This window comes from Leptolyngbya sp. FACHB-671, assembly GCF_014695745.1.
Classification (GTDB): Bacteria; Cyanobacteriota; Cyanobacteriia; order Elainellales; family Elainellaceae; genus JAAUTN01.
Genome location: NZ_JACJOV010000134.1, coordinates 57010 through 140088 on the forward strand (window position 1 = coordinate 57010; position 83079 = coordinate 140088).

Annotated in this window: 74 protein-coding genes and 1 other RNA gene (1 of these 75 only partly in view); 41 read left to right on the forward strand and 34 right to left on the reverse strand. The window is 49.7% G+C overall.

The annotated features are described in order from the left end of the window. Both H6F93_RS20735 and H6F93_RS20740 read left to right on the forward strand, forming a co-directional pair. Positions 1 to 293, forward strand: partial view of an MFS transporter gene (locus H6F93_RS20735; RefSeq protein WP_190684739.1) — the end only. The gene continues 1321 nt to the left of window position 1, outside the view; only the last 293 of its 1614 coding nucleotides appear in the window; its start codon lies beyond the left edge, outside the window; it ends in the stop codon at positions 291 to 293. Between the two features lie 61 nt (positions 294 to 354). After that, positions 355 to 1500, forward strand: coding sequence for a glycosyltransferase family 4 protein (locus tag H6F93_RS20740; RefSeq protein ID WP_190684742.1), 1146 nt, complete (start codon positions 355 to 357; stop codon positions 1498 to 1500). A 296-nt stretch (positions 1501 to 1796) separates the two neighbouring features. Here H6F93_RS20740 and H6F93_RS20745 read toward each other — a convergent pair whose 3' ends face one another. Continuing rightward, positions 1797 to 1994 (reverse strand): hypothetical protein, encoded by a 198-nt coding sequence (locus H6F93_RS20745; RefSeq protein ID WP_190684745.1) that lies wholly within the window; start codon positions 1992 to 1994, stop codon positions 1797 to 1799. Here H6F93_RS20745 and H6F93_RS20750 point away from each other — a divergent pair. Next, positions 1993 to 3915 carry a WD40 repeat domain-containing serine/threonine-protein kinase gene (locus H6F93_RS20750; protein WP_190684748.1) on the forward strand — a complete coding sequence of 641 codons (1923 nt, stop codon included), beginning with the start codon at positions 1993 to 1995 and terminating at the stop codon, positions 3913 to 3915. The two genes, H6F93_RS20745 and H6F93_RS20750, sit on opposite strands and share 2 nt — an antisense overlap. On the opposite strand, the gene H6F93_RS20755 is transcribed toward H6F93_RS20750, so the two are convergent. After that, positions 3912 to 6410: a putative PEP-binding protein gene (locus H6F93_RS20755; protein ID WP_199313860.1), complete on the reverse strand. Its 2499-nt coding sequence runs from the start codon at positions 6408 to 6410 to the stop codon at positions 3912 to 3914. The two genes, H6F93_RS20750 and H6F93_RS20755, sit on opposite strands and share 4 nt — an antisense overlap. Before the next feature lie 181 nt (positions 6411 to 6591). Between H6F93_RS20755 and ilvN the strand changes: the two genes are divergently transcribed. From ilvN to H6F93_RS20775, 4 genes are all read left to right on the forward strand, one after another. Next, positions 6592 to 7110: an acetolactate synthase small subunit gene (ilvN, locus tag H6F93_RS20760; protein ID WP_190684751.1), complete on the forward strand. Its 519-nt coding sequence runs from the start codon at positions 6592 to 6594 to the stop codon at positions 7108 to 7110. 256 nt (positions 7111 to 7366) lie between these two features. Beyond that, positions 7367 to 8407 carry a S1C family serine protease gene (locus H6F93_RS20765; RefSeq protein WP_190684755.1) on the forward strand — a complete coding sequence of 347 codons (1041 nt, stop codon included), beginning with the start codon at positions 7367 to 7369 and terminating at the stop codon, positions 8405 to 8407. 268 nt (positions 8408 to 8675) lie between these two features. Then, on the forward strand, positions 8676 to 9677 hold the full coding sequence (locus H6F93_RS20770) for a zinc-dependent alcohol dehydrogenase family protein (protein ID WP_190684757.1): 1002 nt from the start codon (positions 8676 to 8678) through the stop codon (positions 9675 to 9677). Positions 9678 to 9813: 136 nt separating this feature from the next. After that, positions 9814 to 11994 carry a pentapeptide repeat-containing protein gene (locus H6F93_RS20775; RefSeq protein WP_190684760.1) on the forward strand — a complete coding sequence of 727 codons (2181 nt, stop codon included), beginning with the start codon at positions 9814 to 9816 and terminating at the stop codon, positions 11992 to 11994. 40 nt (positions 11995 to 12034) lie between these two features. On the opposite strand, the gene H6F93_RS20780 is transcribed toward H6F93_RS20775, so the two are convergent. Beyond that, positions 12035 to 12640: a hypothetical protein gene (locus tag H6F93_RS20780; protein WP_190684763.1), complete on the reverse strand. Its 606-nt coding sequence runs from the start codon at positions 12638 to 12640 to the stop codon at positions 12035 to 12037. A 299-nt stretch (positions 12641 to 12939) separates the two neighbouring features. Between H6F93_RS20780 and H6F93_RS20785 the strand changes: the two genes are divergently transcribed. From H6F93_RS20785 to H6F93_RS20795, 3 genes are all read left to right on the forward strand, one after another. Beyond that, positions 12940 to 13125: a TLTLP motif-containing protein gene (locus H6F93_RS20785; protein WP_190641804.1), complete on the forward strand. Its 186-nt coding sequence runs from the start codon at positions 12940 to 12942 to the stop codon at positions 13123 to 13125. Positions 13126 to 13371: 246 nt separating this feature from the next. After that, positions 13372 to 13884 carry an inorganic diphosphatase gene (locus H6F93_RS20790; protein ID WP_190684766.1) on the forward strand — a complete coding sequence of 171 codons (513 nt, stop codon included), beginning with the start codon at positions 13372 to 13374 and terminating at the stop codon, positions 13882 to 13884. A 470-nt stretch (positions 13885 to 14354) separates the two neighbouring features. Next, a complete protein-coding gene (locus H6F93_RS20795) occupies positions 14355 to 15236 on the forward strand; it encodes an MBL fold metallo-hydrolase (protein ID WP_524537984.1) in 882 nt (293 codons plus the stop codon). Between the two features lie 13 nt (positions 15237 to 15249). Here H6F93_RS20795 and H6F93_RS20800 read toward each other — a convergent pair whose 3' ends face one another. Continuing rightward, on the reverse strand, positions 15250 to 15615 hold the full coding sequence (locus H6F93_RS20800; RefSeq protein ID WP_190641807.1) for a hypothetical protein: 366 nt from the start codon (positions 15613 to 15615) through the stop codon (positions 15250 to 15252). Between the two features lie 173 nt (positions 15616 to 15788). After that, positions 15789 to 17114, reverse strand: a complete 1326-nt coding sequence (glnT, locus tag H6F93_RS20805; RefSeq protein ID WP_190641808.1) for a type III glutamate--ammonia ligase — start codon at positions 17112 to 17114, stop codon at positions 15789 to 15791. 56 nt (positions 17115 to 17170) lie between these two features. Between glnT and H6F93_RS20810 the strand changes: the two genes are divergently transcribed. Further along, positions 17171 to 18469 (forward strand): NAD(P)/FAD-dependent oxidoreductase, encoded by a 1299-nt coding sequence (locus H6F93_RS20810; RefSeq protein WP_190684770.1) that lies wholly within the window; start codon positions 17171 to 17173, stop codon positions 18467 to 18469. Positions 18470 to 18862: 393 nt separating this feature from the next. On the opposite strand, the gene H6F93_RS20815 is transcribed toward H6F93_RS20810, so the two are convergent. The 3 genes from H6F93_RS20815 to cysH form a co-directional block, all read right to left on the reverse strand. Continuing rightward, complete coding sequence (locus H6F93_RS20815; RefSeq protein ID WP_190684774.1) at positions 18863 to 20314, reverse strand: 1-acyl-sn-glycerol-3-phosphate acyltransferase; 1452 nt, start codon at positions 20312 to 20314, stop codon at positions 18863 to 18865. Between the two features lie 48 nt (positions 20315 to 20362). Continuing rightward, on the reverse strand, positions 20363 to 21679 hold the full coding sequence (gene sbcD / locus H6F93_RS20820; protein WP_190684777.1) for an exonuclease subunit SbcD: 1317 nt from the start codon (positions 21677 to 21679) through the stop codon (positions 20363 to 20365). A 92-nt stretch (positions 21680 to 21771) separates the two neighbouring features. Then, complete coding sequence (cysH, locus tag H6F93_RS20825; protein ID WP_190684780.1) at positions 21772 to 22506, reverse strand: phosphoadenosine phosphosulfate reductase; 735 nt, start codon at positions 22504 to 22506, stop codon at positions 21772 to 21774. Positions 22507 to 22609: 103 nt separating this feature from the next. On the opposite strand from cysH, the gene H6F93_RS20830 reads away from it, so the two are divergent. The 3 genes from H6F93_RS20830 to H6F93_RS20840 all read left to right on the forward strand — a co-directional run bounded on the left by H6F93_RS20830 (position 22610) and on the right by H6F93_RS20840 (position 26460). Next, entirely contained in the window at positions 22610 to 22891 is a 282-nt protein-coding gene (locus H6F93_RS20830) for a glutaredoxin family protein (protein ID WP_190684783.1), read from the forward strand. A gap of 27 nt (positions 22892 to 22918) precedes the next feature. Then, positions 22919 to 24421 (forward strand): UDP-N-acetylmuramoyl-L-alanyl-D-glutamate--2,6-diaminopimelate ligase, encoded by a 1503-nt coding sequence (locus tag H6F93_RS20835; protein WP_190684786.1) that lies wholly within the window; start codon positions 22919 to 22921, stop codon positions 24419 to 24421. Between the two features lie 380 nt (positions 24422 to 24801). Continuing rightward, entirely contained in the window at positions 24802 to 26460 is a 1659-nt protein-coding gene (locus H6F93_RS20840) for an ATP-binding protein (RefSeq protein ID WP_190684788.1), read from the forward strand. A 71-nt stretch (positions 26461 to 26531) separates the two neighbouring features. Here the strand turns inward: H6F93_RS20840 and H6F93_RS20845 are convergent, their stop codons facing one another. From H6F93_RS20845 to H6F93_RS20870, 6 genes are all read right to left on the reverse strand, one after another. Next, a complete protein-coding gene (locus H6F93_RS20845) occupies positions 26532 to 27647 on the reverse strand; it encodes a hypothetical protein (protein ID WP_190684791.1) in 1116 nt (371 codons plus the stop codon). A gap of 165 nt (positions 27648 to 27812) precedes the next feature. Next, positions 27813 to 28997, reverse strand: a complete 1185-nt coding sequence (locus H6F93_RS20850) for an LptF/LptG family permease (protein ID WP_524537985.1) — start codon at positions 28995 to 28997, stop codon at positions 27813 to 27815. A gap of 56 nt (positions 28998 to 29053) precedes the next feature. Continuing rightward, the gene (gene lptB, locus H6F93_RS20855) at positions 29054 to 29782 is read right to left on the reverse strand and encodes an LPS export ABC transporter ATP-binding protein (RefSeq protein WP_190641817.1); all 729 of its coding nucleotides are present in this window, start codon (positions 29780 to 29782) and stop codon (positions 29054 to 29056) included. Between the two features lie 104 nt (positions 29783 to 29886). After that, positions 29887 to 30426 (reverse strand): LptA/OstA family protein, encoded by a 540-nt coding sequence (locus H6F93_RS20860; RefSeq protein ID WP_190641818.1) that lies wholly within the window; start codon positions 30424 to 30426, stop codon positions 29887 to 29889. 249 nt (positions 30427 to 30675) lie between these two features. Continuing rightward, a complete protein-coding gene (locus tag H6F93_RS20865) occupies positions 30676 to 31116 on the reverse strand; it encodes a DUF309 domain-containing protein (protein ID WP_242043541.1) in 441 nt (146 codons plus the stop codon). 4 nt (positions 31117 to 31120) lie between these two features. Beyond that, on the reverse strand, positions 31121 to 32299 hold the full coding sequence (locus H6F93_RS20870) for a DUF58 domain-containing protein (protein ID WP_190684796.1): 1179 nt from the start codon (positions 32297 to 32299) through the stop codon (positions 31121 to 31123). Positions 32300 to 32428: 129 nt separating this feature from the next. Between H6F93_RS20870 and H6F93_RS20875 the strand changes: the two genes are divergently transcribed. The 5 genes from H6F93_RS20875 to H6F93_RS20895 all read left to right on the forward strand — a co-directional run bounded on the left by H6F93_RS20875 (position 32429) and on the right by H6F93_RS20895 (position 37369). Further along, on the forward strand, positions 32429 to 32755 hold the full coding sequence (locus tag H6F93_RS20875; RefSeq protein ID WP_190684799.1) for a DUF6825 family protein: 327 nt from the start codon (positions 32429 to 32431) through the stop codon (positions 32753 to 32755). A 108-nt stretch (positions 32756 to 32863) separates the two neighbouring features. Next, positions 32864 to 34684, forward strand: a complete 1821-nt coding sequence (locus H6F93_RS20880) for an ABC1 kinase family protein (RefSeq protein ID WP_524537986.1) — start codon at positions 32864 to 32866, stop codon at positions 34682 to 34684. Between the two features lie 36 nt (positions 34685 to 34720). Beyond that, positions 34721 to 35464 (forward strand): PP2C family protein-serine/threonine phosphatase, encoded by a 744-nt coding sequence (locus tag H6F93_RS20885; RefSeq protein WP_190641821.1) that lies wholly within the window; start codon positions 34721 to 34723, stop codon positions 35462 to 35464. A gap of 345 nt (positions 35465 to 35809) precedes the next feature. Next, positions 35810 to 36004 (forward strand): NblA/ycf18 family protein, encoded by a 195-nt coding sequence (locus H6F93_RS20890; protein ID WP_190641822.1) that lies wholly within the window; start codon positions 35810 to 35812, stop codon positions 36002 to 36004. 483 nt (positions 36005 to 36487) lie between these two features. Continuing rightward, positions 36488 to 37369, forward strand: coding sequence for a universal stress protein (locus tag H6F93_RS20895; protein WP_190684801.1), 882 nt, complete (start codon positions 36488 to 36490; stop codon positions 37367 to 37369). Between the two features lie 20 nt (positions 37370 to 37389). Here the strand turns inward: H6F93_RS20895 and H6F93_RS20900 are convergent, their stop codons facing one another. The 3 genes from H6F93_RS20900 to H6F93_RS20910 all read right to left on the reverse strand — a co-directional run bounded on the left by H6F93_RS20900 (position 37390) and on the right by H6F93_RS20910 (position 41873). Then, positions 37390 to 38931, reverse strand: a complete 1542-nt coding sequence (locus tag H6F93_RS20900) for a serine/threonine-protein kinase (protein ID WP_524537987.1) — start codon at positions 38929 to 38931, stop codon at positions 37390 to 37392. 751 nt (positions 38932 to 39682) lie between these two features. Continuing rightward, on the reverse strand, positions 39683 to 40453 hold the full coding sequence (locus H6F93_RS20905; RefSeq protein ID WP_190641824.1) for an ABC transporter ATP-binding protein: 771 nt from the start codon (positions 40451 to 40453) through the stop codon (positions 39683 to 39685). Beyond that, positions 40443 to 41873 carry a branched-chain amino acid ABC transporter permease gene (locus H6F93_RS20910; RefSeq protein WP_242043542.1) on the reverse strand — a complete coding sequence of 477 codons (1431 nt, stop codon included), beginning with the start codon at positions 41871 to 41873 and terminating at the stop codon, positions 40443 to 40445. Before H6F93_RS20910 ends, H6F93_RS20905 begins: the two co-directional genes overlap by 11 nt. Before the next feature lie 175 nt (positions 41874 to 42048). On the opposite strand from H6F93_RS20910, the gene H6F93_RS20915 reads away from it, so the two are divergent. Together H6F93_RS20915 and H6F93_RS20920 are read left to right on the forward strand one after the other, a co-directional pair. After that, positions 42049 to 43644 (forward strand): glucose-6-phosphate isomerase, encoded by a 1596-nt coding sequence (locus H6F93_RS20915; protein WP_190684804.1) that lies wholly within the window; start codon positions 42049 to 42051, stop codon positions 43642 to 43644. Between the two features lie 153 nt (positions 43645 to 43797). Continuing rightward, entirely contained in the window at positions 43798 to 44988 is a 1191-nt protein-coding gene (locus H6F93_RS20920; protein WP_190684807.1) for a GNAT family N-acetyltransferase, read from the forward strand. Positions 44989 to 45142: 154 nt separating this feature from the next. Here the strand turns inward: H6F93_RS20920 and H6F93_RS20925 are convergent, their stop codons facing one another. Both H6F93_RS20925 and H6F93_RS20930 read right to left on the reverse strand, forming a co-directional pair. Further along, positions 45143 to 45610, reverse strand: a complete 468-nt coding sequence (locus H6F93_RS20925; RefSeq protein ID WP_190641827.1) for an RNA recognition motif domain-containing protein — start codon at positions 45608 to 45610, stop codon at positions 45143 to 45145. Between the two features lie 946 nt (positions 45611 to 46556). Beyond that, the gene (locus tag H6F93_RS20930) at positions 46557 to 46934 is read right to left on the reverse strand and encodes a hypothetical protein (RefSeq protein ID WP_190641828.1); all 378 of its coding nucleotides are present in this window, start codon (positions 46932 to 46934) and stop codon (positions 46557 to 46559) included. Positions 46935 to 47042: 108 nt separating this feature from the next. Between H6F93_RS20930 and ligA the strand changes: the two genes are divergently transcribed. From ligA to H6F93_RS20945, 3 genes are all read left to right on the forward strand, one after another. Next, complete coding sequence (gene ligA / locus H6F93_RS20935; protein WP_524537988.1) at positions 47043 to 49190, forward strand: NAD-dependent DNA ligase LigA; 2148 nt, start codon at positions 47043 to 47045, stop codon at positions 49188 to 49190. An 88-nt stretch (positions 49191 to 49278) separates the two neighbouring features. Beyond that, positions 49279 to 51066 carry an alpha/beta hydrolase gene (locus tag H6F93_RS20940; RefSeq protein ID WP_190684814.1) on the forward strand — a complete coding sequence of 596 codons (1788 nt, stop codon included), beginning with the start codon at positions 49279 to 49281 and terminating at the stop codon, positions 51064 to 51066. Between the two features lie 710 nt (positions 51067 to 51776). Continuing rightward, on the forward strand, positions 51777 to 53828 hold the full coding sequence (locus H6F93_RS20945; RefSeq protein ID WP_190684817.1) for a sensor histidine kinase: 2052 nt from the start codon (positions 51777 to 51779) through the stop codon (positions 53826 to 53828). A gap of 22 nt (positions 53829 to 53850) precedes the next feature. On the opposite strand, the gene H6F93_RS20950 is transcribed toward H6F93_RS20945, so the two are convergent. The 8 genes from H6F93_RS20950 to H6F93_RS20985 all read right to left on the reverse strand — a co-directional run bounded on the left by H6F93_RS20950 (position 53851) and on the right by H6F93_RS20985 (position 60629). Further along, positions 53851 to 54888: a Gfo/Idh/MocA family protein gene (locus tag H6F93_RS20950; protein WP_190684820.1), complete on the reverse strand. Its 1038-nt coding sequence runs from the start codon at positions 54886 to 54888 to the stop codon at positions 53851 to 53853. An 87-nt stretch (positions 54889 to 54975) separates the two neighbouring features. Beyond that, a complete protein-coding gene (gene rnc, locus H6F93_RS20955) occupies positions 54976 to 55701 on the reverse strand; it encodes a ribonuclease III (RefSeq protein ID WP_190684822.1) in 726 nt (241 codons plus the stop codon). A 72-nt stretch (positions 55702 to 55773) separates the two neighbouring features. Then, positions 55774 to 56163, reverse strand: an RNA gene (rnpB, locus tag H6F93_RS20960) — RNase P RNA component class A. 146 nt (positions 56164 to 56309) lie between these two features. Continuing rightward, positions 56310 to 56519, reverse strand: coding sequence for a hypothetical protein (locus H6F93_RS20965; protein ID WP_190641833.1), 210 nt, complete (start codon positions 56517 to 56519; stop codon positions 56310 to 56312). A 101-nt stretch (positions 56520 to 56620) separates the two neighbouring features. Next, positions 56621 to 57925: a glycosyltransferase gene (locus H6F93_RS20970; protein ID WP_190684827.1), complete on the reverse strand. Its 1305-nt coding sequence runs from the start codon at positions 57923 to 57925 to the stop codon at positions 56621 to 56623. Positions 57926 to 58397: 472 nt separating this feature from the next. Further along, positions 58398 to 59288: a hypothetical protein gene (locus H6F93_RS20975; RefSeq protein ID WP_347277337.1), complete on the reverse strand. Its 891-nt coding sequence runs from the start codon at positions 59286 to 59288 to the stop codon at positions 58398 to 58400. A gap of 87 nt (positions 59289 to 59375) precedes the next feature. Continuing rightward, positions 59376 to 60356: a potassium-transporting ATPase subunit KdpA gene (kdpA, locus tag H6F93_RS20980; protein ID WP_199313863.1), complete on the reverse strand. Its 981-nt coding sequence runs from the start codon at positions 60354 to 60356 to the stop codon at positions 59376 to 59378. 21 nt (positions 60357 to 60377) lie between these two features. Beyond that, positions 60378 to 60629 (reverse strand): TrkA C-terminal domain-containing protein, encoded by a 252-nt coding sequence (locus tag H6F93_RS20985; RefSeq protein ID WP_190684836.1) that lies wholly within the window; start codon positions 60627 to 60629, stop codon positions 60378 to 60380. 495 nt (positions 60630 to 61124) lie between these two features. Here H6F93_RS20985 and H6F93_RS20990 point away from each other — a divergent pair, with 495 nt between their 5' ends. Further along, a complete protein-coding gene (locus H6F93_RS20990; protein ID WP_524537989.1) occupies positions 61125 to 62156 on the forward strand; it encodes a sensor histidine kinase in 1032 nt (343 codons plus the stop codon). Further along, complete coding sequence (locus H6F93_RS20995) at positions 62153 to 62827, forward strand: response regulator (RefSeq protein WP_190684843.1); 675 nt, start codon at positions 62153 to 62155, stop codon at positions 62825 to 62827. Before H6F93_RS20990 ends, H6F93_RS20995 begins: the two co-directional genes overlap by 4 nt. A 133-nt stretch (positions 62828 to 62960) precedes the next feature. On the opposite strand, the gene H6F93_RS21000 is transcribed toward H6F93_RS20995, so the two are convergent. Then, on the reverse strand, positions 62961 to 63623 hold the full coding sequence (locus H6F93_RS21000; protein WP_190684846.1) for a TraB/TrbI/VirB10 family type IV secretion system protein: 663 nt from the start codon (positions 63621 to 63623) through the stop codon (positions 62961 to 62963). Between the two features lie 100 nt (positions 63624 to 63723). On the opposite strand from H6F93_RS21000, the gene H6F93_RS21005 reads away from it, so the two are divergent. Beyond that, entirely contained in the window at positions 63724 to 63885 is a 162-nt protein-coding gene (locus H6F93_RS21005) for a hypothetical protein (RefSeq protein WP_190641839.1), read from the forward strand. A gap of 26 nt (positions 63886 to 63911) precedes the next feature. Here H6F93_RS21005 and H6F93_RS21010 read toward each other — a convergent pair whose 3' ends face one another. Next, positions 63912 to 64508, reverse strand: coding sequence for a pseudouridine synthase (locus tag H6F93_RS21010; RefSeq protein WP_190684850.1), 597 nt, complete (start codon positions 64506 to 64508; stop codon positions 63912 to 63914). 96 nt (positions 64509 to 64604) lie between these two features. Between H6F93_RS21010 and H6F93_RS21015 the strand changes: the two genes are divergently transcribed. The 3 genes from H6F93_RS21015 (at position 64605) to H6F93_RS21025 (ending at position 67257) form a co-directional block, all read left to right on the forward strand. After that, complete coding sequence (locus H6F93_RS21015) at positions 64605 to 64913, forward strand: hypothetical protein (protein ID WP_190641841.1); 309 nt, start codon at positions 64605 to 64607, stop codon at positions 64911 to 64913. 126 nt (positions 64914 to 65039) lie between these two features. Next, positions 65040 to 66767 (forward strand): succinate dehydrogenase/fumarate reductase flavoprotein subunit, encoded by a 1728-nt coding sequence (locus H6F93_RS21020; RefSeq protein WP_190684853.1) that lies wholly within the window; start codon positions 65040 to 65042, stop codon positions 66765 to 66767. Positions 66768 to 66903: 136 nt separating this feature from the next. Beyond that, positions 66904 to 67257, forward strand: a complete 354-nt coding sequence (locus H6F93_RS21025; RefSeq protein ID WP_190684855.1) for a hypothetical protein — start codon at positions 66904 to 66906, stop codon at positions 67255 to 67257. Between the two features lie 121 nt (positions 67258 to 67378). Here the strand turns inward: H6F93_RS21025 and H6F93_RS21030 are convergent, their stop codons facing one another. Continuing rightward, on the reverse strand, positions 67379 to 67936 hold the full coding sequence (locus tag H6F93_RS21030; RefSeq protein ID WP_190684858.1) for a cysteine hydrolase family protein: 558 nt from the start codon (positions 67934 to 67936) through the stop codon (positions 67379 to 67381). Positions 67937 to 68114: 178 nt separating this feature from the next. On the opposite strand from H6F93_RS21030, the gene H6F93_RS21035 reads away from it, so the two are divergent. Further along, entirely contained in the window at positions 68115 to 68507 is a 393-nt protein-coding gene (locus tag H6F93_RS21035) for a winged helix-turn-helix transcriptional regulator (RefSeq protein ID WP_190684860.1), read from the forward strand. Positions 68508 to 68534: 27 nt separating this feature from the next. On the opposite strand, the gene H6F93_RS21040 is transcribed toward H6F93_RS21035, so the two are convergent. Together H6F93_RS21040 and H6F93_RS21045 are read right to left on the reverse strand one after the other, a co-directional pair. Further along, the gene (locus tag H6F93_RS21040; protein WP_190684863.1) at positions 68535 to 69875 is read right to left on the reverse strand and encodes an SCP2 sterol-binding domain-containing protein; all 1341 of its coding nucleotides are present in this window, start codon (positions 69873 to 69875) and stop codon (positions 68535 to 68537) included. Between the two features lie 141 nt (positions 69876 to 70016). Then, positions 70017 to 70478 (reverse strand): MarR family winged helix-turn-helix transcriptional regulator, encoded by a 462-nt coding sequence (locus tag H6F93_RS21045; protein WP_190684866.1) that lies wholly within the window; start codon positions 70476 to 70478, stop codon positions 70017 to 70019. Positions 70479 to 70636: 158 nt separating this feature from the next. Here H6F93_RS21045 and H6F93_RS21050 point away from each other — a divergent pair, with 158 nt between their 5' ends. The 5 genes from H6F93_RS21050 (at position 70637) to H6F93_RS21070 (ending at position 76627) form a co-directional block, all read left to right on the forward strand. Beyond that, entirely contained in the window at positions 70637 to 71614 is a 978-nt protein-coding gene (locus H6F93_RS21050; protein ID WP_190684870.1) for a cupin-like domain-containing protein, read from the forward strand. A 91-nt stretch (positions 71615 to 71705) separates the two neighbouring features. Further along, the gene (locus H6F93_RS21055; protein ID WP_242043543.1) at positions 71706 to 72968 is read left to right on the forward strand and encodes a TAXI family TRAP transporter solute-binding subunit; all 1263 of its coding nucleotides are present in this window, start codon (positions 71706 to 71708) and stop codon (positions 72966 to 72968) included. Then, the gene (locus H6F93_RS21060) at positions 72968 to 73618 is read left to right on the forward strand and encodes a glutathione S-transferase family protein (protein WP_190684877.1); all 651 of its coding nucleotides are present in this window, start codon (positions 72968 to 72970) and stop codon (positions 73616 to 73618) included. The genes H6F93_RS21055 and H6F93_RS21060 overlap by 1 nt, the downstream gene beginning before the upstream one ends. A gap of 40 nt (positions 73619 to 73658) precedes the next feature. Next, positions 73659 to 74354 carry a two-component system response regulator RppA gene (rppA, locus tag H6F93_RS21065; RefSeq protein ID WP_190684880.1) on the forward strand — a complete coding sequence of 232 codons (696 nt, stop codon included), beginning with the start codon at positions 73659 to 73661 and terminating at the stop codon, positions 74352 to 74354. Between the two features lie 692 nt (positions 74355 to 75046). Next, a complete protein-coding gene (locus H6F93_RS21070; RefSeq protein WP_190684883.1) occupies positions 75047 to 76627 on the forward strand; it encodes a sensor histidine kinase in 1581 nt (526 codons plus the stop codon). 96 nt (positions 76628 to 76723) lie between these two features. Here H6F93_RS21070 and H6F93_RS21075 read toward each other — a convergent pair whose 3' ends face one another. Next, positions 76724 to 77251: a helix-turn-helix transcriptional regulator gene (locus tag H6F93_RS21075; RefSeq protein WP_190641851.1), complete on the reverse strand. Its 528-nt coding sequence runs from the start codon at positions 77249 to 77251 to the stop codon at positions 76724 to 76726. A gap of 774 nt (positions 77252 to 78025) precedes the next feature. Here H6F93_RS21075 and H6F93_RS21080 point away from each other — a divergent pair. The 5 genes from H6F93_RS21080 to H6F93_RS21100 all read left to right on the forward strand — a co-directional run bounded on the left by H6F93_RS21080 (position 78026) and on the right by H6F93_RS21100 (position 82709). Next, positions 78026 to 78334 (forward strand): hypothetical protein, encoded by a 309-nt coding sequence (locus H6F93_RS21080; RefSeq protein ID WP_190641852.1) that lies wholly within the window; start codon positions 78026 to 78028, stop codon positions 78332 to 78334. Positions 78335 to 78454: 120 nt separating this feature from the next. Then, complete coding sequence (locus tag H6F93_RS21085) at positions 78455 to 78832, forward strand: cupin domain-containing protein (protein WP_190684886.1); 378 nt, start codon at positions 78455 to 78457, stop codon at positions 78830 to 78832. A 462-nt stretch (positions 78833 to 79294) separates the two neighbouring features. After that, a complete protein-coding gene (locus tag H6F93_RS21090) occupies positions 79295 to 80830 on the forward strand; it encodes an ammonium transporter (protein WP_242043544.1) in 1536 nt (511 codons plus the stop codon). Positions 80831 to 81014: 184 nt separating this feature from the next. Beyond that, positions 81015 to 81935 carry an SGNH/GDSL hydrolase family protein gene (locus H6F93_RS21095; protein WP_190684895.1) on the forward strand — a complete coding sequence of 307 codons (921 nt, stop codon included), beginning with the start codon at positions 81015 to 81017 and terminating at the stop codon, positions 81933 to 81935. Between the two features lie 318 nt (positions 81936 to 82253). Beyond that, positions 82254 to 82709 (forward strand): CAAD domain-containing protein, encoded by a 456-nt coding sequence (locus tag H6F93_RS21100; RefSeq protein WP_190641856.1) that lies wholly within the window; start codon positions 82254 to 82256, stop codon positions 82707 to 82709. Here H6F93_RS21100 and H6F93_RS21105 read toward each other — a convergent pair. Then, positions 82706 to 82885, reverse strand: coding sequence for a hypothetical protein (locus H6F93_RS21105; protein ID WP_190684898.1), 180 nt, complete (start codon positions 82883 to 82885; stop codon positions 82706 to 82708). The two genes, H6F93_RS21100 and H6F93_RS21105, sit on opposite strands and share 4 nt — an antisense overlap. Between the last annotated feature and the right edge of the window lie 194 nt (positions 82886 to 83079).

Below are 83079 nucleotides of genomic sequence, written 5' to 3' on the forward strand. Positions count from 1 at the left end.
TCGTACCAACCTTGCTGATGCTAGTAGCGCTGGGAGGCTTTGCGGCAATTGTGGGCATTCCGATGCAGACCGCAATTCAGGAGGAAACTCCCGAAGAGATGCGAGGCAAGGTGTTTGGCTTACAAAATAACGCTGTGAATATTGCCCTGAGTCTGCCGCTGGCCCTGGCCGGAGTCGCTGAAACGCTGTTTGGGCTTCAGGTTGTGTTTATCGGGCTGGCAGTAGTGGCGATCGCCGGTGGCAGTCTGACCTGGTACATTTCCCGTGAAGGATCACCCAAAGCACCCCAATAAGTGATTAAATCCTGATATTAGAGAAAATTTTCTTGATTAAAAATTAAAGCAATTCACTTGAATGCATATTGCATGGCTTGGGAAAAAATCACCGTTCTGTGGCAACGTCACCTACGGTCGAGAGGTCACAAACGCGCTGTTGGATCGAGGACATCAGGTTAGTTTCTTGCACTTTGCCCAAGAAGAAATTAACGATAGTCAGTCTGAACGGCAGGAAGTTTCTATCCCATTTCTTTACAAGTCGCAGATCTACACTATTCCATCCTTCAAATCGAGCAAGGTGCTGATCCAGTCACTGCGTCGGCTCAAGCCTGATCTGGTTCACGCCTCGCTAACCCTATCGCCGCTAGATTTCGTCTTACCCGAAATCTGTGAAGAGCTAAACCTGCCGCTAGTCGCGACCTTTCACCCACCCTTTGACCGCAAGCGGCGCAATCTGACATCAGGCACTCAGCACTTGATGTATCAGCTCTATGCGCCCTTCCTGGCAAACTATCATCGCGTCATTGTTTTTTCTCATATCCAGCGTGACCTGTTGGTGCGGCTAGGTGTGCCTGAAGCTCAAGTTGCTGTCATCCCGAACGGAGTCGATGCGGGGAAATATTCTCCTGGCTTGTCTCGCGTCAAAACAGAACTGGACGCTCAACGGCTATTTGTCTATCAGGGTAGAATTGCCGCTGAGAAAAACGTTGAATCTCTGCTCCGTGCCTGGAAGCATTCTGAGATGGGAGCAAACAGCAAACTGGCGATCGTCGGCAACGGTCCGCTTGCCCCCTCACTGCAAGCCTTTTATGGACAGGAGCATGGAGTGATCTGGCTAGGTTTTGTCGCCGACGAACAGCGGCGGATCGAAATCTTACGTGGGTCAGATATGTTTATCCTGCCCTCATTGGTGGAGGGACTTTCCCTGTCGTTACTAGAAGCAATGGCTTGTGGGGTAGCCTGCATGGCAACCGATGCTGGGGCTGATGGAGAAGTGCTAGAAGACGGTGCAGGCATCATCCTCAATACGCATCGCGTCTCGGCACAACTGCAAACTCTGTTTCCCATTTTTCGTGACCACGTTGAGCTAACGACACTATTGGGACGTAAAGCTCGTCAGCGGGTGTTAGACCGTTATACACTTAGCCAAAACATTACTTTGCTCGAAGAACTCTACAGCCAGGTCTTCCAGCAACAGCGAATTTATATGAATCGCTCAGTTTAAGTTATCAAACCATAAAAATTTATACGTCTTGAGCAACGGTAATTCTCTCGCGGAGATCTATCTTGGAGAATATCCCTTGCTTTTTGATCTCTTGTTTTGGTTAAGAAAGGTTCCGGGAGTTCTACAGGCTGCCAAAGGGGTTTGAAAAGTACAGTTTGTCGTCCATCAGAGATAGGAGCATAGGATTCGGGCAAGAACTCTTGTGCTATTTCGAGTTTTTTTGCTAAATGCTACGCCCTTATAGGGCATTTACTACTTTTCAAACATCTTTTAGGCTTAGAGGTTTCACAATTAGATCATTCCTTTTGATCTAAATAGGGTGCATCGTCCAGAGATCTGTAAAGCAATTTAGGGAAAACATACCTCTCATGAAGAGAGGAACGTTTTTTCGCTTCAATTTCCTCTGAATTGCTCAGTTCGTTCCAGGAAGCAAAACTTGCTTCTTGGGAAAAGTCAAAGTCATTTGTCAACTGCCCAAGTGCCCCATCTACCATGATTTGTTGTCTCAATCCCCGTTGTCGAAAGCCCCAGAATTCTGATGAGGCAGAGGTATGCCAGAACTGTGGCACACCCCTACAAGCCCTGCTGAGAGGTCGTTATCGGGCAGTGCAGCTCATTGGCCAGGGTGGATTTGGCAGAACTTATCTAGCTGTAGATGAAGACAGGTTGAACACCCGCTGTGTGATTAAACAGTTTTCACCTCAGGTGCAGGGAACCAAATCTCTAGATAAAGCAATTCGGCTATTTAACCAGGAAGCGGTGCGGCTACACGAACTGGGAGAGCATCCTCAAATCCCTACGTTGCTGGCTTATTTTGAGCAGAACAAATATCTTTATCTGGTGCAGCAGTTTATTGAGGGGCAAAATTTATCGCAGCAGCTTCGTAGGCAAGGGGCTTTTACAGAAGCACAGATTCGAGATGTATTAAATGATTTGCTGCCCGTACTGAAGTTTGTGCATGAGCATCAGGTAATTCATCGCGACATCACGCCAGTTAATATTTTGCGTCGTCAGGTGGATAGTCGCCTGGTACTGATTGATTTTGGCGTTGCCAAACAATTGACCGCAGCGGTAGCGGTGGAGCCAGGAACTCGGATTGGTACAGAAGGCTATTCTCCGCTGGAGCAATTTCGAGGGGGTCGAGCTTATCCTGCAAGCGATCTCTACAGTTTGGGGGCGACGTGCGTTAATTTGCTGACTCAAACCAAGCCCGACAGTTTGTATGATCCGCTGAATGGACGCTGGATTTGGCGGGACTACTTGCTGAAGAAGGGAGTGACCGTCAGCAATAATCTGTCGCGAATTTTGGACAAGATGCTGAAAGATCTGGTGAACGAGCGCTACCAATCTGCTGAAGAGATACTGAGAGACCTGAATAGTGTCCCGTTCACCTCCATTCCACCTCTCAGTAACCCTGCAGCATTGCCTACAAATGAGGCAAGCATTAACCCAGTTTCACACCCTCCTTCTAGTTCGCCGTTGACCTCTAGTCCTTTGCCTTCAAGACCCCGCTCAGGGGGACAACCGGGAGGAAGCTGTTTGCGAGTGTTGACGGGGCATTCCTCGTGGGTAACGAGTGTGGCGTTAGGTCCAATGGCTCAAACAGTGGCAAGCGGCAGTTTGGACGATACGGTGAAGGTGTGGAATCTGCACACCGGCGAATTGCTGTTTACCCTGACAGGACATACTAAGGAAGTGAATGCGATCGCCATTAGTCCGCATGGCAAAACGCTAGTCAGCGGCAGTGATGACTACAGCATCAAGATGTGGAATTTGCAAACCGGGGCCTTGATGCGGACGCTAACGGGGCATTCTAGGGATGTAAACGCGGTGGCGGTCACACCTGATGGTCAGCTTTTAGTCAGTGGGGGCGAAGATCGGACGATTAAGCTCTGGCAAATGGGCACCGGGACACTGCTGCGAACGCTGTTTGGGGTGGCGGGAATGATCAAGGCGATCGCCGTTAGCTCAGATGGTCATTTGCTGGTAAGTGGTGGACTTGACCACAAAATCAAACTCTGGAGTCTGCACACGGGCGAGCAAATGGCCGCGTGGACAGGGCACGTCAACTCAATTAGTGCGATCGCCATCAGCAAGGATGGGCATCTCCTGGCCAGCGGCGGCAAAGATAAGCTGATCAAACTCTGGAATCTGCCCAGCGGGGAACTGATTCGCACGTTTGCTGACCATTCGAGAGATGTGAATGCTGTTGCCTTCAGTCCTAACGGAAAGCTGATGGTCAGCGGCAGCAGCGACACCACGATTAAGCTTTGGGATCTGGACAAGGGTAAGGTGATCGAGACCTGGACTGACCATTCTGATACCGTGAATGCGATCGCCATCAGTAAGGATGGCAAAACCCTGGTCAGCGGTGGTTCTGACAATACGGTTAGAATTTGGAAACTGCCGGTTTAGGCAAGGCGATGACGGGCAGCTTCTAGTAACAAGCTTCTTTCGGCACGGGCGATCGCCTCATGAGTCTTCTCTACTGCATCGGGGCTAACAGAAATCGAGCTAATCCCCCAGCGCACCAGCACCTCAACCAATTCTGGATATTGAGACGGAGCCTGACCGCAAATTGAGCAAGGGATGCCCACCTGTCGGGCCGTCTGAATGAGTTGTTGCATAGCCCGCAGCACTGCTGGATGGCGCTGGTCAAAAGCTGGGGACATCTGAGGGTGGTCTCGGTCTACTCCTAATAGCAGTTGAGTCAAATCATTGCTGCCTATGGAAATGCCCTGTACACCAGCCTGCACATAATCTGGCAGCAGGAATAAAACCGAGGGCACTTCAGCCATAATCCACACCTGAAAGTTTGGATTTTGTTTTAACTCCGCGTCGAGGATGCGCTTATAGCAAAAGCGAAATTCTTCTACTGTGCGGACAAAGGGCAAAATCAAATGCACATTAGCAAATCGAGATTGCTGCACCTGTCTTAATGCGGCCAACTCTAAGTCAAATAGCGTCGGATCGACTTCATAACTGAAAGTACCGTGTAGCCCCAAGGTAGGGTTTGGCTCAGGGGTCGTTGGATGACCCATTAACGACTGAAACTCGTGCGATCGCAAATCCAGGGAACGGTAAAACACGGGTCGCGGCAAAAATGCTTGGGCAAATTGGAGGATTTGCTCTGCCAGACGATTTACCAATTCTCGTGGCCGTTCTTGCGCCCACACAATCGGGTGTTGCTGATCTAACACATCTAAAATTAACTGCTCTGACCGCAGTAGCCCAACCCCATCCACTGGCAAATCGTGAGTCTGTGACAGCAGCGCCACCCGGCTGAGGTTGACCATAAGTTGAGTGCCATTGGGTGGGTCGGACGACTTGGAGGCAGTGTAAAAATCAGGTTTTGAGGAAGTATGGGCTAAGGGTTGGGGGCTAACTGGCGGTTGAGAGGAAGGTTGAAGGATGGTTTGAGCCAGCAGGTGAGACGGGGGAAGCGGGGCTGCATGGGGTGGAATGGCTTCCTTTTCAACTCGGTAAATTTCACCGCGATCGCCATCCAAAAAGACCATCTCCCCGGTTTGAATCAGCTTTGTCACATCCGCTGCACCAACCACCGCAGGAATGCCTAATTCACGTGCCACGATTGCGCCATGACTGGTCATGCCGCCCTGTTCAGTCACGATTCCGGCTGCTTGCTGTAGCTCAAAGATCCAGTCTGGGGTAATTTGAGACGCAATCCAGACCGCGCCAGTAGGCGCTCTAACAGCAGCCTGAATTGAGTCAGGCACAATCCAAGCTTCGCCAAAAATTTGCCCTGAGGCGGCACCTACTCCCCTCACAACTAAAGGAGATAAACCTGAAATTTGCCAGGTCGTAGGGACAGATGGCGATAGCACAAGGGGTGAAGAAGCTGTAGACGGTCGAAAACGAATACCTGGGATGGGTAAGGGTTGCGGGCTGGCTTGAGTCAGGTAAAGGGTCGGCGATGTGTCAGGTTGCGGGGCGACCCCTTGCGGGTATCTCTTCGAGATTGCCCATTCTAGCCGCAGCGATGGACCCAGATCAGCAGAGAGCCTTCGGGTTAAATGGGCCAGTTGTTCAAGCTCTAATTCGGTCAGGATAGCCCGCGATGGCTCGACTGAATCCGCTCGAAGGCAGTCCTGAGAAGGTGGTAGTTCTGCTTGTGATGAGGCGAAGGGCACTGCAATGTGATAGGCAAAGGTTCTACTCCCCGTTTGCTGCGTTTGGATTGCGCCCGTTTGCCGATGGATCTGGTAACGGTCTGGAGTGACTTCCCCACGAGTTAAGGCAGCGCCTAAGCCCCAGGTTGCCCGAATTTCAAGATGACCATCGTGAGTGTGCAAATCTCCGGCAGCGATCGCTGACTCCATTGGCTGCACCAAAACAGCCAGGTTGATTTGCTGAAGCTGAATTCCTAAACGCTGCCAGTACAGTAAGCTTTTTGCCCGAAATAGCTCTGCCCAAACGCGCTTGAGGTTTTGGGCGATCGCCTCCGGTTGATTCCAGCAAACGTGACTGGCAAATAGCCCAGTGGTGCGATAGGTAATGCTGGAGTCTAACCTCGACTCCAGGGCAAAAGACGGACGCAGAATTACTGCTGAAGACTGCCAACTGCTCGTGGCTACAAACAACTGCGCTAACCAATCTGCTGCTAAAGGGGTTGACTGAATAGCCTGACGAATTTGTTGGGCGATCGCCTGCAGCTGACGGGGGTTGTCTACATCCAGATGCAGTGCCGAGTTGGGCAAATCGGCAAACAACGGTTCCAGCCAATTGATTGTTCCTAAAAATTCTCGAAATACGGAGTCTGCAACGACGACTCCAGGCATGACAGAATAGCCTTTCTGCCCCAATAGCCCCAGATAGAACGCTTTGTCCCCTACTTGATTGCGATTTGCAGGTTGAATCTGGTCAAGCCAGTAAAGATTAGCCACAGTCATTTAGGCGACAAGTATCACTTTGATCTTACTGGTCTACGCACTGCCTCGGGACAACAGCGCTATTCCAACTTCATCTCAACTTATAGCGTTATTTCAACTTCACCGGTGACAGTTTGCGATCGCCCCAAACCAAGTTAAAATCAAGAGCTATTGCCTAAATTGCCTAAGACATTTACCCACCATGAAACACACCCTCTCAGTCCTGGTCGAGGATGAAGCAGGCGTTTTAACCCGGATTGCAGGTTTGTTTGCTCGTCGCGGATTCAATATCGAAAGCTTGGCGGTGGGGCCAGCTGAGCAAGATGGCATTTCTCGGATCACGATGGTGGTGCCAGGGGATGACCACATTATTGAGCAGTTGACGAAGCAGCTTTACAAGCTAATTAATGTGCTGAAGGTGCAGGACATCTCAGAAGTGCCCTGCGTCGAGCGAGAGCTGATGTTGATTAAAGTGAACGCGACTAGCTCTACCCGGTCTGAAATCGTAGAACTGGCGCAAATTTTTCGGGCGCGAGTGGTGGATGTGGCGGAGGATTCTTTGACGATTGAAGTGGTGGGCGATCCAGGGAAGATGGTGGCAATCGTTCAGGTACTCAATCGATTTGGGATTCGGGAGATGGCGCGAACAGGAAAAATTGCACTCACGCGGGAGTCAGGGGTGAATACAGAATACTTGAAGTCTTTGGAAGCAAAGGTTTAGAGAGTCTTCTGGCTCAAGCAAAGACTTTTTGGAGGTGCCCCCAAACCCCCTCCGCAAGGGTCTAGGGTGGGTAGTAAAGCGCGCTTCACATCGGTGGGTTACACGGGAATGGGAGCGCTGTGGTGCCTGGTCTCACGTTTTTGGTAGGGTTTTCCCTCCCTGCTAGGGCAACACGGGTAGGAGAGCGATTGCTAAATTTGGAGACACAATTTTATTGAGTGTCATCCCGCTTTAGATCGGGACAGGAGTTTGCGGTATGACAGCTTTACGACTTGTTTCGGATGGTACGTCACGTCAGGGTAGCCAGGAGCTTCAGCCTGTTTCCACTGTTTTGAATGACGATCGCCTGCTGGATGCTTACTCTGAGACAGTAACTCAGGTGGTTGAAAAGGTAAGTCCAGCAGTAGTCAACATTGATGTGCGGCAGCGGCGAAGCGATCGCCCCTATCGCAGTCGAGAAATGCAGGGAAACGGCTCTGGCTTTGTGTTTACCCCAGACGGCTACATCCTGACCAATAGCCATGTGGTTCACAACGCCAGCCATATTGAGGTCACGCTCTCAGATGGTCGTCGCTACAGTGCAGAAATGGTGGGCGAAGATCCGGACACTGACCTAGCTGTAATTCGAATTCAGGCACCGAATTTGGTAGCAGCAAAGCTGGGCGATTCTGAATTTTTGCGGGCAGGGCAAGTCGCGATCGCCATTGGTAACCCCTATGGCTTTCAGTGCACCGTCACCGCAGGCGTAGTCAGTGCCGTTGGGCGATCGTTCCGCTCCAACTCCGGCAGACTAATCGACAGCGTCATCCAGACTGATGCCGCTCTCAACCCCGGCAACTCCGGCGGTCCACTGGTTTCTTCACGAGGTGAAGTGATTGGCGTAAACACCGCCGTGATCATGTCAGCCCAAGGCATCTGCTTCGCCATCCCCATTAATACCGCAAAATTCGTCGTCGGACCACTCATCCGAGATGGCAGAGTGCGACGCAGCTACATCGGCGTTGGCGGTCAAACCATACCCCTTCCCCGTCGCCTGCAAAACTTCTACAACCTCACCGTCAAAAGCGGCATCCTAGTCATCTCCATCGAAGCAGACAGCCCCGCCCATCGTGCCGGATTACTAGAGCGAGACGTAATCGTAGGCTTTGGCGAACAGGCGATCGCCAGCATCGACGACCTACACAAATTCCTCACCGAAGAACAAGTCAGCGTGCGATCGCCCCTCACCATCATTCGCAGCTCCGAAAAGCGAACGCTTTGGATTGAGCCAGAGGAATCGAGAGGAGCTAGGAGCTAGGGCTACCTTGAGAGCTGATTTTTTGTGTGCAATGCACACAAAAAATCAGCTCTTAACTAGATTTTGCCTCCCACAGGTGCAAAGCCTGACCTAGCGTGTTAGCCAACCCTTTTGGAGGGGGTCTGGGGGACGCAACCGTCCCTCAGTGGGGGACGTGGGAGGCAAGTCCCCCACACAGGGTTTCTGCCAGAGTCCATGAACTTTCGCACACTCCACAAGCGATCTATTCTAAAAATCGCACCAACGCTGACCTCTTGAGGAGCCCCCCATGAAAGCCATCATCATGAACGCCCCCGGCGATCCAGACGTTCTACAGCTAAAAGAAATCCCCGACCCCCAAATTCAGCACAACACCGAAATCCTAGTTCGCCTCAAAGCAGCAGGAATCAACCCGATTGACACCAAGCTCCGCAAACGTGGCACCTTCTTCCCCGACCAAATGCCTACCGTCTTGGGTTGCGATGGGGCTGGAATCGTAGAAGCGATCGCCCCCGGTGCCCAATCCTTCCAGGTAGGCGACGAAGTTTACTTCTGCAACGCAGGCTTAGGCAGTCACCCCGGCAACTACGCCGAACTCGCCGTTGTCGATCAGCGCTTCGTTGCCCACAAACCCAAATCCCTCAGCTTTACCGAAGCCGCCGCCGCACCCCTCGTCCTGATCACTGCCTGGGAAGCACTCTACGATCGTGGTCGCCTAGAAGCAGGACGCAAAGTCCTCATTCATGCTGGGGCAGGCGGCGTAGGGCACGTTGCCATTCAACTGGCAAAACTAACCGGAGTAGAAGTTGCCACCACCATCAGTTCCCAAGAAAAAGCTGACTTTGTTCGTCAAATGGGGGCAGACTTTCCCATCTTCTACAATCAGCGTGACTTTGTGCAGGCAGCTCTCGACTGGACAAACGGAGAAGGCGTTGACCTCAGCTTTGATACCGTTGGTGGAGCTGTATTCTCCCAATCCTTTGCAGCCACACGCATCTATGGTGACGTAGTGACGATTTTAGGAGCGGACCCAGAGACAGATTGGAAAACAGCGCGCGATCGCAACCTTCGTGTCAGCTTCGAGCTAATGCTCACCCCCATGCTCAAAGGCTTGGTCAAAGCCCAGCAAGATCAAGCGAAAATTTTGCAGCAGTGCGCCCGACTATTTGACCAGCAGCAATTGCAAATTCACCTGAACCGCACCTTTCCTCTAGCAGAAGCTGCCGCCGCTCATCGACTCTTAGAAACTGGATCGAGCATCGGCAAAATTGCGCTAGTGATTGATGATTGAAATTGGAAAAGGTCAGGCGATCGCCACAGTTGCAGTAACGAGTAATAAGCTAGACAGTGAACTGAAATAGCGCAGATCCAGACTCATCATGAATTCCCTGGCTAGCTATAGATTTTGATCCCTTCTACAAGCGCCAATGTATCCGTTTCGGACTAGCCTAGGCATCTTATTTCTGATTCTTTTAATCCTCGTTTTACAGCCCCAAGCTGCCTGGGGAGCGATCGCCCAGCCAGAGCAAGTTCCTCTAACGGTGGAGCTATTGCAAGAAAGATTGCGATCGCCCCTCCAAAGCGAAGGCGTACGAACCTTGGACCTGCGCCGAGTCGTAATTGATTTGCGTCCTGAAAATGCGGACTTTCGCGATCAGTTCTACCGATTGATTCAGGCACAACTCCAGCGCTCCCGCAATGTCACAACCGGGGAAATGATTGCTCCACTAGGCTTAGACCTGAGCTATTCCACCATCAAAGGCGAGTTGAATATTAGTGAACTGGGACTGCGATCGTCGCTCTATGGTCAGGAGCTATCGCCGCTTTTAAGCGGGACAGAGCAAGCGCAGTTGAGGCGCGATCGCCGTCGGCTGTCGCAATTGAGCCAACTATCGCGATCGCTGCTGATTCAAGGACAGCCCACCTCCCTACAAATCACTGTGTTTCGGGGGGCGCTCAAACTCGTTCAGACCCGCTTTGAAGACTTCGTTAACTTCACCAACGCCTTCTTCCTCGGTCGCGTCGAAGCTCCAGGAGCAGAGTTTGTTCAGGACACAGACTGGTCAGAGACGCGGTTTAGCCAGCCAGCCAACTTCACCGGAGCTATCTTTCGGCGTGAAGCTCGATTTCGTAACACCATTTTCTTTGAACGGGTCGGATTCAACCTGGGGCGATTTCAGGCAGTTAATTTTCAGGGTAGTGAATTCCGCTCAACCGCTAACTTCAGTCAGTCAGCCTTTCAACAAACCGCAAATTTCAGCCGTACTCAGTGGCAGGGCAACGCCGACTTTGCTCAAACCAATTGGCAAAACTCCGTCTTCTTCAACAGAAGCAAATTCTCCCGTTCTCTCTTCTTGAGTGAAGCTACCTTTGAAAAACTAATTAGCTTTCGAGAAGCTCAGTTTAGCCAGCCCGTCAATTTGCGTGGGGCAAACATTTTAGATCAGGCAGATTTTGGCGATGCTAGCTTTGCCAAAGCCGCTTACCTGAACGTTACAGGGCTTCAGTTCAACTCCGAAGAAGCGAGAATTTTGGGCGATCCGGGGCAGGTGGGGCGAGTGCTTTCTGTACCAACGCTGCAAGGCAACGAAACGCTGCTTCGCAATCTAGTGCGAAACTTTCGCTTGCTAGAGCAAATTCCCGATGCAAATCAGGTGGAATATACGCGAGAAAAGCTGCGGCTGCGGCAGTTGCGGCAGCAGTTGTGGGGCACCAACCTGAACACAGCAACGTTAGAACGGCTTCAGCAAGTGGGTTTCTCACTCACTCAGGCAGAGGCGATCGCCCAATTTCGCACCGAGCAAGCCTTTCGCAACCTTCCCGACCTGCTGAGGGTGAATGAAGTTGATCTGGCGACTTACGTTAAAGTGCGCGATCGCGTCGTCGTCAGCGAACCTCGTTCGGCTGTTGGCTGGACGTTAGATGCACTGCACTGGCTAGGGCTTAGCCTGCTGCTGCTATTAAGTGGCTATGGCACCAATTTTTGGCTCAGTTTTGGAGTCGGCATGATTGCACTAGCCTACTTTGGTGGATTGTTTTGGCTGATCGATCGCCTGCGTCGGTTTCACCCCAAGCCAATCGTTCCAACGCTATCAGAAAGTACCTGGGTTGTTAGCAGTTTTAGCTTATTGTCGCTACTCGGACTCTCAGCCATTTTTCGCACCTCCGAGCAGCCCTGGCTTACACTCACCTGTCTGGCGATTGTGATTATTCCAGTACCAGCAATACTGCTGTTTTTGATCTATCAGCGAGGTCGCTATCACGACCTGATGGACGTTAGCTACTTTGTCGAAGATGGCAGCCTGCGGCAGTTTCGCCTGCTGATTGGCAGATTGCCGAATATGCCTCGGTTTGTCTTTTTTCGCGATCGCTACATGCCCATCCTTTGGGATCGCCGCTGGAACTGGCTCAACTACTTCGACTTCAGCCTGAATAATTTGCTCAAATTTGGCTTCAATGACATTCGCCTGCGCGACGAACATCTACCCGGACTGATCACCACCCTCTCCTGGTATCAGTGGCTTCTGGGCATTCTCTACATCGCACTGCTGCTCTGGACGCTCTCGCGCACCATTCCAGGGCTCAATCTGCTGATTTACTTTAAGTAAAGCAAACAAGTAAGGGGTAATCAGGTTTAGTGAGTTAGCTCTAGGCAGAAGCAGGCTGCTTCATCGCTTCCAACAGCGTAGCCAGGGCCTTATCTTCAGATGGGTTCACCTGACGGTCGAGCAGAGCAATGCTGACGGCCTTCGGGAGAGCGATCGCCGCCACATCCGAATCTAGCCCTTCCATAAGCTGATCGAGCGACTGCGGCACCTTCAGCGCCGATCGAATGCCCAGCAGCGTCGACTCTTCAAACCCCAAGGTCTGAAGTTGAGGATAGAGCTTATCCCAGTTAGGCTTCTCCGAACTGCCCACCTGAATTACATAGGCTAGTAGCCGCTGCAATTTGCTTTGCTGTTGCGGAGTTATTTGCACCTGCGGCGAAGGCACGACCTCTTCTTCAGTCTTACTCTGGTTCAAGTTTTGCAAAATCTGCTGCCAATCGTGAGTATCGCAAGCTTCCGGCTTGCCCACCGTCAGCGAAACAGAAATTTGATTGGAAACCGCATCGATTTGGGTGACTTGTGCCCGCACTCCCAAAAAGCCAAGCCACTGAGCAATCGTATTGACCAGTGTTGAACGAGTCGCCTGACTGTTTGCTAGCAGCCGGATTTGAGTACGAACCATCGGACGAACAATTTGTGAAAGCATAGCAGCAGTGTTAAAAACTATGCGAAATGAATACTACACACCCTAGAATAGCCAACTTGACAAAGTTGCTAATTCTACTACCGGGTGATTCCAGAATTACACGGGAACTAGTCAGTCTGAGTTAACTCATTCTTAACTCAACCTTTAGATATAGGGATTTGCAATCTAGATCACAGCAAATTCGGTTCCTTTGTGAAATTGTTAAGATCACCCGTAGAACTATCCCGATTCTCATTAAAGTTGGGATAACTTTACAGACTAAAGCAATACTCAATTCAAGCTGGTTTTTCAAATCCTATATGGAATCTGGTAGTCGAACCGACAACCCTCCTGGGCGAACTTCTCACAGGTTAGCCAACATCATCGGTACGTTTATAGCTCTCATGACTTTGACCATTCCTGTCTTTGCGATCGCCTACTTCTCTTCAGACAGCGTTGAAATTTGGCAGCCGTCAACCTACCCGCTTCTGCGATCCCAAGATTGATGTAATCAGTACGCAATCGATCAGCGTCATATTCCTCCAAACTCCCTCAAATCAGGGATTTTTAGGAGGAACAGGTTGCCATGAGTTAACCGTCATCCCCTAGAATGCTATTCGAGGGGCAGTTCACACCGTTTCTACATAGAAGCTGAACATTTGACGTGCCCTGCGCGCGTGGGACACGTCAAATGTTCAGTTTTGAAGAGAAGAGACTGGCTGCCCAAAATGCTATTCGATTGGAGAACTGTTGTGGATTTATCGCGCATTCCCCCCCAGCCCAAACCCGGAATTATCAACGTCCTGATCGAAATTCCGGCAGGCAGCAAGAACAAGTACGAATTTGACAAGGACCTCCAGGCTTTTGCACTCGATCGGGTGCTTTATGCCTCAGTGCAATATCCCTATGACTATGGATTTGTGCCCAACACCCTGGCAGACGATGGCGACCCCCTGGACGGTATGGTGATTATGGATCAGCCCACCTTCCCAGGATGCGTCATTGCTGCACGACCCATCGGGATGTTGGAAATGGTGGATGGAGGCGATCGCGACGAAAAAATTCTCTGCGTGCCCGACAAAGACCCCCGCTATGCCCAGGTCAAGTCTTTGAGTGACATCGCTCCTCACCGTCTGGACGAAATTGCTGAATTCTTTAGAACCTATAAAAATCTGGAGAAGAAAGTAACTGAAATCTTAGGCTGGAAAGACGTTGATCATGTTGCTCCGCTGGTTGAAGCCTGCATCAAAGCAGGACAAAAATAAAACTTAAAGAAGTAGTGCCCTCTGCAAATGTCTTACAGGTTTAGCCTGTTTCGCTCAGGGCACTGCTGTATTAAGATGCAGGTTCAGTTGCATCACCCTGGTCACTGCCCAACAAAGTTCTGTAGATTGAATAGAATGCTCTTTATTCAGTGTTCAAACTTCCGTTGGGACTGTTGAAAGTTTGCATTTCCGATTTATTTTCCTGATGCGAGTATTTTGTAGGGGTATATACGAGGAAAAAAGTAGAACGGTCGAAATATAGTGTAGAGAGAGCCTGGTAGTCAATCCTCGCTCTAGCTATTTGGTTCCTGGTGTCACCTCAATTTCTCAGCTATCGGTCAATTTATCGGGCAGTTAAAATTCTGGCTCACAAGTAGAATCTGCAGATAAGACTCTACAAACTACAATGATCCGCTAAGCAAGGGTTAATGCAATTGAAGATGTCAGGTTTTGACTCCCCAATAAAGAGTGTGCAACCCACCAGCAGCAATGCACCCCAAACCAGCGTTTCCCAGGCTTTTACGGTGCAGTTCTGGGGAGTTCGGGGCAGCATTCCTACACCTGGCATCGAAAATGTCCGCTACGGGGGAAACACGGTTTGCGTCGAGATGCAGGTCGGAGGCAAACGGCTAATTTTTGACGGCGGCACCGGACTGCGCGTTCTAGGTAGAACGATGGTAAAGCAGATGCCCGTCTCCGCTCACTTATTCTTTACGCACACCCACTGGGATCGGATTCAAGGCTTTCCGTTTTTTATTCCTGCCTTTATTGCGGGCAACTCTTTTGACATCTATGGCTCCATTGGCCCTAATGGAGCTTCGATTAAGCAGCGCCTTAGCGATCAAATGCTGCGTCCTAATTTTCCGGTGCCACTTCAGGTCATGCGATCTGAGATGCGGTTTCACGACATCTCTCCCGGCTCCATGCTCTCGCTAGACGACGTTATCGTCGAAACGATCGCCCTCAACCGCCCGAACAGCGCCTTGGGTTATCGCATTAGCTGGAATGGTCATTCTGTCGTCTACGCAACGGACACCGAGCATTCGTCAGAAAAGCTAGACCAGAGTTTGCTCTATTTGGCGCATCAGGCAGATTTGCTGATCTATGATGCTGCCTACGCAGATCACACTTATTACACGCCCAGCACAGACGCAGCCGAGCACAAGCCCGCAACCTGGCAAGCTGGTATTGAGGTGGCAGTTGCCGCCAACGTTAAGCAGATGGTCATGTTTCATCACGACCCTGCCCATGACGACAACTTTTTGGACCAAGTTGAGGCAGAAGTTCAGTCTAGTTTCCCTAATGTGCAGTTAGCTCGGGAAGGCGTGGTGCTACAAATTTGCCAGGAATAAGCCCGAGACGACTCTAAGTCTTGATCGGGGTACTTAGCATAATCGTGAAGAACTCAATAATTACCATCAGCAACGGGAAAGCAATGCCTGCTAGCCCTAAGCCGCCAATCAATTGACCCAGCCAAATGCGAAGAGTCTTTTCATTTCCGGGATCTCGTTCGTTAGCAATAGCCATATAGCGAGAGCTAGCTCCCACCATAAAAGCTCCTATGATTCCCAACGGTAAACTCATCAGGAACCAGGACTGCAAGCGATCGCCCGGTTGAATCAGCCTGAACGTAGGAAAAATAACGAAACTAACGACTTCCAGGGCAAGCCAAACGCCAATGCAAACAAAGAAGTCTTTCTTGGCGAGATCATCGAGTGAAAAATTGTTCATGATTTAACGGAGGTAGACACCTTGAAACCTTGGAACTACTAATCCGGTAGTAACATCACTTTGCCCTAGAATACAGCGGTTAAACAGGGTTTATGGTGCTGGTCAGTCAAGCTAGGGCGAATAGGTGAGGGGCAAAGCCCCTCACCTATTCGCCTAATAGTAGCAGCACATCATTAGCAATTCACGTATTGCTCCATTTCCCAGGGAGTGACTGCCATGCTGTAGGCGTTCCATTCCTGATATTTGAAGTCAAGAAAAGTTTTAGCCGCCTGCTCCCCTAAAGTAGCCATGATCAGCGGGTCTTGCTCTAGACAGTGCAGTGCTTCTATCAGGCTGGTGGGTAGGGTTTGTAGGTCAGAAAACTCTGAACCCCGGACAAACATATTTTCGTCAAGCCGTTCCTTGGGTTGTAGGTGATTCGCAATGCCGTCTAACCCGGCCGCCAACAAGCCTGCCTGCGCTAGATACAAATTGGCAGCACCATCAACCAGACGACACTCAAACCGTCCGCCTTCGGGAATGCGAATCATGTGGGTGCGGTTGTTGCCACCGTAGGAAATGTAGCGAGGTGCCCAACAGCTTCCCGAAACGCTGGTACTGGCGGCTAACCGCTTGTAAGAGGTAACCGTAGGGGTACACAGAGCAGAAACGCCCCGCGCGTGAGCCAGGATGCCTGCGAGAAATTCGTAGCCGATCGCCGCCAAACCTAGCTCATCCTTAGCATCGGCAAAGGCATTCTCCCCGTCATTCCATAGGCTCATGTGCAGATGTGCGCCGTTTCCGGTGAGGTGGCTAAACGGTTTGGGCATGAAAGTGGCAGTCAATCCTCGTTGCTCTGCCAGAGTTTTCACCATGTATTTGAAGAAAACGTGACGATCGGCAGTCGTTAGCGCATCGCTGTATGTCCAGTTCAGTTCAAATTGTCCATTTGCGTCTTCGTGGTCACACTGGTAAGGCTCCCAGCCCAAACTTTCCATATAGCCAACCAGCGTCGAAATCAGGTCAAACTGACGCATCAGGTTGAGTTGGTCGTAGCAGGGGCGTACAGCCGTATCCATTGAATCGGCAATTTGATAACCCTGTTCGCCTTTCTTTAGCAAGAAAAATTCTGCCTCAACGCCCGTTTTGTAGCTGTAGCCGAGGCTTTCACAGCGCTGAAGGACTTGCTTAAAAATATTTCTAGGAGCCGCTGCAAACGGTTCGCCATCCATGTAAATGTCGCTAGCTAACCAGCCAACGTTGGTTTGCCAGGGCAACACAATTAGAGAATTGGGGTCAGGAATGGCGGCGATGTCATGGGCATCTGGACCTAGCCCCAGGTTGGAGGCAAACGGCGCAAAGAAGGCACCATCTGACTCAACCGCAGCAATTTTGGCAGCTGGAACCAGCTTAGAGCGAGTTCCACCCAGCAAGTCAGTGTAAGAAACCAGGAAAAAATCCAGGTTTAGCTCATCTGCTAACTTAACCAGGCTGCGATCGCGAGACAACATGCTGACCATAGCAGACTCTCCAAAACACCTTCAGACGCTTTGCCCTCAAGTAAATCAATCTTGTTATGACAAGTTTGTATAGGGCGATACGCCTGGTTGGGATGGAGTTTGTTAAGTTCGCGTTACGGGTTAGGCGCTGGGTGATGGAGTGTCAGGGTATGAGTGAGACGGTGGATATTGTGGTGGTAGGGGGTGGGTGCATTGGAGCAGCGATCGCCCTTCATCTAGCAGAACAGCAAGCAGGAAAAGTACTGCTGCTAGAGCAAAAGCAGTTGGCGAATGGCGCTTCGGGTAAAGGCATCGGAATTATTCGCACCCACTACACCCATCCCGTCTTAGCAAAACTGGCCTACGCCTCACTTCAGCTTTTTCACAACTTTGAAGAGCGGTTTGGTGGCTATGACAGCGGCTTCAATCCCTGTGGCTACTTCATCCTGGTTGGCGATTCCGATGTTGACACCCTTAAGGATGTCGTTTCAATGCACCAGCCATTAGGCATTGACGTGCAGATGGTTTCCCCCGCTGAAGCGCAGGCGCAGATGCCATTTCTGCGAATTGATGATGTAGCTGCGGCAGCTTATGAGCCCAATTCTGGCTATGGCAGTCCTCCCAAAACAACAATCGCCCTGGCAAACCGTGCTGCCGAGTTGGGCGTTGAGGTTCGCACAGAAACCCCTGTCACGGGCATCAAGCTAGACCTGGAAGGGCGAATTGAGGCAGTTAGTACCCCAACTGGGGACATTGCTACCCGCACCGTTGTAGATTGTGTCGGTCCCTGGGCTAGAAAATTCACCGAAGCATTGGGGTTGCCCTTTCCGGTTAGCCCTGTTGTCGAGCATGTGGTGGTGATGGAGCGTCCTACTGAATATGCCGCACCGCACCCCGTTGTATCTGATTTAGTGAATCTGTGTTACGTGCGATCGGATGCCGACCAGCCCTACACCCGCATTGGTAACTCAGACCCAAAATATCACCCGCAGTTTTTGCTGCCTGATGCTGACCAGTTTCACGGACAGCAGTTTCCTGACATTTGCGAAACGCTTCAGCAAAAGTTAATTCACCGCTGCCCTATTTTAGAAACAGCCCCGGTTGTTGAAACGTACTCCGGTATTTGGGGAATTACGCCTGACTACCAGCCGATTATCGATCGCCTCGACCACATTCCCGGACTCTACTGCGCCGTTGGCTTTAGCGGACACGGATATAAACTTAGCCCGATCATTGGCGACCTAATGAGCCGCTTTATCCTGGGCAAGATTGATGATCAGGTCAAGCTACTCGACCTCTTCCGCTTCAGCCGCTTCCAAGAAAACAGTTTGATTCAACCACCCATTCGCTACGCCAGAGCAGGTGGATTAAGGTGATGAATTCATTTGGACATGCCTGATCAAAAAGCCTCTGGGCTGAGAGGGAGCAAGGTTTCAGGTCTCAAGTGCGTAATTTTGAAAACTTGAAAATTGCTTCACGCTTCGATGGTGATATCTGACACTTCAATCGCGACGTCTACAGTGTCCAGCGGCGATACTTCATGCTTCGACAGTGATGCTCAGTGTTCCGGCAGTCATGCTTGGAGGTTCAACCGCGATGGCTGATGCTTTGGCAGTGATACTCAGAGGTTTAACCGCGATGCTGGGAGGTTCAACCGGGATGTCTCATGCTTCAGCGGTGATGTTCGGAGATCCAACCGGAATGCTCGGAGGTTCAACTAGGATGCTCAGAGGTTCAATTAGGATGCTCAGAGATTCAACCGGAATGTCTCATGCTTTGGCAGCCTCTTCCATCACGGTCTGCAACTCTTTAGTCAGGGTAGCAACGGCTTGACGACGGCTTGACTGATAAGCTTCCCAATAATCAGAGACAGAAATGGGTGCACCGACCGTCATCTTGACCTGCTGCTGCCCCAGTTTCGGACGGGGAAAGGGAGATTTGCCTTTGATGCGCGTTACCATGTCCCACAGCAGCAGCGTTGTCTCGGCAAACCGTTCAACGGTGAGCTTTTCAGCGACGTAGTGCCCCGTGACGCTGACAAAGGTTTCTACCAGGCGCATGTGCCACAGCCGCAGGTCGGCTTCCTCGGCGACGCGGTCAGCCAATCCTCGCTCGACGGGAGAAAGGGCTTCGATTTGCTTCAGGTCTTCTCGATAAATTCGATCCCAGCCAGCCTGCTCCAGACGACGACAGCGATCGCTCAAATTTCCTTTGGGCGGCAGGTCAAAGAACTGCTCTGCCACGCTCAGAGCCGCACTTAGCAAAGCCTGGAGACGATGAGCAAGCTGTTCGTTGGAGCTGAGAAGAGAAGGGTCTGGGGAACCTTCAGCAGATGATGTCGAAGCTGCTGCTGGAACAGCCGGGAATGATTGACCGTAAAACTTCTTGTAAAACTGCTCCATCAGCGTCAGCAAATGTTCGCCCAATCGGTAAAGCCTGCGGTAGAGAAGAGTTTGGCGATGCGAAGCAGTTCCCCCTTTGGGGTAATCGCCCTCACTCCCACCCACTGCCGCCGCTTCTGGAACCAACCCGCTCTCCAACTCCAGTCGGCTCAACAACTGTTCTACCAAGTCCCAGGGTGGTTCTACATAGCGATACTGGATGCCAATGGGCACGATTAAGACCTGCTCCGTCCGTCCTGCCTTGTGCAAATCCTCCACACACCAAAAGCCAAACTGAGCAATCCCCGGTTCGATTGGGCTGACAATTTCGTTGTGTCCATTGGTTGCCCCTTCAGGAGCCGCCGCCATAGGAAATTGTCCATTGGCAAACAGTTCTCGGATCGAGCGCAGCCCCATCAGATCGACCTTACCCCGCCGAATTGGAGTTCCCCCTAAGCGCGAGTAGAGCCAGCCAACGAACTTACCTGCCCACAGCGGAATTCCCCGGTCATAAATAAAGTGGGCATGGATCGGAGCTTTGACCGGAATGCCCTGCTGCCGCATCGTCTGAGACACCTGCCGCCACAGCATATCTGCCATGCTGTAAGGGTCGTTGGTACTAGGATGGCGAAAGGCAATCAGCAAGCGGATCTTGCCGTCCTGAAACTGTTTGTATAGTTGTGCCAGGGTTTCAAGATTGCTGACCTCAATGTCTGTAATCCCAACTCGCCAACGTCGCCAGGTGGGCAGCAGCGATCGCACCGCTCCAAACACCAGTGGATCAAACTGAGAGGGAATAAACTCTAGCGGCGGTTGAGCGTGGATGTTGGGATTGGGCATTGGTCACAGCAGGGCGATGGGAATCAGGCGATTTAGAGCCATTTACCATTAAAGCAATCTTAGTTGGGCTTCCACTGCTTCGATGGCGGGGCGATTGCCAAAATCATCCTCCTCCAGCAAATCCACCTCGGCTGAACCTAGCCAAACAGCCTGTTCCTTTGCCATTAAGCTTTGAGCCACCTCCAGCATTTCACCTGCGATGTCCTTCAGGTTGGGCTGATTGTCCAGATACGCTTGCAGTGCCTCAATCGGATCAATGCCACTGCCTGCACCCAGTTCAGGTAATCGAGGACGAGCAAGCTGGCTCACCAACTCAGCGTGAATCGTGTATGTATGAGCAGCACTGAGCGCATCATGCAACGCAGCACTGTCAATTTGGCTAAGCTGATCCGAGCGAAGCTGATAGACCAGACGGACCACCGCCTCTTCAATTGTTTCTAGCTGAATCGCCTGGAGTAACGCCGCTTGCGGATCTTCTACCTTAGATAAATCGACTCGCAGCGTGCGAAACGCGCGGACGGGTAAGGGGCAAAACTCTAGCTGAGTGCGATCGCCTCCTAACTCAACCAGTACATAGCCCTTTTCCTCTTGCTCCTCGCTAAAGTCAACCCGCTCAATACTGCCCGGATACACGACTGGCGGCTGCTCCGCCAAAATCTGATGTCGATGCACGTGCCCTAACGCCACATAGTCAAAACAGGGACGGTTGAGCAACGCCATCGGCACCGTAAATCCCTTACCAACTGCCAAAAACCGCTCTGCCCCAAATCTTGCCGTATCAGTCATCAAATGAGCCAGCAGCACCGTTGGAATATCTGGATCAAGCCGCCGAATTTCCCCTTCTAAGGCAACCCGTAGGCGATCGATCAGCAGATCATTCACCTCTACCAGAGATAAACCTTCCGTTTCAGGACGGGTGAGCAGGGTAGAACGGGTGAGCCAGGGCAGCGTAATGATTTGTATGGCTCCGCTGCGGGTTTGAATCGTGTGAGTTTCCAGGCGATCGCCCACCACAAATCCCGGAATTCCCAACGTGCGATAAATGCACAGACTCGCACCCCCCTGACCCTGAGCGTGCTGGTCATGATTTCCCACCAGCAGCACCGTCGGAATCTGAGCATCCACCAAACGGCGAAACTGCGCCGCAAACGCCTGTTGCACAATCGGCGGTGGCGTCGCATCGGGGAACGCATCCCCACCAAATAGGACTAAATCAACCGGTTCAGAAACTGCCCGGTCAATACACAGCCCCAGCGTCTTTACAAAATCTTCGAGCCGCGTATTCAACCCCGTCTCTGGGTTAATTCGCCCATGCGAAAACCCGCTACCCAAATGAATATCCGAAAGATGAAGAATCTTAACCATCGAGCCATGCGTTGACAGCATTACGCTCAACGGTAGCACGATGGCTAAGGACTGGGAGCTAGCCCCCAGTCCCTAGCCCCTAACCCCTTCTCTCAAATATGAATTCCACACTCCGTTTTACCTGTCCCGCGCCAGCGTCCGGCCCGCTCGTCTTCGCCTTCGGCAATGGGAGTCGTGATCGGTTCATCGCCAATACTGGGATAGCCCTGGTCATGTAGCGGATTGTAAATCACACCATGCTTCGCGACGTATTCCCAGCTTTGCTTGCGAGTCCAGTTAGCTAGCGGATTGACCTTGAGGCGTTGGTTTGCGTCTAGCTCCAGAACGGGCATATCAGCACGAGTGGTTGCCTGATCGCGGCGACGTCCCGTAATCCAGGCTTTGCTGTCCAGTTCTTTTAAGCTGCGCTGCAAAGGCTCAATTTTGGTCAAGTGATGAAACTTCTGGATGTCAGTATCCCAAAGCGCTTCACCGTACCGTGCAGCAAAGGCTTCGCGAGTTTCCACGTCGGGAATCTTGTAAGTCTTCAAGTCCAAGCTATAGATTTCTTCAGCTTTGGCAACCAGTTCCAGGGTTTGCGGGAAGTGATGCAGCGTATCCAGGAAAATCACAGGAACGGGTTGAGCAGGGATGATTTGACGATAGAGAATGTCCGTGATGATCAGATCATCGACATTAAAAGCACTCGTCTGCACCAGCCCAGTTGGGAAGTTAGCCACACACCAAAAAAGGACTTCCGACGGGTGAGCAGTCTCAAATCTTTGGTTTAGCTCATTCAGATCGAAACTCTGATTCTGGCTTTTGCGCTCTACGGAATAACTAGTCATTTCTTCAGTAAGCTTATTTGTGTTTCTACAGACAATTTTAGCTTGAGAAAAGGCTCGTATTCCGATCGGAAAACAGGTCTTACTAGTTCATGAGAGATTTTCTATGCGGTTAATTCTATACAGCAAGCCCGGATGTCATCTGTGTGAAGGACTTGAGGAAAAACTAGGGCAAATTCAAACGCTACAGTTTGAGCTAGAGGTGAGAGACATTACCACTCGCAAAGATTGGTTTGAAGCCTTTCAATATGAAATTCCAGTCCTCTTCCTGGAAGCAACCTCCAACCCCCAATCCCCAATTCCCCTCCCTCGCCTCTCCCCTCGTGCCACGATCGCCCAAGTGGAGCAGATGCTACAGAAATATGGGGTAGGAAATAGTTCAGAATAGGCGCAGCAGATGTGAGGAGTTGTTGACATGAAATTACGAGAACTCTTGATGACTTTGCCCGAATCCGTTCAAATACCGGAGCATCCGGCTCTAGAGGCTGAGGTAAAAGGGTTGGCGACCAATTCTCATGCCTGTCAGCCAGGAGATTTATTTGTTGGGATGCCAGGAACACGGGTAGATGGGGGTGAGTTTTGGCCAAGTGCGATCGCCACAGGGGCGATCGCTGCCCTAGTTTCTACCTCAGCCGCTCAAAAACAGCCTTTAACGGATTCAACGGCTTGCGTCATTCCCGTAGCCGACATGGTGCAGGCTTGCGCTCAGGTAGCGACGGCATTCTATGGCTATCCGGCACAGCAGCTTCAACTGGTCGGAGTGACCGGTACTAACGGTAAGACAACCACGACTCACCTAATCGAGTTTCTGCTGAACCAGACACAGCAGCCGACCGCCCTGATGGGAACGCTCTACACTCGCTGGGCGGGTCATCAGCAAACGGCAGTTCATACCACGCCCTTCGCGGTGGAGTTGCAGCAGCAGTTGGCTGAAGCGGTGGCAGCAGGCTGCAAGCTAGGTGTGATGGAAGTCAGTTCTCATGCGCTGGCGCAGGGGCGAGTGATGGGTTGCCCCTTTGAGGTAGCGGTGTTTACCAACTTGACTCAGGATCATCTGGACTATCACCGCGACATGGAAGACTATTTTTCTGCCAAGGCGCTGCTGTTTTCAACGGACTACCTCAAAGGTCGAGCAATTGTGAATCTAGATGATGCTTATGGACAGCGGCTAGTTCAACAATTGCAGCCTGAGCAAGTCTGGACATACAGCGTTACGGGTCAGACGGCAGATTTGTGGACAAGCGATTTGGTATATGAGCCAGATGGGGTAAAGGGCATTTTGCACACACCCAAGGGAGAAGCGGCGTTTCAATCTCCGCTAGTCGGGCAGTTTAACTTGTCAAATCTGTTAGCGGCGGTAGGGGCAGTGCTGCACTTAGGTGTGGAATTGGAGGCGATCGCTCACTCCTTGCCTCTCTTCACGGGCGTTCCTGGACGAATGGAGCAGGTGCAGATTACTCCGACGCAAGATATCAACGTCGTTGTGGACTATGCTCACACGCCCGACAGTTTAGAAAATTTGCTAAAAGCAGCACGTCCTTTCATTCCGGCTCGGATGATCTGTGTATTTGGCTGCGGGGGCGATCGCGATCGCACCAAGCGTCCCCTGATGGGCAAAATTGCCGCAGAACTGGCGGATTGGGCGATTGTCACTTCAGACAATCCCCGAACTGAAGATCCAGAGCGAATTTTGCAGGACATTCTCACGGGCATTCCCGACACGGTAGAGCCGCTAGTCATTGGCGATCGTGCCGAGGCAATTCGCACCGCTATTTTGCAAGCTAAGGCTGGAGATGGCGTACTAATTGCTGGAAAAGGGCATGAAGACTATCAAATTTTAGGTACAGAAAAAGTTCACTTTGATGACCGAGAACAGGCACGGGCAGCCTTGACTGAGCGGCTTGATCAGGCAGATTAATTCGACAGAATGAGGCAGATTTCTGATCGAAATGTGTATCTATTTAGCTGATGCAAATTTAGGAATGGTGGATAAATTTCTAAACCAGGTTTAACCTAATAAGCAGTGAACTTACGGTTGAAATCTGTCTTGAATAACAGCTCAAACGTGAAGCGTATGAGCCTTTAAAGTGACTCGTTTTGAAGCTAAAGCTTTTTCTCAAAGATTTTTAGTTGCCAAAACGAGTTAGCCTTATGTCTTTATGGTTTGTGTTAAACCCTGGTCTAGAAAATCATTCAGATTTTTTGGCGAAATGCTCGACGCGCTAGTACATAGCAGCAGTGGCGATCGCCTTGTTATTGCTGCTATAGCCTCATTCCTCTGTTCATCACCTCACCCTCATGAACTCATCCAGCCTCCAGGACGTTTCCCTTTATGAGCTAGCCCACAGCTCAGAGACCGCTCCTCGTCCTTTGCAGGTTAGCCCGACTATCTTTAAGTCCATGGTCAGTACCTTGATGGACTTGCTGCTTGACCAAAGAATTCCTGCAACTCTATGGCTAAAACTACCCCGTGGCGAAGCTTGGCAATCTGAGATTGAGCGTTTTCAAAAGTCAGTCAGTGTTCCCTCTTCGCTCTACATTCTCAGTTCTCATCGGGAGGAGGCTAAAAAGCAGACGGCGATCGCAGACTTTGATCAATTCGACCCGTTAGCGCCATCAGACCCACTAGCTGAACTCGAACCCGAAGCAACAGACGAGTCACAGGAGTCCTCATTCGCAGCACCGACCGATGAACTAGAAGATGAATGGTTGGACGTTCGCGATCCCGTGCCCCCTTTGACTGGACACGCGGGTAGCCTAACCTTACCTCTGGCGGCTGAGAGCAACTTGAGGCGAGAATACTTTTTGCTGGTGTTATCAGCTGATTTTTGTGGGTTGGTGCTGGCTCATCGACCTCGTTCCATGCGAGCGCCCCGAGATAGTGACAATCAAGACACCCTATTCAGCAGCCCTAAATCCATCCCAACAGGCGACGAAGAGGTCGATCGCAAGCATCCCTTATTGGGACTTTTCACCCTGAATGGTGAGACGATCCAGCAAGTTTTAGAAGGAATCCATCGCGCCGTTTGTTTTGGGCAATCGCAGGCTGAACCAACTGCTGAAATTGAAGAACTGCTAGTTAATTGGGATGGGTTTGTCGAGCAAGTGACAGATTGCCCACTCAACCCAAGCCTGTTGAGCCATTTATTTACTAAACAAGTTCAGCGACAAGAAGAAATCTGGTACAGCACGGCACTCTGGCGCAGACAGGCGGATGCGGCGGCAGCGCTTCAGCTTGAAAATGAGGAACTGCTCCATTCCATTCGGCTCAAGGACGAATTTCTGAAGCATGTTGGGCAAGAGTTGCGGACACCGTTGACCACCATGAAAACGGCTCTTACCCTACTCGCTTCTCCCAGTCTTAAGACGCCTCAACGCCAGCGCTACATGGAGATGTTGACCCACGAGTGCGATCGCCAGAGTTCTCTCATCACCAGTGTGCTCGACCTAGTGCAGATTGAAGATGCAGTTGACACCCCGATGCAGCCGCTACGCCTGATCGAAGCAGTCCCCGGAATTGTCAGCACCTATCAGCCGCTAGCTCAGGAAAAGGGCATCATGCTAGCCTACACTGTGCCTGAAGACCTGCCACCCGTCTCCTGCCTGCCCAACTGGCTGAGGCAGATCGTCATTAACCTTTTGCACAACAGCATTAAATTCACCCCTGAAGGCGGACAGGTGTGGGTCAAGGCAAGACAACAGGGCGACTATATTCAAGTAGAAGTGCGAGACACCGGAATTGGCATTCCACCCGCCGAAATCCCCCGAATCTTCGAGCGCTTCTATCGAGTACGTCAGGGTGGTGCAGACGACCAAAACGGCGCGGGTTTAGGGCTGTCCATTGTCCATCAGCTTTTGCTGCGCTGTGGTGGCTCTATCTCAGTGAGAAGTAAACCCGGCGAGGGGTCGGCTTTTATCGTACTGCTACCGCTCTATAGCTCTAGTCATAAAGGTTAAGACAAAGAAGGGAGGCAGGGCTAAATCCCTACCTCCCTTCTTTTTAAGAAGTAAGCACTACAAGTTGGCGTTTAAGGATTTGAGAAAGTCTCAATCTCTCGTCCCCCAATCGAGTACCCTGCACTCGTACGAGGTACTGAGAAAGGTTGAGGCGGGGGTTGAACCACCTGGGGCTGTTGCACGTTGGGAACTGGAGAAGTACCGCCTGCTGTTCCACCGCCGTAGGGAGTCTGGACGGGTTGCCCAATTCCAGGTTGAGCAGGAATGGTTTGCGGCAAGACTTGCGGAGCCTGCGGTAAGCCAGGTACAGCCTGAGGGCTAACCGAATTGGGGCTAGTTGGGCTGGTATACGGGCTATTGCGACCGTAAATCAGGGAAGGCGGAATCGTGTAGCCCGTCGTTCCAGGGGCTGGAGAAGTTTGAGGGGCATATTGCCCTACCGGTTGAGGCGGCAGATAAGTAGGAGTTGCCGCTGGCTGTCGCCTCGTATCGCCTGAGGCTGTCTCAGAAGACTCAGCCTGAGACTGAGTTTGAGTGGTGGGCTGGTTAGCAGAATTAGCGTATTGCTCAACTGCTGAGCGAAGTGGACTAGCAGGAGGAGTAGCTTGGGCGGCTGTGCCCAACCCAAAGCCAGGATTTGGTGCCCCAGCCGAAGCAGAATCAGCAGTAGTCGAACTTCCGGGCAACAAAGTGGGATTGTTGAACAGGTTCAGGCTCAAAGGTTGACCACCTTGAGCATAAGCTGACGAAAATGGAGAAGACTGACTAGTAGACTGGGGTGCCCCATTGACCAAAGGTGAATCCGTCGGCCGTAAGGTGGACGCTTCCCCATCTTCCCCATCTGCAGAGCGTGACGGCGGAGCCAGCAGATCAATTTCTGCTTCTTCATCAAAGTCACTAATCTCGTTTCTTAGGACCGAGAGACTGTCGATATCCATCCCGATCGCACTGTCTTCTTCGGGCGGCAAGGCATCAGGGTCAGCCGTATCAGTTGCGTTTTCAGCTTCAGGAGAGACGCGATCGCTCTCACTCACGGTTAACCAGTCTGGGCGCTGCAAAAGGGTGTAAACGGAGAACAAGGTCAGCAATAGGATTGCCGCAGATCCCCAAACCGCAGGGCGCTTTAGAATCCGCAGCCGCGCTTTGAGATAACGAACGGAAGCCGGAGAGTGATTGAGAGGTGACATGGTTATAGCAGTCCGAACTCTACAACAAATCCATTAGCTGAACTTGATTTTGTTCTATCCTAGCCGCTTCTTAAAATTTATACCTGCTTCTATATGAAGTCTTCTTCAACACTTCATACAGAAATCTGCGTAGATTTGTTAACATCAACGCCTTTAATCAAAGCCCTAGCGAGAAGCCCGAACTAACAGGAAACCACCAGCCACCAGCCCAAGCAGGTTGGGTAGCCACGCTCCCATAAAGGGCGATAAAACTTCGTTTTGGGCGAGGGAGCCAGTGACCACCGCAGACAGGTAATAGCCAAAGATAATCACCAGGCTGATTGCAAAACCCGTTGCTCTCCCTGTGCGTCGCGATCGCGTTCCCAGTGCGGCCCCAACTAGCCCAAACGCTACACAGACAAAGGGCAAAGAGTATTTCTGCTGAATTCGCACTCTTAGCTTGCGAATCTTTGCCTCATCCCCGCCCTGTTGTAGCAGCGCCATGTAATCTAGCGATTGTTTGATATTCATTTCGTCATAGTCGCGTCCTCTGGAGGCAAGGTCCAACGGGGTGCGCGGCAACTGAATTTGCTGCTGCTCAAAGGTGACGATATTGCGAAACGAACCATCCGACGACACCACATAAATGGTGCCATCAAAAAAATCCCAGGTGCTTTGAGCTAGATTCCAGATGGCGGATTTGGCGCTAACAATTTGATTTAGCCCTTCTCGCGAAAAGTCTAGAATGGTTAGCCCCTGCATCTCCCGTCCGTTAAACTCTCTGGCATAGAAGAGCCGCGCTAGCCGCTGCTTGCGATCGCCATCATCTTCGACAAACTCCTGAAATTCTTGATAGAAGATGTTTTCTTCCTGAAATTCAGGTCTTTCATCCCCTAATGCCCGCTCCAGCGTCGTTGCTGCACGGTAGTTAGCCGCTGGAACAATTAGCTCGTTAAATACAAACGTCAGCCCCGTCACGATCGTACAAAGCACAACAGCCGGAAGCACCAGACGAAACACACTGATGCCACAGCCGCGCAGCGCCACCAGTTCACTGTCCGTGGAGAGCCGCCCATACGTCATCAGGGTAGCCAACAGCGAGGAGGCAGGAAAGCCATAAACCATGAACTGAGGAAAATTTAACGCTAGTATCTCTACAGCTGTAGAGATTGGCAATCCAGACTCCGTGACACGACGAATCAGGTCAAACAGCGCCCCTACCGAAACACCAAGGGACGAAAAAATTCCCACCCCAAACAAAAAAGGCAGTGTTAACTCCGTGGCAATGTAGCGATCCATCACTGACAGTTGAGGCAGCCAGTTCCACAGGTTAAGTTTTGGATTAGCAAGTTTTGAGAAACCTGAATTCATAAAAGCTGAATCAGCAACAGCATCGGGGAATTGAGGGGAGACTTTATAGAGTAGCCTTACGGTTGGAAACTGTCACCCAGATAGTATTGGCGCACTAGTGGATTACTGTAAAGCTCCTCCGAACTGCCGGATGCTAAAATTTGCCCATCTCGCATGATGTAAGCACGATCGGTGATTGCTAGGGTTTCTCGAACGTTGTGATCGGTAATCAAGATTCCCATCTGGCGATCGCGCAAGTTAGCAATGATCTCTTGAATCTCAGCAACGGCGATCGGATCAACTCCCGCAAACGGCTCATCTAGCAGTAAGAATTTTGGTCCATCTTGCCCAGACGCTAGTGCTCTAGCCAATTCTGTACGCCGTCGCTCTCCTCCGGAAACTTTAACTCCAGAAGTAGCAGCAACTTTCTCCAGGCGAAATTCCTTGAGCAGTTGATGTAATCGATCAACATGTTCGTAGCGCGGTACTCCTGTCTGCTGCAACACGAGCAAAATGTTGTCCTGCACACTGAGATGCCGAAAAATACTAGGTTCTTGAGCTAAATAGCCAATTCCCAATTTAGCCCGCTGGTGCATTGGCAAATCGGTGATGTCCAAGTCATTTAGCCAAACTCTACCTTGATCAGGCTTTTCTAGCCCTGTTGCCATGTAAAAGGTAGTCGTTTTTCCTGCCCCATTTGGACCAAGCAGCCCTACCACTTCTCCTCGCACTACCGAAAGGTTGACGCGGTTAACGACTGCGCGTCTACCGTAGGATTTGTGAACATTCTCCAGGACAATCTTCAAGGTTGACCCTCAACGGTAGTTATTGCAAAAGGGTTAGCCCTAATCCTATCAGAGGCAGTTCATTCGTTATAGGACACTGTGCCAAAAGCGGGCCCAAGCAAAAACTAGGGACTAATGGGTGTCTTAAATTCTGGCTTGGGGTTAAAGTCTGACGATTCTTCTGACGATTCCTCCGTTGTAGAGACAGGAGTCGTCGTCGCAACAGGGGCGTTGGGGTCAGGCACAATGTAGATTGACTCAACCTGCCGCTGATCTTCAGGAAGAGCTACAAATCGTCCTTCATCGACTAGATAAGTAATTGTTTCGGCGCGCATACTATTGCCCTCTTGCAGGACATAGACATCGCCACTGAGGACAATTCGCCGTTCACGGCTGTAGTACTGAGCCTGGGCGGAAGTGGCTTGAATTTGCCGAGCCGGGTAGTTAATCTGCACATTGCCACGAGCCGTTACTACGCCCGTCACGGCATTGGCTTCCTGCACATCTGAGCGCAGGGTCAACGGTTGGTTGGGTCGCTGGGCTGGGGCATTCTGAGCGATCGCCAAAGGTAGAGGCAAAGGAGCGATCGCCCCCATTACCGCAGCAGAGACCAGCGTCAGTTTGAGGAAAGGCAGGTTGAAGCGGGAGCGAGACGCAGATTTCATAAACGAAGTAATAGAACTTTTAGTAGGAATTAGGTAGTAAGGCTTAAAACTGAACGCTAGCCAAGTGCAACAGCTTCTAGTTCTAGCGTAGATGCAGCTAGTTTATATGCCAATATTACCCAACCAGAGCCTGGACACAAGAAACAAGCAAGCTCTATAACGTCCTTGACTCTCCTATCTTCACAGAAGTTTCAGCCTCAACAGAACTTTTGTTACAAAGTTTGTACCTTTGATTCACTTCAGCAAGAACTAGCTCACTGATTGCGATCCTTCCTCAGCTTTTGAGATAGTCGGCAGCTTCAAGGAGCCGGTTGAGGCGAGGCTATCGCCCGCTTCCATTTGTACCAGATCCGCCACTCGCTCTGCTCCTACCTGTTGCAACATCGCCAGCAAATCTGCCGCCTGATTTAACAACTGCGTCACATTTACTCCAGAATAAACGGGTTGGTAGTGTCGCAGCCGATTCATCCCCTCTCCCAGCAGAATCACCGCCCCTCGCCAATTGTGATTGCCCAAATGGTGCAACGCCACTGCAATTTGTAGTACCCCTTGGTAAAACCGCTTTTCTGGCTCCACTGAATCCATCCACAGTGCCTCTAGCGTGTCGTGGCAATCATAAAACTGGCGCTGATTGAACTGCTCCACGCCCTGCCAAAATTCCTCTGGGATTTCCTCCATCTCTTCATTCATTCGTTTAGTGTCGCGGTAAAGGTGCCTGAAGTTGAAGCTGTAGGTCTTTTTCGGGTTGAACCACAAAACCGGGATGGCTGGAGCTGAGCGATACGTTTGATAGCGGCTTCTCAGACCGCAACTCATTGGAATTTCTCGATGACCACAGGAGCCAACGACTACCTTGGGGTAAATCACTGAGGCTATCTGGATTTTGGCTGAGCCACACCAGAGACAGCGGAGGGAGGCGATCGCCCGTCTCCTCTTCTCCAGCATACGTTTCTGCCAGCGCTTCTAGCACCGCTTGTCCGCCGCGCAGCAATCCCGTTCGAGCGGTCCAGAGGCTGACCTGAAGCTGACGCTGAACTGCATAAAAATACAGCGAAGCCGCCACGATCACCGCTTGCTCAAAGTCATCTCGCTCCCAGGCGATCGCACTGTCCAAAGCAATGACGACTTCCTGCCCACCCGTAAACATCTCTAGCTCTCGCACCCTTAACTCCCCGTAGCGGGCGCTAGTACGCCAGTGAACCAACCGAATTGGATCTCCCCAACGGTAGGGACGTAGAGTCCGCGTTACCCCCTCTGTTGCGCCTAGAGCACGGTAGCTGCTCTGCACCTGAGCATTCACGTCCCTCCCCATCTCATCAATCAAAGGACACTGACGCAGAGGCAAAACGATGGGGTAGACAATCGCGATCGCCTTTGCCGTTCGACTCCGTCGACTCCAAAATAGTCCCAGCGGTGCAGCCGTTCTTAGATTCACCGTATGCCAGCGATACACGCCCCGTCGCTGAGTCGGCTGCTGATAAACCCAGCGCTGCATTCCCCTTGCTGGAATTAGCTCAAACGCCTGCTGCACTGGCTTGTTTAACACATGAGGCAGCATATCTTGAACCTCAATTAGCGTTTTGGGCTGGGTTGCTGGGTTGTGCAATTCCAGTTCAATCGTGAGCGGTTCACCCGCACTAACAGGTTGAATCGGCTGTCGGATCACCCGAATCTGCCGCAGCGATCGCCGGGGGAGGATGGTGGCGATCGCCAACAGCGCAAAAATTACCCCACTAATCACATACAGCCAACCTGACATCGTATTCGTCGCCGATGCAAAGAAAAACAGCGACAGCCCCGTCAACAGCCAGCCGCTATAGGCAGGCTTCACCCAGCGAGTCTCCAGCCAATCATTAATCTGCTGATATTGCATAGGAATTTTGCGGATGGGGGATTAAGAATTAGGGATTAAGGAATGGGGATCAGAGGCTAACCCCCAATCATCCCCCTCAACCTGAGTAAGCAGGCTATAATTTTTGCGGAAGCGTAACATAACTTGCACATGAGTAATCCCCTGGTTCATGCGTTTTTTGTAGGCAGAGCTTTCGCAGAAGCGCTCGGCGAGCAGCTTGAAAACGCTGTAACTGACACCCTTAGCGAGCTCGGCAAATTTGATGCGGAGCAACGCGAAAGTCTACGACAGTTCACAGAGCAAGTCATCGAACGAGCCAATCGTGAAGAAGAATCTGCTATGCAGGGTCGTACAACCTCAGCCTTAGTGCGTCGCGGTTCGCAACCAGAAGACCTGCAAGCCACCATTGACGAACTTCGGGCAGAGGTTGCCCAACTTCGCGCCGAGCTTCAGCGCTATCGCAGCCGATCGTCCTGATAGCTTAGCGTTCTAGCTCCACTGCACTTTAAAAATCTCAAAAGCTCACCCCTTGGTAGGCTTTAAGTAACTTAAAATCTTTCTCCTGAAGTTTCTTTAAGCACTTGAGTGTCTGTTCCTCCTGATGATCCCATTCAACCTGCACGGAGTGCGAGGCAAGTAATGTCGGCGCTTCCTTCTCAAGCTGAATTAGAGTCAAGTGACGCACTGGCCGGGTCAGACCGTGACCTGTCAGTTCGCGATCGATTTAAGCCCAATTCTGCAAAGGCTTATCGCTGGAGCCGTAAGAATTATTCTCGCCAGCGTCGCTTCATCGACATCTGGACCTTTGTGCTAAAGCTTTTAGCAGCCCAATGGTTCTACAAAAAATCATGGAGCTATCGAGGCGGAGCAACCGAGGAAAACAAGTCCCTCCGACGTCGAGCGCTGGCAATCTGGATTAGAGAAACATTCCTAGATCTTGGCCCCACATTCATCAAGCTGGGACAACTCTTTTCAACCCGCGCTGACTTGTTTCCAGCGGAGTATGTTGAGGAGCTAACCAAGCTTCAAGACAGAGTCCCTGCCTTCAGCTATGAGCAGGTTGAGGCAATCATTCAGGAAGATTTTGACAAAGCGATTCCAGGGCTTTATCGCAGTTTTGACCCTATTCCTCTAGCAGCCGCTAGTTTAGGACAGGTTCACCGAGCTCAGCTTCATTCCGGTGAAGAAGTTGTGGTAAAGGTGCAGCGTCCGGGGCTAAAGAAACTGTTTGAGATTGACCTGCGGATTCTCAAAGGAATTGCCCGCTACTTCCAAAACCATCCCAATTGGGGGCGAGGTCGCGATTGGCTGGGAATCTACGACGAGTGCTGCCGCATCCTATGGGAAGAAATTGATTACCTAAACGAAGGACGCAACGCAGACACATTTCGCCGCAATTTTCGAGGTGAAGATTGGGTAAAAGTTCCTCGAATCTACTGGCGCTACACGTCTCCAAGAGCGCTAACCCTAGAATATGTCCCCGGAATCAAAATCAGCCACTACGAAGCACTAGAGGCTGCGGGATTAGACCGCAAACTGCTTGCCCAACTGGGCGCTAAAGCTTATTTGTATCAGTTGCTTAATGATGGTTTTTTCCATGCTGACCCCCACCCTGGCAACATTGCCGTTAGCCCAGAAGGATCGCTAATTTTTTATGATTTCGGCATGATGGGGCGGGTTCAACCCGTCACGCGGCAAAAACTTTTACAAACCTTTTTTGGCATTGCTCAAAAGGATGCTGATCAGGTCGTAGCTTCCCTCATTGAGCTAGGGGCACTGGCTCCAGCAGAAGATATGGGTCCAGTGCGGCGATCGATTCAGTACATGCTGGATCACTTCATGGATCAGCCCTTTGAGCACCAATCTGTCAGCTCCATTAGCGACGACCTCTACGAAATTGCCTACGACCAACCCTTCCGTTTTCCTGCAACCTTTACCTTTGTAATGCGAGCGTTTTCAACACTGGAGGGAGTCGGGAAGGGACTAGATCCAGATTTTAACTTTATGGAGGTCGCAAGACCTTTTGCGATGCAAATTATGACAAACGGACATTCTTCAGAATCCAGCGGTTTGTTTAGCGAGTTAGGTCGTCAAGCCGCTCAGGTGAGCAGTACAGCGCTGGGTTTACCTCGCCGTATTGAAGATACCATTGAGAAGCTAGAGCGGGGAGATTTGCGAATTCGGGTGCGATCGACTGAAACCGATCGCGCCCTACGTCGCCTCAGCAGCGTTAACATGGGGACTAACTATACTTTGCTGATCGGAGCCTTCACATTGTCGGCTACGATCTTGTTAGTAAATCAGTACGTTTGGTTGGCAGCACTATCAGCCATCGCAGCATCGGTTGTTGCAGTGGCTCTAGTTCGGCTCTTAATGAAGCTTGACCGACTTGAGCGTATGCTTTAAAGATCTAAATTCGCTTCCGATGCAAGCAGCTACTCTATGAAACGCCTCTTCACGGGTCTTACTGACCCTGGATTGATCCGATCCGTGAACCAGGATGCCTTTTATAACGACCCAGACGGGCGTTTTTTTATCGTGGCAGACGGCATGGGAGGTCATGCAGGCGGTCAAGAAGCAAGCCGAATTGCAACCTATGCAATCCAAATGCACCTGGATAAATACTGGGCTTCACCGGAGCAATCTAAGACATTGCTGGAGACAGCGTTTCTAGAAGCAAATCGGGCTATCCTAAACGACCAGGCGGCTCACCCAGAACGCTCTGACATGGGAACAACAGCTGTCGTGGTCATTTTTCGGGATGAGCAGCCTTACTGTGCCCACATTGGAGATTCACGGCTTTATCGCCTGCGAGGGGCAAAACTAGATCAAATCACGGAAGATCACACCTGGGTGGCTCGGGCTATGAAAGTAGGAGATTTAACTCCCGATCAGGCTCGAATTCATCCTTGGCGACACATCTTGTCGAAGTGTCTGGGACGAGAGGATTTACGTCAAGTGGATGTGCAGTCGTTTGATTTGCTGCCGAGCGATCGCCTCCTACTCTGCAGCGATGGCTTGACCGAAGAGCTCCCCGACCATTTGATCGCCTCCCACCTAAAAGGGATTCGCGCTTGTGACAAAGCAGCTTTAACCCTGGTAAATGCAGCAAAAGACAAAGGTGGGCGAGATAACATCACCGTCGTGATCGTTGGCAGTGACAGCTCCGCGCGTGCTGAAGAGTAACCCTGGTCGAGCAAGCTTCACCAAAATCGGATTGGGTTAGATTTAGTTTACTTTGAACTTTTTTACAATTCGTAACTTGCTAGAAATACCTATAACCTACGAGCAGAGGGGCTTTTGCAGATCCCCGTCTTTCGGATTATGCGGTTTTCGGGCAAAAGTACCCTTATGGGGATAGGCAATTTGTCAAACGATTGTTATCTTTTGTAATATAAAGCGATCCTAAAGCTTGTTCATGGGAAACCTGAAGCGTAACAACGATCGCCGAATAGATTTCGAGGAGCTTGCAATATCTAGTTAGATTTGCACACACCGCGAATTCACTCACTACCCCAAGAGGAGTCAATCATGAACCAACCAATCGAACTTTCTCTGGAACAACAGTTCAGCCTCCGGTCGTTTGAGACTCAGGTTGAGCGGATGAGCCGTGAACAAGCTCAGCAATTTCTAATCAAGCTGTATGAGCAGATGATGTTGAGGGAGACCATGTACAAGCAGTTCCTCAAGCATCAGTGGGGCATTGAGGCTGGTCCCCAGTTCTAAGTTCTATTTTTGTCGCAGTGGGCGACCTCCCTCTCTTGCTAAGTTCCTGCTGGGAAAAGAGCTGGGGATGCTGGGGCGTCAACTCTTCCCTTGATACGGAAATTGCTTTCCTGATGTCGCTTAGCTCCGTACAAGTCCTTTCGATACAAACCCCTCCTGTGAACCTTTTGACCGCATATATGTGAAGACAGGACGCATTATCACGTGAGTTTGGCTGTCTTTGAACTCTGTTGCGCTGTTTACGTGATTCTTGGCAATTGCTCACCTCTGCACAGCAAGCCGCTAGAATTCAATTAAAAATTTAACCGCTGATATTGCTTTGATTCTGGGATTAGGTAAAACTTTTAGATCTACTGTTGCTGCTACATGAATTGCCTTTGAGGTCAAGCAAGTACCGTATGTTGCTGCGAGACTCTACAGCGAGGATGTTAGGGTTAGGAGGAGCTGAATAATGTGCTAGACCTTCAACCAAGACCTTAATCTATGTTTCAGCGCGTCATCATTTGCACGGATTTTTCGGACGGCATATACCGCCTAGCAAATTGCGTTCCCAGTCTCGCTGCTGGTGGCGCAAAGCAAATTATTCTTTTACACGTTGTTCCCCTGTCCGAGGAAAGAGAAATTCCTCGACCCGATGCGGAGAAGATGCAGGCTGCACGCGATCGCCTCTCTGTGGCTCTAGAAAACGTGCCTAATGGCGTTGATGTCAAAGTTGTAGTTGAGTCAGGTAAACCTTCTGACCACATCGTCAGCACTGCCAAAGCCCACAATGCTGATTTAATCATTCTGGGAATGCCCAGTCGTAACTTGCTTGCCGAAAAATTGTTTGGCAGCACAACGATGAACCTGTGTCAGCGAATGGCAATTCCAGTGATGACGCTGCGCCCCCAACTCGTTTCTACCTACACAGTGGAGGAGCTAGAGCTGCGCTGTCATCATTTGTTTCGCTATCTGCTGTTGCCCTATGATGGCAGCGCGCCCTCCCAGTACTTACTTCAGCAGGTCAAGCATTACGCTCAACAACCGGATAGCTCACTGGAGTGCTGCCTCCTCTTCTGGGTCGTTGATCCATCTGGGCGTAGCGGTGCAGTCTTAAAGGAATCTAGGGCAAAAGAGGCGGAAGCTAAGCTAGCGGAGGCTAAAGCTGACCTGGAGAAACTGGGATTAAGAGTTGAAACTGAGGTACGCATGGGCGACCCTATCCTAGAGGTGCTAAAAGCTGCTGAGGTGCATGATATTAGTGCGATCGCCTCCTCATCTGGCAGTTTGGGTAAGCTGATCGAGTGGTCAGTACCCAGCTTTACAGGCGAGATTCTACGCCGGAGCTGGCATCCAGTCATCTATTTTCCCCCTACAAGAGGGTGAGTCGGCGCAACTAGCAATATTCAACCCGACAGGTCAGTATCTTCCTCGAAGTAGAGAGATTCTAGCTTCATCAAGATTTTGGGTTTGATTTTCTCTAGTTCTGCTTTCAAAACGCTCTTGCTGATATGAGCTTGAGAGATCGACCCACGGGTTAACTGCCCCGTTGTTGCCCAGTCGAGCAATAGCTTGCACTGTGGCACGGCGATCGTTGAATTGACCACATTGGCACAACGCTTCGGTTCTTCTTGGGCAAAAAACAACACCCGATATTCCCCTGACTCGCCTAGTAGCCGAGTCATTTTTTGTCCTTGAGGGGTTTTTAAGTCTAGATAGCAGGGCAGCCAGCGGGGACCGTATTTCCGGTTATAGAGGACGGTGAGCCATAGCATCATAGGATGGGGTGCTTCTAAAAACAAAAACTGGTTGTAGCGAGTACCCGTTTCCCGCTTTTGAACTTCTTTTTTAGGCAACATCACCCACAGGGTTGCCAAATGACCTTTGCTGGTGCGAAGCGGATGGTGAAAGACAATTTCAGCGATCGGCTTATCGTCGGGCCAAGAAGCAAATCGACAGATTTCTATGACGGAGAGGGAGTTAGAAAGACGCTCAGGCTTTCTGACGACTTCTTTTTCTTTGAGAATCTTGCTCCACTGTTTGCCTAGTTCTCTGCCATGACCAAAACGCTGCTCTAAAGGCTCCAGAGCTTTAATGATTTCAGCAACCGTTTGGGGGCGATCGCCTGGTGACTTTGACAAACAGCTCATCACCAGATTTTCTAAGACTTTTGGTGGCTTTAGGTCCAGGTTGAACGACTCAAAGGTGCGGGGCTGCTGAAAATGATGCGTCTTATACCAACCTCCAAACGTGTGCGTATCAGCATGAAGCGGCATTTTGCCGGTCAACATCTGAAACATCATTACGCCCAGGCTATAAATATCCGAGCGTCCATCTAGCTCACGCCCCTCCATTTGCTCGGGCGAAGAGTACGCCAGGGTACCCATAAAGCAGTTGGTCTGGCCGCTGTCTGCCTGAAGCATTTTGGCGATACCAAAGTCCAAAATTTTGGCCATTTCTCCCAGACTGTCATCCTGAATTATCAGAATATTGCTGGGTTTGATATCTCGGTGAATCACGGGGCAAAGATCGCCATCAACCTGAATCCCCTGGTGGGCGCGCTGTAGACCGAGACAAACGTGACGAGTCAGGTTTAAAAATCGAGGCAAAGAAAGCGGCTGATGGGCAATTAAATCGCTCAGGCTTTCTCCGCGCAGATACTCCATCACGTAGAAAGGGATTTCGTCATCATTCACGCCATAGTCAGTCACTCTGACAATATGAATGCTCTTTTGCCCTAGCAACGCACAAGTTGTCGCCTCTCGCACAAAGCGGTCGCGCATTTTGTCATTGAGCAGCGTCTGCGAGAGAAACTTAATGGCAACGGGTACCCCTCCCAACAGCACGTCCTTAGCTCCATAGACGCGACCCATAGACCCCTGTCCCAGCGTCTCTATGAGCTGATAGCGGTTTGCTAACATGCAGCCAATGTTTGAGTCTGTCATCATGGGGCGGACTCCTCACACCAAAAGAATAATGGAGCCCGACTGATGAACAGCCTGCGGCATCAACTGCACTAGCTGAATCAGATTGGGTGCATTTGCAAGACTTACCAGAATCACCTGCTACCTCAAAAGCTAAGCAAAACGATTAGGAAACGAAAGAGAGGGAATGCGATCAGCCTAATTTTTCATCAAAGTCATGAAATACATCAACTTGAGTAAATTAGTCTGATCAAAACAACAATTGGCTGCACCCGATGGAAGGTTAGCTAGACCTACCGATAGAGGGCGATCATCGGCTCTCTAGACCCTGCATCAAACGTGAATTCGCGTAGTAACCGAGGGAATGAACAGTACCCAGAGCAAAAGCCTAATTTCTTGTACCAAGAGCTAAGTCAATTGAGTGATAAAGGTATCGTACTTTAGCTCCCAAGGCTGTATCAAAAATCAGGGAAACGGCTATTAGACTGTAGCTTTATGCAGAATTGCAAAGAAAAGTTAACTAGCTTAGCAGCAAAAGCCCAAATTTATGAGCGCTTGGAGTTATTTTAGCGATTCATACTACCTTATTATCTAGAGCAACTGTGCGATTCACCCCTCCCAGTGAGGCTGATTCGACTTGATCGTGCTGTTGTTTGATTCCATCCTTACTAACAATGCCCAAATGTGCCCGAAAAGCTACTGAAGTCAAGGCAATAACTTTATGTATTTATTGTCCTTGCGTCGGGCAATCGCTCCCTTGAAAGTTCCCTGAAGGTTACTGACCCAGATAGGCTTCTAGCACCTGAGTATTTTTTTGCATTTCGGCAGGTGTACCAGAGGCGAGGTTGCGACCTTCCGCTAGCACCCAGACGCGATCGCACAGAGACATAATCACGTCCATGTTATGTTCAATTACCAAAAATGATAATCCTTCCCGGTTCCACTGCACGATGTGTTCGCAGATTTTGTTAATCAGCGTTGGATTCACCCCGGCTGCGGGTTCGTCTAGCAAAATCAGCTTTGGACGCACCATCAAAGCTCTGGCAATTTCTAGCAGCTTACGTTGACCACCCGATAGGGCTCCAGCATATTCTTGGGCCATGTGTGATAGCCCAACTGACTCCAAGATCTCGCTGGCGTATTCCCGTTGCGATCGCTCCTCTTTAATCACTTGCCCTGGACGAAGCCAGACATTCCAAAAGTTTTCACCCGACTGATGCTGAGTCGCCAGCAGCATGTTTTCCATCACCGATAGACGAGAGAGCACGCGAGCGACCTGAAAAGTTCTCACCATGCCTTGTTGAGCAATTTGGTGAGGCTGTAACTGCTGAATCGGTTCGCCGTCAAAAATCACCTCACCGCTATCTGGACGGATAAAGCTGGACAGCAGGTTGAAAAGGGTTGTTTTGCCGGCACCATTTGGCCCAATCAGACCAGTGATGCTGCCTTGAGGCACTTCAATCGAAGCATTGTCCACCGCTTTGATACCGCCAAAGCTCTTGTAAAGGTTCTTAGCGGATAACAGAGCATTTGCATTATCGACCAAGAGTCAGCTCCTCCTTCTTGCCCAAAATTCCTTGAGGTCGCCAAACCATCAGCACCATCAGCAAAAGCCCAATGATCATGACGCGAAATGCGCCGAGACGGGCATCATCCAATGGAACAACATCAGCCAGGATAAAGCGAGTAGAAGTTTGGTATGCCCAGAAAATAGCGGCACCGAGTAGCGTCCCGACGTTGTTGCCTGCGCCACCTAGCACCACAATGGTCCAGGCATTAAAGGTGACGAGCGGTTGAAAGTTGTCTGGGTAAACTGTTGTCAGTTGCCATGCATAAAGCGCTCCCGCAACTCCAGCGACCATTCCCCCCAACATCAGCGCTTGCAGCTTGTACCAGAAGACATTTTTGCCAAGCGCTTTTGCTACTTCTTCATCTTCACGAATGGCTTTGAGAACCCGACCCCAGGGCGATCGCACCAACTTCTGCAAACCCCAAAAAATCACCGCTACCACCAAGACTGAGATAAACATCAGCCCCGTCTTAATCGAGGTGCGCGAGTAGGTGTAGATTGCATGGGCAGCAAATTGGTAAATCCACAGCCCTACTGCTAAAGACAGCAAGCAGGAAACGAGAGACAGTCCTACGAACCAGTCTGGCAGACGAGGAATAGTTTGTTGCGCCAACCAGGTGTAGAGCGCGATAATGCCAACCAAAGCACCCAACAGAAACAAACCCAGCAGCCAGGGAGACAAATCCTCCGCTAGCTTGAGCTGACGGGCGATGATGACGGTTCCATAGAGCAGCAAACCCAGCGAACCGAGATAACCAGCTACAGCCAAAGAACTGTTAATCAAGGACTGACGCGAGACACCCTTGATTCGCTGACGCAGCCATTTCCACAACTGCCAGTACCCGATCGCGATCACTCCAGTAAAAATAGCCAGCATCCCAATTCGAGTCAGCAGAGTGGGGGCAAAACCCTGCAAAGGCAACGGAAACCCTTGCACACCAAACGCACCACGAGTTAGCCACTCTTCATTGAGAGCAACGAGGCGCACCATTTCTGAAACACCGATGGTGACGATCGCTAGGTAGTCTTCTCGCAGCCGCACGGTCGATAGCCCAATCAGTAGCCCCAGCAGGGCTGCAAAGAGCGAGCCAACCAGCACACAGAACGGTATCCAGATCAGCAGCGGAATAGGCACATCAAGGTCGCTTAGCAGCACAGTGACATAGCCACCGACTGCCATGAATGCAACGTGTCCAAAATTAATCAGTCCGGTATATCCCCACTGCAAATTTAGCCCTAAGCCAAACAGGGCAAAAATCGCGGTGAAAATTATCAGCGAAACAATGTAGCCTTCCATGCAGGTTGCGAAAGGGAGGTTGTGAAAGGGAAATAGCTTGGCGATTGCTGTTATCGCAGGCTCAGAGTTGCCAAGGCGATCGCCAACTGTTCTGTTCATTTAAGATCGCGTATGAATTGTACCGCATTCACAGAGACAGCCCGTATCAGGGGAGACGGAGACATTTACAGAAGGTAAATTATCGTGAAACCTAAACTCTATCCTTATGTTTCTCAACGGGTTGGACATGAGTCGCTAAACTGTGATTGACCCATTACGAAGGTTGAAATTTGCTATGGATGCCGCTGCACTCTGGCAACGTTACCAAGACTGGCTTTACTACCATGAGGGATTGGAGCTTTATCTCGATGTCAGTCGAATGCGGTTTGATGACGAATTTGTAGCAACGTTGCAGCCTAAGTTTGAGAAAGCATTTCAGGATATGGCGGACTTAGAGAAAGGGGCGATCGCCAACCCTGACGAAAACCGCATGGTCGGGCACTACTGGTTGCGTGATCCAGAGCTAGCCCCCACTCCAGAACTAAAGCAAGACATCCTCGACACGCTAGAGCAAATTCACACCTTTGCTCAGAAAGTTCACAGCGGCGAAATTCACCCGCCCCAGGCAGAGAAATTCACTGACATTCTCTCCATCGGCATCGGCGGGTCTGCGCTTGGGCCAGAATTTGTCGCAGAAGCCTTGTCTCCCATCTTTCCGCCGCTCAACATTCACTTCATTGACAACACCGACCCTACAGGAATCGATCGCATCCTGATCCAACTGCAAGACCGACTTGCGACCACACTGGTCATTACCATCTCCAAGTCTGGTGGTACCCCTGAAGCGCGCAACGGCATGTTAGAAGTCAAACACGCCTTTGAAAAACAGGGGCTAGATTTTGCTAAACATGCCGTTGCTACAACAGGCAAAGGCAGCAACTTGGACAAAATCGCGCAAACCGAAGGCTGGCTAGCCAGTTTTCCTATGCACGACTGGGTAGGTGGACGAACCTCCGAACTGTCAGCCGTTGGATTACTTCCCGCCGCACTTCAAGGAATTGGCATTGACGCAATGCTAGCTGGCGCAAAGGAAATGGATGCCGCAACCCGTGTGCCAGACATCAAAGGTAATCCTGCCGCACTGCTGGCGCTGTCCTGGTATTTTGCTGGGAACGGTAAGGGCGAAAAAGATATGGTGGTTTTGCCGTACAAGGACAGCCTGCTGCTGTTTTCTCGCTATCTGCAACAGCTCGTGATGGAATCTCTGGGCAAGGAAAAAGACCTGGATGGCAACACGGTCTATCAAGGCATCGCAGTTTATGGCAACAAAGGCTCCACTGACCAACACGCCTACGTGCAGCAGTTGCGAGAAGGCGTACCCAACTTCTTCCTTACCTTTATCGAAGTGCTGGACGACCGCGAGGGCGAATCTGTTGCAGTCGAACCGGGCGTAACCTCTGGAGACTACCTTTCTGGATTACTTCAAGGTACTCGTCAGGCACTCTACGAAAATCATCGAGACTCGATTACACTGACCATTCCTGAAGTCAATCCCTATACAGTCGGGGCATTGATTGCGCTATATGAACGAGCAGTTGGATTCTACGCTTCCCTGGTCAACATCAACGCTTACCATCAGCCGGGCGTTGAGGCAGGCAAAAAGGCGGCAGCGGCAGTGTTAGACCTGCAACGACGAGTTGTAGAGGTTCTACAGGAAGTAGGGCAGCCTATTAGGCTTACAGACTTGGCTGAGAAGATCAACGCCTCTGACGAAATCGAAACCATTTATAAAATCGCTCGGCATTTACACGCCAATCAACGTGGAGTGAGTCTGAGTGGCGATCCTGGTAAGCCTGAAACGTTGGCGATCGCCCCCAAGTCAGGAACGTGAATTTAGTTAAGTGAATCAAGCGCAGCATTTAGGCTGGGGGCTTGGCACTGCCAAGCCCGTACAGTTGAGTACAGTAAAGAGATTAGGCAGGTTAATTCATTCACGTTCTTCAACCCATTCAACCCTTTGGTATCCGATTCCTAATCTACAAACATGGTGGAACAACTTAAGCCCCGCTATTCCCTGGCTTGGATTAACAAGCTGTCTGAAGTCCCCCAAGTCGAATGGGATGCGCTGGCACTGCCACTCAAAACTCCATTTTTGGAGTGGGAATGGCTCAACAACATGGAAACCTCTGGTAGCGCTACCGCTAAAGCAGGTTGGTTGCCCAATCACTTAACGGTATGGCGCGATCGCACCTTAATCGCAGCCGCCCCCCTGTACCTGAAAGGGCACAGCTATGGTGAATTTGTGTTTGACCACCAGTGGGCCGATTTATCGCAGCGCTTAGGCATCCAGTACTACCCCAAACTACTGGGGATGTCACCCTTTACCCCAGCAGAGGGTTACCGCTTCTTGATCGCCCCTGATGAAGACGAAGACGAAATTATAGAACTGATGGTAGAGGCGATCGACCACTTCTGTCTTCGCAACCACATCTCCAGCTGCAATTTTCTCTATGCCGATCCAGAGTGGCGAAGCGTGATGGAGCGGCACAGCTTCGTTAGTTGGCTACACCACAGCTACATCTGGCAAAACCAGGGCTATCAAACCTTTGACCATTACTTAGGTGCGTTTAACGCAAACCAACGTCGCAACATCAAACGAGAGCGCAAGGCGGTCGAAAAGGCAGGATTACGGCTTCAGGTGCTGACCGGAGACGAAATCCCTAAATCGATGTTTTCACAAATGTATGCCTTCTACAGCGATACCTGCGATAAGTTTGGCTGGTGGGGCAGCAAATATTTGACTCGTCGCTTCTTTGAGCAGCTTTACCCGCATTACCGCCATCGGGTTGTATTTGTTGCCGCCTATGACGAGCAAAATGAGCAGCGACCCGTTGGTATGTCCTTTTGCCTGACCAAAGGCGACCAGCTTTATGGACGATATTGGGGTTGCTTACAGGAGTTTGACAGCCTGCATTTTGATGCTTGCTATTACACACCGATTGAGTGGGCGATCGCCCACAACATTCAAACCTTTGATCCGGGTGCTGGTGGCAGACACAAAAAGCGGCGTGGTTTCCCCGCTACCCCCAACCACAGTCTGCACCGCTTTTACGATAGTCGCCTTGGTCAAATTCTTAACTCATACATTACTGAAGTTAACCGAATGGAGCAACAAGAGATCGATGCCATCAACCTCGATCTGCCATTCAAACAAGGTACAAATGACGAATCATAATCCCTGACCTACACACAAAGACCTAGAAACAAAGTTGCCTGCCGCAATGGAGTTAGGTTTATCCAACCCCATCACGGCAGGCATATTGCTACTAAAACCAGTCCCTCATCAGACGAGCAGCGTTAGACCGTCTTCGAGGCTAACTAATCAAAACCTACGAGTTAGCAGTCTGGGTTGCGAGAAGCTGCTTCAGCTTTTCTAAATCTTGAGCCCAGCGTGGATCAGGCTGAACTGCTTCAGGATCAGAAGAGTTTGCCGCCGCAGGACGCTTAGATTTACCACCGCCTCCACCACCGCTGCCTTTGCTACGCTTGGCAGAAACGGGAGCAACGTTGGTTTCAGCTTCACCTGCATCGCCTTCATCCTTGCCTTTTGACCGCGGCAGTGCCTTTTCGATCTTGAGAGCACTGTCTTTGAGGACAAAGCCGTTGAACTTCTCAATCAACTGGTCAGCCTGCTCGTCATTTTTGACGGTGACAAACCCGAAACCGCGACATTTGCCGGTTTTGCGATCAGTAATCACTTTGGTAGAGACTGAATCATCAAATTCGGCAAACACAGTCTCTAGTTCCTGGCGTTCCAGTTCTCTAGGCAGGTTGCCTACATAAAGACGAATAGACATAGAACAAAGATACCTCTAGACTTTGAGTCGAACAAATTTGCTAAAAAGTGCTGCTTTGGGACTGGCTAAGGATAGAGAGCTGGGGTCACTAAACTGAAAGACTCATGAGTTAATACTTTGACCAAACTTCAGCAACACATCATCTTAGTGGATACTATTGAACATCTCTTATGCGGAACTTCATGCTCAGGAGAGAGAAAGGGCTCTGATAAAGAATTCAGTAAACCTCAAACAACTGCTAGAGCGTAAAGTTTAGGAGTCTAACGTGACTCTTCCACCTCAAAATGTCTGCGCCATCCACTAAGTTACCACGACCTTAAGCTTGGGGCTAGCTTAAACCCTAGTTCCATCGGTAGATTTCGATTTCTGGAAGAAAGCTTGCAACCCATAAGCAGCAATTCTCGTGAAGAACTAAACAAAAGCCAGCCTAATTGTGTTGGGCTGGCTGAACTTGCTGTGTTGGGAGGATAGAACCCGATACCAGAGCAGTACATCAGTGTCAGCCTGAAAAACTAGACCTGAAACCTGAGTCACGTCCAGGTACGTTTGGTTTCTGTAAAGAAATGTAACATCTGGGTTAGGATTTGTGCAACACTTCTTCATGCTACCCTGCCAGGCTGTAAGTGTGGGAATCGGCGTCAATGCAATACGTTAACCCCTAATAAGAGTGGGGACGTAACGAGTTACGCCCCCACACCTTTACCCAATCGGCAGATGCAAATCAGAATATTTAGTGCCCAGAAGAATTTCTTTGCGATTTCTTCACTGATCTTCTGGATGGAGCGATCGCCTCTTAAGCCTCACTCTACCGGATGAATGCCTAAGCTAAGATTCCTTGAAACTAAACCTTTTGAAGCGTTAGTCAGGAGCGATCGCCTCGTTTGAAGTCCTAATAGTAGCTGAACTGCCTTAATCCTACAACCCCCATCTCAGCCATTCTTAATAATCAGTTTTGTCCCGGCTTGCGAATCGTAAACGAAATAGAGCGCTGAAGGGGAGCTGATGGAGCTTTTGAAGCGGTGAGGTTGGGAAGCTGCGGGGTAGGGCGAGGATTGGGAATTGAGGATTGAGGGTTAGAGGTTGGAGATTGGGAATTGGGGGATTGAGAGGTGGGAAGTGAGGAATTAGGTTGAGGGGGCTTGGGGAGTGATGGTTGGGAAAAATTTTGCCAAGGTAAGCCTGCCGGTTTGTTGCGGTTGGAGGCGATCGCCAGCAAAACTCCCGCCACAACCAACGTAGGCAGAGGCAACGTCAAGCCCTGTAACCATTGATAGAGTTCTATCATGCCTAAAAAGATAACGAAAAAAGCAGCCCAAACATGCATTGCTTTAGCTTAGGACTAACTACAGGCAGAATACCCGATGTTTGCAAATTAAAGTGATATTAGACTAGCTCTGATTGTTTGGAGCGATCGCCAGAGTGGAGAAGACTTGTGGAACACCCCACACCTAAAGTGGAACAGCTCGCCAATAAAATTAAACAGCCACCTGAAACTGAACAGCCACTTGAAATCAAACAGCGAGTTGAGGAACTGCGTCGCGTACTTCAGCAAGCGAGCTACGCCTATTACGTGTTAGATGCTCCCGACTTGGAAGATGCAGTGTATGACCAGCTTTATCGGGAACTTCAGGATTTAGAAGCCCAGTATCCAGAGTTAATCAGTTCAGATAGCCCGACCCAGCGGGTAGGAGAGCGCCCGGCCGCCCAATTCGCTTCGGTGCGACACAATATTCCCCTCTACAGTTTGGAGAATGCCTTTAACCTGGAGGAGTTTGCCGCATGGCAAGAGCGCTGGCGACGAGTTGCCCCCGAAGTCAAAGAATTTGAGTATGTCTGTGAATTGAAGATTGATGGTTCTGCGCTAGCGCTGACCTATGAGAACGGAGTTTTGGTTCGAGGCGTGACGCGGGGCGACGGGGTGATGGGTGAAAACATTAGCCAGAACGTCCGCACAATTCGCACGATTCCGCTGCGGTTAGCGACAGACAATCCCCCTGCGGTAGTGGAGGTGCGGGGCGAGGCGTTTTTGCCGCTAGACGTGTTTCAGCAGATTAATCAGGAGCGAGAGCAGGCAGGCGAGGCGCTGTTCGCCAACCCGCGCAATGCGGCAGCAGGAACGCTGCGACAGTTAGATTCCCGGATTGTGGCGCGACGACGGCTTGATTTTTTTGCCTACACGCTGCACATTCCTGAACAGGGCGATCGCTCACCCAAAAATTCTGACGGTCAAAATCCAGAGAATCAAAACCCGATTACAGGAGAACTGCATCACAACATTTCTAGCCAGTGGGAATCGTTAGAATTCCTACAAAGCGTTGGCTTTCGGGTCAATCCAAATCGCCAGCTTTGCCAATCATTAGAAGAGGTGCAGGAATATTACGATCGCTGGTCTACAGAGCGATTGGAATTGCCGTACCTGACCGATGGCGTGGTCGTCAAACTAAATCCGCTGTCGCTGCAACAGCAGTTAGGGTTTACACAAAAGTTTCCGCGTTGGGCGATCGCCCTCAAATATCCGGCAGAAGAAGCCCCCACAATCGTAGAAGATATCACCATCAACGTCGGCCGCACTGGGGCACTGACCCCCACTGCAGAACTGCGTCCGGTGCAGCTAGCCGGAACGACCGTTTCGCGGGCGACCTTGCATAATGGCGATCGCATTGCCGAGCTAGACATTCGAGTTGGCGACACGGCAATCGTGCGGAAGGCAGGCGAAATCATTCCCGAAGTGGTGCGGGTGCTGACGGATCTGCGTCCACCAGGCACTCAGCCATTTCAAATGCCGACCCACTGCCCCACCTGCAAACAGCCAGTCGTGCGTCCAGAGGGTGAAGCCGTGGTGCGCTGCATTAATGCCTCCTGTCCGGCAATTTTGCGCAAGGCACTGGAGCATTGGGCGAGCCGTGATGCGTTAGACATCAACGGGCTAGGCGAAAAATGGGTACAGCAGTTTGTTGATCGGCAGCTAATTCGCACCGTTGCAGACCTCTATGACCTGACGGTTGAGCAACTCATAAACGTAGACCGCATGGGCAAAAAGTCGGCACAGAAATTAGTGGAGGCGATCGCCCAATCTAAAACTCAACCCTGGTCACGAGTGCTGTACGGGCTAGGAATTCGGCATGTTGGCAGCGTCAACGCCCAACTCCTGACGGAGCGGTTTTCCACTGTAGAACAGCTTGCTGAAGCCACCCCAGAAGCCATTGAAACTGTTCACGGCATTGGCGCTGAAATTGCTCAGTCAGTATATGACTGGTTTCGAGTGCCTGCTAACCAAACGCTAATCGATCGCCTAAAAACTGAGGGAATTCAGCTTGCAGGTGACACTTCCAACTCCGCACCCGCTTCTTCCAAACTGGCAGGTAAAACGTTTGTAATTACAGGAACACTGCCAACATTAAAGCGAGAGGAAGCAAAAGACATGATTCAGGCAGCAGGCGGCAAGGTCACCGGTTCGGTCAGTGCCAAAACCAGTTATGTAGTGGTTGGCGCTGAGGCCGGATCTAAGCTAGAGAAAGCTGAGTCACTTGGAATCACCCAATTGTCGGAAGCACAATTGCTAGAGTTATTGGCAGATTAGAAGGGGCAGACGTTTTAGCGTCTCGAAAGCATTCTGATTACGGCTATTTTTAGCTGTAATGGTGTAAAAATACGGCTATTTCACGAATATGAACTGTTCTGAGCCTGCCTCGTCCTTCACTGCCAGGCACGTGCGATCGCGTCCATTCGCGTTAACTCAACGATCCGCTCGTTGGTTTAAGTCCAAAATAAAGTCTATTTTAATTCCGGCAGTCTTACCCGCAGTTTTAGTTGCCTCTCCTGCGTCGGCGGCTGAGCGCATTTACTTTTCCTATGGCATTATCGAGCGCTCTATTTCTATTGATTCTTTAGAAATCTATGCCGAAGAAGGCACGATTGAGGCTGATCTGGAAGCTTACTCCCGATACGCCACCCCAGAACAGCTAGAGCAACTACGTACCCTCCTGAGCGCTAAAGCAGAACTAAGTCCAGTGGCGATCGCCCAATTTCTTTACACCGACCAAGGGGAAATCCTGCTCAGGCGACTAGGCGCAATTATCCAAACCGAAGCCCGTCAATCAGGGTTTTACGCCATTCGCTCCGCTTTGATTTTGGCTGCGGACGATCCAGAAGGGCTAACGCCATTAAATGTTCTCAGGAAATTTCCAGTCACAGGCATTCGCATTGACCTCAGTCGCACCCTGTCAGTGGTTAGCAACTTAGAGCAACTGATCAATCAAACCACCGAAGCCGTCAATGCAATTGAACAACAATCCGAACTGGAAGCAGCATCCGATCCGATGACTGACTCCTCATCGCCGCCTGATCCTCGGCGATTAGGTAGCTTTACCTGGCAAAGACAAACCATCACGCTAAACGACCCTAGCCGCGATCGCACCTTTGTTGCAGATGTTTATCTTCCGCTTGAGGCAACGGGGGATCCGAATTACCCGCTAGCTCCTGTTGCCTCTGCCCGGGTGATCATCATGTCTCATGGGCTAGGGTCAGACCGTACCACCTATCGTTATTTGGGAGAACACCTAGCCTCTTACGGCTTTGCGGTTGCCATTCCAGAGCATCCAGGCAGCAATGCCGATCAGCTACAGGCACTGGTCGAGGGTCGAGCTAGCCAGGTCACAGAACCCGCTGAGTTCATCAACCGTCCGTTAGATGTGACATATCTGCTTGACGAGTTAGAAAGGCTCAACCAATCAGACTTTGCCTTTCAGGGGAGGCTAAATCTACAGCAGGTCGGCGTAGTGGGCCAATCCTTTGGCGGTTACACGGCATTGTCCCTAGCAGGCGCAAAAATTAACTTCCAGCAGCTTGCAGAAGATTGCGCTGCGGAAGAAAGCACGCTGAATTTATCGCTATTGCTCCAATGTCGGGCCGAAGAACTGGTGCCGCCCGCTATTGACCTGCGAGACGAGCGAGTGGTTTCAATCATGGCAATCAACCCAATTGGCAGCATCATTTTAGGTCCAGCAGGCTTTAGCGAAATCGACATTCCAGTCATGCTAGTTTCAGGCAATGCAGACACCGTTGCACCAGCCCTGTTTGAACAGATTCGCCCTTTCACCTGGCTCACCACGCCCAACAAATATTTGCTGATGATTCGCGGATCAACCCACTTTTCAACCATTGGCACTTCTGAAACTAGCAGCGAGATAGTGACTTTGCCGCCCGAAATCATTGGGCCAAGCCCAGCCGTTGCTCGGAGCTACATCGACGCAATGAGTACAGCCTTTTTTCAAGTTCATCTGGTCAAGGATGCAGACTACCTTGACTATCTCAGAGCTGCTTACACTGAACGCATCAGTGAACCCACATTGCCCATTGATTTAGTGCGATTTTTAACTCCTGCCCAACTCGCCCAAGCGCTGAGAGAACCGGTAGAATCTTCTAGCAGGTTGGACTCCAATTCATCATTAAACTAATGGCGTTGTAGCACCCTCTAAATGGTCGGTCACCCTTGGCAAAACCTACTATCGGCGCTGTCGGCAACAATCGAGTCTGTTTTACCGTCAAAAATGCGGCAGGGTGAAGTCCGTTTTTTAGTCATCTCTGGCACGCTACTTCAAATCAAAAACTGATTCTTTGCTTAGACAGTCTGTTGGGCTGCGTTTCGGTAAAACGCTTTAAATGGACAGATGCCAAACATTTGCCATTGTGGTGACACATAGATTTACGGTCCATCTTTTAAGATTAGTTCAGCTCGATTGAAGAATGTATACTGGGAATTTATTCGTGTTTCCTGTCAGTACGTCTTTTTAGCAACGCGCTGGAGCGTGTACTGCCTACCTACTGTTGTAGAAATCATCGATCTTGAAGGGTGAGCCAATTCAGGGAGCGATCGCCATCCAGCCTTCTAAACAAGTCGAGCGAATAGCAGGTATTTTCTATCGCTTAGACAAAATTTAGACAGATCAAGGTCCATCTCATCAGCATCACCACTCAATCCATTTGCTGGGAACGCTTTCAGCCAAATGTAGTGCTTTGCCTGAAGCATCCACCAACTCAGTTAATTCTTCATCTGTATAAAGAATCCCTGAAAAAATCCATCTCAGTGTACGGATGTTTAGACTACTCAGTGTGGTTGAATATTAAGCTTTAAAAGCAGGCTTTGTCCCTTGATTCAGCAATCGCTATGGCTATGCTAGGTCAATCCTCCTTTCGCCGAATTCTGCTATCGCGGATTCTCGTACTCAGCATCCCAATCTTGCTGCTGGGAGTAGGAGTGACTTTCCGTAAGGCGCGTACCAGCCTGCTATATACCGCTCGTCAAAACCTTGCCGAGAGCGCAATCCGCAAAGCAGATGACATCCAGGCATCAATCCAGTCCTTACAAACCAATCTAGAAACGGCCAGCCGTACCTCTATCTTGCAAGCTGGACAGCCAGAGGCGATCCAAACTTATCTAAACCAACTGTCCGCCGATTTGCCTACCGAGATTCACTGCCTTCAGCTGATTGACTGGCAAACAGGCAACATAACCGCTACGACCTGCGGTAATCAACCTCTTCTTTCCAAGGCTGACCTACCCTGGGCGACTCAGCAAAGTGAACTCAACGCCGACAGTTTTTATCTCAGTACGCTGCCGAGCAAACCCGCCACACCTGATGCACAAGCTGAACCAAGCAACGAATCTACTCAATCTGATCAAGCAGAACTTTCAACTGAATTAGATTTGCTCATTGGCACTCCCGTTTACGATCAAAACGGACAGCTCCGCTATACGCTAGCGGCTCAATCCGTTCTCACACAGCGGGAAAGCGGCAAGCCAGGCTCACTGCTAGGCTACACTACCATCATTGACCAAGATGGCGTTTTTCTGGCTCATCCATTACCTAGCCGAGTTGGGCAAAACATTAAAGACGGGACTGATGCCGATCGCTTCGAAAATATCATTAACAACGTTCAGCGAGGGGACGACCCAGATGTCCGTCACATCTTCAGTTTTGTAGGAGATGAGGAGGAGTGGCTAGCAGGCTACAGCCCCATTCAAATCAGTATTAGCCCGACCGAAGATCGCACCTGGACAGTTCTAGCCGTAACTCGCTTAGATAATGCCCTGCATGGTCTAGAAGATATTAAACGCATCCTGGTAATTCTAACGACAGGACTACTGGCTGCTCACCTTTTGGCCATGCTTTACATGGCGAGAGACTTGGCTCTACCCATTGAGCAATTGGGAAAGTACGCCCGTCACATCCACAAACGCGACCCGCTGCAACGCGCTCCCAAAAACTTTCGCATTCGAGAACTCAATCATCTAGCTGAAGTACTCGACAACATGGTGAGGCGGCTAGAAGAACGGGCTAAAGAACTAGAGGCAGCATGGCAAGAAGCCGAAGCCGCCAATCAACTCAAAAGTGAGTTTCTTGCCAATACCTCTCATGAACTGCGAACACCGCTGAATGCAATTATTGGCTGCATTCGCTTAGTCCGAGACGACTGCTGCGACTCGCCTGAGGAAGAGGTGGAGTTTCTTGATCGAGCAGATGAAGCAGCAATCCATTTGCTCAAAATCATCAATGATTTGCTGGACATTGCCAAAATTGAGGCAGGAACCCTTTCCCTTTCAATTGAGCTGATCGACCTGCGGCAAATTCTTCAGGAAGTGGTCGATCTGCAAAGTATGCAGATTCACGAGAAAGGATTGCGTCTGAGCGTACCAGAAATGTCCGAGCCAATCCTGGTTCGCTCTGATCCGGCAAAGCTAAAGCAGGTGCTGCTGAACGTGATATACAACGCAATTAAATTTACTGATCAGGGCAGTATCACGATTGATACTCGCATTGAAACTGCTGTGAACTCGGTTCAAACAAGCCAGTTTAACGGACATCGGACTGTAGAAACTCCTGTCAATCCTGAAGCCTGGGTGATCATCTCGGTTCACGATACAGGCATTGGAATTGACCCCACACAGCAACATAAGCTATTTCGTCCTTTTGTGATGGTTGACGGTACCACCACGCGCAAATTTGAAGGAACGGGTTTAGGACTGGCTATTTCTCGAAACTTGATCGAGTTGATGGGTGGCAGCATTACGCTGCACAGCGCGGGTGTAGGTCAGGGCACCACTGTAGAAATTGCCTTGTCGATCGCCACTATTCAGCCTCCTGCGGCTGCCATTGCGGGATCTGACACTCAGGAACCAGCCTCAAAGACTATTACAGAGCATCCAGTCGTGCGGTAGTAGACCTAGAATGGATTGTACCCTATGGAACTGACACGATTTGACTACCCTGGTTGAGGGAGGTCGTCAGCGCTGAGAGAATCTGAACGAGTTTTGCCCCTACCCAACCGGAAGAAATTTCGGAGGGTCGGTTTTGAGCCATGCAGGACAGGAAGTGGTCACAAACTTGTCGCAGTGGTTCAGCAGGTTCTAGCTCTAACGCTTCAACGCTCTGACCGGCAGGAATAAAGTATTGATCGGTCTGCTCCAGATATCCCCGTTGGAGGGTCAAAGGAGAAGTAGATAGCTCATCAAAAATGAGCGTCCCTTGACTACCAGCAATACAGAGTCGCCGCTGTTTATCAGGATTGAGCCAACAGAGGTGAACCAAGGCTTGAAAACCGCTGGGGTAAATGAGCTTTAGCCACACTAAATCTGATAACCCTTGAGGAAAAAACTGAGTATTGGGTGACTGAGACTGTAGCCAGACCGTGCCCTGTGCCTGCACTTGAGTCGGTGTTTCGTTTAACCAATGGTTGAAAATAGCAATGTCGTGAATGGCTAGATCCCAGAGCGCATCCACGTCCTGACGGACGGGACCAAGATGGGTACGGGCAGCGTAGCCGTAACGCAACTCTCCCAGGGTCCCAGTTTGAAGAGTTTTTCTGCCTTGCCGCACGGCCGGATGAAACAAATAGGTATGGTCAATCACAAGCTGTCGCTGATGTTGCTCTGCAAGCTGACATAGCTTGATTGATTCTGCTCCGTCTAGCGTCAGCGGTTTTTCTGAAAGAACGTGGTGTCCTTGCTCTAGTGCAGCCTGAATCAGTAGGGCATGAGTTGTTGCTGGAGTGGCGATCGCCACCCCCTGCACGTCTTGAAGCTGCATTACCGCTTCCCAATCCGTACTTAACTTGACATTGTCCAGAGGAAGCCGCTCAGCCAGGGCATTTAGGCGATCGCCCTCAGTGTCTACCACTGCAATTAACCGAGCGTTAGGATGCTCCAAAAAATTGCGAACCAGATGCACGCCCCATCGCCCTGCCCCAAATACCGCAATTCCAAGTTTTTCATCCCTCATCCTTTATTCCTCTCAAACAGCCTTTATTCCCCTCGAACAGTAGGTATAGCGGAAGAACGAAAGTTTGCCTTCATCCCTTCTCCCTCTTCATCCTTCCCTTCCTTCTGTTTGCTGCAACGCCAAAAAGGCAATTCTTGCTGCCGCTTGCTCTGCCGCTTTCTTAGATTGCCCCTTGCCTTGGCCCCACTGTTGTCCTTTGAACCAAACCTCTGCCATAAATCGCTCGCTGTCGCCATAGGTTTGACCAATCTCAGTGACGCGGTATTCAGGCAGCATTTGATGGTGAGTTTGCGTCCAGGCTTGCAAAGCGCCTTTGTAATTTTGCAGGGTGGGATCACGCAGAACCGTTTCGGTCAACTCGCGCAAATGAGAGTCTAGCCAGGGATGGATTAGCTTCAGGTTGTGAGTGCTGAGGTAGAGTGCTGCTAAAACGGCTTCTAGAGAATCTGCTAAGCGTGTTTCCTGCCCAACCTTGTCGCGTGAGGCGCTGCTGCCCACGAGCAGATAGCGATCGAAGCCATAAGAATCAGCGATCGCTGCTAGAGAGCGATCGCTAACCAATACCGCCCGAATTGCCGAAAGCACCCCTTCACTGGACTGGGGATAAGTTTCAAATAAAAATTCTGCTGCTGCCAGCTTTACGACCGCATCGCCGACAAATTCGAGCCGCTCATAATTTGCTTCAGGCGAAGCAGTCGGATGGGTCAACGCCAAATCTAATAGCTCCCATTTAACCGGAGAGTCAGCCGGTAATCCAAGCCTTTCTACCAATTGACGGAGCTGCTTTGGACGACGGGGATCAATCAGGGACATTCAACCTAAACCTGGACGCATTGCTGCTAAAAAACCATAGCCCAATTAGCTCTGGGAAAGGAATTGGGAAAAGGGAAGAGCCGGACATAAGCCGGGTTCTGTTCTTTCAACAGAGAACTGCTGAAAGGGCAGTTATCTATCTGGGATGCCTGTTGCCAGACACCTCTAGCGGGTTTCGCAGAACCGGATTAACCGTTTCTACCCGGAGCCGGAAAAAGACCAACCGTTGCTCCTTCGACCTTGCTCCCAACCGGGGTTTACCGAGCCAGCGCCTCTCGACGCTGCTGGTGCGCTCTTACCGCACCCTTGCAACCTTACCTGTGAGTCTGAGACTCCATCGGCGGTATGTTTCTGTGGCACTTTCCTCACGGTCGCCCGCACTGGGCGTTACCCAGCAAGTTTGGTCTTTGGGGAGCCCGGACTTTCCTCAGACTTTCGTCCGTAACCACCTGCGCCTACTCTTCCCTTGATTCAAGTCTATAGCAAGCGACGAATAGGTTGTGAGTGCACTCGAAAAGTGCACTCACAACCTGAGCTGGATTACGACAAAAAAGGAGGGCGGGGCAAAACCCATCCTCCTTTTCTAAAACACCTTCTAAGACACTGCACTAAACACTGTGGCTATACTCTGCCTCTACTTCCATCCAGGATGAAGAAAGATCTTCAATGATGCTGCCTTGAACTGCGCCTGAACCTTTTAGCAGATGGACTTTGAGCGTGGGTAGATATGTACCGTTGAGCATTAGGTGTCCGTAGCCCGTAACCTTACCAATCCATCCAGTTTTGCGATGAACTGCGTAATCTTCAACGTTTAGCATTGCTCTGACTCCTAGTTTTGACGTTTTCTGCCCTAACTTTTTGTTAGCCGATCAAAAGCAACCACCCAACTAAATTCCTAAACTTCGAAATTCACGGTGTCTCACGCTACGCGATCTTTTTTGGGCGCGATCGCTGCCGGAACAACAGACTTTGCTGGAGCCGCAGTCGCCTGGGCAAGCAAGCTAGTGTAAAGTTGACCCAGGTTTGCCGCAACGCTTTGCCAGCTAAAGGCGATTTCAACTCGTTGCCGAGCCGTTTCACCCAGCTGGTTTCGCCAGGTGGGATCGCTAAGAATGCGATCGATCGCCGTGGTAAACGCTAGCTCATCTTTGGGTGGTACCAATAATCCGGTGACTTCAGGAACAACAGTAAACTTCAGTCCGCCAACGTTGCTGGCGATGACTGGAGTGCGGCTAGCCATTGCCTCCAGGGGCACCAAGCCAAACGGCTCATAGTGACTGGGCACAACGCACACATCCGCAGCGGCATAGTAGAACGGCAGGTTTGAGTCGTCTAGACGACCAGGAAAAGTCGTGATCGAGTCGAGTCCTAGCTCTGAGACAATACCGCCAATGCGATCGCGCTCTTTGCCATCGGACTGTCCGGGACGACTGCCGCCACCAATGACCAACCTCAAATCACCCTGATCTCGCAGGCTAGATTTGGCAACTGCCCGCACTAAGGTTTCGATCCCCTTACGGGGGTCAAATCGACCAACATAGAGGACAACCTTAGACTTTGGATCAATTCCTAACTGCTGTCGTGCCTCAAGTTGACTAATGTTGCCAAACTTGTCTAAGTCTGTGCCACAGGGAATCACTTCGATTCTGCCTTTCTTAGATACCAGCGTCCTCATGTGCTCTTGCTCTTGAGGGCTGGTGGCGACCACACAGTTAATCATTTCCAGGCAAGCTTTTTCGACCTCTAGACGCTGGGTGGCGATCGCCGGAACATCACTCACCGTGTTGTACTTGATCGCACCGAGTGAGTGATAGGTATGCAGTTGAACCAGGGGTTGAGCCTGCTTGAGCTGCATTCCGACCCACGCGGCCAACCAGTAGTGCGTATGAACCAGGGAGTACTGCACCCCCTCCCGTTGCTGAAACCGCTGGAACTGGTCTACAAACTCCGGTAGATGCTCAAATAGATGATCTCGATGCATGTAAGTCGCAGGTCCAGCACTCAGGCGAATCGTTCGACAGCTAGGCAAATGCTGAACAATTGCAGCCTGCTCAGGATCGTTACGGCGAGTGAACATATCCACTTGCCAACCCTGCTGAGCTAGTGTTTGTCCGACCTGACGGACATAAACATTTTCCCCTCCAGCCTCTTCCTGCCCAATCTCAGCAGCAGGATCACCACAAACAGAAATCAAAGCAACTCGCTTTTCTTGAGTCAGGAGCATGGTAGATTATTTCACCCTAAACAACTAACCCGACCCTAAGCTCTGAATCTAAGGCAACACAACTTTCTCCTCAGAGCCAAGGGCAGGTACAAGGACATGACTCGATACCAACCAGGAACACTGACGAGAGCAGGATACTGCTGTAATAGCACTCATAAAAATGCCAAATTTGCAGACTTAATACCAAATGCCAACGGAGCTAGTTGACGGGCAAAGACTTAGGAAAGTCCTCTCTATCGATGCATCAAATTAAATGTGAAATACGCATACATCGAGCAGAGATGTGCCCCAATTAAACCCCCCGTCTCAATATCATCCTTATAGCAAGTAGCTAATAGGAGAGATTGAATCTGGCTAAGCTTTGGTAACTGTAAAAATACCGTAAAGTTACGAGTAGGTCAATCTTTTTTTCCTACAAGAGTTTTTTGACTGAGACACTCAAGCACTATGGCCTATTAAAGACCTGATGACCTCAAGTTAAAGGCTGTTGGGTCGCGATAATGTGAAGGTCAATGTCAGGAAGCGATCGCATTAGTCGCTGCACAATCGATCCTTTAATAAACAGCTCCCAGCGCGATCGATGTGTCTCCCCGACTACAATTTGGGTAATTCGTTCTCGTTGAGCAATTTCGGTAATCTTAGATAGTGGGTCATGCCCCTCAACTCGTAAAAACTCGCCCCCAAACTCACGACAGAGCTTTTCACAAGTTTCTACATGTAGGCTTTCAGCTTTCGTTAAAAATTGTTCTGGATTGTCTACAAATAGGGCATAAAGTTTCGCATTCATGTAGCTTGCAGTTCTTGCACCACGACGCAACAGCCGAATTGAATTGGAATAAGTTGAAAGGCAAACCATGACCCGCTCATGAATATTGCAATGGCGTTTTTCTGCAACTGTTGTGCCATTATTTTCTTCAATATTGTCAGCAACCTCTCGCAATGCAAGCTCTCGTAGTGCAATTAGATTGCGCCGCTGGAAGAAATTTTGCAGCGCCTGATCGATCTTTTCGGGAGCATAAATCTTTCCCTCAATCAAACGTTCTTCAAGTGTTTCGGGCGTTACGTCCACAACTACAACTTCGTCGGCTTCATCAAGCAGGCGATCGGGAATGCCCTCGCGCACGACAACGCCCGATATCTGCAACACAAGATCATTTAAACTCTCTAAATGCTGAATGTTGACGGTAGAAGAAACATCAATTCCAGCCGTGAGGGTTTGCTCTACAGCCCGATAGCGTTTCTCGTATTCATGCCTCTGGTTGACTGACAAAACTTCTAAAGCTGAGGGTATATCGTAGGTTACGTGAAGCGAATGCGTAACCCAACAAAATTCAGGCAAATGCTGGGCTTCACGTTGTTTCACCAACCTACATCAGAAGATTTGTCAGTCAACCAGGAGCCAAACAGGTATCTAGCCCTGGACAGATCGATTCTTTACAAGGCACTGTTTCTAAACCGATCGCTTTTTGAGCTGGCAGCTAGAACAGCAGGGGCGATCGCCAGATTCAAGCGCAGTGCCAGAAATAGCCAGAGGGGCGATCGCCACCAATCCCACAAACAAAACAAACACCATCCCAAAGATTAGTCGCCCCTGTTTCGGGTTGCCAGCCATGATTCCATAAGTGAAAATCAACGCCGCCGGAATGATTAGCATCGTCACGGTCTCTAGCAGGTCGCTAAACCCATTGGGATTTTCAAACGGATGGGCTGAGTTAATGCCAAAGAATCCGCCGCCGTTTTCGCCGAGCTGTTTAATGATTTCAAAGTGAGCAACTGGTCCTCTGGCAATGTATTGGGTTGCGCCTTCGAGCGTGGTTGCAGTTGCAGGGGCAGCCAACGTCTCGGGCACTCCGGCAATGAGGAGGGCGATCGCCCCCACAACCGAAATGGGTAACAAAATGCGCGCAATAGATAGAGTCAGATCTCGATAGAAATTGCCCAGCGGTTGCCCCGTTAGACCCCGAATGAAGGCGATCGCCACTGCAATTCCAGTTGCGGCTGCGGTAAACATCAAATATCCCAGCGCTAGCACCTGACTCGCATAGCTAAACGTCGTTTCGCCAGAGTAATGCTGCTGATCGGTATTAGTCGTAAACGAAATAGCAGTATGCAGCGCCAAATCCCAGGAAGGTGTCGATAAATTGGTTGGATTGAACGGCAAAATCGCTTGAAGCAAAAAGATTGAATAGACCAGAACACCCATAACTAGATTGCTGTAAAACACAGCACGGGCATAATGCCATCCTGTCATCGATTCCTGATAGCGAAGCCCACCCAAAGCGTAAATAAACTGGTCTAAAGGAGAGGCAAATCGGTCAAGCCAGGACCGTTTTGCTTGGAAGACTTGTGCAATATATTTACCCAGAAAAGGAGACACAACTGCAAGAATTAGCAGTATTAACGAAATTTGTAGAAGCCCCTGCCACACCATAAATTAAATGCAATTGTTGCTTTACGAAACATACTTTGCTTGCTCTAGGCACAACTTCAGTTCGGGCAAAAACATCGGATTGACAGCGACAGCAATCACAAGGTCGTTGCTACAGATAATTGGATCTTCATTTGCTAGAATGACTTCTTCCTGACGAATCAATCCCATAATTTGGCATTGCTTAGGCAGATAAACCTCAGAAATTTTGTGACCACAGTGCTTGCTGTGAGGCTGGATCCAAACTTGAACGAGTTTTGATTTGTAGTAAGACATATTCCAACAGCAGTGTTTCTAAATCTGCCGCTCTAAAATCTAATCACTCCCAATTGTGGAGGAGATTTTGTGTACTTAAAAGGTATAGCCAGCCGTTTATTCAAGAAATAAATTTCTTACTCTAAACACGAATATATAAATGGGTTCAGAAAAATCAGGAATATCTATACTTGCAGATATAAATTTGCTCTAAACGGTATTTTTTGTCTAAATTAATGCTTGAATTACATTCCAATTTAAGAAGATGCTTAAGAAATCCAATCTATAAATCAGGAGAATGTAGGGGCATAGCATTCGGCAGATAATCTTTTGATTTATTCAAAAGATTATCTGCCGAATGCTATGCCCCTATAGGAAATATTCACTACTGCTCAAACGTTCTTTAATTTCTAAAATTTAGATTTTGCAATGTTAAACCGATCGCCAACTCACAAACCGTCCCCTTTTCATAAACCGGTTAAAGCTCAATGGTTGATTGCGATCCTGTTTCTTATCGTGAGCACTCTGGAATATTCCACACCACCGCCTTACGTATTTGGCTATCTATATATCGGCGCAGTTTTGCTAGCAGATTCGGGGCTCAGTCGAGCGAGTCGAACTTGGGTGACAGTGATCGCCATCAGCCTCACCATCTTCAACCTATTCGTACCTGGAGCAGAGACGATTACCTTAGACACGGTTGCTAATCGACTGATTGCAGCAATGGCGCTGATTGTTACGGGTTGGTTGAGCGATTGCAATCGTCGATTTGAGCAGGCAATCGCTCAGCAGCAAATTAAACTCCAGACCCAGGAGCATCTCAACCAGGTGAGAGAAGATTTTGCCTCGACCCTGACCCACGATCTAAGAACACCGTTGTTAGGGGCGATCGAAACCCTAAAAGCTTTTCAGCAAGAAAAATTTGGTGCAGTCACAGCCACTCAGCGCCGGGTTTTAGAAATTATGGCTCGTAGTCATCAAGCCAGCTTGCAGTTGGTTGAGACCCTGCTTGATGTTTATCGCAACGACACCGAAGGGCTAATCCTTCAGCGAAAGCCCGTGGATCTTAGAGCATTGGCAGACGAGGCGGCGGCTATGCTGACCGATCTGGCGGTTAGCCGTCAAGTCCATTTGCGGTTGAGATGTGGAGATTCTGACTTCCGTCAATCTTTCTGGGTCAATGGAGATGCACTTCAGATTCGGCGCGTTTTTGTCAACTTATTAGAAAATGGAATCAACCACTCCCTGCGAGGTGACAAGGTTGAAATTGTGATTACCAATACGAACACTCACCATGTGGTGAAAGTGATCGATAACGGTCAAGGCATTACATCGGACGAATTGCCTCTGCTATTTGAACGGTTTTATCAGGGGCATGGCGATCGCCAAACCAAAGGATCAGGACTAGGACTTTACCTTACCCGACAAATCATCGAAGCTCACGGTGGAACAATCTGGGCAAAAAACAATTCATCTCAAGGTGCCGTATTTGGGTTTTGCTTACCAGTGCTAGTTCCTACTGCGTCTGTCTCACCATCCCTGATATGAAATCTAGTCCTTTACGCATTCTCCTGGTAGAAGATGACGAGCTATTTCGCCTCGGACTTACAACCCGGCTTCAACAAGAAGAAGGACTGGATGTGACAGCAGAAGCCGAAGATGGAGAAACCGCTATAGAAATTGCCTGCGATCGCCTGCTTGATTTAGTGTTGCTAGACATTGGGCTACCTGGCATCGGCGGCATCGAAGCCTGCCGCCAAATCAAGCAACAGCAGCCTAATCTCCCCGTGTTAGCGCTCACCTCTCATTTTCAAAAACCGCTAATTGCTCGTTTGATTGAGGCAAAGGCCCAGGGCTATTGTTTGAAAGGAATTGCGGCTGAATCTCTAGTTTTGGCGATTCGTTCCGTTGCAGCAGGTGCTTCATGGTGGGACTCTGCTGCAACCCAAGAAATTTATGCGGCATTTCAAACCGACAGCTCAACTCCTGCTTCAGAACAGGCGCTAGAAAACCCCTTGACCCGACGAGAACAGGAAATTTTGGCACTGGTGGCCAAAGGACAAAGCAATCAGGAAATTGCCAAAATTCTCTACATTGCACCAGGAACGGTTAGAGTTCACGTTCACACGATTTTGCAAAAGCTAGATGTGCGCGATCGCACCCAGGCTGCTGTCCTAGCGCTGAAAAAAGGATTAGTTGCCTCCGATTTTCTCCAATAATCCCGCTGATATAAATATGTCAAAGCAGGGCATAACAATTCGGCAGATAGGCTCTGAAATAGCCTCTAAACTCTGACTCGAATGCTATGCCCTACAGTTTCCTGGGCTACAGGTTGAACTGTCTAGACTATCCCTAACGCTCAAATTCACTTTGAAGTGTTAAATCCAGATCAGTCTCAGGCTCAACAACAACGACTTCAACTTCCTCTTCGCCACCTCCTAGAAGCAGCGAACCCAGAGCGCCCAAACCGGCACCAGCCAACACTTCACCAAAATCAATCGAGCCAAAGATTTCTGATAAAACTGCTGCTGCTGCTGCACCAATCACTGCGCCTCGAAGAAAATCGGGGTCAGTGTCTTCTGTGATGACCTGCGTATCGGTGATCACTTCAGATGTGGCATCAATGGGCAAAGTTTGACCAGATGTGAGCGTGATTTCTTCGGACACAAACTGAGTGCCACCACCGTTAGGCTGCAGTTCTCCTTCAATTTCACTGCCAGCAGGAATCAACACCGTTCCGGCAGAGGAGCGCACATCTTGGGCGACAACTAGGGTCACGGAAGCCGTTTCATCGGGCGTGACGATGATTCTTTCAGCTTCCTCGTAGCGTACTGGAATGACTGTCCCAGTAGGTACAACAAGCCGCGTCGTATCAGAGGGAAATAGCTGCCCCACCAGGTATGGCTCATTCGCAACTGCTGGGGTCGCCAGCAAAGTGGGCAAGGCTGATACTGAAGCCATTCCCAATGCCATAAACAGAGCAGTTCTAGATTGCCAGCGTTTTGAAGTTAACATTGTTTTTCTCCTGATCCCTGATTGTTTACAACCATTGAGTTTCAAAGTCTTTTTTGCTTTTCTTTTGCCTTAAAGACTTTTTATTGAGGCAGGGAGCATTTTGATCCGGATACCTTACAAGCTACGACGGGAAGCGATCGCCTTACTTCATTCTCTCGATTCACCCGATGGGATGATTTTTGACGAATTTGAGCAAGAAATGTCGTGTTTCAGTCAGTTTGAAGCTCCACTGCTGAATTTACTGACTTCGGTAGAATTTTGAATGTTCCTAGAATTCAAATAGGTGTATTAAATTTTACAGAGTTTGCGTAAGATCGTCAGTTCTTCGCTCGTTAAGTCGCGCCATTGTCCAGGTTCTAGCCCTGTTAGCGTGAGAGTGGCGATCGCTACCCTGACCAACCGCAGCGTTGGAAAACCGATCGCTGCTGTCATTCGTCGTACTTGGCGGTTGCGCCCCTCAGTTAAGGTAATTTCCAGCCAGGCGGTTGGTACATTTTTGCGAAATCGAATTGGCGGATCGCGAGGCGGCAAAGACGGTTCCTCGACTAACAGCTCAGCTTTTGCTGGACGAGTTCGATAGTCTTGAATCACCAGTCCTTGCCGCAGCGGAATCAAGTCTGCCTCAGTCGGAATCCGCTCAACCTGCACCCAGTAGGTACGAGGATGCTGAAATTTTGGGTCGCTCAACCGATGCTGGAGCCGTCCATTGTTGCTCAGCAGCAGCAGTCCTTCACTGTCTCGGTCTAACCGTCCAACTGGGTAAACATCTGGCACATCAATGTAATCTTTGAGGGTAGGTCTGGAGGTGCCACCCTCAGACGCAGCATCAGTGAATTGGGTTAGAACGTCGTAGGGTTTGTAGAACAGTAGGTGGCGATCGCGCACGTCAAATGGCTCATTTTATTAAAAAATCTTAGTTAAGTTGTCCAAATCTTTGGCTCGGCTTTACGCTTAGGTCAAAGGGCTTTGGAAGAGAATCTTATGGATAAACAAAAATATCGGTTCGTTTGCACGCTCTCTTTTGGTGATATCTACGGTCAAATTATCGTTTGGTTAATTGTAATCTTCATCAGTCTGGCATCTGCTTTGGCGCTGATGGGTGCTAGCCGTCCAATCTATGCTTTGGCGACTGTCGGGCTAATTTTGGTGCTTTCCTTACCATTTCTGCTCTTTGCCTTCGTCACAACCTTGCTCAACCACATTGAGTTTTCTGAGGTTAGCCCTCAGACTGAGAGCCGAGCAGAACCTAGCGCAGTCTCTAGCCAGCGCCCTGCCCAAGCTGCGGGTTAACAAAAAGCTTCCTGGATACACATCAGATGATTTCTTAAGAAGTTCCCTGCCTTTAGGTAGGGGCTTTTTATTTGCGTCAGGATAGAGATAGGACAACTTCACGCAACAGTTTGAGCGCGATTGAGCATGATTGAACACGACGTAATCATTGTAGGCGGCGGTCTAGCAGGGACACGGGCAGCAGTAGAAATTGCCAGAACAGATCCTCGATTGAGCATTGCCGTTGTCGCCAAAACTCACCCCATTCGATCGCACTCCGTCGCGGCTCAAGGCGGAATGGCAGCCACCTTAAAGAACGTCGATGACCAAGACACCTGGGAAGCTCACGCTTTTGACACGGTAAAGGGTTCCGATTACCTGGCAGACCAAGATGCCGTCGAAATTCTCACTCGGGAAGCGCCCGATGTGGTGATTGACCTGGAACACATGGGCGTATTGTTTTCCCGCCTGCCCGATGGACGCATTGCTCAGCGTGCTTTTGGCGGACATTCTCATAAACGCACCTGTTACGCCGCTGACAAAACGGGTCACGCTATTTTGCACGAGCTGGTGGCAAACCTGCGTCGCTATGGGGTCCATATTTATGACGAATGGTATGTGCTGCGCCTGATTCTAGAAGAAGACCAGGTGAAAGGTGTGGTGATGTATCACCTACTGGATGGACGGCTGGAGGTGGTACGAGCAAAAGCCGTGATGTTTGCAACAGGTGGTTACGGGCGGGTTTACAACACCACATCTAACGACTTTGCCTCAACGGGCGATGGGCTAGCAATGACAGCCCTTGCCGGACTGCCACTTGAAGATATGGAGTTTGTTCAGTTTCACCCGACTGGTCTGTACCCGGTTGGAGTACTAATTTCAGAGGCAGTGCGTGGTGAAGGGGCTTATTTGATTAATGCAGAGGGCGATCGCTTCATGTCTAACTACGCCCCCAGCAAAATGGAGCTAGCTCCCCGCGACATCACCTCCCGCGCCATCACCAAAGAAATTCGGGCAGGGCGGGGAGCACATCAAGACGGCAGTGCAGGCGGCCCGTTTGTTTACCTTGACCTGCGCCACATGGGACGAGAAAAGATCATGAGTCGTGTCCCCTTCTGTTGGGAGGAGGCACATCGCCTAGTGGGAATTGATGCCGTACATCAGCCGATTCCGATTCGTCCAACGGTTCACTACTCAATGGGCGGCATCCCGGTCAACACAGATGGACGAGTTCGTAGTGGTGCCGATGGCTTGGTCGAAGGCTTCTTTGCCGCTGGGGAAGCCGCTTGCGTTTCCGTACACGGAGCAAATCGATTGGGCAGCAATTCCTTGCTGGAATGTGTGGTTTACGGCAAGAGGACAGGAGCAGCGATCGCCCAATACGTTCAATCGCGCAAACTTCCCGAAATTGACGAGCAGCGCTATCTCACTCAGGCAGAGCAGCAAGTTCAGACCTTGATTGACCAGCCTGGTGAATATCGAATTGATCAAATCCGTCAGGCTTTTCAGGACTGCATGACCGACCACTGCGGCGTGTTTCGCACCGAATCAGTGATGAAGGAAGGGTTAGAAAAGCTGCAAGCGATTCGTCAGCAAGCGCAAAGGATTTACCTGGATGACAAAGCCAAACTCTGGAACACCGAGCTAACCGAAGCGCTAGAACTACAAAACTTGCTAATCGTCGGCGAAGTCATTCTTACTGGTGCGCTCAATCGTCAGGAAAGCCGAGGTGCACACTGCCGCGAAGACTTTGCAGATCGAGACGACACCAATTTCCTAAAACACACGATGGCTTATTATTCTCCGGCGGGTATCCAAATTGGCGATCGCCCAGTCGCCATCACCATGTTCGAGCCACAGGAGCGCAAGTATTAGGACAAGAAGTAGAGCTTTCCTATGGAGCAGGCATCTTGCTTGCTTGGTCTGAACGGGCAAGATGCCCATCTCACAAGAACCTTGGAAAAACTCGCACGTCATGTGAATTGCATACTCGTTAACCTTAGTTCATTACTTGGGAAAACTTTTGTTTAGTACAGGACATGAACTAGAGAATCGAGAAATGCTATTTACAGAGTTATTAAGTTTGTCTCCAGTGGTGATTGGACAAGTAGCCCATGCATGTCCTGCTCCTAATCCATTCCAGTTTGCAGCAATAGTAGCTTTGATCGGAGGAAGTGGAGTTCTTGCCGTTAGTACTGGAGTCGGTATTGTAGGTATTGCATCTACATTAATAGGGCTGATTACTACAGGAGCTAGCATCGACGCCATACTAACAGCGTTAGGAATTCCTCTTGGTGTAACAACTGAAGCAGTAGGTGTGCTTGCTTGGTTAATTGGTGCAATTAATCAGATTCTGGGTTGTTGAGTATCTAATTTGAAAAAGCATTTGCTGAAGGCTAGGAGCGATTGCAAATTTCTCCTTAAGAAAACTTGACAGCGCATTGTTATTTCCGCAAATTCATTTAAGTAGAGAAAGTTTGTTGCAGCTAAATATTACTGAACTCGTCAGTAGCGATCACTTTTGCATACCCCTCTGCCAGTGCTCCCATAAAAGCTGAATGAACTTCGGCAGCTTTAACGGTTCTATTCTTGTACTCTAAATCCCGTGTTGCACAAGCATCTTCAATCACAATGCACTGAAGCCCAAAATCGAATGCAGCGCGGGTTGTAGCATCAATGCACATGTGGCTCATTGCGCCACAAATAACCACTTCTTCAACTTCAGAATCTTTTAGATTGTCCAGTAAAGAAGTTTCTCTAAAACTATTAGGAAAATGCTTCATAATCACCGTTTCGTTGGGTTGAGAAGCTACACTTTCGTGAGTTTCAGCGCCTTTTGTGTTTGGTAAGAAAAACGTTGCTTCCGGTTCTACCGAAATATGCTGAATGTGAAAAATTGGAGATCCTTCTTCTCGAAACTTCTGTAGAAGCTTTTGAGCATTTTTTACAGCTTGTTCTACGCCAACCAGTTCCCAATTTCCACCAGGAAAATAATCGTTTTGAATGTCAACTAGAATTAAACCTTTCACATTAGCTCCTTGCATAATTTTGTCCTGTTATTACCTGTTATTACTCTTTTGAGTTAGCACTGGCAGAAAAGCTTGCTCACTGCTTTATTTAGCTGTTGCTTCGATAGCCTGAGTATGAGCGAAGCATCTCACTATTTCAAGTACGTACAATATGATTGTGAACTATCAAAAAGTATCGTTGGAACAAGACTCGATGCCACAAAAACAATATATGTGTCCGGTAGAAGCTCTTGTTGACGTTGTCGGGGGCAAGTGGAAGATGCCAATTCTCACGCTCCTGTTTCAAGGAACCCAACGCTATGGGGAACTCAAGCAGCATCTTCCCGGCGTGACTGAGCGGATGCTTACCCTACAATTGAGAGAACTAGAACAGTCTGGAATTGTTCAGAGAAGAGTGTATGCCGAAGTGCCTGCAAAAGTAGAGTATTCTCTCACTCATTTGGGACTGAGCTTGGAGCCTGTTTTACAGGTAATGCTAAATTGGAGCGAAAAGTACCTGTGTATGACTGAACAAAGAGCAGTTTGGTGGGAGGAATTTGAAACTGTGAATCAAGCATCAATCTCACCGACTGATTCAGCAAGCTAACAATGCAGGAAAATGAACAAACTCTGCTTAACTCGGAAAACATTTGCTAAAAGCTAGAAGCGATCGCACATTTCCCTTCAGTCGAATTTGACGGCGCAACAGTGCCCAAACTAAGTTTTGTTCTTTTGCCAAAAACTTCAGCCAGGTATTACTGTCAGCTGTAATTTGCAGATTCGGTTTTCCTACAAGTCCGGTTTGAATATTCAGTTTCTTGTCGCGAATGGTGACGGTTGCTTGATGGCTTTCTGCACCCGTAAAGATAAAGTGATAAACCGCATCTAGCCCCTCAGATTGGTTGCGCTGAAACAAGAGCGGCATTCCCCCTAAAAAGCCTTCAGCCGTGCGTGGTGGCACTAAAGTGTTTCTTACCTGCTTAACTTGCTTGTGCGGAAACCGTCGCGCAACGTGCGCTTCAGCGTCAGAACCAGGCACAACATAAATCGTCTCATCCTTGTCCTGTAAAGGTTTGACCACTTCCTGGACAAAGCCCACACGATTCCTGAGAAATGGTCCGATCACATCTTCTCCGGCAGGACAAGCAGCCATGCAGTACGCCGCTTTGTAATTCGCCCCAAAGGAAAGGCTCTGCCACATGGAGGCAGATTCGGATGGGCTAACTTTTTGACGATAGTCCTTGAAACTGCGGCTTTCTGCTACTTCTCCGGCCCAGTCTCCAAAGCCACCCATAAATTCGCGGTAGTTGTGGGTGTAGCAGGCAGAGAAGTCAAAGTGTCCATCGGTGGCGATCGCCCCCACTGGGCAAGCCACCACACATAACCTGCATTCCAGACAGGGATTGTAGTCAATTGGGGCACTGTAGGCGCTTACTTCTGCATCGATCAGCACCGTGCCTAGCAGAATAAAATTGCCAAACTTGGGGTGAATCACGTTGCGATGAATGCCCATGTGTCCCAGTCCGGCTGCCACTGCCACTGGCTTGTGCGAAACCACCCAAACCTTGCCGGGAAAGCGATCCATCTCCATCGGAAATCCCATTGCTGGATTCAGAGCACGAATACCTCGTCGCTCCAGCGCTGTTACAATTTCGCGGCTAATGTCATTCACCTCATCTCCCGTATGGTGAAACTCGACATTGGCAACCGATCGCGCCGGACTGCGAACATTCTCTCGATTCATCCGACAGACAAAGCTGATCAACGCTTTGGTGGGCGGGAAGGCAGTTAAAATATCTCGTTGCTGGTCGGCGATCGCCAATTGCCCTACTTCGACAAACCCTACATCATCTGCGCCTGCGTCCAAACAAAGCTGACGCAGCCAATCTGCATCCAGCGTAGTCACAGATTCCTCACGAGTCGCTTCCTGCTCACGAAACCGCTTAACCGTTGGATGCTGTTCAAACTGAGACATAAATTTCCTCTCTAGTTTTAGGTGCATATACACTTTTTTACAAACTCAACTGCCAAGACTGTTCGATAAAAGGAACTGAGGACTAGGAGCGGGGGGTATTTTTCAATTCCTCAAAACCTCAGCCCTTCCACTTCATGATCCCTATATTTCATGAACCAAAGACACCGTGTTTGCCAAACTAAACAGCAGCACTTGCCACTGATCCTTGCCTAATCCCTCAACGACTTGCTGCTGTGCTTCCTTCCAGAGGGGAAATGCCTTTGCTAGAGCAGATTGCCCAGTTGCAGTCAGGGTAACAATTCTCTCTCGCTGATCTTGTCCGGGCTCAATGGCAACTAGCCCTTGTCGCTGGAGGGGTTTGAGATTACGAGTCAGGGTCGTGCGATCCATCACCAAAACTTGAGCCAGGGTCTTCATTGTGGGAGAACCCACTTGAGCTAGAGCCGTTAGCAGCGTGAATTGGTTAACCAGCAGCCCGCTCGGTTGGAGCTTTTCATCAAAAAACTGGGTGACGACGCGAGTTGCCTTGCGCAGGTTAAAGCAGGTACAGCTTGTAGCGGCATCGGGATTGTGTGAACTAGGTTGTGATTCTTGTGAATGCATAATAGGTGTATATCCACTTAATTAGATCTTGTCAAGCGGATCACCTAGTTAAGAAATGTCAGAGAAGCTTAGCGATCGCCCACCTGTAGGTTGTTTCGCATTTTTCGCAGAGATATCATATCGACAAAAATCACCTGAAAAATCCATTTCAATTTGATATGCAACCTGAACTAGGTGCAACCCAATCGGGGTTAAATTATTCAGTTCATTCAATATCCCGTGTCCTTGCATCTGCTTTAACTGCGTCTGAATTTTTTGAGCAGTACCAAAAACCAGGAGTGCCCGTAATTGTGGCGGGTTTGTTGGATGCTGAGTTGGACTGGAGCTTGGACTATTTGCGCGAAAAACTAAATACTTTTGTGCTTCCGATTCGGCGGTATGGGTGGAAGCGGTATGAGCAAGATAAGCGCACCTGGCAAAGCATCGGCAGCGGCACTGAAGCTCAGCGCGTTCCATTTATTCAATATGCTGAAATGCTAGAAAGCGGCGAAGCCCAGGAACAGGATATTTACCTGGTCAAACGTTCCCTCAAAAACACGCCACTAGAGCAAAATCTAGCGTCGCTCCAACAGGTCGGAGAGAAATTGGGTTTGGCTCCGATGAGCGACTTTAATCTTTGGTTAGGCACATCAGGACACATCACCTGTCTGCACTACGACCCGATGGACGGCACGTTGATACAGCTTCATGGTGCCAAAAAAGTGGTGCTTTTCCCACCGTCTCAGCTTTACAACCTTTACCCATTTTCTTTTTGGGTACATTTGCGTCATGGACTAAAAATGCGGGCTTCTTACAGCCAGGTGTATCCTGAGCGTCCTGATCTTGAAGCATTTCCTCGACTCAGACAAGCACTCCAGCATCGCTATGACGATGTGTTACGGCAGGGGGAGGTGCTGTTTATTCCAGCGGGTTGGTGGCATGAGTTGACCACTGTAGGAAATGAGGCTGGAGATGTAATGGTTTGTTCTGTAAACCGCTTTTGGCAGGTTCCGACGGTGCGATCGCTCCGTCTATGGAGCAAGTGGCGAGTGCATTTGGGCAGCGTTTGTGCCATTCCCCACATCTTGGGAGATGTGATCAGGGCGATCGCCAGCGGCAACGCTCAAGCGCTGAGTCAGATCTGGCAGAAAATCTAAGAAAAATAACGCAATCCCCCAGCCAGATTGTGTTAGAAGTGAGACACTATTCCCTTCGTTTGCGGTTATGCAGAGTAAGTTTGCGTATCCCATGGTGCTGATAAGCCTGGTTGCGGCCTTGGCGTTTGCTATGCAGTGGGTACGTGAGCAAAATCGGACTCATCATTTAGTGATTGCGACCGCTAGCCGAGACGGGGAATATTTTGCCTTTGCCAGTGTGTTAGCGAAAGTGGTGTCTCGTCATCATCCTGAGATCAAAATCAGGGTGCGAGAAACGGCTGGCTCGGTCGAAAACATGTCGCTGCTGGCGCAAAACCAAGTTCAGTTGGCGATCGTGCAGAGTGACACGCCAGTCCATTCCTCGGTGAAAGCCGTTGCCTACTTGTTTCCAGAGGTATTTCACCTGCTCGCTACGGCAGAGTCCGGAATTGAGGGAATGGCCGACCTGCGCGGCAAACGGGTAGCGCTGACCCCTGAAGGCAGCGGTTCTTATGCACTATTTCAGGCAGTTAGCCCTCACTATGGGTTAAACGAAACGAATTATCAGGCAATCCCTCTTCCCGCAGATCAGGCCTCTGCTGCTCTACAGGAAGGACAAGCCGATGCAATGTTTCGCGTCATTGCTCTAGGTAGCACCTCAGTCAGTCACCTGCTCGAAACCAGCCAGATTCGGCTGATTCCGATCGATCAGGTCGAGGCGTTGCGGCTTTCTCTTCCTTATTTAGAAGCAACTCAAATTCCTAAGGGCACCTACAATGGGGCGGGTCCGATTCCACCTGAAAATATTCCAGTGGTGGCAGTGCGGGCAGAATTGGTTGCCCATACTGGTGTTAGTGAGGAAGCCGTTCGGGAAATTACTCGTACCCTGTTTGAGCTACGCAGTGAACTCGTGGCGCAATATCCTCGTGCCGCCAACATCCGCTTACCTGAATCAGCAGAAAACCTGGGGATTCCCCTACACCCGGGTGCCAGAGCCTATTACAACCAGGACAATCCTAACTTTTGGCTCGAATACGCTGAGCTGATTGGGTTGCTGCTGTCGGTTGCCGTTCTTTTGGTATCTGCGTTCTGGCAATTTCGTCTCTGGCTCTTGGCAAGCCAAAAAAATCGCGCCGATCGCTACAATCTGGAAATTTTAGACATTATTGAACAAGTCCAAACCGTTGATAACTTAGAACATCTCTACAAAATTCGCCATCAGCTTTTTGAAATTTTTGCTCAGGTCGTCGTAGACCTGGATAAAGACCGAATTTCACCCGAATCCTTTCAATCCTTTACCTTTCCCTGGGACGTAGCAATTACAACGATTCGCCATCGTGAGATGATTCTGCTAAATCTGCACCATAAATCCTGATGTCACCGCTTACTTTAGTCATTGGCAACAAAAATTATTCTTCCTGGTCGCTACGCCCCTGGCTGGTGATGAAGCAAGCGGGGCTTGATTTTGCTGAAGTTCGAATTCCGCTAGACACGTCCGAAACCCACGCCAGGATTTTGCAATACTCACCTACGGGTAGAGTGCCTGTACTAATTCACGATGACCTAACCGTTTGGGACTCTCTCGCCATCTGTGAATATCTGGCAGAGCAGTTTGCGGGACACTGGTTGCCCGAAGATCGAGCAGCAAGGGCGATCGCCCGCTCCGTCAGCGCCGAGATGCATTCCGGCTTTAGCAACCTGCGACAACATATGCCAATGGACTGCCGCGCTAGACTTCCCGGACAGGGTAGAGCACCTGGTGTGCAGTCAGACATCGATCGCATCACCGAGATCTGGCGCACTTGTCGGCAGCAGTTCGGCACTAGCGGCGATTTTCTGTTTGGTCAATTCACCTTTGCCGATGCCATGTACGCGCCTGTCGTATCTCGCTTTGTCACCTATGGAGTTGAGTTAGATGGAATTGCAAAAGCCTACGCAGATGCAGTTTGGGCACTGCCATCAATGCAAGAATGGGTTGCAGCAGCGGAAGCCGAGTCAGAGTATTTAGCAGAATCTAAGCTTTAGTAGAATTAAAAACTCATCCCACACCTGATTTGAGCGCACCATGCGGATTCTTCTAGTAGACGATGAGGTGGAATTAACAGACCCCCTAAACCTGGCCCTTGCCCGCGAAGGCTACAGCGTCGATGTTGCTCATGATGGGGCAGAGGGGAGTCAATTGGCTGCCCAGGGTAACTATGAGCTGCTGATCTTAGATTGGATGCTACCTCACCAGAGCGGACTAGAGATTTGCCAGGAATTGCGAGCGCACGGTGACACCACCCCCGTTCTCTTCCTTACTGCCAAAGACACGATTGACGATCGGGTCAAGGGATTGGATGCAGGCGCAGACGACTACTTAATCAAACCTTTTGAACTGCGAGAATTGTTAGCCCGAGTGCGAGCATTGCTGCGCCGTCCGCCGCTCCAGGAAACGCCTGTGCCCACTCAGCGACTACGGGTCCAGGATTTTGAACTAGATCTAGAGAATCAGCTTGCCTATCGGCAGGGGCGAACCATTGAACTGTCAGAGAAAGAAAGCCAGCTCCTGGCTTATCTGATGACCCACCCGAATCAGTTGCTCACCCACGGTCAAATTCACCATCACCTCTGGGGCGAAGGACAACCCAGCAGCAATGCTTTGGCAGCCCAGATTCGTCTGCTGCGCCGCAAAATTGAGGCTAGCGGTGAACCTCCGCTGATTCACACCGTCTACGGGAAAGGGTACCGCTTCGGCTCTTCTGAAGGCGGCGATCATTAGATTCCCTGGGTGAATAGCAGCGCGGCGCTGCCATTTACCCTTCAGAAGGTGGTTTTTGTAGAAGATCTATTAACAAAAAGAAAGCAACAGCTTCGTTTTTGTTACACATGTCTTGCAGTAAAGTCTTGCAATTTGTCGTAGGTTTAGTTCCGCAATTTATGCAATTCATTCACTGCAATCTTCTAAATCATGAGGTGGCCTTGACTCAAATTGCATCTCTTATTTTGTTTCTAAATTTGCTGATTAGCTTGAGCAAAGTCTGCGTTCTACACGTGCATTAACCAACTTCAATCAACAGTAACCAGATGTTTGAAACTTTTGAGGACGAATTTGGTCTGCCTATAGGTTTTTGGGTGCAAGCAACACAGAGTAGAGCTGGCGCTCTTTTGCAGGCAACTCATTTGCAAGGCGATCGCCCTACCCCCATCCCAAACCGGTTCGACCGAAGAACTTGAAGGGGCGATCGCTGCGCTCTCCATTCCCATCGATTACTTCAGTAAGCACAGCATTTGTAGAACTAGAATCTAAACATCTTGATAGCGTCGTCGGAATAAAAATTCTCAAAATTTTATTTCTTCGTCTTTTTACGATTAGTTCAACCTTTTTGGGGATCACTATCTTGCATTTATCGATTCGAATGAATTACTTTATTAAGATGCGTGACTAACCAAGCTTGGAATTGAGCAATCGGGATGGCACAAACACTCTTCAGTGAAGCAGATAGACTGGATGCCCTCAAGCGCTACAGAATTCTTGATACTGCTCCAGAGGAGGTGTTAGATGACCTCACAAAACTGGCAGCACGCACTTGCGGCGTTCCGATCGCACTGATCAACCTGGTTGACTTAGACCGCCAGTGGTTTAAATCCAGAATCGGATGGGATGCCGTCAGTGTTGCCAGAGATGTTGGCTTTTGCGATCAAGCAATCCTACAACCCGATGAAATTCTGGTCATTTCAGATACGCTAAATGACTCGCGATTTGCCAGTGACCCGCTGGTGACTGCATCACCCCACATTCGCTTTTATGCGGGCGCGCCTCTAGTCACCCCAGACGGCTTTGCGATCGGCACCCTTTGTACGATGGATTGGACTCCTCGTATCCTGAGCGACGATCAGCTTGATACTTTGCGGATTCTAAGCCGTCAGGTGATCATGCAGTTAGAGTTGAAGGCGAATGTCACGCAGCTAGAGCGCACCGTCAATCGCCAAAAGCGGGTAGAAAATGCTCTACAGCGCAGTAATCAGCGCTTTCGCCAAACGCTGGAAGAACTTCAGCAAACCCAGACTCAACTGATTCAAACCGAGAAAATGTCAAGCCTGGGGCAAATGGTCGCAGGTGTTGCCCACGAGATTAACAATCCCGTAAGTTTTGTCTACGGCAATATCACTTACGTCAATCGCTACATCCAAGATTTGTTTGGTCTTCTGGATCTCTACCAGTGCCACTACCCTCAACCCGCTCCGGAGATTCAGCAGTGGAGCGAGCAAATTGACCTTGACTTCTTGTCAGAAGACTTACCCAAAATCCTGGCTTCGATGAAAGTTGGGGCAGATCGAATTCGACAGATCGTCCTGTCACTGCGAAACTTCTCTCGATTAGACGAAGCAGAAAAAAAGGCCGTTGACTTGCATCAAGGCATCGACAACACACTGATGATTTTGCAACATCGGCTTAAACCAGCGCTCGACCATCCTGGCGTTGAGGTGATCAAGACCTACGGCAACATTCCACTTGTAGAGTGCTACGCTGGACAGCTCAATCAGGTGTTTATGAACATTCTGAGCAATGCTGTTGATGCTCTAGAACACGCTAACTCCAGCGCTGCTCCGTCAGACCCTGAATCTATTTCAGAGCAAGAATCTATCAAGGGTCAAATTTCTATCAGTACAAGGTTTACCCACCGGGGCAAATTTTCTAAGCAACCCTGTGTGATCATCCGCATCACGGATAATGGTCCTGGCATTTCTCCGGCAGTGAAAGAAAAACTATTTGATCCTTTTTTCACGACAAAACCGGTCGGCAAGGGGACGGGGCTGGGGCTATCTATCAGCTATCAGATTGTAGTAGAGCGCCACGGAGGCGTGTTGAAATGCTTCTCAGAGCCGGGGCAAGGTACAGAGTTCTGGATTGAGATTCCAATCTGCAACACCCAACCCATTAGCCTTGAAACTCATTCACTTCCTACATCTGCAAGCTTAGAAATAGCAGAGAACCTTGAAGCAAGAAGCAATCCTAAAGTTGGGGTCTATCAAGACGCACCTTCAAGCTAATCAACTCCTACTAAAATGCTATGGCTTGATAGAAGAGGCAGGGTGACACCCTGCCTCTTGTTCTAACTTCAGTGACTAGCGCTATAAACCGTGACGCTATTCGTCTGCCCACATGACATCCTGCCGTTTGGCATGAATGCTTTTGACGTGTTTTTTCACCGTGTCAACGGTGATGTGCAGCTTGGCCGCAATCGTTTTATAGGTGCAGTTTGCGCGACGCAGTAGCCAGACTTCTGATTCGCGATCGGTTAACCCAAAGCGTTGCCGTTCAGCGATCGCCATTTTTTTAGCAGATTGATATCTGTCTTCCAGCGCAACTAGTAAACAGGGGCGATCGCTATTTTCTAAATTAATCCACTGCACCCGAACTCGAATCGTATCAAATGCACCCATTTCAAGTTCATCTTCGATCATGAAAATATGGTCGGGATACAGTGTGCGACTATCAACCATTAACTGACAGATCCGCCAAACTCTAGAGGGAACTAAGCTAGAGCTTGAATTACGCTGGTTGAGGCTATCACAAATCTGGCGAGCACAGCAGTTTACACAAACGACTTCACCTTGATCTGTCAGAATTAAAATGCCATCAATGAAACCTTCTATGATGCTATGAATGTCCATTAGAGGGGGGCTTGAATGAACAACATTTCACCTCTTAGAACAGGCAGATGTTAGGAAGCTAGGCTTACCAAACCATCTTCCATTTATCAAGAGGATTGAGTCCTATAGAAAATCAACTGAGCCTGTAAGCGAGTTTGATTTATGACACTACAACAACTGCCCCTCAAATTTCGGCTATCTTCGCAAGATTACAGTTTGATAACCGATTTAGGTATTCAACCAGTCTTAAAATTGGTTGCTAGCTCAAGAATTTTTACTAGTAGCAAGCCTCACCCTTTAGGGTGAAAGAGTTAATAGAAAGTCGAATGGGTTTTGCTAAAAGCACCTTATCTCTACAGTATTGAACTCTTGTCAGTAAGGATCTTTTCAGAAAACAAACTTATCCCTTTCCTTTCACCTTCAGCGATTCTATAACTATTTCAAATCGGTTATGAGAAGCAACCTTTCCACGGCCAAGCCTCCCATAACCAATCGGTCTTATAACTAATTTAGAACTGCTATATAGCAGCCTGATTGAATTTATATTTGATCGATGAGAATAATTTGTGAAAGCAAACATCTTCCGTGTAGGTGCTCTCACAAATTATTCAGAAATTTAATAGAAGCAGACAATATTCTGTTACACAAATTTTGCTTGTGTAACAGAATATTGTCTGCTTCAATACCAACTGCTCCACTATATTGCCTACAAAATACTCCAAATGTAGGTTTCCAAATTTGGCAGATCCACTATGTTGGAGTTATTGGTAAAACTTTGCTTCGAGTAGACTTACTGTGTTTCAATTTCTTTACTTCCTAACCCATTGGCTGGTTCAAGTCATCCAGCCTATCCTAGTACCGCTCTGTTTTGTATTTGCCTGGTCACTCATTCTCATGGCAGTTTGGAGTGTCTGGACTGCACTTCAAGATGGAGTCGCGAATGCTAAGCGAATGCATCAAATTCCCTGTGCAAACTGTCAGTTTTTTACAGGCGACTATCACCTTAAGTGCACAGTTCATCCAACTATGGCTTTGACTGAAGAGGCGATCGACTGCATGGACCACCAACCTGCAGCCGAAGCAAATCTTGTATTTCGCCCCTGAAATACTCCCTTAAAATACTTTGGATGCAATAGATGCAATAGTGGTTTGTGGAGAGAAGCGCACCGTCGTTTTCTTCAAAAACTGCTGTTTTGTCAATGCTTCTAAAGCAAAAAAATTCGAATGCTAATCCGAAAGCTCAACGCTTGTGACGAGTTTGTTGCAGGGGATGGAACGCTGCTGCGCGAGCTGCTACACCCTGACAAGCAACCTCTGGCGCTGCAATATAGTCTTGCCCATGCGATCGTCCCGGCGGGGCAAACGTCTTACCCCCATTCCCTTAAGACTTCTGAGGTTTACTACATTCTCAGCGGCACGGGTGAGATGCACATCGACGATGAGAGTCAGAGGGTTGAGCCAGGGGACACTATTTATATTCCGCCGGATGCTGAGCAATTTGTCTACAACAGCGGCACCGAGCCATTAGTCTTTATTTGCATTGTTGATCCTGCTTGGAGACCGGAGGACGAGACGGTGTATGGCGATCGCTCACCCTCCTGAAATCAAGCCAGCACCAGCCAGGGAATGCGTTTACTTAAAAAACCGTTAAATTACTTCGGCTTTGGTGAAATCCCCCAAAAAGGCTATCTTTTTAGCCTCTCAAGCCGCGTGCGTAGATAAATGTATTCCCATATACAGAATTAGGCTACTCAGAATTGGTGCAATCGTCATGTTCTCTATGTTGTTCACCTGTATCCCTTCGACATCCAGATGTAGCTTTTAATCAAGCGATAGCGGAAATCAATGGAGCTACCCGGTGAACTGTAGATTCAGAATCTATCGCTCCGCTCAACGGAGTTCAAATTTAAGATCCTGACTGCTCCTCTTAAATCCAACACAAAAATCTACGGCTCTCACTGAGTCGTTGGACTTGCTTCATTCATTAAGGAACGTCCAGTGATGTCTAAACTGTTGCTCAAAAAAAGAAGAAGAAATAGGCGGTTCTCGCTCCGAGATACGTCAATGCCGCGCAACCGGCAGCTCAATTTATCTAGTCCTGCAACTCTGTTTGAACAAATCAAAACCTGTGTAAAGCAGCTCTCTCCAAGCTGGCAAGCTTGCATTCCTCTAGCCTGCATTCTTGTCTTAGCCTGTGCTTTCAGTGCGACTGCTCAGGATGTTTCTCCTGAAGAAGCAGTTGCAGAACTGAGAGTTGGCTTGGATACTCTTTGGGTTGTGGTTGCATCAATCCTAGTTATTTTCATGAACGCGGGTTTCTGTATGTTAGAAACCGGGTTCTGCCGCCAAAAGAATGCTGTCAACGTTCTGGCTAAAAACCTGATTGTTTTTGCTCTAGCGACTATCGCTTTCTGGGCGATCGGGTTTGGACTCATGTTTGGTGACGGCAACGGCTTTGTGGGTCTAAACGGTTTCTTCCTCACTGGTGCAGACAATAGCCCTGCGACAGGTGATGCTTATCAGGGTGTTTTTGGTTCCCTTAACTGGACGGGTATTCCCCTTACCGTTAAGTTTCTATTTCAGGTTGCTTTTGCCGGAACCGCAGCGACAATCGTTTCTGGTGCAGTAGCCGAGCGAATCAAATTCGTTGACTTCTTGATTTTCAGTCTGCTGCTTGTGGGTATTGCTTACCCCATCACCGGACACTGGATCTGGGGCGGTGGATGGCTCTATGAATTTGGTTTCTGGGATTTTGCTGGCTCAACCGTGGTTCACATGGTTGGCGGTTGGGCAGCCCTGATGGGAGCCGCTCTCCTGGGTCCTCGGATTGGTCGTTATCAGGATGGTGGCACAACTGCTCTACCTGGTCATAACATGTCGATCGCCACACTGGGATGCTTGATCCTGTGGATCGGCTGGTTTGGCTTTAACCCTGGCTCTGTGATGGCTGTAAATGCCAGCATCGGACACATTGCTCTTACCACTAATCTGGCAGGAGCGGCAGGCGGAATTGCTGCAACCATTACTTCTTGGATATTGTCTGGAAAGCCTGACCTGTCGATGATCATCAACGGAATTTTGGCGGGTTTAGTTGCAGTTACTGCTAGTTGTGCCTTCGTAGGCTACGTCCCTGCCCTTATCATCGGTACGATTGGTGGCATCCTAGTTGTTTTCGCTGTGTATTTCTTCGACAGCATCAAGATTGACGACCCCGTTGGTGCAACTTCTGTTCACCTAGTCAACGGTGCCTGGGGAACCTTGGCACTCGGTCTGTTTGCGAACCCAGCCATCCACGGGATAGAAGAAGGTCCTGTTGGCTTGTTCTATGGGGGTGGCATCAACCAGCTATTCATCCAGCTTGTCGGCATTTTGGCTGTAGGCGGTATGACTGTTCTACTGTCAACCATCTTTTGGTTAGCGCTGAAGGCAACTCTAGGACTCCGTGTAACGGAGGAAGAAGAGCTAATCGGTCTAGATATTGGCGAACACGGCATGGAAGCTTACAGCGGCTTCATCAAAGACACGAGCGGCATGGCTGGCAATACAGCTAATGTCCCCAGTGGCTCAACTGGTATCGCTGGTAGTTCACCCAATCTCTAGGGTCTGTTTTTAATAGCACCTTTATTTGAGCCAGTTTGGTTCAGTACAATAGGCGGCGGTGGTGGTTCTTGAAGATTTGGGAGCCGCCCCTACCGCTTTTTTTATTAAGCTTAGTTGCCTGCTATTTCCTCCGGTTTAAACTAATCATTGAATATTCGTTACGCCATAAGAGTTCAAAAACCTGATGGGCGATCGCCGTCTTAAGCCAGTTGCGAGTCTCATCAAATCTGCTGTCTTCTGCCAGCACTTGGGAGATTTGCCAACGTGGGCACTTTTCTCTCTAATGACCAACAGTTTTTTGCTTGTATCAGTCGTATTGCTTTTGTTTCGTGATTACAGTGCGGGCATCAACTTAACCACCCGCACACCCGCGAGAACATCTGCCCTAGTGGCTCAGTCCAGTGTGTTGCTTCAGCCTAATTTGGTGAATTCGGCTTACCCACTGGTGGCTCAGCTAGGACCACGTCATCAGTTAACCTACCAGCAATGGGTGAATCTGCTAGAGCAGGAAGCTCAGGCAGCCGCCGCGAACCCACCCGATCGCCTGACGATTTTGGTAGGAGACTCTCTCAGCCTGTGGTTTCCGTCTCAGTTGCTCCTAGCTGAACGGGACTGGCTCAACCAAGGAATTTCAGGTGAAACCTCTGCTGGCTTGCTGAGGCGGCTGGACCTGTTTCGCACAACCAAGCCAGAAACGCTGTTTGTCATGATTGGTATTAATGACCTGATTCACGGCGTGTCTGATGAGACGCTGCTAGCAAATCAGCGCCTGATCATACAGACATTGAAAGAGCAACATCCTCAGGCTGAAATCGTTGTTCAGTCAATTTTGCCGCATGGGGCGGAGCAAGCGGTGTGGGAAGGGCGATCGCGGCTTTTAGAAATTCCCAACAGCTACATCCGGGAACTAAACCAGGAACTAGAGGCGATCGCCGTTCAAGAGGGCGTGCATTACCTTGACTTGCATCCTCTGTTTACCGACACCGCAGGCAACCTGCGCCCCGAACTCAGCACCGACGGACTCCACCTCAGCGCTCAAGGCTACCTGGTCTGGAGTTCAGCCCTGCAAATCTTTAGCCAAACAAAGCTTGAGGTGGAGGAGTAACAGTAGCAGAACCGTAGCGACGGGTAAATCACTATGTTTGAGCAACGGTTTAGTCCTTTAACCCGTTCCGCAACTGACTGAGAGTAGCTTTATAGCGAATTATCTTTGGGTGGAGTTTACAAAACTCATGAATCTGTCTTGCGTCTCTTGCAATTGCCCAAACTCTGCTTTAGTGTCAGGTATGTTTGAGCAAACTTGAGCAAGCATCTTTGAGCAAGTCTGAGCAAATAGGAGGAAATCGGCAACTCTGCTGTTAAGCGACAGCAAGTTGAGATATCCTTTAACAAAAGTTTATTTAAGCTGTTTCAAGGTGTCACTATGGATCCTGAAGTGAAGCAAGATATCAATTCCGAAGTCGTGACCGAGGTTGAAACCACCAAAGTCAGCCTTGATGGAGAGGATGCTGGAACCATTACTCAATTCACGACGACCAGTGAGTCGCAAGAGCAATGGCGGCAAATTGGAGAAAAAGTCTCTGGTTTTTTGGCTGATTTACCGGAGTATCTAACCGAGTTTTTCAGCGAATACAGACGGCCAATCATCTCAATCGGCTTGATCTTTGGGACAATTGTTTTGGCAAAGCTAGTTCTAGCAATTCTAGACTCGCTTGATGATATTCCACTGCTTGAGCCATCGTTGAAGCTGATTGGTTTGGGCTACTCTGCCTGGTTCGTTTACCGCTATCTGTTGCGGGCTTCTAATCGCAAAGAACTGGCTGATGATTTCAACTCTCTGAGAGAGCAGGTCCTGGGTCAAGGTTCTCCTAAAGTCTAGCGATCGCCTTTGAGCAAAACTTGAAAGGCGAGGGCAGGATTAGAACGCCTTCGCTTTTCAAGTTTCTGGTGATGATAATCGGTAGGATTTGCAAGCTGCTCATACCAAATCTGTCTGTAGAGTAGCGGTATCAGTAGGGGCGAAGCATTCGGTCGCAATCTCTGCTGCCGAGGCACAATTCTTTTGCCGAATGCTACGCCCCTTGTATGTAAGCGCCAGCATCAGCGAGACTGCTGATAGACCCTGTCAGGAGTGAAGTACTCTGATTCGCCCCTAGGGATAACCAAGCCTGTACGTAGATTAGACCTCAGCCTGACGGTGCGCTTTGTTTCCGCTCCAGCGGAGTCTGAACAAGTATCACAGAGTGGTT

Excerpts from the sequence above, each read along its gene's own strand:
- H6F93_RS20780 (WP_190684763.1), bottom strand. The coding sequence starts at position 12,640 with ATGCTTTCACAAATTGTTCGTCCGATGGTTCGTACTCAAATCCGGCTG.
- H6F93_RS21000 (WP_190684846.1), bottom strand. The coding sequence starts at position 63,623 with ATGTTAACTTCAAAACGCTGGCAATCTAGAACTGCTCTGTTTATGGCA.
- H6F93_RS20840 (WP_190684788.1), top strand. The coding sequence starts at position 24,802 with ATGAACTCATCCAGCCTCCAGGACGTTTCCCTTTATGAGCTAGCCCAC.
- H6F93_RS20895 (WP_190684801.1), top strand. The coding sequence starts at position 36,488 with ATGTTTCAGCGCGTCATCATTTGCACGGATTTTTCGGACGGCATATAC.
- H6F93_RS21075 (WP_190641851.1), bottom strand. The coding sequence starts at position 77,251 with ATGGACATTCATAGCATCATAGAAGGTTTCATTGATGGCATTTTAATT.
- H6F93_RS20945 (WP_190684817.1), top strand. The coding sequence starts at position 51,777 with ATGGCTATGCTAGGTCAATCCTCCTTTCGCCGAATTCTGCTATCGCGG.
- H6F93_RS20995 (WP_190684843.1), top strand. The coding sequence starts at position 62,153 with ATGAAATCTAGTCCTTTACGCATTCTCCTGGTAGAAGATGACGAGCTA.
- H6F93_RS21040 (WP_190684863.1), bottom strand. The coding sequence starts at position 69,875 with ATGTCTCAGTTTGAACAGCATCCAACGGTTAAGCGGTTTCGTGAGCAG.
- sbcD (WP_190684777.1), bottom strand. The coding sequence starts at position 21,679 with ATGGTTAAGATTCTTCATCTTTCGGATATTCATTTGGGTAGCGGGTTT.
- H6F93_RS20815 (WP_190684774.1), bottom strand. The coding sequence starts at position 20,314 with ATGCCCAATCCCAACATCCACGCTCAACCGCCGCTAGAGTTTATTCCC.
- H6F93_RS20745 (WP_190684745.1), bottom strand. The coding sequence starts at position 1,994 with ATGGTAGATGGGGCACTTGGGCAGTTGACAAATGACTTTGACTTTTCC.
- H6F93_RS20810 (WP_190684770.1), top strand. The coding sequence starts at position 17,171 with ATGACAAGTTTGTATAGGGCGATACGCCTGGTTGGGATGGAGTTTGTT.
- H6F93_RS20885 (WP_190641821.1), top strand. The coding sequence starts at position 34,721 with ATGAAACGCCTCTTCACGGGTCTTACTGACCCTGGATTGATCCGATCC.
- H6F93_RS21100 (WP_190641856.1), top strand. The coding sequence starts at position 82,254 with ATGGATCCTGAAGTGAAGCAAGATATCAATTCCGAAGTCGTGACCGAG.
- H6F93_RS20965 (WP_190641833.1), bottom strand. The coding sequence starts at position 56,519 with ATGCTAAACGTTGAAGATTACGCAGTTCATCGCAAAACTGGATGGATT.
- H6F93_RS20985 (WP_190684836.1), bottom strand. The coding sequence starts at position 60,629 with ATGTCTTACTACAAATCAAAACTCGTTCAAGTTTGGATCCAGCCTCAC.
- H6F93_RS21030 (WP_190684858.1), bottom strand. The coding sequence starts at position 67,936 with ATGCAAGGAGCTAATGTGAAAGGTTTAATTCTAGTTGACATTCAAAAC.
- H6F93_RS20930 (WP_190641828.1), bottom strand. The coding sequence starts at position 46,934 with ATGCATGTTTGGGCTGCTTTTTTCGTTATCTTTTTAGGCATGATAGAA.
- H6F93_RS21050 (WP_190684870.1), top strand. The coding sequence starts at position 70,637 with ATGCAACCTGAACTAGGTGCAACCCAATCGGGGTTAAATTATTCAGTT.
- H6F93_RS20835 (WP_190684786.1), top strand. The coding sequence starts at position 22,919 with ATGAAATTACGAGAACTCTTGATGACTTTGCCCGAATCCGTTCAAATA.
- H6F93_RS21045 (WP_190684866.1), bottom strand. The coding sequence starts at position 70,478 with ATGCATTCACAAGAATCACAACCTAGTTCACACAATCCCGATGCCGCT.
- H6F93_RS20915 (WP_190684804.1), top strand. The coding sequence starts at position 42,049 with ATGGATGCCGCTGCACTCTGGCAACGTTACCAAGACTGGCTTTACTAC.
- H6F93_RS20850 (WP_524537985.1), bottom strand. The coding sequence starts at position 28,997 with ATGAATTCAGGTTTCTCAAAACTTGCTAATCCAAAACTTAACCTGTGG.
- H6F93_RS20785 (WP_190641804.1), top strand. The coding sequence starts at position 12,940 with ATGGAATCTGGTAGTCGAACCGACAACCCTCCTGGGCGAACTTCTCAC.
- H6F93_RS21055 (WP_242043543.1), top strand. The coding sequence starts at position 71,706 with ATGGTGCTGATAAGCCTGGTTGCGGCCTTGGCGTTTGCTATGCAGTGG.
- H6F93_RS20800 (WP_190641807.1), bottom strand. The coding sequence starts at position 15,615 with ATGAACAATTTTTCACTCGATGATCTCGCCAAGAAAGACTTCTTTGTT.
- rppA (WP_190684880.1), top strand. The coding sequence starts at position 73,659 with ATGCGGATTCTTCTAGTAGACGATGAGGTGGAATTAACAGACCCCCTA.
- H6F93_RS20920 (WP_190684807.1), top strand. The coding sequence starts at position 43,798 with ATGGTGGAACAACTTAAGCCCCGCTATTCCCTGGCTTGGATTAACAAG.
- H6F93_RS20750 (WP_190684748.1), top strand. The coding sequence starts at position 1,993 with ATGATTTGTTGTCTCAATCCCCGTTGTCGAAAGCCCCAGAATTCTGAT.
- H6F93_RS20890 (WP_190641822.1), top strand. The coding sequence starts at position 35,810 with ATGAACCAACCAATCGAACTTTCTCTGGAACAACAGTTCAGCCTCCGG.
- H6F93_RS21035 (WP_190684860.1), top strand. The coding sequence starts at position 68,115 with ATGCCACAAAAACAATATATGTGTCCGGTAGAAGCTCTTGTTGACGTT.
- cysH (WP_190684780.1), bottom strand. The coding sequence starts at position 22,506 with ATGACTAGTTATTCCGTAGAGCGCAAAAGCCAGAATCAGAGTTTCGAT.
- H6F93_RS20775 (WP_190684760.1), top strand. The coding sequence starts at position 9,814 with ATGTATCCGTTTCGGACTAGCCTAGGCATCTTATTTCTGATTCTTTTA.
- H6F93_RS21085 (WP_190684886.1), top strand. The coding sequence starts at position 78,455 with ATGCTAATCCGAAAGCTCAACGCTTGTGACGAGTTTGTTGCAGGGGAT.
- H6F93_RS21015 (WP_190641841.1), top strand. The coding sequence starts at position 64,605 with ATGGATAAACAAAAATATCGGTTCGTTTGCACGCTCTCTTTTGGTGAT.
- H6F93_RS20865 (WP_242043541.1), bottom strand. The coding sequence starts at position 31,116 with ATGAATGAAGAGATGGAGGAAATCCCAGAGGAATTTTGGCAGGGCGTG.
- ilvN (WP_190684751.1), top strand. The coding sequence starts at position 6,592 with ATGAAACACACCCTCTCAGTCCTGGTCGAGGATGAAGCAGGCGTTTTA.
- glnT (WP_190641808.1), bottom strand. The coding sequence starts at position 17,114 with ATGGTCAGCATGTTGTCTCGCGATCGCAGCCTGGTTAAGTTAGCAGAT.
- H6F93_RS20845 (WP_190684791.1), bottom strand. The coding sequence starts at position 27,647 with ATGTCACCTCTCAATCACTCTCCGGCTTCCGTTCGTTATCTCAAAGCG.
- H6F93_RS20765 (WP_190684755.1), top strand. The coding sequence starts at position 7,367 with ATGACAGCTTTACGACTTGTTTCGGATGGTACGTCACGTCAGGGTAGC.
- H6F93_RS20970 (WP_190684827.1), bottom strand. The coding sequence starts at position 57,925 with ATGCTCCTGACTCAAGAAAAGCGAGTTGCTTTGATTTCTGTTTGTGGT.
- H6F93_RS20900 (WP_524537987.1), bottom strand. The coding sequence starts at position 38,931 with ATGATGACAGACTCAAACATTGGCTGCATGTTAGCAAACCGCTATCAG.
- H6F93_RS21060 (WP_190684877.1), top strand. The coding sequence starts at position 72,968 with ATGTCACCGCTTACTTTAGTCATTGGCAACAAAAATTATTCTTCCTGG.
- kdpA (WP_199313863.1), bottom strand. The coding sequence starts at position 60,356 with ATGGTGTGGCAGGGGCTTCTACAAATTTCGTTAATACTGCTAATTCTT.
- H6F93_RS21070 (WP_190684883.1), top strand. The coding sequence starts at position 75,047 with ATGGCACAAACACTCTTCAGTGAAGCAGATAGACTGGATGCCCTCAAG.
- H6F93_RS20770 (WP_190684757.1), top strand. The coding sequence starts at position 8,676 with ATGAAAGCCATCATCATGAACGCCCCCGGCGATCCAGACGTTCTACAG.
- H6F93_RS20870 (WP_190684796.1), bottom strand. The coding sequence starts at position 32,299 with ATGCAATATCAGCAGATTAATGATTGGCTGGAGACTCGCTGGGTGAAG.
- H6F93_RS21020 (WP_190684853.1), top strand. The coding sequence starts at position 65,040 with ATGATTGAACACGACGTAATCATTGTAGGCGGCGGTCTAGCAGGGACA.
- H6F93_RS20940 (WP_190684814.1), top strand. The coding sequence starts at position 49,279 with ATGAACTGTTCTGAGCCTGCCTCGTCCTTCACTGCCAGGCACGTGCGA.
- H6F93_RS20925 (WP_190641827.1), bottom strand. The coding sequence starts at position 45,610 with ATGTCTATTCGTCTTTATGTAGGCAACCTGCCTAGAGAACTGGAACGC.
- H6F93_RS20860 (WP_190641818.1), bottom strand. The coding sequence starts at position 30,426 with ATGAAATCTGCGTCTCGCTCCCGCTTCAACCTGCCTTTCCTCAAACTG.
- H6F93_RS20830 (WP_190684783.1), top strand. The coding sequence starts at position 22,610 with ATGCGGTTAATTCTATACAGCAAGCCCGGATGTCATCTGTGTGAAGGA.
- H6F93_RS21090 (WP_242043544.1), top strand. The coding sequence starts at position 79,295 with ATGCCGCGCAACCGGCAGCTCAATTTATCTAGTCCTGCAACTCTGTTT.
- H6F93_RS20950 (WP_190684820.1), bottom strand. The coding sequence starts at position 54,888 with ATGAGGGATGAAAAACTTGGAATTGCGGTATTTGGGGCAGGGCGATGG.
- rnc (WP_190684822.1), bottom strand. The coding sequence starts at position 55,701 with ATGTCCCTGATTGATCCCCGTCGTCCAAAGCAGCTCCGTCAATTGGTA.
- H6F93_RS20755 (WP_199313860.1), bottom strand. The coding sequence starts at position 6,410 with ATGACTGTGGCTAATCTTTACTGGCTTGACCAGATTCAACCTGCAAAT.
- H6F93_RS20910 (WP_242043542.1), bottom strand. The coding sequence starts at position 41,873 with ATGAACAGAACAGTTGGCGATCGCCTTGGCAACTCTGAGCCTGCGATA.
- H6F93_RS20875 (WP_190684799.1), top strand. The coding sequence starts at position 32,429 with ATGAGTAATCCCCTGGTTCATGCGTTTTTTGTAGGCAGAGCTTTCGCA.
- H6F93_RS20740 (WP_190684742.1), top strand. The coding sequence starts at position 355 with ATGCATATTGCATGGCTTGGGAAAAAATCACCGTTCTGTGGCAACGTC.
- H6F93_RS21095 (WP_190684895.1), top strand. The coding sequence starts at position 81,015 with ATGGGCGATCGCCGTCTTAAGCCAGTTGCGAGTCTCATCAAATCTGCT.